The 114,495-nt window shown below is 43.9% G+C and carries 106 protein-coding genes, 1 tRNA gene, 2 rRNA genes, 4 pseudogenes and 1 riboswitch (1 of these 114 only partly in view); of the genes and pseudogenes, 60 read left to right on the plus strand and 53 right to left on the minus strand.

Features of this window, described 5'->3' with window-relative positions; all coding sequences use genetic code 11:
• The 3 genes from BTO10_RS00005 to BTO10_RS00015 form a co-directional block, all read left to right on the plus strand.
• Positions 1-119, plus strand: a 23S ribosomal RNA gene (locus BTO10_RS00005); the annotation flags it as partial.
• Between the two features lie 93 nt (positions 120-212).
• Positions 213-328: ribosomal RNA gene (gene rrf / locus BTO10_RS00010) — 5S ribosomal RNA — on the plus strand.
• A gap of 84 nt (positions 329-412) precedes the next feature.
• Positions 413-503, plus strand: a tRNA-Ser gene (locus BTO10_RS00015).
• 745 nt (positions 504-1,248) lie between these two features.
• On the opposite strand, the gene BTO10_RS00020 is transcribed toward BTO10_RS00015, so the two are convergent.
• On the minus strand, positions 1,249-2,583 hold the full coding sequence (locus tag BTO10_RS00020; protein WP_105023108.1) for an MATE family efflux transporter: 1,335 nt from the start codon (positions 2,581-2,583) through the stop codon (positions 1,249-1,251).
• A 319-nt stretch (positions 2,584-2,902) separates the two neighbouring features.
• Between BTO10_RS00020 and BTO10_RS23605 the strand changes: the two genes are divergently transcribed.
• The 3 genes from BTO10_RS23605 (at position 2,903) to BTO10_RS23615 (ending at position 4,017) form a co-directional block, all read left to right on the plus strand.
• Positions 2,903-3,082 carry a hypothetical protein gene (locus BTO10_RS23605; RefSeq protein WP_258096921.1) on the plus strand — a complete coding sequence of 60 codons (180 nt, stop codon included), beginning with the start codon at positions 2,903-2,905 and terminating at the stop codon, positions 3,080-3,082.
• Between the two features lie 41 nt (positions 3,083-3,123).
• Positions 3,124-3,573 (plus strand): hypothetical protein, encoded by a 450-nt coding sequence (locus tag BTO10_RS23610; RefSeq protein ID WP_258096922.1) that lies wholly within the window; start codon positions 3,124-3,126, stop codon positions 3,571-3,573.
• Positions 3,574-3,642: 69 nt separating this feature from the next.
• Positions 3,643-4,017, plus strand: a complete 375-nt coding sequence (locus BTO10_RS23615; protein ID WP_258096923.1) for a hypothetical protein — start codon at positions 3,643-3,645, stop codon at positions 4,015-4,017.
• A 54-nt stretch (positions 4,018-4,071) separates the two neighbouring features.
• Here BTO10_RS23615 and ppsA read toward each other — a convergent pair whose 3' ends face one another.
• The gene (gene ppsA / locus BTO10_RS00030) at positions 4,072-6,444 is read right to left on the minus strand and encodes a phosphoenolpyruvate synthase (protein WP_105023109.1); all 2,373 of its coding nucleotides are present in this window, start codon (positions 6,442-6,444) and stop codon (positions 4,072-4,074) included.
• A gap of 178 nt (positions 6,445-6,622) precedes the next feature.
• Here ppsA and ppsR point away from each other — a divergent pair, with 178 nt between their 5' ends.
• The gene (gene ppsR / locus BTO10_RS00035; RefSeq protein WP_004740029.1) at positions 6,623-7,456 is read left to right on the plus strand and encodes a posphoenolpyruvate synthetase regulatory kinase/phosphorylase PpsR; all 834 of its coding nucleotides are present in this window, start codon (positions 6,623-6,625) and stop codon (positions 7,454-7,456) included.
• Positions 7,457-7,582: 126 nt separating this feature from the next.
• Here ppsR and grxB read toward each other — a convergent pair whose 3' ends face one another.
• The 3 genes from grxB to BTO10_RS00045 all read right to left on the minus strand — a co-directional run bounded on the left by grxB (position 7,583) and on the right by BTO10_RS00045 (position 9,832).
• Positions 7,583-8,215 carry a glutaredoxin 2 gene (gene grxB / locus BTO10_RS00040; protein ID WP_105024213.1) on the minus strand — a complete coding sequence of 211 codons (633 nt, stop codon included), beginning with the start codon at positions 8,213-8,215 and terminating at the stop codon, positions 7,583-7,585.
• A 313-nt stretch (positions 8,216-8,528) separates the two neighbouring features.
• A complete protein-coding gene (locus tag BTO10_RS23370; RefSeq protein WP_004740031.1) occupies positions 8,529-8,687 on the minus strand; it encodes a hypothetical protein in 159 nt (52 codons plus the stop codon).
• Between the two features lie 164 nt (positions 8,688-8,851).
• Positions 8,852-9,832, minus strand: a complete 981-nt coding sequence (locus BTO10_RS00045; RefSeq protein WP_105023110.1) for a Gfo/Idh/MocA family protein — start codon at positions 9,830-9,832, stop codon at positions 8,852-8,854.
• 202 nt (positions 9,833-10,034) lie between these two features.
• Between BTO10_RS00045 and BTO10_RS00050 the strand changes: the two genes are divergently transcribed.
• Both BTO10_RS00050 and BTO10_RS00055 read left to right on the plus strand, forming a co-directional pair.
• Positions 10,035-10,517, plus strand: coding sequence for a GNAT family N-acetyltransferase (locus tag BTO10_RS00050; protein WP_105023111.1), 483 nt, complete (start codon positions 10,035-10,037; stop codon positions 10,515-10,517).
• Between the two features lie 41 nt (positions 10,518-10,558).
• Positions 10,559-11,299, plus strand: coding sequence for a L,D-transpeptidase family protein (locus BTO10_RS00055; RefSeq protein WP_258097040.1), 741 nt, complete (start codon positions 10,559-10,561; stop codon positions 11,297-11,299).
• 39 nt (positions 11,300-11,338) lie between these two features.
• Here BTO10_RS00055 and BTO10_RS00060 read toward each other — a convergent pair whose 3' ends face one another.
• The 3 genes from BTO10_RS00060 to BTO10_RS00070 form a co-directional block, all read right to left on the minus strand.
• A complete protein-coding gene (locus BTO10_RS00060; RefSeq protein ID WP_004740035.1) occupies positions 11,339-12,076 on the minus strand; it encodes a sulfite exporter TauE/SafE family protein in 738 nt (245 codons plus the stop codon).
• Positions 12,077-12,235: 159 nt separating this feature from the next.
• Positions 12,236-12,955 carry a glycerophosphodiester phosphodiesterase family protein gene (locus BTO10_RS00065; RefSeq protein WP_105023113.1) on the minus strand — a complete coding sequence of 240 codons (720 nt, stop codon included), beginning with the start codon at positions 12,953-12,955 and terminating at the stop codon, positions 12,236-12,238.
• 210 nt (positions 12,956-13,165) lie between these two features.
• Entirely contained in the window at positions 13,166-13,768 is a 603-nt protein-coding gene (locus tag BTO10_RS00070; RefSeq protein ID WP_063523878.1) for a 2OG-Fe(II) oxygenase, read from the minus strand.
• 201 nt (positions 13,769-13,969) lie between these two features.
• On the opposite strand from BTO10_RS00070, the gene BTO10_RS00075 reads away from it, so the two are divergent.
• Positions 13,970-14,758: an MBL fold metallo-hydrolase gene (locus BTO10_RS00075; protein ID WP_105023114.1), complete on the plus strand. Its 789-nt coding sequence runs from the start codon at positions 13,970-13,972 to the stop codon at positions 14,756-14,758.
• A gap of 108 nt (positions 14,759-14,866) precedes the next feature.
• On the opposite strand, the gene BTO10_RS00080 is transcribed toward BTO10_RS00075, so the two are convergent.
• Together BTO10_RS00080 and rimK are read right to left on the minus strand one after the other, a co-directional pair.
• Positions 14,867-15,295: an ATP-dependent zinc protease family protein gene (locus BTO10_RS00080; RefSeq protein WP_105023115.1), complete on the minus strand. Its 429-nt coding sequence runs from the start codon at positions 15,293-15,295 to the stop codon at positions 14,867-14,869.
• 32 nt (positions 15,296-15,327) lie between these two features.
• On the minus strand, positions 15,328-16,233 hold the full coding sequence (rimK, locus tag BTO10_RS00085) for a 30S ribosomal protein S6--L-glutamate ligase (protein WP_004740040.1): 906 nt from the start codon (positions 16,231-16,233) through the stop codon (positions 15,328-15,330).
• Between the two features lie 603 nt (positions 16,234-16,836).
• On the opposite strand from rimK, the gene BTO10_RS00090 reads away from it, so the two are divergent.
• On the plus strand, positions 16,837-18,621 hold the full coding sequence (locus BTO10_RS00090; protein WP_105023116.1) for an SgrR family transcriptional regulator: 1,785 nt from the start codon (positions 16,837-16,839) through the stop codon (positions 18,619-18,621).
• Positions 18,622-18,662: 41 nt separating this feature from the next.
• On the opposite strand, the gene BTO10_RS00095 is transcribed toward BTO10_RS00090, so the two are convergent.
• Positions 18,663-20,561: a methyl-accepting chemotaxis protein gene (locus tag BTO10_RS00095; protein WP_258096925.1), complete on the minus strand. Its 1,899-nt coding sequence runs from the start codon at positions 20,559-20,561 to the stop codon at positions 18,663-18,665.
• A 279-nt stretch (positions 20,562-20,840) separates the two neighbouring features.
• On the opposite strand from BTO10_RS00095, the gene BTO10_RS00100 reads away from it, so the two are divergent.
• Entirely contained in the window at positions 20,841-21,902 is a 1,062-nt protein-coding gene (locus tag BTO10_RS00100; RefSeq protein WP_105023117.1) for an MBL fold metallo-hydrolase, read from the plus strand.
• Positions 21,903-22,035: 133 nt separating this feature from the next.
• Here the strand turns inward: BTO10_RS00100 and BTO10_RS00105 are convergent, their stop codons facing one another.
• The gene (locus BTO10_RS00105) at positions 22,036-22,470 is read right to left on the minus strand and encodes a MarR family winged helix-turn-helix transcriptional regulator (RefSeq protein WP_004740044.1); all 435 of its coding nucleotides are present in this window, start codon (positions 22,468-22,470) and stop codon (positions 22,036-22,038) included.
• A gap of 103 nt (positions 22,471-22,573) precedes the next feature.
• Here BTO10_RS00105 and BTO10_RS00110 point away from each other — a divergent pair, with 103 nt between their 5' ends.
• From BTO10_RS00110 to BTO10_RS00120, 3 genes and pseudogenes are all read left to right on the plus strand, one after another.
• Positions 22,574-22,879, plus strand: coding sequence for a DUF3861 domain-containing protein (locus BTO10_RS00110; protein WP_032554232.1), 306 nt, complete (start codon positions 22,574-22,576; stop codon positions 22,877-22,879).
• A gap of 204 nt (positions 22,880-23,083) precedes the next feature.
• Positions 23,084-23,866, plus strand: a pseudogene (locus BTO10_RS00115) (hydratase).
• 235 nt (positions 23,867-24,101) lie between these two features.
• Positions 24,102-25,460: a Na+/H+ antiporter NhaC family protein gene (locus tag BTO10_RS00120; RefSeq protein ID WP_105023118.1), complete on the plus strand. Its 1,359-nt coding sequence runs from the start codon at positions 24,102-24,104 to the stop codon at positions 25,458-25,460.
• A gap of 124 nt (positions 25,461-25,584) precedes the next feature.
• Here the strand turns inward: BTO10_RS00120 and BTO10_RS00125 are convergent, their stop codons facing one another.
• Entirely contained in the window at positions 25,585-26,145 is a 561-nt protein-coding gene (locus BTO10_RS00125) for a cysteine hydrolase family protein (protein ID WP_105023119.1), read from the minus strand.
• Between the two features lie 89 nt (positions 26,146-26,234).
• On the opposite strand from BTO10_RS00125, the gene BTO10_RS00130 reads away from it, so the two are divergent.
• Entirely contained in the window at positions 26,235-27,191 is a 957-nt protein-coding gene (locus BTO10_RS00130) for a GlxA family transcriptional regulator (RefSeq protein ID WP_105023120.1), read from the plus strand.
• Positions 27,192-27,298: 107 nt separating this feature from the next.
• Entirely contained in the window at positions 27,299-28,369 is a 1,071-nt protein-coding gene (locus tag BTO10_RS00135) for a helix-turn-helix domain-containing protein (RefSeq protein ID WP_105023121.1), read from the plus strand.
• Positions 28,370-28,389: 20 nt separating this feature from the next.
• Here the strand turns inward: BTO10_RS00135 and BTO10_RS00140 are convergent, their stop codons facing one another.
• The 3 genes from BTO10_RS00140 to BTO10_RS00150 form a co-directional block, all read right to left on the minus strand.
• Positions 28,390-29,403 (minus strand): alpha/beta hydrolase family protein, encoded by a 1,014-nt coding sequence (locus tag BTO10_RS00140; RefSeq protein WP_105023122.1) that lies wholly within the window; start codon positions 29,401-29,403, stop codon positions 28,390-28,392.
• 125 nt (positions 29,404-29,528) lie between these two features.
• Positions 29,529-29,912: a hypothetical protein gene (locus BTO10_RS00145; protein WP_105023123.1), complete on the minus strand. Its 384-nt coding sequence runs from the start codon at positions 29,910-29,912 to the stop codon at positions 29,529-29,531.
• Positions 29,913-30,107: 195 nt separating this feature from the next.
• Positions 30,108-31,820 (minus strand): RluA family pseudouridine synthase, encoded by a 1,713-nt coding sequence (locus BTO10_RS00150; protein ID WP_105023124.1) that lies wholly within the window; start codon positions 31,818-31,820, stop codon positions 30,108-30,110.
• A gap of 280 nt (positions 31,821-32,100) precedes the next feature.
• On the opposite strand from BTO10_RS00150, the gene BTO10_RS00155 reads away from it, so the two are divergent.
• On the plus strand, positions 32,101-32,553 hold the full coding sequence (locus BTO10_RS00155) for an NUDIX hydrolase (protein ID WP_105023125.1): 453 nt from the start codon (positions 32,101-32,103) through the stop codon (positions 32,551-32,553).
• A gap of 78 nt (positions 32,554-32,631) precedes the next feature.
• Here the strand turns inward: BTO10_RS00155 and BTO10_RS00160 are convergent, their stop codons facing one another.
• The 9 genes from BTO10_RS00160 to BTO10_RS00200 all read right to left on the minus strand — a co-directional run bounded on the left by BTO10_RS00160 (position 32,632) and on the right by BTO10_RS00200 (position 40,435).
• Entirely contained in the window at positions 32,632-33,057 is a 426-nt protein-coding gene (locus BTO10_RS00160; RefSeq protein ID WP_004740054.1) for a bifunctional diaminohydroxyphosphoribosylaminopyrimidine deaminase/5-amino-6-(5-phosphoribosylamino)uracil reductase RibD, read from the minus strand.
• Between the two features lie 150 nt (positions 33,058-33,207).
• Complete coding sequence (locus BTO10_RS00165) at positions 33,208-33,744, minus strand: nucleotidyltransferase family protein (protein WP_105023126.1); 537 nt, start codon at positions 33,742-33,744, stop codon at positions 33,208-33,210.
• Positions 33,745-33,751: 7 nt separating this feature from the next.
• Entirely contained in the window at positions 33,752-34,042 is a 291-nt protein-coding gene (locus BTO10_RS00170) for a putative quinol monooxygenase (RefSeq protein ID WP_105024215.1), read from the minus strand.
• A 915-nt stretch (positions 34,043-34,957) separates the two neighbouring features.
• Positions 34,958-35,812 carry a hypothetical protein gene (locus tag BTO10_RS00175; protein ID WP_105023127.1) on the minus strand — a complete coding sequence of 285 codons (855 nt, stop codon included), beginning with the start codon at positions 35,810-35,812 and terminating at the stop codon, positions 34,958-34,960.
• A complete protein-coding gene (locus BTO10_RS00180) occupies positions 35,812-36,666 on the minus strand; it encodes an ABC transporter ATP-binding protein (RefSeq protein ID WP_105023128.1) in 855 nt (284 codons plus the stop codon). The genes BTO10_RS00175 and BTO10_RS00180 overlap by 1 nt, the downstream gene beginning before the upstream one ends.
• Positions 36,663-37,034 (minus strand): GntR family transcriptional regulator, encoded by a 372-nt coding sequence (locus tag BTO10_RS00185; RefSeq protein WP_004740059.1) that lies wholly within the window; start codon positions 37,032-37,034, stop codon positions 36,663-36,665. Before BTO10_RS00185 ends, BTO10_RS00180 begins: the two co-directional genes overlap by 4 nt.
• A 228-nt stretch (positions 37,035-37,262) precedes the next feature.
• Positions 37,263-37,541: a hypothetical protein gene (locus BTO10_RS00190; protein WP_258096926.1), complete on the minus strand. Its 279-nt coding sequence runs from the start codon at positions 37,539-37,541 to the stop codon at positions 37,263-37,265.
• Positions 37,542-37,823: 282 nt separating this feature from the next.
• Entirely contained in the window at positions 37,824-39,767 is a 1,944-nt protein-coding gene (locus BTO10_RS00195) for a putative bifunctional diguanylate cyclase/phosphodiesterase (protein WP_105023129.1), read from the minus strand.
• A gap of 110 nt (positions 39,768-39,877) precedes the next feature.
• Entirely contained in the window at positions 39,878-40,435 is a 558-nt protein-coding gene (locus BTO10_RS00200) for a hypothetical protein (RefSeq protein ID WP_105023130.1), read from the minus strand.
• Positions 40,436-40,969: 534 nt separating this feature from the next.
• Here BTO10_RS00200 and BTO10_RS00205 point away from each other — a divergent pair.
• Positions 40,970-41,659, plus strand: a complete 690-nt coding sequence (locus BTO10_RS00205) for a response regulator transcription factor (protein ID WP_105023131.1) — start codon at positions 40,970-40,972, stop codon at positions 41,657-41,659.
• Positions 41,652-43,001 (plus strand): sensor histidine kinase, encoded by a 1,350-nt coding sequence (locus BTO10_RS00210; RefSeq protein WP_105023132.1) that lies wholly within the window; start codon positions 41,652-41,654, stop codon positions 42,999-43,001. The genes BTO10_RS00205 and BTO10_RS00210 overlap by 8 nt, the downstream gene beginning before the upstream one ends.
• A gap of 106 nt (positions 43,002-43,107) precedes the next feature.
• Here the strand turns inward: BTO10_RS00210 and BTO10_RS00215 are convergent, their stop codons facing one another.
• Positions 43,108-43,644: a GNAT family N-acetyltransferase gene (locus BTO10_RS00215; RefSeq protein WP_105023133.1), complete on the minus strand. Its 537-nt coding sequence runs from the start codon at positions 43,642-43,644 to the stop codon at positions 43,108-43,110.
• 223 nt (positions 43,645-43,867) lie between these two features.
• Here BTO10_RS00215 and BTO10_RS00220 point away from each other — a divergent pair, with 223 nt between their 5' ends.
• A complete protein-coding gene (locus BTO10_RS00220) occupies positions 43,868-45,142 on the plus strand; it encodes an HD-GYP domain-containing protein (RefSeq protein ID WP_105023134.1) in 1,275 nt (424 codons plus the stop codon).
• Positions 45,143-45,253: 111 nt separating this feature from the next.
• Positions 45,254-45,559 (plus strand): hypothetical protein, encoded by a 306-nt coding sequence (locus BTO10_RS00225; RefSeq protein ID WP_105023135.1) that lies wholly within the window; start codon positions 45,254-45,256, stop codon positions 45,557-45,559.
• Between the two features lie 125 nt (positions 45,560-45,684).
• Here BTO10_RS00225 and BTO10_RS00230 read toward each other — a convergent pair whose 3' ends face one another.
• The 4 genes from BTO10_RS00230 to BTO10_RS00245 form a co-directional block, all read right to left on the minus strand.
• Positions 45,685-46,134: a PTS sugar transporter subunit IIA gene (locus tag BTO10_RS00230; protein WP_008217330.1), complete on the minus strand. Its 450-nt coding sequence runs from the start codon at positions 46,132-46,134 to the stop codon at positions 45,685-45,687.
• A complete protein-coding gene (locus BTO10_RS00235; protein WP_004740069.1) occupies positions 46,131-47,387 on the minus strand; it encodes a PTS ascorbate transporter subunit IIC in 1,257 nt (418 codons plus the stop codon). Before BTO10_RS00235 ends, BTO10_RS00230 begins: the two co-directional genes overlap by 4 nt.
• 10 nt (positions 47,388-47,397) lie before the next feature.
• Entirely contained in the window at positions 47,398-47,667 is a 270-nt protein-coding gene (locus BTO10_RS00240; protein ID WP_004740070.1) for a PTS sugar transporter subunit IIB, read from the minus strand.
• A 285-nt stretch (positions 47,668-47,952) separates the two neighbouring features.
• Positions 47,953-48,429, minus strand: a complete 477-nt coding sequence (locus tag BTO10_RS00245; RefSeq protein ID WP_008217326.1) for a hypothetical protein — start codon at positions 48,427-48,429, stop codon at positions 47,953-47,955.
• 423 nt (positions 48,430-48,852) lie between these two features.
• On the opposite strand from BTO10_RS00245, the gene BTO10_RS00250 reads away from it, so the two are divergent.
• The 4 genes from BTO10_RS00250 (at position 48,853) to BTO10_RS00265 (ending at position 52,324) form a co-directional block, all read left to right on the plus strand.
• The gene (locus BTO10_RS00250) at positions 48,853-49,473 is read left to right on the plus strand and encodes a hypothetical protein (protein ID WP_105023136.1); all 621 of its coding nucleotides are present in this window, start codon (positions 48,853-48,855) and stop codon (positions 49,471-49,473) included.
• Between the two features lie 443 nt (positions 49,474-49,916).
• The gene (locus tag BTO10_RS00255) at positions 49,917-51,125 is read left to right on the plus strand and encodes a NupC/NupG family nucleoside CNT transporter (protein WP_004740074.1); all 1,209 of its coding nucleotides are present in this window, start codon (positions 49,917-49,919) and stop codon (positions 51,123-51,125) included.
• Between the two features lie 298 nt (positions 51,126-51,423).
• Positions 51,424-51,693: a hypothetical protein gene (locus tag BTO10_RS00260; RefSeq protein ID WP_105024216.1), complete on the plus strand. Its 270-nt coding sequence runs from the start codon at positions 51,424-51,426 to the stop codon at positions 51,691-51,693.
• A 22-nt stretch (positions 51,694-51,715) separates the two neighbouring features.
• Positions 51,716-52,324 (plus strand): class I SAM-dependent methyltransferase, encoded by a 609-nt coding sequence (locus tag BTO10_RS00265; protein WP_105023137.1) that lies wholly within the window; start codon positions 51,716-51,718, stop codon positions 52,322-52,324.
• A 110-nt stretch (positions 52,325-52,434) separates the two neighbouring features.
• On the opposite strand, the gene BTO10_RS00270 is transcribed toward BTO10_RS00265, so the two are convergent.
• Complete coding sequence (locus BTO10_RS00270) at positions 52,435-53,610, minus strand: DUF3541 domain-containing protein (RefSeq protein ID WP_105023138.1); 1,176 nt, start codon at positions 53,608-53,610, stop codon at positions 52,435-52,437.
• Between the two features lie 285 nt (positions 53,611-53,895).
• Between BTO10_RS00270 and BTO10_RS00275 the strand changes: the two genes are divergently transcribed.
• A complete protein-coding gene (locus BTO10_RS00275; RefSeq protein ID WP_105023139.1) occupies positions 53,896-55,257 on the plus strand; it encodes a diguanylate cyclase in 1,362 nt (453 codons plus the stop codon).
• Between the two features lie 157 nt (positions 55,258-55,414).
• Entirely contained in the window at positions 55,415-57,052 is a 1,638-nt protein-coding gene (locus BTO10_RS00280; protein WP_105023140.1) for a DEAD/DEAH box helicase, read from the plus strand.
• A 639-nt stretch (positions 57,053-57,691) separates the two neighbouring features.
• Here BTO10_RS00280 and BTO10_RS00285 read toward each other — a convergent pair.
• Positions 57,692-59,206 (minus strand): DUF3612 domain-containing protein, encoded by a 1,515-nt coding sequence (locus tag BTO10_RS00285; RefSeq protein WP_105023141.1) that lies wholly within the window; start codon positions 59,204-59,206, stop codon positions 57,692-57,694.
• Between the two features lie 184 nt (positions 59,207-59,390).
• Between BTO10_RS00285 and BTO10_RS00290 the strand changes: the two genes are divergently transcribed.
• A complete protein-coding gene (locus BTO10_RS00290) occupies positions 59,391-59,990 on the plus strand; it encodes a malate synthase (protein WP_004740081.1) in 600 nt (199 codons plus the stop codon).
• A 119-nt stretch (positions 59,991-60,109) separates the two neighbouring features.
• Here BTO10_RS00290 and BTO10_RS00295 read toward each other — a convergent pair whose 3' ends face one another.
• The 6 genes from BTO10_RS00295 to BTO10_RS00320 form a co-directional block, all read right to left on the minus strand.
• Entirely contained in the window at positions 60,110-61,126 is a 1,017-nt protein-coding gene (locus BTO10_RS00295; protein ID WP_105023142.1) for a GGDEF domain-containing protein, read from the minus strand.
• Between the two features lie 422 nt (positions 61,127-61,548).
• On the minus strand, positions 61,549-61,761 hold the full coding sequence (cspE, locus tag BTO10_RS00300) for a transcription antiterminator/RNA stability regulator CspE (RefSeq protein WP_004740083.1): 213 nt from the start codon (positions 61,759-61,761) through the stop codon (positions 61,549-61,551).
• Between the two features lie 362 nt (positions 61,762-62,123).
• On the minus strand, positions 62,124-63,401 hold the full coding sequence (locus BTO10_RS00305; RefSeq protein WP_105023143.1) for a cytosine deaminase: 1,278 nt from the start codon (positions 63,399-63,401) through the stop codon (positions 62,124-62,126).
• Positions 63,402-63,410: 9 nt separating this feature from the next.
• The gene (gene codB / locus BTO10_RS00310; protein WP_105023144.1) at positions 63,411-64,649 is read right to left on the minus strand and encodes a cytosine permease; all 1,239 of its coding nucleotides are present in this window, start codon (positions 64,647-64,649) and stop codon (positions 63,411-63,413) included.
• Between the two features lie 706 nt (positions 64,650-65,355).
• Complete coding sequence (locus BTO10_RS00315) at positions 65,356-66,579, minus strand: HlyD family secretion protein (protein WP_105023145.1); 1,224 nt, start codon at positions 66,577-66,579, stop codon at positions 65,356-65,358.
• A complete protein-coding gene (locus BTO10_RS00320) occupies positions 66,573-66,923 on the minus strand; it encodes a hypothetical protein (RefSeq protein WP_004742350.1) in 351 nt (116 codons plus the stop codon). Before BTO10_RS00320 ends, BTO10_RS00315 begins: the two co-directional genes overlap by 7 nt.
• A gap of 133 nt (positions 66,924-67,056) precedes the next feature.
• Here BTO10_RS00320 and BTO10_RS00325 point away from each other — a divergent pair, with 133 nt between their 5' ends.
• The gene (locus BTO10_RS00325; protein WP_105023146.1) at positions 67,057-68,064 is read left to right on the plus strand and encodes an AraC family transcriptional regulator; all 1,008 of its coding nucleotides are present in this window, start codon (positions 67,057-67,059) and stop codon (positions 68,062-68,064) included.
• A 7-nt stretch (positions 68,065-68,071) separates the two neighbouring features.
• On the opposite strand, the gene BTO10_RS00330 is transcribed toward BTO10_RS00325, so the two are convergent.
• The gene (locus BTO10_RS00330) at positions 68,072-68,962 is read right to left on the minus strand and encodes an urea transporter (RefSeq protein WP_105023147.1); all 891 of its coding nucleotides are present in this window, start codon (positions 68,960-68,962) and stop codon (positions 68,072-68,074) included.
• Positions 68,963-69,044: 82 nt separating this feature from the next.
• Positions 69,045-69,704, minus strand: coding sequence for a pyridoxamine 5'-phosphate oxidase family protein (locus BTO10_RS00335; protein WP_105023148.1), 660 nt, complete (start codon positions 69,702-69,704; stop codon positions 69,045-69,047).
• Between the two features lie 90 nt (positions 69,705-69,794).
• On the opposite strand from BTO10_RS00335, the gene pdxR reads away from it, so the two are divergent.
• On the plus strand, positions 69,795-71,255 hold the full coding sequence (gene pdxR / locus BTO10_RS00340; protein ID WP_105023149.1) for a MocR-like pyridoxine biosynthesis transcription factor PdxR: 1,461 nt from the start codon (positions 69,795-69,797) through the stop codon (positions 71,253-71,255).
• Between the two features lie 15 nt (positions 71,256-71,270).
• Here the strand turns inward: pdxR and yjeH are convergent, their stop codons facing one another.
• Positions 71,271-72,536 carry an L-methionine/branched-chain amino acid transporter gene (gene yjeH, locus BTO10_RS00345; protein ID WP_105023150.1) on the minus strand — a complete coding sequence of 422 codons (1,266 nt, stop codon included), beginning with the start codon at positions 72,534-72,536 and terminating at the stop codon, positions 71,271-71,273.
• Between the two features lie 238 nt (positions 72,537-72,774).
• Between yjeH and BTO10_RS00350 the strand changes: the two genes are divergently transcribed.
• From BTO10_RS00350 to BTO10_RS00360, 3 genes are all read left to right on the plus strand, one after another.
• Positions 72,775-73,236 carry an Lrp/AsnC family transcriptional regulator gene (locus tag BTO10_RS00350; protein ID WP_105024217.1) on the plus strand — a complete coding sequence of 154 codons (462 nt, stop codon included), beginning with the start codon at positions 72,775-72,777 and terminating at the stop codon, positions 73,234-73,236.
• On the plus strand, positions 73,230-74,150 hold the full coding sequence (locus BTO10_RS00355; RefSeq protein WP_105023151.1) for a LysR family transcriptional regulator: 921 nt from the start codon (positions 73,230-73,232) through the stop codon (positions 74,148-74,150). Before BTO10_RS00350 ends, BTO10_RS00355 begins: the two co-directional genes overlap by 7 nt.
• A gap of 113 nt (positions 74,151-74,263) precedes the next feature.
• On the plus strand, positions 74,264-74,878 hold the full coding sequence (locus tag BTO10_RS00360; RefSeq protein ID WP_102424705.1) for a LysE family translocator: 615 nt from the start codon (positions 74,264-74,266) through the stop codon (positions 74,876-74,878).
• A gap of 93 nt (positions 74,879-74,971) precedes the next feature.
• On the opposite strand, the gene BTO10_RS00365 is transcribed toward BTO10_RS00360, so the two are convergent.
• Both BTO10_RS00365 and BTO10_RS00370 read right to left on the minus strand, forming a co-directional pair.
• Positions 74,972-76,135 (minus strand): alpha/beta hydrolase, encoded by a 1,164-nt coding sequence (locus BTO10_RS00365; RefSeq protein WP_105023152.1) that lies wholly within the window; start codon positions 76,133-76,135, stop codon positions 74,972-74,974.
• 47 nt (positions 76,136-76,182) lie between these two features.
• Positions 76,183-76,413 (minus strand): hypothetical protein, encoded by a 231-nt coding sequence (locus BTO10_RS00370; RefSeq protein ID WP_008217274.1) that lies wholly within the window; start codon positions 76,411-76,413, stop codon positions 76,183-76,185.
• Between the two features lie 273 nt (positions 76,414-76,686).
• Here BTO10_RS00370 and hcp point away from each other — a divergent pair, with 273 nt between their 5' ends.
• Together hcp and BTO10_RS00380 are read left to right on the plus strand one after the other, a co-directional pair.
• Entirely contained in the window at positions 76,687-78,348 is a 1,662-nt protein-coding gene (gene hcp / locus BTO10_RS00375; protein ID WP_105023153.1) for a hydroxylamine reductase, read from the plus strand.
• A gap of 98 nt (positions 78,349-78,446) precedes the next feature.
• The gene (locus BTO10_RS00380) at positions 78,447-79,502 is read left to right on the plus strand and encodes a hybrid-cluster NAD(P)-dependent oxidoreductase (RefSeq protein WP_105023154.1); all 1,056 of its coding nucleotides are present in this window, start codon (positions 78,447-78,449) and stop codon (positions 79,500-79,502) included.
• A gap of 179 nt (positions 79,503-79,681) precedes the next feature.
• Here the strand turns inward: BTO10_RS00380 and BTO10_RS00385 are convergent, their stop codons facing one another.
• The gene (locus tag BTO10_RS00385; protein ID WP_105023155.1) at positions 79,682-81,118 is read right to left on the minus strand and encodes a glyceraldehyde-3-phosphate dehydrogenase; all 1,437 of its coding nucleotides are present in this window, start codon (positions 81,116-81,118) and stop codon (positions 79,682-79,684) included.
• 848 nt (positions 81,119-81,966) lie between these two features.
• Here BTO10_RS00385 and BTO10_RS00390 point away from each other — a divergent pair.
• Positions 81,967-84,531, plus strand: a complete 2,565-nt coding sequence (locus BTO10_RS00390) for an ATP-binding protein (protein WP_105024218.1) — start codon at positions 81,967-81,969, stop codon at positions 84,529-84,531.
• Between the two features lie 63 nt (positions 84,532-84,594).
• Here BTO10_RS00390 and BTO10_RS00395 read toward each other — a convergent pair whose 3' ends face one another.
• The 3 genes and pseudogenes from BTO10_RS00395 to BTO10_RS00405 all read right to left on the minus strand — a co-directional run bounded on the left by BTO10_RS00395 (position 84,595) and on the right by BTO10_RS00405 (position 85,870).
• On the minus strand, positions 84,595-84,831 hold the full coding sequence (locus BTO10_RS00395) for a hypothetical protein (RefSeq protein ID WP_004742365.1): 237 nt from the start codon (positions 84,829-84,831) through the stop codon (positions 84,595-84,597).
• A gap of 186 nt (positions 84,832-85,017) precedes the next feature.
• A pseudogene (locus tag BTO10_RS00400) lies at positions 85,018-85,410 on the minus strand (hypothetical protein); the annotation flags it as partial.
• Positions 85,411-85,555: 145 nt separating this feature from the next.
• On the minus strand, positions 85,556-85,870 hold the full coding sequence (locus BTO10_RS00405; protein WP_004742367.1) for a DUF496 family protein: 315 nt from the start codon (positions 85,868-85,870) through the stop codon (positions 85,556-85,558).
• A 195-nt stretch (positions 85,871-86,065) separates the two neighbouring features.
• Here BTO10_RS00405 and BTO10_RS00410 point away from each other — a divergent pair, with 195 nt between their 5' ends.
• The 5 genes from BTO10_RS00410 (at position 86,066) to luxQ (ending at position 91,275) form a co-directional block, all read left to right on the plus strand.
• Positions 86,066-86,266: a hypothetical protein gene (locus BTO10_RS00410; protein ID WP_004742368.1), complete on the plus strand. Its 201-nt coding sequence runs from the start codon at positions 86,066-86,068 to the stop codon at positions 86,264-86,266.
• A 63-nt stretch (positions 86,267-86,329) separates the two neighbouring features.
• Positions 86,330-86,986, plus strand: coding sequence for a YceH family protein (locus BTO10_RS00415; RefSeq protein ID WP_105023156.1), 657 nt, complete (start codon positions 86,330-86,332; stop codon positions 86,984-86,986).
• A complete protein-coding gene (locus tag BTO10_RS00420; RefSeq protein WP_105023157.1) occupies positions 86,987-87,301 on the plus strand; it encodes a GIY-YIG nuclease family protein in 315 nt (104 codons plus the stop codon). It abuts the gene before it with no gap.
• Positions 87,302-87,610: 309 nt separating this feature from the next.
• Entirely contained in the window at positions 87,611-88,705 is a 1,095-nt protein-coding gene (locus BTO10_RS00425) for an autoinducer 2-binding periplasmic protein LuxP (protein WP_105023158.1), read from the plus strand.
• Entirely contained in the window at positions 88,705-91,275 is a 2,571-nt protein-coding gene (luxQ, locus tag BTO10_RS00430) for a quorum-sensing autoinducer 2 sensor kinase/phosphatase LuxQ (protein WP_105023159.1), read from the plus strand. The genes BTO10_RS00425 and luxQ overlap by 1 nt, the downstream gene beginning before the upstream one ends.
• 78 nt (positions 91,276-91,353) lie before the next feature.
• Here luxQ and BTO10_RS00435 read toward each other — a convergent pair.
• A pseudogene (locus BTO10_RS00435) lies at positions 91,354-92,014 on the minus strand (PilZ domain-containing protein).
• A 196-nt stretch (positions 92,015-92,210) separates the two neighbouring features.
• On the opposite strand from BTO10_RS00435, the gene BTO10_RS00440 reads away from it, so the two are divergent.
• The gene (locus BTO10_RS00440; protein ID WP_004742374.1) at positions 92,211-92,561 is read left to right on the plus strand and encodes a HopJ type III effector protein; all 351 of its coding nucleotides are present in this window, start codon (positions 92,211-92,213) and stop codon (positions 92,559-92,561) included.
• Positions 92,562-92,660: 99 nt separating this feature from the next.
• Here the strand turns inward: BTO10_RS00440 and BTO10_RS00445 are convergent, their stop codons facing one another.
• On the minus strand, positions 92,661-92,969 hold the full coding sequence (locus tag BTO10_RS00445; protein WP_004742375.1) for a DUF1289 domain-containing protein: 309 nt from the start codon (positions 92,967-92,969) through the stop codon (positions 92,661-92,663).
• 158 nt (positions 92,970-93,127) lie between these two features.
• On the opposite strand from BTO10_RS00445, the gene yegD reads away from it, so the two are divergent.
• The 4 genes from yegD to BTO10_RS00465 all read left to right on the plus strand — a co-directional run bounded on the left by yegD (position 93,128) and on the right by BTO10_RS00465 (position 97,721).
• Positions 93,128-94,480: a molecular chaperone gene (yegD, locus tag BTO10_RS00450; RefSeq protein WP_105023160.1), complete on the plus strand. Its 1,353-nt coding sequence runs from the start codon at positions 93,128-93,130 to the stop codon at positions 94,478-94,480.
• Between the two features lie 492 nt (positions 94,481-94,972).
• The gene (locus BTO10_RS00455) at positions 94,973-96,031 is read left to right on the plus strand and encodes a porin (protein ID WP_105023161.1); all 1,059 of its coding nucleotides are present in this window, start codon (positions 94,973-94,975) and stop codon (positions 96,029-96,031) included.
• 274 nt (positions 96,032-96,305) lie between these two features.
• Entirely contained in the window at positions 96,306-96,938 is a 633-nt protein-coding gene (locus tag BTO10_RS00460) for a fumarylacetoacetate hydrolase family protein (protein WP_004742379.1), read from the plus strand.
• 150 nt (positions 96,939-97,088) lie between these two features.
• The gene (locus tag BTO10_RS00465; RefSeq protein ID WP_105024219.1) at positions 97,089-97,721 is read left to right on the plus strand and encodes a LysE family translocator; all 633 of its coding nucleotides are present in this window, start codon (positions 97,089-97,091) and stop codon (positions 97,719-97,721) included.
• 106 nt (positions 97,722-97,827) lie between these two features.
• Here BTO10_RS00465 and BTO10_RS00470 read toward each other — a convergent pair whose 3' ends face one another.
• Positions 97,828-99,534 (minus strand): phospho-sugar mutase, encoded by a 1,707-nt coding sequence (locus BTO10_RS00470; protein WP_105023162.1) that lies wholly within the window; start codon positions 99,532-99,534, stop codon positions 97,828-97,830.
• Between the two features lie 451 nt (positions 99,535-99,985).
• On the opposite strand from BTO10_RS00470, the gene coxB reads away from it, so the two are divergent.
• The 4 genes from coxB to BTO10_RS00490 are packed head-to-tail and all read left to right on the plus strand — an operon-like array spanning position 99,986 to position 104,380.
• Positions 99,986-101,188 (plus strand): cytochrome c oxidase subunit II, encoded by a 1,203-nt coding sequence (gene coxB / locus BTO10_RS00475; protein ID WP_105023163.1) that lies wholly within the window; start codon positions 99,986-99,988, stop codon positions 101,186-101,188.
• Positions 101,185-102,846 carry a cytochrome c oxidase subunit I gene (ctaD, locus tag BTO10_RS00480; protein WP_105023164.1) on the plus strand — a complete coding sequence of 554 codons (1,662 nt, stop codon included), beginning with the start codon at positions 101,185-101,187 and terminating at the stop codon, positions 102,844-102,846. The genes coxB and ctaD overlap by 4 nt, the downstream gene beginning before the upstream one ends.
• An 11-nt stretch (positions 102,847-102,857) precedes the next feature.
• Entirely contained in the window at positions 102,858-103,466 is a 609-nt protein-coding gene (locus BTO10_RS00485) for a cytochrome c oxidase assembly protein (protein WP_105023165.1), read from the plus strand.
• Between the two features lie 29 nt (positions 103,467-103,495).
• The gene (locus tag BTO10_RS00490) at positions 103,496-104,380 is read left to right on the plus strand and encodes a cytochrome c oxidase subunit 3 (protein ID WP_004742385.1); all 885 of its coding nucleotides are present in this window, start codon (positions 103,496-103,498) and stop codon (positions 104,378-104,380) included.
• A 22-nt stretch (positions 104,381-104,402) separates the two neighbouring features.
• On the opposite strand, the gene BTO10_RS00495 is transcribed toward BTO10_RS00490, so the two are convergent.
• Entirely contained in the window at positions 104,403-104,633 is a 231-nt protein-coding gene (locus BTO10_RS00495) for a DUF2909 domain-containing protein (RefSeq protein WP_004742386.1), read from the minus strand.
• Here BTO10_RS00495 and BTO10_RS00500 point away from each other — a divergent pair.
• The 4 genes from BTO10_RS00500 (at position 104,545) to cyoE (ending at position 108,170) form a co-directional block, all read left to right on the plus strand.
• Positions 104,545-105,444, plus strand: a complete 900-nt coding sequence (locus BTO10_RS00500) for an SURF1 family protein (RefSeq protein WP_181143942.1) — start codon at positions 104,545-104,547, stop codon at positions 105,442-105,444. The genes BTO10_RS00495 and BTO10_RS00500 overlap by 89 nt on opposite strands.
• Positions 105,445-105,503: 59 nt before the next feature.
• On the plus strand, positions 105,504-106,112 hold the full coding sequence (locus tag BTO10_RS00505) for a hypothetical protein (RefSeq protein WP_105023167.1): 609 nt from the start codon (positions 105,504-105,506) through the stop codon (positions 106,110-106,112).
• A gap of 74 nt (positions 106,113-106,186) precedes the next feature.
• Positions 106,187-107,242: a COX15/CtaA family protein gene (locus BTO10_RS00510; RefSeq protein ID WP_105023168.1), complete on the plus strand. Its 1,056-nt coding sequence runs from the start codon at positions 106,187-106,189 to the stop codon at positions 107,240-107,242.
• Positions 107,232-108,170, plus strand: a complete 939-nt coding sequence (cyoE, locus tag BTO10_RS00515) for a heme o synthase (protein WP_105023169.1) — start codon at positions 107,232-107,234, stop codon at positions 108,168-108,170. Before BTO10_RS00510 ends, cyoE begins: the two co-directional genes overlap by 11 nt.
• A gap of 111 nt (positions 108,171-108,281) precedes the next feature.
• Here the strand turns inward: cyoE and gbpA are convergent, their stop codons facing one another.
• On the minus strand, positions 108,282-109,748 hold the full coding sequence (gene gbpA / locus BTO10_RS00520; protein ID WP_105023170.1) for an N-acetylglucosamine-binding protein GbpA: 1,467 nt from the start codon (positions 109,746-109,748) through the stop codon (positions 108,282-108,284).
• Positions 109,749-109,820: 72 nt separating this feature from the next.
• Positions 109,821-109,910, minus strand: a riboswitch (cyclic di-GMP riboswitch).
• A 322-nt stretch (positions 109,911-110,232) separates the two neighbouring features.
• Between gbpA and BTO10_RS00525 the strand changes: the two genes are divergently transcribed.
• From BTO10_RS00525 to BTO10_RS00545, 5 genes and pseudogenes are all read left to right on the plus strand, one after another.
• Positions 110,233-110,586, plus strand: coding sequence for a transcriptional regulator (locus tag BTO10_RS00525; protein ID WP_105023171.1), 354 nt, complete (start codon positions 110,233-110,235; stop codon positions 110,584-110,586).
• Between the two features lie 96 nt (positions 110,587-110,682).
• Positions 110,683-111,354 (plus strand): annotated as a pseudogene (locus BTO10_RS00530) (DUF3313 domain-containing protein).
• A 12-nt stretch (positions 111,355-111,366) separates the two neighbouring features.
• Entirely contained in the window at positions 111,367-111,582 is a 216-nt protein-coding gene (locus tag BTO10_RS00535; RefSeq protein ID WP_102426293.1) for a DUF3820 family protein, read from the plus strand.
• Between the two features lie 312 nt (positions 111,583-111,894).
• Complete coding sequence (gene aroG, locus BTO10_RS00540) at positions 111,895-112,947, plus strand: 3-deoxy-7-phosphoheptulonate synthase AroG (RefSeq protein WP_105023172.1); 1,053 nt, start codon at positions 111,895-111,897, stop codon at positions 112,945-112,947.
• A gap of 181 nt (positions 112,948-113,128) precedes the next feature.
• Complete coding sequence (locus tag BTO10_RS00545) at positions 113,129-113,536, plus strand: hypothetical protein (RefSeq protein WP_105023173.1); 408 nt, start codon at positions 113,129-113,131, stop codon at positions 113,534-113,536.
• 91 nt (positions 113,537-113,627) lie between these two features.
• Here BTO10_RS00545 and BTO10_RS00550 read toward each other — a convergent pair whose 3' ends face one another.
• Positions 113,628-114,495 carry the 3' portion of a phosphomannomutase CpsG gene (locus tag BTO10_RS00550; protein WP_105023174.1) on the minus strand. It continues 557 nt past the right edge of the window, so only the last 868 of its 1,425 coding nucleotides appear in the window; its start codon lies off the right edge, out of view — the gene reads right to left on this strand; it ends in the stop codon at positions 113,628-113,630.

Consider the following 114,495-nt stretch of genomic DNA (forward strand, 5'->3'; position numbering starts at 1 on the left):
TCCCTGACACTTTAAGTGTCCTAAAGGGTTGTTCAAGACTAGAACGTTGATAGGCAGGGTGTGTAAGCGCTGTGAGGCGTTGAGCTAACCTGTACTAATTGCCCGTGAGGCTTAACCATACAACACCCAAGGGGTTTTTATGGACTTAAAGATACAAACGCTTGAATGAGTTTGAAGAGAACAGAAACAGCTTTCCGAATTTTAAAATTTTGCTTGGCGACCATAGCATTGTGGACCCACCTGATTCCATGCCGAACTCAGAAGTGAAACACGATAGCGCCGATGGTAGTGTGGGGCTTCCCCATGTGAGAGTAGGACATCGCCAGGCTTACTTTACGTTTTCAGTTTTAAAAAACTGAAAGCAAAACTAGAAACAGCACACAAGTAAGACTGATTTTAGTGACAATTTGTTGGAGGGATGGCTGAGTGGTCGAAAGCACCGGTCTTGAAAACCGGCAACCGTTAATAGCGGTTCTAGGGTTCAAATCCCTATCCCTCCACCACCATTAGAAAGCCCGCTGAGAAATCAGCGGGCTTTTTTTTGTCTAAATTTATATTATTCAACGCTCTATTGGCGTACGGTCTGCAGTGTAGATGGTTCAGTCTAGCTGCTTTATTAGCTTGTTAGTCGCGTTGTGGGCCCATTGACGACGTATGTTGATTACATCTACATGATGCGCAGGAGGCGATGAAATAAGTTGTACCGGCATCATAGCGTTTAAAGATTCTATGGCTGGTTTTCTGTACTGTAGAGGCGCGTGGTATATAGAGTGCCATATGATCGCGGATAGTTACCTTGATACATATGAGACGTTAAGGCGTGTTTAGAATCGAGCTTTTTATATGCTTTCCACAAAGCTGCCTAACACGTTTTAAACGTATTTGTACGTGCGCGTAAGTCCTACCAAGCAACCTAAGCGGTCGATGGAAGGGGGGAGAAGACACGGCCGTGAGATGACGTGATTCAGAGTATCTACGCTCTGCTAGTAGGGGCGTCTGCTTTCTAATATAGGAGTTACAGTTACCGTTTTCTTCACTTACTCACAACCCTCACGTGGCTGATAGACGTTGAAAAGAAGTATCTTGCTAATAACAAATAAAGTCAGTTGGTAGATACCAACTGGCTTCTAATTACTTGCTGTCTCGTCCTCAATATGTAAACACATTTCAGGACGAGACAAAAGGTAAGAAAAAGCAGCCTAAGTAGCTGCTTTTTTTGTTTTTAATAACTAAAAGTTCACTCGCGAGTTAGCTGGCAAGTTTAGCTTCAACTTGGCCTAAAGCGCGTTGGTACATGAACCATGCGCAGGTTCCGGCGAACACGTTACCTATCATAGCACCCCAGAATAGGCCTTCAATTCCAACAAGCTTAGAGCCAATCCATAAACAGGGCAAGAAGAAAGCGAACAGACGCAATGCTGAAATCGTTAATGCGGTGTAAGACTTACCTAGGGCGTTCGAAACCGACACCATCAGCATGCAAATACCCAGAGGACCAAGGCTGATTGGGACAATCATGAGGTGATAGTTTAGGATTGTGGTTACTTCACTATCGCTGGTCATCAATCCTGCTAATCCGCTTGAGAATACCCACGTAACAAGCGCAATAACGACTTGAAAACCAAGTACAAAGGTTGCTGCGATCTTAATCAAGCTGCGAATATCAATGAGGTTCTTTTCTCCCAACATACGACCAACCATTGGCGGCATAGACATCGTTAATGCGAGCACCGCAACAATCGAGAAAAACTCAAAACGAGAGCCAAGTGCCCAAGCCGCAACGGCAGCCGTACCGTAGCCTGCCAGTAGTTTAGTCGCCAACATTGCAGAAACTGGTGGCAGCAATTGGCTCACCATTGCAGGACCCATGATGTTGCTAATCGAGCGAACACTCTTGCCGATATCAAGATCGTGCCAATCGAACGTCATCCAATGTTTCTTGGTTACTTTGGGCGCCACGATAAAGATGCCCGTACCGAACGCCAAAATCGTCGCAATAGCTGCACCATTGATACCCATGTCGAGCGTAAAGATGAAGATTGGGTCCAATATCAAGTTAATGATGCTGGTCGCGATCATCATCGAGCCGGGCAGCATAGTATTACCGTTGGCACGACACACACTGTAGTAAAAGTAGAGTAGTGCACCTGTCCAAGAGCTGATTAACCAATAGATCCAGTAAGAATCAATGATCGGTAATACGCTTGCTGGTGCGTCGAGCAGTTCTAAAATGGGGCCGCGAAGCAGGTAAATGATGACCGAAAAAAGTGCGACACTCACACTTCCCATTGCGATCACAAGCCCACCTAACTGCTTAGCATAGCGCATTTCGTTAGCACCAATTGCACGCGCAATGACTGCTGTAGTCGCGATGCCCAATCCGACTTGAATTCCAATGATGATCATCTGAATAGGTAGCGTGAAACCTTGAACAGCGAGCGGTAGTACACCTAGCTGACCAATGAAGGCACTGTCTACAAGTTGGAAGCTCATGAGAGAAAGCACCCCAAACAGCATTGGCCACGTCATGGTATAGAGTTGTCGGCCAAGCGAAGGCGAGGGAGTTGCGGTAGTAGAATTCATATTACTCTTTTTGGTCTTGAAGATAGACTCACAGCGGTAGCGCAGAGCTGTGAAGAATTGTGTAAAGGATAACGTAAGGTCAGCACGATACCAATCATTGTTGCCGGATCTCGTTATATTCCTTAACCCTGAGGTTGATAGGATTGGCGCATTTTGTTCTGTGACTTTATAGAACAACCTCTCAAACCTTATTTATTTTATAGTGTTACCCTTTCTGGCTAATGTAATTATCAAATCCATAAACTAATATCGTTAAAGGAAAAAGGAGTGCGAACCCGACAGTACAAAATGAACTGCATATTGGAGAGGGAACTAAGATATGCCGACCACAGAAGAAATTCAGATTAGCCAAGAGCAAGTTAGGAAGAATAAGGCTAAGGTGCTCGCCAAGATAAATCAGCAAGGCATTATGTCTCAGGGCTTTCGATTGGTTAACGTCAAAGACTACCAACAGAAGCTACAAGCATTGAAGCAGAAGGTGGAAACTTCGATTACCTGAATGAAGCGAATAAAAAGCAAGACCAGGTGATTCTCGACATCATGACGCAGAAAGAGAAGATCCATAACTATCTGGATGAAACATCAAGCCAGAAGCTAGTAAATGGGAACCTCGATTTTGGCTCTCGAACTCAAGTTGCCAACGCAACGCTCAAGAAGAAACAACTCTTCATGATGTTTACGGAAACCGTTGAAGCGCAAGAGGCCCTCAGAGAGTTCTCAGTGAAAGTGGCTTCAGTATGTAATGGCACGCTCAAGCAACCTCCCGGCGCTTATTTAGGTGTAAAAGACTTCCACGGTGCGTTAGATAAGATCACTAATCGTAAACGTCATTACGACATCGGTGATCTTAAAGATGCGGCACGCATGACGATCGTGTTTGAGAATATGGACGATATGATCGTAGCAAAGGCGATGATCATTCTTACCAAAGAATTTGTTGAACTGAAGGATCACCAATCTGCAATGAAAGATCGCTACGGTACGAGCTAAGGTGACAACGCTAAATTTAACTGCGGTGCAACCGATGCCGGCTACGAAGATATTAAGTTCTTCTTAAAAATGGCCATCGGACACATTGGTGAACTGCAGCTTAATACTCGGAACATGATGGTCGCGAAGAAAAATGGTCATATCATTTACGATATTCTTCGTGATGGCGGTAATCTAGATAAGGCATTTACTTTTACTAATAGCGAAGTGCTCGCCAAAATAAACCGTAATATGAGTGAGAAATGGTTTAATTTCATGAAGACGCGAGTACCGAAAGCGAGAGATGATTTGATCGCCGTGCAGGAGCTTGTGGATCGCTTGAGGGCGAACCTTGGAAGAGGGCAAAACTCACTCCAAGTGAGTATGGAAGAAATAACCATACTGTCGCGTGTCAGCCTCTATATCTACGAGCAAGGTGACAATACCAGAGCCTTGTTAGAGTAGTTAAAAAAAGCCAGTCGTAATGACTGGCTTTATTAGCATTTCGATTAGTGAAGATTACTTGCTAGCAACGTTGCCTAGCTTTAACCACGTATCGATAACCGTATCTGGGTTTAGGGATACAGAGCTGATGCCTTGTTCCATTAACCACTCTGCTAGGTCATCATGGTCAGATGGGCCTTGACCACAAATACCTACGTACTTACCGGCTTTAGTTGCTGCATCGATTGCCATTTTCAGCATCGCTTTCACAGCTGGGTTACGCTCATCGAATAGGTGTGCAACATCACCAGAGTCACGGTCTAGACCAAGCGTTAGCTGAGTCATATCGTTCGAGCCGATAGAGAATCCATCGAAGTACTTCAAGAACTCTTCAGCCAAAATCGCATTCGACGGCAGCTCACACATCATGATCACTTTCAGACCTTGGTCGCCACGGCGAAGGTCGAATTTAGCCAGAATGTCGATAACCGAAGCTGCTTCACTTGGCGTACGAACGAATGGAATCATGATTTCAACGTTCTTAAGACCCATTTCGTTGCGAACACGTTTGATCGCTTGCGTCTCTAGCTCGAAACAGTCTTCGAATACTGGCGAGATGTAACGAGATGCACCACGGAAGCCCAGCATTGGGTTCTCTTCATGTGGTTCAAACTCTTTACCACCAACTAGGTTGCTGTACTCGTTAGACTTGAAGTCAGACATACGTACGATTACACGCTTAGGCCAGAATGCAGAAGCGATGGTCGCGATGCCTTCTGTTAGTTTGCCTACGTAGAAATCGATAGGATCTTTGTAACCACGAATACGCTGTGTGATTTCAGCTTTAAGGTCATCAGACTGAGCGTCAAAGTTAAGCAGTGCTTTAGGGTGAATACCAATCATCTTGTTGATGATGAACTCGAGACGAGCAAGACCCACACCTTCGTTTGGAATCTGCGCGAAATCGAAAGCACGATCTGGGTTACCCACGTTCATCATCACTTTAGTTGGTAGCAATGGTAGTTCATCAACCTCAGAACGTTTGATTTCGAACTCTAGCTCGCCTTGGTAGACATAACCGGTTTCACCTTCAGAACACGACACTGTCACGGTCGCACCATCTTCAAGGTTGCTTGTTGCGCTACCACACCCAACGATTGCTGGAATACCTAGCTCACGAGCGATGATTGCAGCGTGACAAGTACGACCGCCACGGTTGGTAACAATCGCAGAGGCCTTCTTCATAACAGGTTCCCAATCTGGGTCTGTCATATCTGTTACTAACACGTCGCCTTCTTGAACCAGTGACATTTGGTCTAGAGAGTCAACCAAACGAACTGGACCAGAGCCGATGCGTTGACCGATAGCACGGCCTTCAACTAGTACATCTGCTTTGTTGTTCAGTTCATAACGCTCGATAACGTTTTGGTCGCTTTGAGAACATACTGTCTCTGGGCGAGCTTGAACGATGTAAAGTTTGCCATCGATGCCATCTTTCGCCCACTCAATGTCCATCGGACGTTGGTAGTGCTTCTCGATGATCATCGCTTGTTTTGCTAGCTCTTTGATCTCTTCGTCGTTCAGTGAGAACTGGTTACGCTCTTGCTCATCAGTATCAATGATGTCGACTTGCTTACCGATCTCTTGGTTGGTTGAGTAGATCATCTTGATCAACTTAGAACCAAAGGTCTTTTTCACGATCGGCTGGTGGCCTGCTTCTAACATTGGCTTGTGTACGTAGAACTCATCTGGGTTCACAGCACCTTGAACAACCATTTCACCTAGGCCCCAAGAAGAGGTGATGAATACGACTTGGTCGAAGCCTGACTCTGTATCAAGGGTAAACATCACTCCTGAAGAGGCTTTGTCTGAACGAACCATGCGTTGAATACCCGCAGATAATGAAATGCCGCGGTGATCAAAGCCTTGGTGTACACGGTAAGAGATAGCACGGTCGTTAAACAGTGACGCGTAAACGTGCTTAGTCGCCTCTAGTACCGCGTCGATACCTTTCACGTTAAGGAAGGTCTCTTGTTGGCCTGCGAAAGAAGCATCAGGAAGGTCTTCTGCAGTTGCAGATGAACGTACAGCTACAGACAATTCTTCGTTGTCTTCGATTAGCTCACGGTAGTTATCACGGATATCTTGCTCTAGTGATTCTGGGAAAGGGGCATCTAGAACCCATTGTCGAATAGTTGCACCTGTCTTACGCAGAGCTTCAACGTCTTCAACATCAAGTTCGTCAAGTAATTGGTGAATGCGCTCATCAAGACCTTTGTAGTCAAGAAAGTCGTTAAACGCATGAGAGGTGGTTGCAAAACCATTTGGTACAGAAACACCAGCATTGGATAGGTTAGAAACCATCTCGCCCAGTGAGGCGTTCTTACCGCCGACTTTGTCGACATCTTCCATGGATAGGCCATTGAACCATAGGGTATTATTTTGCATTTATTTCTCCAGAAACATAGCAAGCATTGTAGGGATTTAAAGGCAAACGATTACGTGTCAGTTTAAAAAAATGTAAATTATTTTTAAAAGCTGTGGGGGACGTAATAGTCAGCAGGGTTTTGTTATATATATTATGGTTACCATCCTACTCAAAATAATTTTAAACATTAAATAAAAAATGCAAATTGATATTCAAAGTCGTGATGTATTCTATGTTTCTGATGGAACTGCCATAACATGTGAGACTTTAGGGCATGTTGTTCTAGGTCAATTTCCCTTCAAAGCCAATGAGAAAACCTTTCCGTTTGTTGAAAGTGAGGACAAACTTTCTGATTTATTGAAAGAGATCGACACTTCGTATCGTGAGAGTGGTCAGCAACCTTTAGTGTTCTTTTCGATTGTGATTCCTGAAATCAAAGCGAGGTTGCTTGAAGCGCCAGCTCATTGCTATGACGTGTTGGAAAGTATTGTTCAGAGGGTACAAGATGACATCCATATGGCGCCGACACCTAAGCTGCAACGCTCACGCAGTGTAAACAAAGACTCGGTGAAGTATTTCGACCGTATTGCCGCGATTGAGTACACGCTTGCACACGATGATGGCATTACGCTTAAAGGTTTAGAAGAAGCCGACATCATCTTACTGGGTGTGTCTCGAAGTGGTAAAACCCCGACCAGCTTGTACATGGCGATGCAGTTTGGTCTACGTGTAGCGAACTATCCTTTTATCCACGATGATTTAGCGCGACTAAAGCTGCTGCCTGAGTTTGAGATATACCGACATAAGTTGTTTGGTTTAACCATTGATGCAGAAAGGCTGACTGAAATCCGTGAGAACCGTTTAGCGGGCAGTGAGTACGCGAGTGACTCACAGTGTTTGTATGAGCTACAAACTGTGGAGGCGATGTTCCGTAGAGAAGCTGTGCCGTACATCAATACCTCATCGTTATCAGTAGAAGAAATTTCTACACGTATCCTAGAGCGAACTGGCTTGAGAAGGCGCCTGCTGTAGTAACAAGAGATTGGGATAACAAAAGGCTTGGTCAGATAGAAATAATGGGCCGCTAAAAGAAAATCGAAGCTAACTGGATAGATACCTGAGAGCTTCGATTTTTTGTTTGTGCTCGTTGCTATCGCGCTAGCGAAGCAGAGACAGCTTCAGCGTTTCGCTTTGCTTCTCTAACCAACGCTCTAGCGCTGGTGGCCATGTGATGCTTGGCTCAACGCAGAAGCCACGAAGCATAGAGAAATACACCGCTTGATCGATTAGAGGCAGTGATGACTCACCATTCTCTAGCTCCAGCAAGAGTTCGGCATCTTTTAGTAATGGGTTAATCAATTGAACGAACTGAGGCGTCTTTTCTAACAGCTCTTCAAAGTTAAATCCTTCGGTCTCTTTACTTACGCGCCAAGCTTCTTTTGCCCCTGTTGAGCGATATTCTGCCAAGTCGAGGTTCCACCAACGTGGGCGTCCAATCTGTTGAGTAAGAGGGAAAGCACGGCTTTGGAAAAGAGTAGCTTGTTCTGATGGTACACGCTGCTCGTCGCTTGATTTTAGGTCCATGAAGTACGCAATGATATCTAGGCTCTCAGCCATGATAGAACCATCGTCTTTTTGTAATACAGGTACCATCTTTTTACCGATTAAATCGATAAGGGTTTGGGCATCATCATAATCCACAGAAACAAGTTCGATGTTTAAGCCTAGAGATTGAGCGATGTAGGCGACTCGTGCACAGAAAGGGCAGTGGTCGTAAATATAAAGCTTCATAGCTTCCCTCAGTTCATGGTCATTGTAAGTATAAGATGATGCTAATGTACCAGAAACTTCTGTAAACACTAAACATCAATAGAGAGTGCGTATTAACCGGCAATAAGCGCTTGGTGTCGTTACGCTTTGATTCATTCTATTGTCTGTCGGATTCGGCTTTGCTGCAATGACTAAACCTGCAGAGAGCTTGGCGGGGAGTAGCAGATATAAAAAAGGCCCTGGCTGTTCACTCTAATGCAGAAGAGTAAAGCAGCCAAGGCCTCAATTTTGTTACCTTTAGCAGAGTGACTACTAAAAGAGCAGAGCGGTTAGACTATGCTTTTTTAAGATCTTGCATTGGGTAAGTAAGCGGCATTGCGCCTTCTACTGTTGTAACGTGAACGTAGAAACCACCAGCACTTAGACCAGTTACTACCATTTCACCAAGTTCAACACCTTTTGTTGCTACAACGCGATCATCAACTGAAAACACTTTACACACCTTCAATAAATTAAATAAATACGATAGATATCGAACGCGGATTTAATCAGATAGCCCTCTGATCAACTAATCCAGTTATTTGTCGTAAGGATTAAATTTAGTTATGCATAAACTGATATGTAAGTAAAATCAGAGCGTTAGCTTAATGGTCTGTATTATTTATCTGCAGGATAAATGACACCAACCTGTTGACGCATCTTTGTAATTAACTTGGCAACGGTTAATGCGCGCTGTTTTGCATCGGTTTGTGTGGTGTGATCGCCACCAATGCAATCAGCAAAGGCTTGCGCTTCGTAACTCATTGAGTTTTCGCTTTGCACTTGAGTGAGATTTTCAATGCTGCCATCACGGTAGCGGATCTTAACGTCGGTGCATTCAGCGATGTGATCAATGATGATCGCACCTTGCTCACCTTGGATCTCACTCGGTGCGTAAGAGTCACTGACCTTAGAGTGTGCAAGGGTCACGTCAAACTCGGGATATTGGAAGATGGCACAGCCATGCGCATCAACGCCAGACTCCAGTAACTTTGCAGAGGCCTGCGCGTTTTCAGGTTCACCAAACAGCGCTACCGTTGCTGCAACGCAATAGAAGCCGATGTCGACTAATGAGCCATTTGAGAAAGCCGGGTTGAAGGTGTTTGGGTTTTCACCATTTAAGTACTTCTGGTAACGCGATGAATACTGGCAGTAGTTGATGTGCGCTTTATGCACCTTGCCGATTTTCTCTAGCCCAAGTTGGACTTGTTTAAAGTTAGGCAGAAATTGAGATTTATACGCTTCAAACAGCACCACACCGTTTTTCTCAGCAACTTCAAACATGTGTGTTGCTTCAACGATATTCGATGCAACAGGCTTCTCACAGATGACGTGCTTGCCATGTTCCATCATCAGAATCGACTGCTCACAGTGCAGCGAATTAGGGGAGGCGATGTACACCGCTTCAACCGTATTGTCGTTGGCTAACGCTTCGAGTGAGTCATATGTGGTTTCAACAGCGAACTCTTGTGCGAACTGTGCCGCGCTGTCTAGGTTTCGTGAATAAACCGCAGTCAACTGCATTGATTGCGATTCATGTGCAGCTTGAACGAATTTTTGTGTAATCCAATTGGTTCCAATTACAGCGAACTTAATCATAGTGGTATCCGATACTTAGGGTCTGCGAAGATAGTAGCATTCAAAGGTAGGTGTTGTGTTCGAGATTTGCGGAACAATTTCCTTAAACTTAGTGCCTAATATTAAAGGTAATCTTCTACCGAAGGGCTGAGTCTACCAGTGGAACGGTGCACATCTAAGGCATTTTTGCTAAGGTGTTATTGAATTCAAACAAGGTGATGATATGCAAATTCGGACTGCGAAGGTAACTGATATTAACGCGATTTTAGCGCTCTCTGATCAGATAAATCGTCAACATCATCTTGGTGCGCCTATGGTTTTCGCGCCGCCATCACAGAGCAATGCAGACAGTGAGGAGTACTGGCTAGGCTTAATGATTGACCCGGCTGGGGCCTTCTTTGTTGCTGTTGAACAGGATGAAGTGATTGGCTTTCTTGCAGGCAAGGTGACGCAGAACAAAGGCGTAAGCTTTATCCAGTCACACAAAGTGGCAAGAGTGAACACTATTGTGGTGAATGACCAAATTCAGAGTAAAGGCGTGGGTCGAGCACTGATGAAGTCATTCAACCAGTGGGCGCAAGCTCAGGGGGCGATAGAGTTGAGATTAGAGGTGATGGAGTTTAATCAACAAGCTCAGAGTTTTTATGAGTCGCTAGGTATGGAGACTCAGTCTCGAATCATGTCGATGCGTTTTGAGGAGATATAAGGGTGCATCCGTTTTTACCGTTATCGCTATGCTTATTCTTGATGAGTCCGCTCGCACACGCTGAGAAGGTCGTTGTTGAGAAAATAGTGTCTGACGCTACCGCTATTGAAACCATTGTCTTTGAGTCAGCACCAGCTCATTCACAACGCATCTCAACTTCCTCTCCTAACTCTACTGACACATCAATATCAAAGCATGTGATTGATGTAGATGAGGCGCTGAGTGAGGACCAATCCACTCAAATTGCTCAGCTGGCACAAGGTTCATCGCAACGTTCACCTAAAGTTTCTGCTCAAGCTTCATTATTAGAACCCTACATGGCGCCAGACTCTTTTTCTGAAATCGATCCTCTATTGCAAGTCGTGACCTTAGTGAAAGTCGATAAATCGAAACGCAGAATGTACTTACTTAAAGGGGATGAGGTGGTACAAGAGTTTCGTATCGCTTTGGGCAAGGAACCGAAAGGGCATAAACGCTTTGAAGGGGACAACCGAACGCCAGAAGGGGAATATACTCTCGACTATATCATGGAGCGCTCTGAGTTTTACCGCTCGGTACACATCAACTATCCGCGCTCCTCTGATAGACAGTGGGCTGAAGAGAATGATGTTGACCCGGGTGGTAACATCAAAATTCATGGTATTAAAAACGGTGAGCGTCGTTCGCCAGGTTTTATCCAAAGTTTCGATTGGACAGATGGCTGTATCGCATTAACCAACCAAGATATGGATGAGTTTATTCAACTGGTTAAAATGGGCACCCCTATCCACATCGAATGGTAGGTTCTGGTACCCATATTCCTTCAGAAATTAGACAGTTCGTTACAGTAGAACTCGACCTGCACTGAAAAACGCAATCACGATTAGCAGTCCGATAGTGACAGGCTTAAATTTCTCGCCACCAAACCTTTCGAACAGTTTCGAACCCACATAGCCACCAAACATACTGCTTGGTAAAAGTGCCAGTGTAAGCCATACCACATCACGGTCGACAAGCCCTGCAATGGATGCAGAAACAAAGGCACTCGAATCAGCCAATACAAAGAACGCAATCAATCCAGCTCTGGCAATATGAGGAGCCACAGGGCTTGCCAATGCGTGGGTGCCAATAGGTGGTCCAGACATAGAAGCCGCACCATTCATTATTCCAGCAAGGCTTCCTAGGAGATAGGGAGCAAATCTAGGTTCACTTTTGTATTGGAAGCCTCGGTAGATCATAAGTGCAGACGCGAAGATAAAGGCGCTGATGATCAAGATAATGGTGTCTTGGCTAACTGATTTGAGTAAAAGCAGGCCAACAGGCGTGAACACAAGGCAAGGGATAAATACCTTGGCTACCCAGCGCCAATTGACATGTTTTTTGACCTTAGGCAGTAATTGAACGTTACCAAGTAGGTCGATAAGCATGAACACAGGGACAAGCTCAATAACCGGAACGAACAACGCACTTAAAGGCAATGCGACTAAGGTGAAACCGAAGCCTGAGAAGCCACGAACGATTGCGGCAAAAATGAAGATTGCACCCAAAATTGGGAAAGTTGGACTAAAGATGAGATCCATAAATTAAGTAACCAATAAAGCTGCCTAAATAGTGCGAGCTAATGAAACCAAGTGAGCAGCGGAATGTACTCCTACTCACTTGTGTTTGCTACTTAATTTTGAGGTTTATCGAGGTTAATTTTCCCGTCTTAAATGTTTACTACTTTGGTATTTATCCAGTCAATTTTTCGCGTTAAATCTATCTGGGAAATCAGTGAATATCGCATCGACGGTGGATAGGAATTTAAAGGTAGACGGATCATTGACGGTGTAGCACCATGTTTGAATCTTTGCTTCGGCAAGCGTATCAAGATCATCCTGATTGACGTTTTCGTAATTCATATGACAACTGAAGGCTTTCACCTGATCAATAAGCAGAAGATCGTCTTGAGTGAGCTGTTCTGTGATCACACCAACGCGGTATCTTGGTAAGTGATGAGCCATTTCTGCGACAACCTCATGGCTGAAACTTGAAAGCAGCACTCTGTCGGTGTCTATGTTTGAGCGGATCAGCTCACTGTGTAGAAGATCAACGACATGAGGGGCTTGGTGTCGGCTATCGACTTTTATCTCTAAGTTAACGCTGAGGTTATGTTTTTCAACAAGTTCGAATAACTCGCTAAGTGTGAGTATTCTCTCTCCTTCGAACTGTTCTGACTTCCAACTGCCAAAATCAAGCTGACGTAGCTCTGCTAAGGTGTGTTCATCAACACGACCTGTACCATCGCTACAGCGTTCGAGAGTGTGGTCGTGGCAAACCACAAGCTCATAATCCTGAGTTTGCTGAATATCGACTTCAATCCATTCCAAGCCAAGCTTAGCGGCTTGTTCAATACTTGCTTTGGTGTTTTCTGGGTGAGTACCCGCTACACCACGGTGACCTACGATGATAGACGACATAATTAATCCTTCTTGAATGCGCATCGTAAATATTTATTAAATATCAGTTTTCCCGAATACGCCAGAGTAATTGTTGGGCAAGAGTCTCTACACAGGATTCGGCTCATAAAAGTGATATTTTCCTCTTGGTACTTTCTTAGCAGTACTAACAGGAAAGCCTCTCGAGTGGAGAGGCTTTGGATGAGATTAGGCTTTGACTCGAGCCTCGCTTTAGTGAGCGATATCGAGTTGGTTGTCCTTCACGCCGTTGATACGGAACCAACCTGCGATACTGAATCGTTCAGTGTTGGTTGGCAGAACTTCGTGTGGGAACTGCTCAGATAAGAACACAAACAGACGACCTGATTTTGGTGGAATGGTGGCGATGTGATTGTCTTGTAAGTCGTAAACCACAAGTTCACCTGCGTCTTCTTCGCTCCACTCGTCATTCATGTAGAACACAGTAGTCAGACGGCGGTTTTCGTTGCCTTTAAAACAGTCTAAGTGCTTTTGATAAAAGTCGCCTTTTTCGTATTTAGCAAAGTGCGCTTCATACTCGAACAAGCCCAAAAAGAACGCTTGGTTTGCCGCTAAACGAACCTGCTCCATTTTATCTAGGAACTGAGATGCAGGCTCACCCATGTCACGGTGTACCCATTGAATCTTGTCACTACGAATACTTGATTCTCGTGTTACTTCATCGTTACGGCCAATCCTAGCCTTTTTCCAGTTCTCTGGAATGCAATCCCTCAATGCCACCACTTCTTCATGAGTTAAGAAGTCATCCCAAACAAAGTAGCCTTGGGTAGAAAGAGCATCGATTAGTTGGTTCATGTATAGCACTCAGACAATAAATTAGAGGCGCATATATAGTACTAATAACTCAGGTCAACAAATCACGTATTTTGTCGTCACGATAAAAGTGCGGAGAGCATGGTGCTTTGATGTTATTTTCTAGTTAACAAATTTGTTACAAATAAATCTGAGTTTGCTATAATATAGGTCTGACCAGTTGATTTTTAACAAGGGGTGGGTTTGCAGCTGCATAACATTAAAGGTTACATCCAAGACATGTATTTGGTGGAGTATCCTGACAAATTATTGTTGCTCGATGGCGCATGCCGAGCCGATATTCCGCATTTGAAGGCTTTTATTGAAACTGAGCTAATGCGAGATTTTTCTGATCTGCATACTGTGGTTGTTACGCACATGCACCCCGATCACGCAGGGGCTGCGCACAAGCTCAGAAAGCTAACGAACTGTCATTTGGTCGCTGCAAACCGAGACAAACATTGGTATCACGGTATCGACGGTATCTTGATGCATCTGACCGATCTGGCATTGGCACGATGGATGGCGAATCGTTTAGGCAAACCCAAGGCAAACCTGTGGTATTCGAGGAAGTTAAAGCCGGATTACAAACTATCGGATGGCGATAGCATTCCTGGCTTTGATGATTGGTTAGTGTTGGAAACACCGGGGCACACCGACAGAGATCTCTCTGTTTATTCTCCATCACACAGCGTCGCCTATGTGGCTGACTTGATGGTCGAGGTCAAAAAGAAGCTCATTCCGCCTTTCCCCATCTTCCACCCTAATAAGTATCGTGATTCTGTGTCACGCATTTATGACATGCAGATAGACACGCTGTTGGTGGCGCATGGAGGGCAAGTGGATCTTAATCAAAAGGCGTTTGACCATTTGCTGATGAGTGCACCAAGAAGGCCTGTGACGCATTGGCGGGTAACAAAAATTAAAACCAAGAAACTGCTGCTCTCAATTTGGCGTTTTGGTTTTCAATCTCATGGTAAATATAAGAATTAGGTGAGCAAACCTAGGTAATACAAAACAATAAGGCCAGTCATGAGACTGGCCTTATATCGTTGTGACGAGCTTTAGTTATAACCTGTGGAGCGGTTACGATGACTGAGATTAGTGAGTCAGTAGGAATTCGCCCGCTGGGTCAACAATCACTTTGTCACTCATGCCTTGGCGACCAAGCAACATCATGTATGTCATGTCTTGACGGTTGCTTAGCGTGATATCGATAGGCCATTGTTGACCACCGATTCTTAGCATAGTTTCAATCACGCAACGGTGTTCAACTTCGCCGTTAGATGATTTAATTTTCTTACTTGTTTTCAGCTTCGCCTTGCAGCGCACTGTCTCTTCTAGGTGATAAACGTCTGGGTGAAGGTCGAACTCTACAAATTTCTCACCGTTTGATTTAAAACATAGTAGATTGTCTACGTGTAGAGAAGAGGTTTTTGCCCCTGTATCCACACGTGTATGTAGTCCAGTTATCCCTAACTCTGGTAAGCAAAGTGCTTCGGTATTCCCTATGATCATTTTATTGTTCATTTTCTTTCCAATCATGAGTTATCGGTATTCAATCAGCCCTTGCCACGAGTACGGTTAGCATTTGGTTTTGCATTCTTCTCGATGAATTCGAAAATCATGTCTGCTACATCTTTACCCGTTGCTTTCTCAATGCCTTCTAGGCCTGGAGAAGAGTTTACTTCCATTACTACTGGACCATTCTTAGATTGTAGAATATCTACACCACATAGGTTTAATCCCATGATTTTCGCTGCATTGATTGCTGTCGCGCGCTCTTCTTTGGTTAGTTTAACCAGTTGAGCAGTGCCGCCACGGTGCAGGTTAGAGCGGAATTCGCCCTCACCAGCTTGACGCTTCATTGCAGCAATTACTTTGTTGCCAACAACAAAACAACGGATGTCTGCGCCATTTGCTTCTTCGATGAACTCTTGAACTAAGATGTTCGCTTTTAGGCCCATGAACGCTTCGATAACGCTTTCTGCTGCTTTGTTTGTTTCTGCTAGTACAACGCCGATACCTTGAGTGCCTTCGAGAAGCTTGATCACAAGTGGTGCGCCACCCACGTTTTTGATCAGGTCTTGAATCTTGTCTGGGCGGCTAGCGAAACCTGTTTTTGGTAAGCCAATACCTTTACGAGACAACAGTTGTAGTGAGCGCAGTTTGTCGCGAGAACGACTGATAGCGACTGACTCATTGATACAAAAAGTGCCCATCATTTCGAATTGGCGAACAACCGCAGTTCCGTAAAAGGTAATGGAAGCGCCAATACGTGGGATAACCGCGTCGTATTGAGGTAGCTCTTCACCCATGTAGCGAATCTTCGGATTGTTACTCGCGATATCTATATCACAGTGCAACGTGTCGATAACATCGACCTGATGACCACGTGCTTCTCCAGCCTGCTTTAGACGAGCGGTAGAGTATAGATTTTCGTTACGAGAAAGAATTGCGATACGCATGGCGTTTCCTTAATTAATACCTGATTGGTAACTGCAAAATTATTTAGTTGTTAGCTGAGCTTTCAGTTTTTTCTGAGGCTCCTTGCTTGCTTCGGGGCGAACCTTAAGGCTTTTTGTTTAACTAAGAAAACGAATTAAATTTGTCGAGTCGACAACGGAAATTAATCGATTGTGTGAGCCATTGGTACAGAAGGCTTGAGAGGGGATTTTGAAAGGAAAAGCGAGTTGAGGCCTAACTCATATTGGGGGTAGGAGCATATTAGGCTGTGCTCAACTCGCGTTTACTCGGTGCTAAAAAGTGTACTAATAACGCCAGTTACATAGATCTAAAAGTGTTCGTAGTGCTTCTCTTTCGAGCTTACTGCAGGTGCTTTTTAGCTTGTTAAGATAGTATTTTCTCATGGTCATTACTCTCTCTAGTTAGGCTTTATTTACAACCTATGGTTTGTTGCTGACCCGTTCATTATGGTTAATTAAGAGGAACTAAAAAACAGATGGTATTTTTATTGGTTGTTCCTGTTTTGGTCATATCGCACTACTTTTTTACGATTGTGTTTTATAATGGGCTTAATTAGGAAGAGCTACGTTTAAAAGGTTCATTATTTGTCTGATCTAAACATGATGCGTTACTACACGCGGCTAGAATCGTTCGAGCCAAACATTTCTCACTCCGTGACCTTAACGGAAGTGGCGGACAAGTTGTTTACAAGCTTGCGGCATGCTCGAACTCTATTAGGCAAAATGCATCAAGCTGAATGGGTTGTGTGGGAACCAAAAGTTGGCAGGAATCAACGCTCTAACTTAACACTGCGTTTTAGCAATCCAGAACTGGCTCAGCATGTCGCGAGTAAGTTGATAGAGCAGGGCAAGTACGAAAAAGCACTCTCGATATTAAATAATGACCGCGCTGTGTTTGGCTCTTTACTGCAAGAAACCTCCGGCGCGACCATGCGTGAAGGGCTCTTGCATGTTCAATTAACCTATAAACGCAAGTTTGAGGATCTGTTTCCGCATCATATACATCGCAGTAGTGAGCGATTTTTGATCAGGCAAGTGTTTAGCTGCTTAGTGACATGTAACGGCAAGGGCAAACTGAAGCCTGAGTTAGCTCACCATTGGGAATATGACACGGAGCAATTGGTTTGGACTTTCTATCTGCGCCCCGGTTTGACGTTCCATGATGGGCAGCCTGTTGATGCCAAACAGTTAGTTGCTTTGTTTACTGCTTTACAAGCTCTGCCTTTTTATCAAGTTGAGTTGGCTCATGTCTCTTCCATTTACAGTGAGCAGCCATTAAGGATCAGTTTTAAGTTAACCCAAGCGGATACTGGCTTTGCGGGTTTGTTAGCTGGCGTTAAGTATTCGATTCAACCGGCAGCACAGGTAACCCGTGAACCTTCACCACTAAACTCAGCTTCTCATGCTGTGATTGGTACGGGCCCTTTCAGAGTGGTTGAAACCAACAGCGAGCGCATCAAGCTCTCGGCATTCGAACACTTTTATGGTTGTCGCTCTTTAACCGATGAGGTGACCATTTGGCAGTTTGAAGAATCGATGACTGGTAGCGCTCGATTCGATGACAGCCAAATGCAGGTGTCACCGTATGAAGATTCGGCCTGTTTTCATCAATTAGGAAAGAGCGACACTGAGTTGGTGTCTGCTGAAACAGACGGGCTCCGCAGTCGAATCGAAGACGGTTGTTTGTTCATTCTATTTAACCAAAACTCAGCGGTTAACTCGTTAAGTGATGAGCAACGTAAGTACCTATCATCACTTGCAAGCCCACAGGCTATTTTGACACAACTGGAGCAAAACCAAGGTTTATTCAGTGTCTCTTTGGCTCAGAACATATTGCCGAGTTGGCAGAAGCTTTATCGAACACCTTCTAGAGAGACTGAGTTGCCTAAGAAATTGAGCATTGCGGTTTATAACTACTATGCCCTCTATCGATGCGCTATTTCGGTGTCAGACATCCTTCAACGACACGGTATGGAAGTTGAGGTGAATACCTACAGTTTTCGAGAATTAGCTCAGCTTTCTCAGCGGGGTGATTTAAAAGAAGACTTGGTGCTGTGTAACCTGAATCTCGATGACAATGCGCCATCTTCGCTGTTCTCTTGGTTGATGAATGACCCTGTATTGCATTCCGCGCTAGGAGAGATGAACAGTGATTGGCTCAAGCAGCGCTTAGATCAGCACAAAGCAACGGTTGAATTGCCGGATTACTTGGCTGAGTTAGAGCCAATTGCATCGACATTGATTTCTGATTATTGGTTAGTCCCGATGTTCCATCACTTACAAACCGTGCGTTTCCAAGGGATTCTTAAAAACGTAGCCATCACCAACTGGGGATGGCCAGATTTCAAGAATGTATGGTCTGCTGACTAACTTGAGTGGGAGTGGTCAGCGTATTTCGCGTTCCATTGAAGTTAGCATTTGAATTGAGAAACCAAACTCGTTAAATGCATTGCCTTAGCCCGCAAGTGCTGGCACTCCTGAGCTGTTTTCTCAATCATGCTGTCGCTCTCTCTGGCTATTTCAGAAATTCCAGAGATGTGCGGTGAAATCTCGTTGATGACATTCGACTGCTGACCCGTTGCTGAGGCGATCTGCATGTTCATGGCATTCATCTGATCGACACTATGAGAAATGCTCGAGAGTTGTTGCTCTGAGTTGGAGGCTTCGACCTGACACTTACTGCCAAGTGTGGTACTGGTTTCGATGGCTGTCACGGCTTGTTGAGTACGCTGCTGAAGCTTTTCAATAATACCTCGAATCTCTTCTGTTGATGCTTGGCTTCGTGAGGCGAGGGTTCTCACTTCGTCTGCTACCACCGCAAAACCTCTACCTTGTTCGCCTGCACGAGCGGCTTCTATCGCTGCATTAAGGGCTAGTAGGTTGGTTTGTTCAGAGACACTGTTGATGACATCTAACACGGTATCGATAGAGTTCGCATCTTGAGCGAGTTGATTGATAATTTCCGTTGTGTCATCGAGCTGTTTGTTCATATGTTCGATGCTTTCTGAAGTGACAGAAACGGACTTTTGACCAATGCTGATTGCACTCGCTGCATGTTGTGCACTGTCGGCGGCACCATTAGCGTTTTGTGCGATTTCGTCTGAGCTGGCACCCATCTCATGAATGGCTGTTGCAACTTGTTCGATTTGGCTGGTTTGTTGTTTGATGTCTTGCTCCATCGACTGCGCCATATGATCGACACCTTGGATAGATTCAGAGATTTGAATACCCGTGTTTGAGACATCTTTGAGTAAATCACTCAGATATTGCACGAATTGATTGTAGCCTTTGGCGATTTGTCCAATTTCGTCATGTCGCGAATCATCTAAGCGAAAGGTGAGATCACCACCGCCTTTCCCTATCTGTTGTAATCGCTCGGCTACTTCCACAAACGGCAGCAAGAGCTTGTTAGTTGCCCATGCTGCGATTGGCGTGTAAATGGCAGCAATGAGTAGGGCCATAAAGATAATGGTTTGGCTAAAGCCATTTAATTCACCTAATACGTCCTGCTTGGGAATTTGTGTAATTAGAGTCCAACCTATACCTGGCATCGCCTTGGAACCTAGAATTTGCGGCTGACCATCGACGATGGCCTCATGAACGACGGTTTGTTTGCTGCCGATTAACTGATTAGCCTTAATTCCTATAGAGTCTAGTGGGCGTCCAATCAGATTTTCATCTGGGTGAACCTTGATGCTCCCCTCTTGATCGACAAGAAAAACAATGCCGCTTTCTCCGACGCTATAGTTGCTGATCAGTTGAGTAATACTTTCCAACGTTAAGCCGATACCTGTCACACCAATACGTTCGCCATTACGAATGACCACATAGTTAACAAACAGTGCTGGGATTCCAGTGGCTGCGTCAATATCCAAAGAGAGCTCAAATGGCTGATTTGACTCGATGAATCGGTAGAACCATTGGTCACTTTGTTCATTGGTAGAGATCGTTTTCAGTACGCCATTATGGGTATAGTAAGTGCTCGCTTCGTTGGAAACGTAATAGGCACTGATCGCGTTGAACTCACTTTTAACAGATTGAAGATAGGTTCGAAGCTCTTGTTCCGAAAGTCTGGTTTGTTGCATTAAAGGCGAAAGCGTCATCATCTTTGATGCAAGAATTGGCGTTTCTAACTTGAGGTTTATTTGATTACTCACCTCGCCGAGTGAAGCTGGTAATTCTCGCTCGAAGGTTCTAGCAATCAAAATAGCCCGGCTTGATTGAAATGAATACACTCCCATCACGCTAATAATGGCAAGAGCAGCGACGATCGTCGCCAGTATCGCTTTGGTTCGTATAGTCAATTGCAATTTAGATTCCCTTCTAAAAACATTCAATTTCCATTTGTAAATGCAATGTTAATTGAAACCTGACCTTATGGTCAATAAATGAAGTCTAGAAATGAGTGCTGTGCGATATTTGTACAGATTTAAGATATCTACATTGGTCAGTGCTCGTTATACGGAGTGCTTCTCTTCTAAATTTGACGAATAAGAAATTACACTAACTGGTTTACTTTTGTTTTTTTGCATGTAAACTAACCAGTGTAGTTTTTGGGTTGGGTTTTCCCAACAGTTGAAGAGATACCAATGAAAAAATATCTATTACCGATTTTAGGAGTACTTGCCGTGGTCGCTATCGTAAGCACAGGTTCACAATCAAATGACAATCTAGATAAGCTTCCGAAGAAGTTTGCTAACAGTGAGTTAGAGTACAAGTCGGGTATGTCTGATATTTTTTCAATCTTAAAGGCATATGTAACTGTAGAAAGAAATGAGCCAGTGCCACGAACCGCATTGCCTCTCGTTCCTATGACAGCAGAACAGTTGATTGAAGAGCAAGAAGACGTTGCGTATCGTTTAGGTCACTCAAGCGTGATGATGAAGCTAGATGGTAAGTTAGTGATGACTGACCCTGTGTTCAGTGATCGCGCGTCTCCAGTGCAATGGATGGGGCCAAAGCGCTTCCACCCGACCCCTATCTCACTGCAAGAACTACCTGATATTGATGTGGTGGTTATCAGCCATGATCACTACGACCATTTAGACAAAGGTGCCGTTAAAGTATTAGCCGATAAAGTGGGAACATTCTTGGTGCCACTCAGAGTTGGTGCACTACTTGAAAAGTGGGGCGTGGATAAAGATAAAATCATTGAATTGAACTGGTGGGAATCGGCAACAGCCTCCGATATCGAGTTTACTTTAACTCCAACCCAACACTTCTCTGGTCGTGGCTTGCTTGATCGTGACCAAACCCTATGGGGTAGCTGGGTTATTAAGGCTTCAGACAAAAAAGTCTTCTTTAGTGGTGACTCTGGTTACTTCAATGGTTTTAAAGAGATTGGCGAGCGCTTCGGGCCGTTTGATTTGACCATGGTTGAAACGGGTGCGTATAACTCACTTTGGGCCGATATTCATATGTTCCCAGAGCAGAGCGTTCAAGCGCACATCGACCTTAAAGGTAAGGTGATGATGCCGATCCACAACAGTACGTTTGATCTCTCTATGCACGACTGGCAAGACCCAATGGAACAAGTCTTAGCGATAAGCAAAGAACGAGACGTACAGATGGTAAGCCCTGTCATGGGTGAACGTTTAGTAATTTCAGAACCAGTGCCCGTGCAAGCATGGTGGAAATTGGCATCAAACTAGAACGACGATTTTAGTCGAAGTTTTATAACGGGCATCGATGTAAAAGTTAGCTGATACACAAACGCCACCGATCTTGCGATTAGGTGGCGTTTTTGCTTTTTGTAAGCAGTGGCTTATTCGAAAGGACAGCTTATTACTTAGGGTTGTTTTCTAAGTTTTGAGCCATTTTGCTCGCTATTTGGCTGAACTGTTCTAGCTCATCTTCGTTCATGCCTTTAGTCATTCTCTGTAGCATCTCGCGATCAATATTCGAAACCTTAGTCATGATATCTTCACCTTTATTAGTCAGCACCAACAACTGGCTACGTTTGTCTTCAGGGTTTGGAGACTTCTTCACAAGTTCTTGATTGATCAACGCATTAACTAACCTCGTGACCTGTGCTTTATCGCGGTTTAGGAAGTGCGCGATATCAATAGCCGTACATGGAGATTTCTTAGTAATGATCTTCATGACACGAATATTCATAGGTGCGATCTCAGAATCCAAGCTCTCAATCTGCTCACTCATTTTACGTTTCAAAGAGTGTACTAAGCGGAAGATAGACTCTAACGATGTGTTATCAGACATAAACGATCCTTAGAAATATAGTTGATAATATCAACTATTGTATTTATAGTTGATATTATCAACTTAATTGTTCGTAAATTCAAGTTAGGAGACAGTAATGACGATGCAAACAATCACAGGCAAACACAATCACTACCGTATCACTATCGAAGAAGTGAACATCAAGGAAGATCGTGAGCTGCAAACCATGCAGTTTGAAATTGAAGACAGAGAAAACATGTTCGCGATTGTAGATAAGATTAAGCAGGACAGTGGCTTAGATGAGCAATCCGCAAGGAGACTAGGTGTAAGTATTCGCTTACTGGGACCGTTGATGATGCAAGATAGAAAACACCCTCTGTTTGTAGATTTCATGCCTCACTTCAGAAACTTCATGCAAAATCTTAAGAAGACGCTGAAAGGCGCGTAGTGCTTGTCCGGCAATGACATATTCAAAAAGCCAGCAAACTGCTCATCAGGTGCTGGCTTTTCTTTTAATATATTGACTTAGCGGTATGTGTTCACTTGCGGGACATGTGACAATAGGCCTTTGAACACTTTATGGTGCAACCATCGCATGAGTGATGCCATTGCCTAAGCCTATTTCTAATCGTTCTAAATTAAACGGTATATTATGACAAGTGTATTTGAGCAGGCGGCTAAAGAGTTATTAAGCCGTCGCACAGCGGGAACTAAAGCGCCAAGATTAATCGAACCATATCGCCCAACCAGTTTAGATGATGCGTTAGCCATTCAAGAATCCATGATTGAAATTCGCGCAGATAGAGTGGGGGGCTGGAAGTGTCTGTTACCTCTTGCAGAAAACAAATTTATCGTAGCGCCTATTTTCGTTGACAACGTGCAGCAAGGTGAAATTTGTGAATTATTCGCAGACACAGGTTCAGTGCCAGGTAAAGAGGTAGCCCGAGTAGAGCCAGAAATCGCTTTTGTACTGGCTAAGCCTTTGCCTGCAAACTCAAATGGCTACAGCGAAGCACAAATCAATGATGCCATTGGATCTTGCCATATGGCACTTGAGTTAATTCAATCTCGCTTTGCTGATGACAGTGGAGCGGAGTTTTACGAGGTTTGAGCCGATTGCTTGGCAAACCAAGGCTTGTTTCTTGGTCCTGAGATAGAGAAAGATAAAGCGTTTGCTGCTGGTAAGGTCGAAGTGGCTATCACTCAAGCTGGAAAAGTACAGGCATTTTCTGGCACCCACCCTAATGCATTAGCTCAAAATCCCGTTTACTGGTTGATAGATACCATGACCAAGCGTGGAGTCAGCTTTGAAGCGGGCGAGGCGATCATTACAGGGTCTTACTGTGGTATGGTAGAGCTTGACTTCGACGAGCTAACAACCGTTGCTTATGATGGTATCGGAGAGTACCAAGTGACTTTCAAACCAAAGCGCTAGGTTATTTATAAGCTCTATTGATTAAGAAAGCAGGTCTCTAAAACTCTACTTCACGTATGAGCAATTTGTTCTCGAAGGCTATTTACTGGTGCGTAAATAGCCTTTTCTATTATGTGATGTTCAATAGAGTTCGTATTACCTTGCATTATATTGGGCGTTTAGACGTCTAGACGTTGACAAGTCCTAAGTGTGACATTAGTCTGCTCTCCTTCCTGTTCTATAGTGTTGTCGTTCCATGTCCAATTCAAAAAATTCTAATGCGGTTATTGCCCCTTCGGCAGTAGCGCTTATCCCTCTGATCGTGTTCCTAGCGCTGTTTATTGGCGTAGGTACCTACTTGTCGTTGCAAGGCGTCGATTTTGCTTTCTATCAGCTTCCAGCTCCGATTGCGGCTCTACCTGCTGTGATGTTGGCGCTGTTGTTGAGCAAAGATAAATTGAACCGTGCTATCGAACAGTTCTTAAGTGGAGTAGGTCACAAAGACATTATCGCAATGTGTATGATCTACCTATTGGCAGGTGCTTTTGCGGCAGTTGCTAAAGCTTCTGGTGGTGTTGATGCGACGGTAAATCTTGGTCTATCGGCGATCCCGACAAGTATGATCCTACCGGGTATCTTCCTAATTTCTGCGTTCATCGCGACAGCAATGGGGACTTCGATGGGTACCATTGCTGCGGTAGCGCCTGTTGCATTGGGCATTGCTGATTCAGCTGGCATGAGTATTCCACTGACAGCAGGCGTTGTTTTAAGTGGCGCGATGTTTGGTGACAACCTTTCTATCATCTCTGATACCACGATTGCTGCTACGCGCTCGCAAGGCTGTGAGATGAGAGACAAGTTTAAAGAGAACATCCGTATCGCACTTCCTGCTGCACTTATCGCGATTGTTATCTTTGCTTTTAACAGCACTGCGACTCAAGTGCCTGAAACGGGTCCTATTGAGTGGCTGAAAGTGCTGCCTTACATCACTATCTTGATTCTTGCAGTATCAGGTATGAACGTGTTTGTTGTGCTAACCATCGGTATCTTACTGGCGGGTGGCGTTAGCTTAGGTTCTCTGGAGAACTACGGTTTAACCGATTACGCGCAAGATATCTATGCTGGCTTTGGCAACATGCAGGAAATTTTCTTACTGTCGATGCTGATCGGTGGTTTGAGTGAGCTGATGCGTCGCCAAGGTGGTTTAGCGTTCTTGACTAACCTAGTGAGTAGCATGATTCGTGCGTTCGGCTCTTCACATTCTAAGCAAGCGAACGGCCGCGCAAGTGAGTTGGGTATCGCTGGTTTGGTGTCTATGGTGAACATGTGCACGGCAAACAACACAGTAGCGATCATTGTCTCTGGTAGTGTTGCTCGTCAATTAGCTGAAGAGAACGATGTATCCCCTCGTCGCTCAGCAAGCTTATTGGATATCTTCTCTTGTGTGATTCAAGGTGTGTTGCCTTACGGTGCGCAGGTGCTGCTATTAGGTTCGGTATTTAACCTATCGCCGTTAGAGATCGTTTCTAACTCATACTACTGTTTCGCATTGGCTATCGTGGCAGTGATTGCGGTATTCATCAAACACCCTACGCGCCAAACTGCAGCGGCATAATGAAAGCTCGCTTCTAGTAAAAAGGCGCCTTAATCGGCGCCTTTTTTGTTGCTTGTAATATGTAGACTGTCAGTTTAGGCGGGTAATCACGAATCTGAGTGCTTACCACTCTCGTGGCTCTTGATTAAAGCAGCTTCTCAAGCTCGTTTGTTGTCGCGACGTTGCTATAACCGAAGCTAAGTGCTGCCATGAATGCGGCGTGCACATGTGCTGCCGGTACTTTAACACCGTTGAACTCCATATCTAATGTGGTGCAAGCATCATGGGCCACGTGACATTCATAACCCAAGTCAGTCGCTGCGCGAGTCACTGCGTCAATACACATGTGGCTCATCGCGCCAACAATGATTAGCCTTTCAACGCCTTGTTCCTTCAATACTTTGTCTAGTTCTGTATCTCTAAAGCTGTTGATCTGTTGTTTTACAATCACGGTCTCGTCTTGCTGAGGTGCTACGCTACTATGGATTTGAGCTCCATCTGAGTTAGGCAAGAAGAATGGCGCTTCATTGGTTGGAAATTCATGGCGCACATGAACGATTGGGAGTTTTTTCTCGCGGAATGTCTCGAGTAATTGCGCACCTTTTTCTGCTGCTTTCTCTGTTTCAGAGAGTGCCCATTTCGCACCTTCGTATGAAGGGAAGTAGTCGTTTTGGAAATCAATAATTAGTAGTGCAGTATTGCTCATAATCCATACCTTTGTTGTTAATGTCTTGTGGTGTGGGGCTATTATGACTACCCTGTGTGTTTTAACGCACGTCAAAAATGACAGACTATATGGCAATAGTGACAAAATCAGTAAGGGTCGAAATCATCGATTACCCAGGATCTTTGCAGAGCGCTGTGTTTGGAGTAAAAGAGTTTCTTCAGATGGCGAACAGCCTTGATTCTGAAAGTGAAACGGTTAAGTTCCAGGTTGAGATTAAGCCTTATGGTGACTTATCAGTTTCGTCGGCGAACTCAAATGAAGAATCTAAAGCCGATATCATTTTATTGCCGCCAAACCTAGATGGCAGTTACTACCTAGAGCGTGATGATAGGCTAACGGATTATCTGATTGACTCTCATCAAAAGGGGGCAATATTGTGCTCAGCGTGCGCAGGCGTGTTCATTCTTGCTCAAACCGGATTACTGGAAGGGCGAACCGTAACAACGCACTGGCAAGCTCTGCAATTGTTTTCGGAGCTCCATACTGGAATCGAAGTGGATATAGACAAAATCCTGATCGATGACGATGACATCATTACTGCTGGTGGTTTGATGTCGTGGATGGATTTGGCTCTGTTTATCCTGACTAAATACACGACGCCGACCAATACGCGTGATTTGGGTAAGTATCTGGTGTTGGATACGGGACTGAGAGAGCAGCGCTACTACCAAAGTTTTGTGCCTAACTACGCTCATGGGAATGACAAGATTGTCTCTGTGCAGCGCTTTATTCAAAAGAATCACCACCTTCCTTTGACACTGGACCAATTGGCGGAAGAAGCCTTCATGACGCGAAGAACCTTTATCCGGCAATTTACTAAAGCGACGACCTTGACTCCGATTAACTATATTCAACATGTGCGTGTTCAAAGCGCGTGTGAGTTACTGGAAAGCTCTCACAAACCAGTAGAACAAATCAGCTATTTAGTTGGATATGAAGACGTCAACAGTTTCCGAAAAGTCTTTATGAAAATCATTGGTTTAACACCATCAAGGTTTCGCTCTAGATTTTTGTCAGAGGAATGATTTACCATAGATTGATATTCAATATGTATCACTAGTTCGCTCACTTACTTCGCTAATGAAGTGTTTGAAGGGGAAGTGATCTTTTCTCGAACTTAAACGGACTATTGATGCTTGCCATTCCTTTACCATTTGTCGCGGCGCTGTTGTTATTGATGACAGGTGTGCTGCTTCGATGCCGTTACCCACAAACCAGTCAAAAGCCCTTTTGGTTTATCATTCTCTGTGCGTTGATGGTGACGGTAGTGGGCCTTCGGTGGACGTTTGATATTACGTTTTTTCGCTTCTTACAACCCATTCTCGGTGCCTGTGTTCCTGTGGCGGCTTGGTTATGCTTTGCAGGAGCTCATCGAAGTCAATCTAGTACACATTTACATTGGTTAGGCCCGATTGCTGTTTTAGTTGGCTCACTTTTCTATGTGCGCCTCTGGGCGGGAACTCTTGATGTATTGCTGATCTTTCTCTATCTCGGATATGGTAGCTTGCTGCTGAAGTCGTCGCTGCGAGTGCCGGAACAAGTGCGGCTGACCGATGTATCGAAAGTGTTGGTTGCTGAAAGAGTTGCAGGTGTAATGCTGCTATTCTCAGCTTTGGTTGATAGTGCGCTTTCTTTCGATATCTTGCTGTTGGATGCGCAGCACACCAATCTGATCTTATCGATTAGCTACCTTGTCCTTATTCCAGCCATTGTGTCCGCTGTGATGGTGGTCAGTATGAGCACGCCTGTCGAAGAAAAAACCATGCAGGTACAGGCTGTATCTGCCATGTCACAAGGTTCTCCAGAAGAGGTCGACACATCGACTACACTAGTGAGTAGCTTAGATGACGACCAAACTGAAGAAACTACTCAGATCATGGTTAAGTTCGATGCATTAATGAGAGAACGCCAAGTATTCAAGGATCCTGACCTGTCTCTCAATCGCTTGGCACGAAAGCTAGGCATTCCTGCTAGAAAAATATCGTCTGCGGTTAATCAAACTCACCAACAGAACATTTCGAAGGTGATTAATGCCTATCGGATTGAACACGCTAAGACTCTTCTGAAACAAACCGATGAAGCGATAACAGAGATCTACCTAAGTTCAGGCTTTCAGACCAAGTCTAACTTCAATAGGGAGTTTTCAAGGATAACTGGGCAAACTCCGAGTGAGTTTCGAAGTTCGCTACAAGTGTTAGATTGAGTGTGTTTGCTTTTTGTTTATCAATTTAGAAAGCGAACGATGTCATTGAAGAACAATTGGTGTAACTGGTCGCGTGATGTACCAATACCATCTTTACAAATAATGCCATCGCCTGGGACCTCTTCATTCAGCATGACTATAGCACCGGTTTTACAGCTTTGAATGAAGCTGAAATGGGTGGCGTTTTCATAAACTTTGTAGCGTCTTGAGTTCAGTGGCAAATGCTCGGCTACATAGCCAGACTCTAATGCTTGAGGAAGATCTCCAATATCGATCCCAGCTGCCAGTATCATGGTTGGTACTTTAATGTCATTTAAGCTGACGATTGAAAAGCTGCGAGCAAGCCCTAAATCAAGGCTGACCACACGTTGAATCCTAGGATCTGAAAGGTCTTTTTGAATAAGCTCTTCATCTTGGACTTTGTCGAGCCCTAGCTCTTCAGCAAGTCCACAAGTTCGTGGGTTAGGGTATATGAGACAATTCGCTTCAAAGGTTTGCCTAACGATTCTTGCTCCCGCCAATTGCATTACTGTCCAGCCACCCAATGAATGCCCGATTGCAGTCACATTGTCGGCGTTAGCAGATTGCTTCCACTGTGGGGCAGATAACAGGTAATCCAGAATACGTGATACATCTCGTGGTCTTTCCCACCATTTCGCTGCTTGCTTTGGAGAATGGTTGAAAGAGGTGGTTCCCGGATGATCAGCGGCCGCTACGATGTAGCCTTTACTCGCAAGTTTGGTCGCTAACCAGTTTTGATTGCGCCAGTTTCCTCGGTAGCCGTGTGATAGCAGTACTACTGGAAAAGTGCCTGATTGAATGTCTGCATCTTTGATGACTTGTGTTCCGATGAAGGCGGGGTTATCGCCAACTAAGGTTGTTTCTGATGCATCTTGTGTGGGATACCAAATGACAGTGTTTAGCGGGCGATTCGGTTCGTCGGTTAAGGTGACCTGATTGAATCCGACCCCGGAAGCGATGGCTGAGCTGCTAAGGAAAAGCAAGGATGTGAACAGTAAATGTGTCCATTTCATTATTTTAACTCCAATTGATGTGATTGGAGTTAATATGCGCTAAGGCTAGGTATCACGAGACCTAAAACACGATCGAGGACGCCCGAAATCCTGTTTTAGTACCGAAAGCAGTGACTTGGTTCTAGTTACCTTCTTCTAGGACGCTTCTCTACCAAGCCGTTTCTTTCTAAGCCACGTCTTACGCTGCTGCATAGTTTACCGAAGCGACGCAGTTCTTCGAAGTTTGGCCCTTGTCCGATTGAAATACTGTGTTCCCAGTACATCAACTCTGTGTCGACCATTTCGAGTAATTTCTTAGAACAACCCGTGCAGTTTCCTTTGGGGCCGCAGATAAATGTTTCTGGTTCATACAAAGGGAGTTCATTTTTCACTTCTTCGATGAGGCTCATCATTGCCGAATTCAGATCCGGTTTTTTCGTCGTGATTGGCTTTACGTTTATTGATGCTGGCGCAGCAGCCAAAGAAGATGTTTGTGTATTGGAATGCAGATTCAAAGCAGCTGATGACATATCAAAGGCCTCAAGGAAAGGTGAAGAGGGGCATCCTACACCTCAAAATGAAGTGAACCTTGATGTAATGCAATAAGCGTGGAGATATATCCGAAAGAGGTAGGCGAAACGAGGGGGTAAATGTGGGGAAGTGGTCGAAGAGGAGCCACAAATAGTGTGACTCCTTTCATTAAGACTTGTTATTGATAAGAGTTTTTAGAACTCTGCATCGAATTGGAATTCCATCCACTCTTTGGTAATTGGGTGGTGTAGGGCAAGTCGTTCTGCATGTAAGTGAAGACGGTCAGCTTTGTTGCCATACAATCCATCACCGACGATAGGCATATGTAGCCCTTCTTCATGTGAACAGTGCACACGTAACTGGTGTGTGCGTCCTGTTTTAGGGTGCAGATAAACCTTGGTGGTCTCTTGATTGCGTTCAATCACTTCCCATTTTGTTTCTGCAGGTTTACCGTGCTCGTAGCAGACAATCTGACGAGGACGATCGTACAGGTCGCCACGCAGCGGTAATCGAACATAACCTTCATCTTCAGCCAGAACACCTTCAATCATTGCGACGTATCGCTTCTCGACTTCACGAGTAATGAACTGTTTCTGCAGGCTTTTGTTGGCGCGTCGAGTCAGGGCGAATATTAGAATGCCAGAGGTCGCCATGTCCAAGCGGTGTATCACGAACGGTCCTTCCACATCGGGATGCATTTCCTGAACGCGAGTGTAAGCAGAATCTTTGATGGTCTTGCCAGGTACAGAAAGGAACCCTGCTGGCTTATGTACTACAACGATATTCTCATCTTGAAACAGAATATCGAGCTCTTTGCCTTCTGCCGGATTTTCTAACAACGGGTTTGGATCCACTTCAAGGCCTTTCATCATATGGCCAAGTATTGGTACACATTTGCTTTGGCAAGAAGCGTAGTATTTCTTGTGTTTGCGGATCTCCGATTTTGGAGAGCGGCCCCACCAAAATTCAGCTAATGCCAATGGTGTGTAACCGTTCAAGTACGCGTATTGTAGCAATTTAGGCGCAGCACATTCACCAGAGCCTGCCGGTGGTATTTTATTTGGCGTGTTTTCAAAGATCTGGTTAAGGTCTTCGACATTGCCTTCCGCATTTTGGAAAGCGTATTGTGAAAACAACTTGTGTTGAAGCTGATGAGAAAGGTGCGCTCTTCGCTCTTTTAATTCAGCCAATTGAGCCGTAAATACATCCACCTTGCTTTGTAGCTCGTTTAGGGTTTGTTCCCAATTAAGCTTCAGGTATTTCTGTTGGTTTTTATCTGCAACGCTGGCTTTGCTGAGCTCTTGGTTTAGTTGCTCAAAAGCTTGCTCATCAAGATTCTCTTTACCTTGCTCTCGTTGCTCTTTGCGAATTTTACGACCTTCAATGATCAACAAGCGTTGAGCTTCGATTTCTTGCTCTGCCTGCGCTTTTTGCTGTGCTAATTGTTCGCACAACTCAAGGTATTGAGCGTTAACCTGCAGCGCTTTAAATTCGGCGTTTACCGCCATCATATCTGCGGTTTCTTGACGGAAAAAGCTGTCACTGCTCAGCATGTCGAATACCGGTGGAACAAAGTGAGGTAGGAGGTTTTGATCGGCGATTTTCCCTGAGAATGCAGAGAAGTAACCAAGTTCACCTTCAGGGCTTCTTACTAGTAATACACCAAACATCTTGCCACGACCTTCGTCAGAATCTAGTCCGAAGTCGTGCTGCCAATCGGTTTGGGTTTCTAGATATTGTTGAAGCTGGTGAGACGCAATTTCACATAATGGATGCGGTTCATAGTAGAACGGAAAGGTGAAACGCTCAGGCAACGAATATGACTCGATCGGCTGTTGAAAGCGAGTGAAGCAGTGCTCAGGTGTATGGCTGTTCTCTGAGTCGTGCGTTGGTTTTGATGAGTGCATATAGTCGTCTTACTTGATGGTGATAAATGGCTACGAGTCTACTGTGCTTTGAGAGCTCAAATACAGTATAAGGCAGGCGATTCTACTCTTTATCTAAAAGCGCCTCAAATAAGAAATCGCACCGTGGTTATACAGTAAACTTGATTGTTCGCATAAGGTTGGAGTGCTCAGGGGATGAATTCAAATTAATGATTGGTCTCTCGTTTTTCATCATCGAGGACTACTTACTAATGGAAGGGTGCTAGGCTTGCTCGCTTCGTGTTCAAAATAAGGTAACGTTATGATTCCACTCAACACTTCGATTGTGGCTGGTGTCGCTCTTTCTGAGATCGACGGACAAACGAAAATGCTATTAATGAAACGCGCCAAGGGCGGCTATTGGTGCCATGTTGCTGGCTCGATTGAAGCGGATGAAACTGGTTGGCAGGCAATCGTACGCGAATTTGAAGAAGAAACTAAAATCGAAGCGAAAGCATTGTATAACGCTCAGTTTTTGGAGCAGTTTTACGAGGCGAACGTTAATGTTATTCAACTTATCCCGATCTTTGCTGTGCTTTGCCCGCCAAACCAAGCGGTAGAGTTAAACCATGAACACACTGAGTATCGATGGTGTAGTTTAGAGGAAGCGAAAGCGCTAGCGCCATTCCCTAACCAACATGCGGTTTATGATCATATCTGGGCATACTTTGTTGATACGCCAGCTAACCCACTTTATAGAGTAGATGTGGGCTAGTGTTGGTTTACTGGATGTTGAGTAACGAGTCCTCAATAAGCCGCCTAGCGCAATAGCTAAACGCCACAGATGCTGAGCCTAAGACTTACCAAGATATGGGGTTAAAAAAGCACTCGCTTGTGCTTGGCATAACCCCATGTCAACTTTCACACCATGCGACTCCAGTATTGCTACACCGCGGCCGTTGTTGCGAGGATCTGGATCGAGCATAGCAACCACAACGTGTTTTACACCGGCTTCAACCAGAGTGTTAGCACAAGCTGGTGTCCTACCGACAAAAGAGCACGGCTCCAATGTCACGTAAGCTGTTACGCCTTCCATATCGCCATCATAGTGATTCAGTGCCTCGACTTCAGCGTGGTTCCCACCAACCTTTTGTGTGTAACCAACAGACACTACTTTATCGCTCTTCACCAATACACACCCCACTGGAGGATTTGGTTGACAGTCGGGGAGGGCTTGGCGCGAAGCTTCAAGTGCTTGCAGCATGTATTGTTGGTTCATGGTTGTTACTCGGTATGACGAGAAGAAGAAATCGTTTGTTACCGCGTGCGGTTTAGCTAATAAGTGAGGCATGTTCGATCTGATTGGGCTTTTAGTCAATGGTTTTAGCTTTGAAGCTGTTCGATAGTTAGCTGTCAGTGATAGTTAACTTTAGCCAATGGTTAACTGTGGCCAATGAGTTAGCCAGTTTTTAGATTGGACTCGTTGATCAAATACGTCCCGACCGCGGTTCGGGTTTGGCGTTATTTTCAAATTGAACAAGCTCTCTAAACCAAAAGCCGATATACACTCGATACGTCCATGGCAGTTTTTCTTTACTGCGATAGCGGTTTCTTTCTCAGGCCAGTAACTCATTGCATCTAGCGTACTTTGATAAGGTTTATCTTGGTTTCGAGTATGCATGTTGGCTTGATTACGAACTTGCCAGTTGAGTTCAGGTAGCCGCTGTTTCAGCTGAGCTTCGTAATCTATGTCCGATTGGTAACCATAATCACCGCGATCAAAGTAGATCACATCAATATCGTTGAGCGGCGTGGGGCTATCAAAGCCATGCAAGTGATCCCAAACTAGATTCCTTACGAAGCCTGCAGCGACATAGCATTGTGGTAGAGCTAATTGAGCCACGCATTCTAAGATTTTGGTTCGCAGCGGATCTTGTTCGATCAGGCTGCGATTTGGTTGGTCAATGCTTGAGTCATGATGGTGTGGTCACATCGGTCACTTGATAATGGCGTGTCACGTTCTTAGTTATCTTACCCCAGTCAGAGGTTTTGACTCTATTTTGGTGGGCCTCAAACGCTTCACGGTTAGTGAACTCTTCATATACTTCAAAGCGGTTTGGCTGCAGTGAGCTTTGGCTAACACGAAATACAATACAGCCCGGCTCAGCCAACGTGAGCTCCTTATGAATGGTCAGTGCTTGTATAACTGTTTCTAGATCATCGTCTGGTACGACAATATGCCCTTGTAAAATCACTTTACTGATTGTTGTGTCCATTTAAGTCTGCCTATCCTTTGTTAATCGTGTTGCCTCTCATCAACATAATCCCATTTTGATTATGTGTCGTATAGACCAATGTAAATAAAAAATAGACGTAACCCTACAAGTTAAGGTTACGGTGTAACTTTGTTTGGGGAGGGTATAATAATTTGGGGAACTAAATCCTCGATGTTCCGGTCTATTAAATGGGTATCATAGAAGTGTATTGATACTGAAATGAGTTTGTCATCTGAGGGAGCTAACCTTTAATAGGTAGAACGGCTTGTTGGATTAAATTGAGCCACAGTTGATATCTAGGTCATATTTTGATGTAAATGGTACTTAGAACTCTTTATATTTTGTGATTTGTATCATTGATCTGGCCATCAAACACCGTTAGATTCGAATAGTTGGCAATAAAAAAGCTCATGAAGAGCAGCTAAATGAAAAGGAAAAATACCTTATGAAAAAAATGAGAAGAGCACAGCTTCATCGCGTTCGTATCCAATACTGGAAAGACACTTCGAAAGAAGCTTCAAAGAAATAAGCTTTACATATCAAGTAATAAAGCTAAAAATTTACAAAGCTGAAAGGCTTTCAATCACAGCCATCAATGGCTAAAAAATGAAACAAACCGATTTCGATAGCACTCTCAATGACCTTCATCTGGTCGGTAGCTAAAGAAATCATCCATCAAAGAGCTGGCAGGCATTAATAACAATGCAATTTAATGTCAGCTCATTAATACCTCTCAAAGCAAACCTCTTACACAGTTAATCTGTTACCTAGCATACTCTCTACTTATTACAACGATTCCACACCCAAGCTCCAAACAGAAACTACGGGCAATAAAAAAGCTCCTGATTTCTCAGAAGCTTTGATTTCATTATTTACGCATCACGCGATAGGCTTTGTAACCTGTTATTGGAACAGTGTCTTTAGGCTTACATCGTCCGTTCTGTTTAATTTAAGGCTCAGTAGATAGCCACCAATACCAAGCAAGACGTAAATACTCAAAGATAAGACAGAGACGTCAGAGAGTGCACTGAACGGGTTACTTGCCGTAAGTACTTTCATCGGTAGTGAAGCGATAACAGAAAAGAAGTCATTGATGCCATAGAAACCGAACAGTGCGATAGCCAGCCATTTGATTGCAAAGCTTGAAACAAACATGACAAGCAATGGCGAATTAACCAGCTGCGAGATCGCCAGTGTCATTGTCGCTAACGGTAATAGCACCAAGGCAACTAGCAGCATTCGAGCAAAGAATACCAACCAATTGGTGATCACATAAAATAGTGATTGCTGTTCTACTAATAGCGCCAGTTGTTGTTCGCTAGATACGTTTAGAATCCAGAATAGAACATCGGCAAATAGAACTAATAGGGCGCAGATAGCGGGTATCACCACTAAACCAAAGCCTAGCTTCACACCGTGAGTCAGAGCATTCGATACCGGCATGCTTCTCCAAAACATTGAGCTGCCTTCTTGGCGCTCTTTACGCAGTGTTTTTGGGATATACAGCGTTGAAAGCAGCAGTGAAATTAAGCCCGCGCCAAAGTAGAGCACAGAGTTAAGGTCTTGTGCAAATTCTCTATGGATGTCGCTCACATCGCCGTTAACTTCCATCTGGAAGAAAAACTCATGTTGTGCCGCGCCATTAAAGAACAGACTCACGAACAGTAACAAACCACACAACGCAACGAATAGAGGTAATCGAGTATTGATTTTGTGCTCGATAAGTTCTTTTTCTAGCATATAAAAACTTGGGTGCATTATGCCTTCTCCGTCTGTGTTGCAAGGAATAGGTCGGCAAGACCAACGTTGTAGATGTTACCTAGTGATTCAACTTGTGGTTTGTATTGACCTTCCAATAGCCATTTAGTCGTTCCTAATCCCTGTTGTGAAGTGAGTGGTTTCAATTTTTGAATGTCGCTAGAGTGGTTGTTAGCAACTTCGATAATGAAGTAATCACTTTCGATATCTTCCATACTCTTCTGCAGCACGCAGCGGCCTTGTTTGAGAATAAGTACATCTGTCAGTAGATGTTCGATCTCAGAAACCTCATGGCTAGCAATGATCATCGCACGCTCGCCATCGTGGAACCATTCCAACAGGTGGCGGTAGAAGGTATCTCGGTAAATCAAATCTAGGCCAAGTGTTGGCTCATCCAAGATCAGTACCTGAGTGTCAGTTGCGATGATGATCGCAAGGTGAACTTGTACTTTCATCCCCTTAGAGAGCTGTTTGATCGTGGAAGAGAGTTTAATGTTCGTGCTACTCAGGGTTTGCTCGGCTTTTTGTCGGTTGAAACTCGGGTGTACGCCTTCGGTGTAACGAAGTAGTTGTTTGATGGTCATCCATTCAGGGAGCACATTTACATCAGAGATGTAAGATAGGTGCTGCATTAGCTCTGCATGCTGGTGGATTGGGTGGTAGCCGTTGACTTCGATTTCACCTTGGTAGTTATGCCCACCAAGTAGTGACTTGATGAGAGTCGATTTACCAGCGCCATTATGGCCAAGTAAGCCAAGGATTTGGCCAGGTTTTAGTTCGAAGCTGATGTTCTCTACACCCACTTGATTCGAATAAGTTTTAGTGACGTTTTTCGCGGAAAGTAAAGTACTCATGACTTGTCCTTTATATGTTGTTCTAGCTGTTTCACGAGTTCTTCGACACTCATATCAATGATGCCTAGCGTCTCAGCGATGGCTGGGATCTGTGTGTTGATGAAAGTTTGGTGTGCGGACTCTTTTAGTTTTTGAAGTGCACCTTCGGCTACATACATACCTTGGCCTCGCTTCTTTTCAACTAAGCCTTCATCAACCAGTAACTGGTAGCTTTTCATGACGGTAAGGTGGTTGATTTTAAGATCAGCAGCAACAGCGCGCACAGAGGGCAGGGCTTGTTGCTCTAGCCAAATACCTTGCAGAATCTGGTCGCTGATCTTAGTGGCAAGCTGCCTAAAGATCGGTTGGTCGTCTTTCCATTCGGTCATAATTAAAACTGCATGGTGATATATATGTGTATAACACTAACCTTTTTATTCGTATTGGCAAGACTTTTATAAAAATTACTAGAATATTTTTATGGTTTTGTGCTTGGTAAAAATAAGGTTTTATATGGGGTTTGGTACCGTTAAGTTTATCTGGTACGTTGTACATTAATGACAAAAAACTGGTCTGGTTTATCAAGTATTTGCAAATAACCATCATCATCTATGCGATTATCTTGAATATGCCGATGCGATGCTTGAACATAAGCCCCATGCATCTTGTGAGTTTGGCTCGTCTAAATCTACCGCTTCCGTACCTAATGAAAAGCCACCACCTACAACAATATTATTCGATAGGGCTTTACTATAGCCAAAGGTTGCCAGCTCTTGATTCCCAATAAATGTCACACCGGCCTCAATAGAGTTGTCGCGGTCACCTGCGAGTGCAGACAATGGAAAGCAAGCTGTAACAACAGCGAAGGCAGGTAAGATTAAGTGGTTCTTTTTCATGATTTTCTTTCTCATTTTGTATGGACGAAAGCAGTCTACAAAATATCGAAGCTCAAATATGAGTCGCTAAAAGTCACATTTGAGCTGAACAAGAATTGACATAAAGATCGGGTAACTAACTGAAATATTGAGACAAAGGCGAGATTTTATGAGTGAGAAGCATACTGCTGATGAGTGTTAATAGATCGACATGTTCAAGCCGGTTATTAGGCCAAATACACGATGTATGAGCCTATACTCGCCACTATTATTCACTCGCCATTTCAAGTGAATAACACTGACTTATCGAAGGAATAAAAACTTACTTTCGACTTCATTTGAAGGGATTGGTTTACTAAACAAGAACCCCTGCAGATATTGGTATCCACAGTCGACCAAGAAGTCCTTCTGCATTTCTGTCTCAACACCTTCCGCGACCACTTTTAGCCCTAACTTGTCACAGATAGCTTGGGTTGCTTGAACAATGGCTTTGCTGCCTTTGTGTGACCCGTGCACAAAACTCTTATCAAGCTTAACGGTATTAATAGGTAGGTCATGCAACATAGATAGTGAAGAGTAACCAGTACCAAAATCATCCAGATGCAGCTCCACACCCAACTTGGCAATGTCGCACAACGCTTGTCTAACTTCGCCATGTTTGAAAATCATGGATGACTCAGTGATCTCAAGGGCGATGCTCTGAGGTTGGATATTGTAGAAGTTAAGCATTGCAGACAGTTGGTCTGCAAAAGTTGCATGCATTTGAATACTGGAGATATTGATACTCATCATTAGCTGGTTATCAAATTCTCGGTGCCAAATGGATAGCTGCTTAAGTGCGGAGTTGAGCACCCACTTTCCAAGCGGAACTATCTGACCTGTTTCTTCTGCTAGAGCGATAAACTCGTCAGGTCTAATGTCCCCTAAATCTTTATCTGACCAGCGTAGCAGTGCTTCAAACCCTTTCACTTTATCACTGCTGGTATTCATGATCGGTTGGTAGTGCAGTGCGAGAGCCTCATTCTCTAGAGCACGAGCTAAGCGATGGCGAATTTCTACTTTTCGATGAAGCGCACGAGCTAAGCTAGGGGTGAAAGTTTGGAAGCGGTTACGTCCGTTAGCTTTTGCCATGTGCATTGCCATGCCCGCTTGTTTTAGTAATGACTCTTGGTCTATGGCGTTATCTGGAAAGTTTGCAGTACCAATGCTGCAACCTACAGAAAGAGTACCAATTCCACTGATGTGAAAACTTCGGTTTAATGCATCAATAATGCGTGTGCAAAGCAGTGGGATGTTTTGGTTTCGACAGGCGTGAGCAATCACGATGAACTCATCGCCACCAAAGCGACCAATCATGCAGGTTTCATCAACTAGTTGTTTTAGGCGTTCACCGACTTGTTTTAGCAGCTGATCTCCCACGCTATGCCCATAGGTGTCATTGACGAGCTTAAAGCCATCAAGGTCAACAAACATCAACTCAAAAGGGGAACGGTAGGCAATACTGGTTTGTAGTAAGTTGGTGATCCCTCTACGGTTATGAAGTTCTGTTAAGCAATCGTGTTCCGCGTTGTACCTGGCTTTTATCAGCTTTTCTTTTTGCTTGGTGGTACAGGTTAGGTCTAACAGTAGCTCACTCTTGTCGAACAACCACTTGCCTTGAACGTCAAAGTGATGGGTTTTGTCACCTATAGTACAGCTCACTTCTTCAAGGATCTCTTGCCCCGTTCGTGCTGAAATTAGCCAATGGGCTGCGGTTTCTTCGCTGGAAAGAAAATCGGAGAGGGTGGTAAAGGGTGAGCCATAGTTTTGATTAAACGCGGAGTTAGTGCTTACTATCTTACCTGAGCTGTCAAATAGTAGAGAAAGGTTTGCTCCGTCTGAGTAAGCGAGATCGTGTTTAAGACTGCCTTCTTCGGCAACCACTTGAACTAACATGCCGGTTCGAGCATCTGGTAAAGGAATACCAGAAAACTGGCACAGTGCGCGTTTGGCTATGTATTTGGGGGTGAAGTTCCACCATGTTTTAATGCTTTCACCACGTAGAAATTGTCTTTGATACTCTTCGAGAGTTGCCTCTATTGCCTTTGACATCTCGACACTAAAGTCGCGTGATGTCAGTTCAAACAAAGATTCCGCCTCCCACAAAGGAAGAGCACTTTGGTTTGCCCATGTGATTCTTTTGTTATCGATGTCATATATCCAAATAGGGCATTTTAGGTACTCGAAAGATTGATAACTTGTCATCATGCTGGACTCTACGTGAGGAAGTTTTAGTTGGATGCCACCGAGTAGGCAGCCTACTTCGGTGACTTATTAATACAAATCAACCCCTCTCCATGTTAGTGAGAAAGGCGTGTTTATAGGTTTAATGAGCGAATAATCTTAGTCACTTTCCCTTCCGGAGTTGTCTCGATGATATAGCCTTTTTTATCATCGAACATTTCACCATCAATAAAGTGCCATCCATTTGGTTTCTTTATGATTTCCTTAGGGAAGTTCTCATCAAACATAGAATGATTTGGATAGACCGTTTCGATAGCTTCGAATAGGAGCTGGGCTTGGTCTTGATTCGCTAGGGTGAAGTCTTTTTTTAAGCACATGGTTAATTCAGGCAGTGGCTGAGTCGTAAACGGTTCAGTGACGGTACCTAATACACCTTTTTGTGAGTAGAAACGGTATGAGCCTGAGCTGCTTTCACTGCCATCTGGAGACTTGATATAAGGCGTCGCGCTGTAGAATTCACAGTCAAAGACCATTTTTTGAATAATGCTGCTTTGCGGAGCGACCTGAATATCAATCCAAGAACTCACTTGAGATTGAATCTTTTTTATCGTTTCTTGCTTATCCGTATCAGCAAGTAAAGGTGCTGAAAATAAAGCAGATGTAGCCAGTAACAGTGAAAGCGGTTTATTCATTTTAAGAGGGGCCCTCTAAGGAGTGATTAAATGACAAATTACAAAGCGATCTATTGACGTTGTGAATGTTACTTGAAGTGGTAATGACTTAATAGGAAGGAATGGGGGAACAAGAAAGGAAAGTGCTGATGAGTGAAACAGGTAATCGGTTTCCTTTAGTGGCTAGTCGAATTTTCTGGTTTTTTAATCTAAATGGAGTCTGTTTCTTGGTTTTATAAACTGTGGTGTAACTGGTTAAAAGATGGTTGATTTGATTGTTTTTTGTAAACAATCTTAATGTAAGTGTAGGTAAGAAAATAAAGCAAGTGTAAGCGATTAGGATGGAATACGACATTAAACGCAATCGGTGTCATTTTGCGGAGCCTATATAAATCGAGGCTTGCAGACGACCTGATGTCTAATTTTGTAAACGTAGATGTACAAATATGATCATTATGTTTTGCGTACGGTAAACTCTTGACTCTAATAACAATATTGATGATATATGACCAGTATATATACTGCCCACGCTTTTAATAAATACTGGTGATAGATATGTCGAAAACCAAAGTACTCATTGTCGAAGATGACCAAGAGATCGCTCGTTTAACCACACTCTACCTAGAAGCGGAAGGGTATGAAGTGAGCGTCGTTCATGAGGGAAACTTGGCACTTGAAGCTATCCGAAGTATTGAACCTGATTTAGTGCTGTTGGACCTTATGCTACCAGGTATGAGTGGCGCGCAAATCTGCCGAGAGGCTCGTGAGTTTTACAATGGAATGATCTTAGTGCTGACTGCCTCTGCAGATGAAATGAGTGAAGTAAGCTTATTTAAGTTTGGTGCTGATGATTATGTCGCTAAGCCGATACGAGGGCATGCATTGCTGGCCCGAATCGAAGCTCTATTGAGACGTGCAACGCCAGCTACAACAAAGGTGGAAACGGTGTCAGAAAACCAGTGTGAGATCGTTATCAATAGTGCAGCCCAAAGTGCCACTTTATACGGACAAAACTTGAAACTCACATCCGCAGAGTTTGAGATTTTGAACCTTCTTGTTAAGAATGTTTGCCAAGTCGTTACCCGAGACCAATGTTGCCAATTATTCCGAGGAATAGATTACACGTTTAACGATCGTTCGATTGATATGCGTGTATCTGGTTTACGCCGAAAGCTGCGCGTTCACGCAAAAGACAAACAGTTAATACGTACGGTACGTAATAAGGGGTATATGCTGGTTGCTTAAATTTATTAAAGAGAAGCTTCGCTCTGTTTCGATGTTTGCTCGGCTCTACCTTGGTATTGTTACAGGGATGTCGACGACAATCTTTTTGTTCCTACACCTTGGTGAAGGACATATGCGAAGAACAGAGATTGAGACTTTTCTCAATGATGGGTTGTACTTTGTTGAACAGTATATCCAGCATCGCGACAAAGAAGATTCGCTCTACAAGGAACTCGATAGAACAGGTCACCAACAGTTTTTTATTTTCAATTTACGCCTGTTAGAGAATTGGTCGGGAGAACCTCCTTGTCAACGATGTGAGTTACATACCATCTTAAACGGTGTGCCTATTTACCTCAACGAAAACAATTGGTACTCGGCTGTGTACCAACTGCCGAATTCCAAGTTTAGCTTTGCATTTTGTGAAGTAGGGGACTTCTTTTCTCCTGAAATTGAATGGTATGAGGATTCCGAGCGGCACTTTTTACTTGGACTTCTGCTCGCGGTCATCATTGCGATTGGAGCTAGTGTTTACTTACCGGTTAGGGGCTTTCAAGAGAGGATTGAGTCGTTAGTTGAGAAACAGAAACAGTTTGGTAAAGGTAAACTGAGTACGCGTTCTGAGACTGAATATATTCATCCTGTTTCCGAGTTGGCTAGCAGTTTTAATTGCATGGCTGAAGAGATAGAAAGTAAGGTGAAAGAGAGCCATATATTTGCTCAAGCAATTCCCCATGAAGTTCGTACGCCGTTGAGCCGAATACAGTTAGCGACTGACATACTGAGACGAGGAGCGCCTGAGCAGCATCAAGCACTTTTTGATGATATCGATACTTATGTCGACGATATCAACGAACTCACATCAGAGATCATTATGCTCTCGAAGTTGAATGTTATGGACAATTCCTTCTTCGAGTTGGTGAAAGTAAGAGCGAGCTTACTTGAATATTGTTTAGACCGGATTCGCTATTCTGAGTTGGACAATGTGACTTTTGAATCAAAGGTGAATCAAGACAGCACGATAAAGTGTGATTGCTCAATGGCTCGCTTGGTGTTTGATAACATCCTTAAGAACGCTGGCAACTACACTAAAGACCATGTTTGGCTGACTTTGGATGAAAACTCAGAAAGTTGGTTAGTGGTCGTTGAGGACAATGGGCCTGGTATTCCTGAGGAGCGTCGTGATGAAGTCTTTGTTCCATTTTCTAGATTAGACTCGAGCAGAAGCGCTTCAACCGGCGGTTTTGGATTGGGGCTTGCCATTGCAAACTCTGCGGCTAAGAAGTTAGGTTGGAGTATCAAGATCGATGGTAGCAGTTATGGTGGGGCTAGATTCACGATTGTGATAGCTAAGGCGGCTTAACCGTTATTTATCTTTATTGAATCTACACTCGTTTAGGAAAAACAAAAGCCATGGTTTGAACTGACACCGATTAGTTCAAACCATGACTTTTTTTAACCGGAAACGGCTACTGTTTTGAACGGTGAAGACCATAGATTGCGTGGTCAACGATACGACCGTTTAAGTTCTCGCTGCGTGTAATGATGCCTTCTAAATTGAATTGTAAGCGCTCACAAACCTTGCGGCTGCTTTGGTTCTCAACGGCGGCAGATATTTCAACTTTCTCCATATTTATTTCATTGAAAGCTATATCAATCAACTTTTTAACCACGCGCGTCACAATTCCCCTTCCTTGGTATGGTTCAGACAGCCAATAACCTATCGTTACTTTTTGCATATCATGATCAATGGTATTGAAACTACAGTTACCAACGATATTGTTTTGGTACACTATGGCACAGGTCATGCTTTTACCTTCTGCGTAATCGTGTAATGAGCGCTGCACGAAGAGCCTAAAATCTTGTTCGGTTTTACAATGTGGCGGCCATGCAAGCCACTGACTTAAATACTCATTTTGACTTTGTGAGATTTCCGCGTAGTGAGAGGCGAAACGCTCTTCAACCAAAGCAATAGACAATTCGTCATCGATAACTGTTTTAAACATGCATTTCCTTTTTTGACTGTTCAGTTGAGTGGATTTTAGTCGGCAAAACATGATGTCGCATGTTTTTTAATATGCAACCATTTGTAGCGCGATTTTTCCGTGATACGTAAGATCTATCACGAAACTCATTAAACCTTACATTAGTTGTGTATATAAACATTAGCTATGCATTAGTATTGGCAGCCTAACTATATAAGAACAATAAAAATTCTAGGCTTAAGTAATGAATCAACATTGCCAAGACGTAACCGTAGACCTTAGAAAGGCTCTATTTGGTATAGCTAAGGCGCTTGATAACGTAGGTTTTGAAAGCAAAAATCATGGGCAACGAGTCGGTTATATCGCTTACCGCTGTGCCCTGAGTGTGGGCTGGGAAGAGGAACAAGCACAGCTTGCGTTCTCGTTAGGGCTTATTCACGATTGTGGTATATCCCAAGTTGATGAACAGCTCAGTTTGGTCTCAGGTTTTGTCCCTGATTCCACCCACCACCATTGTCAGAAAGGCTACCAAATATTAAAAGAGTGTCCCGTACTTTCCATATTCTCTAAACCAGTGCTTTATCATCATACTCCTTGGGTGGAGCTTAAAGCGCTACCTATTAGTGAATTAGAGAAAGAACTGGCCGCGATTGTCATGCTTGCCGATAGGGTTGACTATCTCTATGGCATTACCTCTTCCGATCGCTATGGCAACCTCACCCCAGATGGAAAAGTGAGCATTATCGAACGTTTGACTGAGCAAGCGGACGAGATGTTCGAAACTAACCTTGTGCAACATATGTGTGAGCTTGTCGACTTGGACGATTTCTGGTTCTCGATGGAGATCCCTTACATTGAAAACATGAGGGATAATTTTGAGCCCGTGCCATTCTTTTCTCAACAAATGTCGTTGGATGAAACGGTCGCTTTTGCAGAGTTTATTGCCAATGTGGTGGATACCAAGAGCTCGTTTACCTTTAAGCACTCGTTGAAGGTAGGACAGCTTTCAGAGTATCTAGCTAAGCAACTGGGTTACTCATATACAACGCAGCGTAAGCTCTATCTAGCAGGGTTAGTACATGATATCGGTAAGCTGCAAACGCCAAGTGATATCCTCCACAAACCAGACCTACTCACTGATGAGGAGTATTGCTGTATTAAGCGCCATGCAACGGATACAAGGTTCGCACTGCAAGAGTTGTTCAGTTCACCTCAGATTTTTGAGTGGGCGTCGAATCATCATGAAAGGCTAGACGGTTCTGGTTATCCAATGGGTAAAACAGCAGAAGAACTGGATCAGCCCAGTCGAATTGTAGCGGTTGTCGACGTGTTCCAAGCATTGACACAATCTCGCCCGTATCGAAAGGGAATGACACTGGAAGAGACGATGGCGATTTTGACTGAGCATGTTGAGAACGATAAGCTCGATCGTGAAGTGTTTGAGTGTTTGAAGAAGCACGCTCAGTATTGTTTTGAGCTATCGACGGATAAGTGGGCTTACCCGATTTACGAAACGTGATCATCTTAGAGCAGTTCTAATTCTCCCTCTTTTCATTCGCGGCGCTTACAATGACTTACAGTGATTGAGCAAGGCTACTGATATGGTTGCAAAAACCATTAAAGGAATAAGATGTTGAGAACGAAAATCATAGTGCTAGCTTTGGTTGCCGCTTTGTCAGGTTGTATGGATGAAGATGGTTACGATGAAGCGGTTTTAGAACAACTTGTCGACCGACAAGCGAACATTGAAGATGTGACGAAGAAACTAGGGCAGCCCGATCGCATCATCAATAATGATGGTTCTGTGGCTTATATTTATGAATATGAGCGCGATCTTCTCGCTTTTACGTTTTATAACGGGGAGTTGTTATTCAAAGAAAGAGCCGCCAACGACGGTCTTTATGATTTTAAGATGATCAAACCAAGTGTTCAGTAATCGGTAAGTACAATCAATCGAGTTTGATGAACAACGGGCATTGACTAAACAGAGACAGAAAAGCGATAGCCGAGGCTATCGCTTTTTATTTGGGGGCTTATTCGCTCAGGAGCAATATAGCGAGGTTAGTATCGCTTTAAGATCTCGATGATCTCTTGCTCTGTTTCTGCAGCGATAATGGCATCAATGTCATCATCATTTTGGAACAGCTCTGATAGCGCCATGATGGTATGGATATGGCTATCTGAATCCATTGCCGCCAGAGTGATGGAAAGGTAAACGTCACCGTTATCTTCCGACTCTAAATCAACACCTTTTTTGAATACTGTCACCTGAAGTGATGCTTCGTTTACACCATCTTCAGGGCGAGCATGAGGCATTGCAATCTTTGGAGCTAGAACATAGTACGCGCCAATGTCCTTGTGCTTTTGTTTGATGGCTTCAACGTAGCTTGCTTCAATCTTGTTGCTCGCTAGTAGTGTTGAACATGTCACATCAATCGCAGCATCAACCGTTAGGTTTTCTTCAGAGTTGATGATAACGCCTTGGTTACCGACTAAATCGAATAAACTCATGAAACAATCCACCCTAGAATCAGACCAACCACTCCGAAGTCGAAGTCAGCAAATGTTGTTGCTTCAAGGCCAAGTCCGCCAAGAACAGGAAGCAGTAGCATAGGCAAGAAAGAGATACATAGACCTTGAGTGAATGAACCTAGAATCGCACCACGTAGACCGCCAGTTGCGTTACCGTAAACGCCCGCTGCACCACCTACGAAGAAGTGAGGAACAACGCCCGCTACAATGATTGTCCAGCCAAGTGCGCCTTGTACTGCCATTGCTAGTAGGCCAGCAGCGAAAGAACAAAGGAAACCGATAAGTACCGCATTAGGTGCTACAGGGAATACCATTGGGCAGTCTAGAGCCGGTTTTGCACCTGGTACTAGCTTGTCTGAGATACCTTTAAATGCAGGAACAATTTCAGCAATCAACATCTTCACACCTTGAAGTACGATGTAAACACCGCCGGCAAACACAAGAGACTGCATGAATGTGAACACAACCCAGTTTTGACCATTTGAAACGGTTTCTACGAACTCACCGCCAGCGACAATCGAAGCAAACATGAAGAAGATTGCCATGGTTGTTGCTACTGCGACAGGCGTGTCACGTAGGAACATTAGGCTCTTAGGCACATTGATGTCTTCAGTTGTTTTTGAGGTGTCACCGAACTTGCTGCCAATGAAACCAGATACCAGGTATGAGAATGTTGAGAAGTGACCCATCGCTAGTTGATCGGTACCCATTACTTTCTCTGTGTATTTCTGAGCAAGTGCAGGCATGATAACCATCAGTGAGCCCACAATGATCGAACCAATTGCGACTAGAGCCGTACCCTGAATGTTCGCTGTAGACAGGATAACGGCAACCAGCATAGACATGAACATTGTGTGGTGACCTGTTAAGAAAATATATTTTAGAGGTGTTAAACGAGCCAATAAAATATTCACAACGAATGCGAAGAACATAATTAGAGCCATTTCATAACCGAATGCTTCTTGTGCTAATGCCACAATTGCTTCGTTATTTGGAATAACACCACTTACGCCGAATGCTTCAGTAAATACTACTGAGAAGTTATTTAGGGCACCAACTAGTGCACCAGCACCAAAACCTAAAATTAGGAAACCCATTACGGTTTTAATTGTGCCTTTAAGAATGGTGGAAATATCTGCTTTCTGTGCAACCAAGCCAATGAAAGCAATTAAACCCACCATGATTGCTGGCTCTTTTAATAAGCCAAGCATAAACTCGAAAAAGTTTTGCATAATTTTGACCTTACATGAAAGTTTTTAGTTGTTCTTCGATTGATGCTTTGTCAAAAATATTTTGTAGACTGATGATGTTTTCTTTACCTGCTTCTTTCAGTTGATTCGCAACGTCAGTTGCAGCAACCCAGATATCCGCAGTGCTTGATGCTGCAGAAGATAGATCTTCGTGATCAACTTCAGCTTCAAAACCAATTTTCTTAGCCACATCTTTCACTGCCATTTCCATCATTAGAGAAGTACCAAGGCCGTTACCGCAAACTACAAGAATCTTTTTCATAATATTTGTCTCGATTGGATTTTAAGGTTTGAGAAACTTCGTTCTCTTATTGTGTGGGAGCATATTAATGGAAATATTGAGATTTCAATAAGACTTGAGTCACAAAGTCAAAATGAGATTGTGACGCAGGTCTCTTTAAGTTGCGCGAGAAATTCAGAGTGGGATCTTGATCAAATTAAGTTCTCACTTGAATATGCGACGTCTTTTATTTAGATAGGGAGGAGGATCTTTATGTGGATATTAGAATATGAATCTTGAAAGGTTTAGCTGAGATTAAATATTGAATTAATCGTATCTTCCGTAATCGGTAAGCATTTTCTTAAGCATGCTATTAACGTCTTTAGTCTTTTTACTTCTTTTAGTTAACTGGCTTAGAGAAGTTGGTTTTGATGCTTCAAGTTTATCTTCATCAATATCTTCAACTTTGTCTTTCATTTTTTGTACTGCTGGCAATAGCATTCTAATTTCTTCATTGTCAGCATTTGTTAACACAACAATATTTTCAGACTCAACTTGAGTAATGGTTAATATTCCGTGTTTAACCGATTCAACCTGTTCGCCAATCATAATTGACTCAGGAGCAACCGAACGATCAGTTAGTTGACCTGTACGTAATTTAGCCGCACTGATAGCTCGAATATTTCCGGTGTTTTCAAACGCAACGATAACAGTATGAGTATTATAATATTCAACTACTGTCACATAACCGTGTCTATTTGTTTTGAATTTAGCTCCAATGTTCATATCGTGCGGAGCTTCCATTTTCTTCACGTGTTTCCTCTCTTAGTCTCAAAGGCTGTTATATCTGATCAGCTCTATTAGTATTTTATAGATATTATTTGGTGAGATACCTACAAAGTATATACGCATCTAAACTTAAGATGAATCTTGAAGTCACGGTAAATGAGGTAGAGCACAGAAAACTGCTAATAATCACACAGAATTAACTAAGCGCTTACTTGGTGATTTACATGGTTTGAACATATTTTGTTCATTTCATAACTCTCATTTACAAGGGCTTGTTAGTTAGCATTTTATTGATTTAGGTATCAATAAATTCAACCTGATATGTGAGCTAATTTATAGAAATAAAGACCATATAAATTATTGGTTTGATGAATATTTACGGGGCGAGGCAATGTTTGTTAGAACAGCCTATTCAAAACAATAAGATAGGTAAATCTAATGAAAAAACTCGTCAGTTTGCTGCTCGCTGCAGTATCTCTAGGGCTTTCTGGCTGTGCAACAGTATTAACCGCAGAGCAGAGTGCGCCTCAACTCAACGAAGTCCCGCAAGAAAAAGCACTGACTATCGCAGTGATCGACAAGCGCCCTTATGTTCTTGATCAAGACAAAGAGCCAAAGTTCGAGGGCATCATTCGTAGCTCATTAGGTATTCCTTATACTTACAACACGGCGACACAGCAGCCCATGTCTCAGTTTTTAACTGACAGATTGGTAGCAGGTTTGAAAAAACAGCAAGTAGCCGTTGAGTCGGTAGAAACGACACCGGAAGAGGATATCACCAAGGTGGCTGAGCAGATGAAAGCGTTCAACAATAAATCAATGATGTTCGTCTTGAATGAATGGAAGTATGACTTCCACGCGTTCACGGACAATTCTTGGTACAACGTTAATGTGATTATTTATGATGAAGCGGGCAAAAAGTTACTCAGCAAAAACTTCCAAGGCGAGAATGATGTGCCTGATGGCGGTGCAATCATCAATGAGATGCAACTTATTTATAAACAACGCTTCGAAGAAATCTTCCAAGACACTGAAGTGAAAAGTGCATTGCTAAACTAATCACTTTCGTTTTCTATCATATTTTGAAAAAGCCACGCTCTGTGGCTTTTTGTTTTAGTGTGACTTGTACTTATCCTATTTATTACTAACAAAGTGAATTATCGCGGTAATTAGTTCGTTTTGTATATTTTGTGACCGCGCGATCGTTTGCGTTAAAAAATGTGATGAAAGTCTCAATCAACTGTTTATACTTCTCTTCCGGTTTTAAGCCGGTGCTTAGCCAATACAAGCCGTCACATGGATATGTGAATGACCCCACGGACCGGACCAGCTACGTTCCACTGCTTGTATAAGGTGATTTTTACATGAACAACTCGTTGTTACAGTCGCTAACTTTGTTGGCCCCTTCATCGCGTAGCGTTTTGCTTGCGGTTCTTTGTCCTGTTCCTTTGATGTCATTCGCTTGGCTCATGTTCACTCTATAAGGATTACTAGGACACATTATGAATATTCTATTTGGTTTTGTCGGTGTTATTGCACTGATTGCTTGCGCGTACCTGCTATCTGAAAGTCGTTCTTCGATTAACTGGAAAACGGTGATTCGTGCACTACTACTTCAAATCGGCTTCGCAGCTTTAGTTTTGTATTTCCCATGGGGACAGTTAGCGTTAACAAGTCTAAGTAATGGTGTTTCTAGCCTGCTTGGTTTTGCTGATGCGGGTATTGCTTTCCTTTTCGGTGATCTTGCTACTGAAGGTTTCATTTTCGCGGTTCGCGTACTTCCAATCATTATCTTCTTCAGTGCTTTGATCTCTGCGCTTTATTACTTAGGCATCATGCAGAAAGTGATTCAAATCTTAGGTGGAGCGGTGCAAAAACTGCTTGGCACAAGTAAAGCTGAATCTCTGGTTGCGACTGGTAATATCTTCCTTTCTCAGGGTGAGTCTCCTCTTCTTATTCGTCCTTTTTTAAAGTCTATGACTCGTTCTGAACTGTTTGCTGTAATGGCAGGTGGTATGGCATCGGTAGCTGGTAGTGTGCTTGGTGGTTATGCAGGCTTGGGTGTTGAACTTAAATACCTTATTGCTGCGAGCTTCATGGCGGCTCCGGGTAGCTTGTTAATGGCGAAGATCATCGTTCCTGAACGCAGCACACCGAGTGACTACGACCACATTGAGCTAGATAAAGCTGACCAAAGCAACGTAATTGATGCATTGGCTAGCGGCGCAATGAACGGTATGAAGGTTGCGGTAGCTGTTGGTACGATGTTGATTGCATTTGTGAGTGTGATTGCCATGGTCAACACTGGCTTAGAAAGCCTAGGTGATACGTTCGGCTTTGCGGGTATCACGTTGCAAGCTATCTTCGGTTACCTATTCTCACCACTAGCATGGCTAATCGGTATCCCGAGTGATGAAGTATTAATGGCGGGTTCTTACATTGGTCAGAAGATCGTAATGAACGAATTTGTTGCTTTCATCGACTTCGTTGAAAACAAAGCGCTACTGTCTGAACACAGCCAAGTGATTGTGACATTTGCCCTGTGTGGCTTTGCTAACATCGGCTCTATTGCGATTCAACTGGGTTCTATCGGTGTAATGGCACCAGAGCGTCGCGCAGAAGTAGCGAACCTAGGTTTGAAAGCCGTCGCTGCTGGTACGCTAGCAAACCTAATGAGTGCATGTTTAGCGGGTATCTTCATCCTGCTTTAATCTAGATTGAGCAAAAGCCGCTAGATTCAGTCAAAGCGGAGACCTTGTTTACGGAGTTTACGTAAAGAAGGTCTCCGCTTTTTTTGTGTCTATTACAAAGTCGAATGGGATAAGGACTAGGTTTTTCGTGCTGTAGAGTGCGTAAAGCTTCACTCTGAAGAGTAATAGAGCAAGCCTCTTTTATCCTATATACTTGAATATTATTAGGTTGCGATTAGCAGTATGCGGTTTCGAGTAGCGATGTTTGGTACCGATGAACAATAGTGGCAACCAAATTCAACAAATTAAAGGTCTTCCCATGAACATGCGCGTTCTCATTGGTCTTATCACCACCTTCATTGGCTTATTTGCGATGGTTTATCTTATTGCTGGTGGTGAACAGTTTCCTATCTCTCAGTGGCCAAAAGAAGCTTATCTCGGTTTGGTATTTAGTGTTGTCTGGGGCGCAGGTGTAGCAGCATCGGCAGCGTATTTCTTCTCAGCACTGGTGTTCGCGACCGTTGCCGCGGTTTGCTATGCCATTGGCTACAAGATCGGTGGTTTATTTACTAACGACTCTGAAGTCTGACTATGTCGTTGAGTTGCGTGTAATGCATTGGCGCGATCGTTTTAAGGTGTATTGGTATCACCGAAAGCAAACCCATCGTTGGAAAGGGGACAGAGCAAAGTCTCTAGGTTGGACCAACGAAGAGAGCCAATTTTGTCGCTTCGAAGTGATCGCGCGCGCTACAGACTTTGAGAAAAAAAGTGTTTTGGATTTAGGGTGTGGTTACGGAGATCTGTTTGAACTACTCGACAGCATTTATCGTCTCCAATCATACACAGGTGTTGACCAGCACTCTGGCTTCCTTAAAACGGCCAAGCAAAAATACACAGAAGATCGATGCCAATTTATTGCAGGTGACATGAGCAAGATGCCTCTTGAAACCCATGACGTGGTTATCGCTAGCGGTTCATTGAATTACATTTGTCGAGATTCTGATTACCTGACGAATATGATTACTCGGATGTTTGACCTAGCAAATCAAACCGTCATATTTAACCTTCTTAACTCTAGCCAGTACCCTTCGCGCAATACCTTGATGAGTTATCACCCCCAGGGCGTCTATCGCTTCTGTAAAACGCTGTGTGACGATGTCTCTTTGATTGAGGGATACACCGAAGGTGATTTCACTATAGTGATGAACAAGGCTGTCTGAGCGTTTTAGCGTTATGCTTCGTCTGTGCTATTCATATGTGTCAGGTATTAAAAAGCCGCATGCCTTAAAGGTGTGCGGCTTTTTGGTTTTTGTCGTCTGGCTTAAGTGTTCTATTTATTCTCAACAAGCCCGTAAGGAATCGTTTTAAATACCTTTGGGTTTCCTTTGAAGGTTGGTGCTTCATTCACCTGTTGCCAGTCAAGTAACATGATTGCCAATACGTTGCGGTGCTCTCCGTATTCAAGATCAAAATCACCGGTGATTGAAGGGATCATACCGCGCTTCTTATCAATCGAGGATTGGATAGCAAGTCGAGTCTTCTCTACCACTGGATCATCTTCAAGGCCTGCCAATAGGAAGGTTAAGCCAACCTCGGCAATAACATCTTCTTTCGTACGTAGCAGGATAGTATCGATGTTCTCTCTAAAGTAATCGTAGATCCATTGGTGTTCTTGTTCGCTGACTTGATGTTGATAGTACTCAGAGTCACCGAAGATGACGTGTGTCATGCCGTAAATCTTATTGCCAAACTGCTGGCTAGAGAGCTTTTTATCTTTGTCGTCAGGGTAGGCTTTTTTAAAGGTTTCTACGAACTCATCAACGACATCTTGCTCACCCAGTTGGCGCAGCCAATAAACCTGATTAGCGAGCTGAGCTGCCCACGCTTTCACCATGTCTTCATTGGTGACATAACGAGAAAAGTCATAGCGACGAATGATTTCGCGTAGTTTGGCGTCGTTCTTATGCTCTAAGCCGTATTCATTGGCACGGGCCATGGAGCCCAGAAGCTCTACGCCAAGGTAGAGGTACTCGGGCATATGTTTGGTAATGTTGTAACGTCGTACGCTACGCTCATCGTCATCGCCGACATAAGAAGCCACTCGTTTTTCTGAATAGAGAACGATCTGCTCCATGGTATGGACGTCATTAGACAGGCTGCTGAGCTTACTTGCCACGCGAGCCATATCGCTCCATACCGCTGCTGCGTATTTATCATCTAATGTTTGACGATACATGCGCAGTCCGTAATGCCCCTCTTTAAAGGCTGGAAGCGTGTAAAGCTGGCTTTCATAGGTCTGACGAATCAAGTCGGCGGATTGTTTGAAAGATTGTTCTTGAGAGTAGAGAGATTCAGCTTGCGATTGAACAGCAGCTGGTACGCTTGTTGCGTTATGGTTCTCTTGTACGTCAATAGCCTCGTTTGTTTCAGAGGAAGCTTGTGCGTGGAACGCAATGGCAACAGAAGTTGATAACAAGGTGCACAGAGTGAGAGTTTTTAACTTCATATGAGTAAAGTACCAAGCTGATTAATCGTGAGTATAAAATAACACTGATGAATCCTTTAATGTAAGGTTTGGGTCAATACAATGTAAGCTTTATAAGGCTCATTTAGGTTTTTTGATTGGGTAATCAGTGTAGTTAACTGGCTATGAGTGATGAATGACTCAATAATGAATGTAGACCAGACTTAAAGTATGGATTTTTAATCGCTTGTCGGCATACTGAAAAAACAAGCCAGAAATGAGCCGATTAAAGGCAGTAAACAGAACAATAGTGTTAGAGGTTCTCGAATGCCAAGTCGTTTTAGCAAGGAGTGGCCTGCCAAAGTATTATCGTTGTTATTCTTCTTTGTTGTCGTGAGTGCAATTGAGCATTTTCACGCCAAGCAATTGACCTTTCTTAAAAATGAATCGTATTCGGTCGCCAAAAAGCAACTCTCCATTATTCGATCTCGCATAGAAGCGACGATCGTGTCAGACATGTATATTCTCAATAACTTCTCAACACTTGTGACGATCAATCCTAATGGAGACCAAAAAGGTTGGGACCAGATTGCTCAGAACATCATTCGAGATGGCTTCCACATTCGCTTAATCGGCCTCGCTGAGAACGATGTACTTAATTTTGTTTATCCACTGGAAGGCAACGAACAAATCCTAGGTATTGACTATCGAGACCATCCAACCCAATGGGAGTCGGTTGAGATCGCTCGCAACATAGGTAACACCTTTATTGCGGGCCCTTTTGAGCTGTTCCAGGGTGGGCAAGCCTTAATAACAAGAACCCCTATCTTTAGAGATCCTCCTTTTAACCAAAACTATTGGGGCGTATCGAGCGCGGTTATCGACCTAGATGCACTGTTAGAAGATGTAGGTGTTGGCAAAATTGAAAACAAATATAACTTAGCCATTCGCGGTACAAACAGTGCCGGTAAAGATGGTGAGGTGTTCTATGGGACGCAAGAGGTGTTTAGCAATGCCTTTACTACCGAACAAGTTAACTTTCCTTATGGGGGATGGTACTTAGCACTATCGGGTAATGAACATGTGCTAATGGATGTACCTTGGTATCGAATTCAAGCTGTTAGGCTCGTGGGCTACACCATAATGTTGATGCTTGCGATTGCCTTTATTGCGATTTATCGCCTATACCGGATTGCAGATAGTCGCTCGATGCATGACGAGCTAACGATGCTGCCAAACCGCCGTTACTTTATGTATAGCCTTAAGCAAGCATTCAGAACCGTACAGAAACAGCCAACGAAAACCTTTGCAGTGGTGAACATCGATCTCGATGGTTTTAAGGCGATCAACGACACCTACGGGCATGCAGCGGGTGACAAGGTGTTAGTTGAGTGCGCAAAGCGAGTTAAGGGTAAGCTACGTACTTCTGATATTGTCGCACGAATTGGCGGGGATGAGTTCTTGGTTCTACTACCGCGTATTATTGATGAGCAACATGTGGCATCGATTACCAAAAAACTACAAGATGCAATCTGCGAAACGCCCGTTGTTTACGAGGCGCACTCTATTTATCTCAGAATCAGTGTCGGTTGGGTGATTTATAACGACAGCTATAGTGATGTCGATGGTCTTTTGAAAGCCGCTGATGAAAAAATGTACGACCAGAAGCGTCAGATAACCCAGAGATAATCTCAGTTGCGATTAGAATTTAGTTGCTGAATGTGGGGAAAAGCCTCAGAATACCGCGCTTTGCTCCGTATCAATGATTTGATCAGCAAAAGCTGCAGCGGCACCCTTTTATCATTTGTCGCTCGTACTAAATGTTATTCAACTGAGAAAAGAATCTATGAGTTTTACCTCCCTTGGCCTTTCAGAACCAATCCTTAAAGCTATTGAAGCACAAGGTTACGATAAGCCATCACCAATCCAAGAGAAAGCCGTGCCAGCTGTCCTGACGGGCAAAGATGTAATGGCCGCTGCTCAAACAGGGACAGGTAAAACTGCTGGCTTCACGCTACCTATTCTTGAATTGCTGTCAAAAGGCCCTCGTGTTCGTCAGAACCAAGTGCGCGCATTAGTATTAACACCGACTCGTGAACTTGCTGCACAGGTGAATGGCAGTGTTGTTAAGTACGGTATCAATCTACCTTTGACTTCGAGTGTTGTATTCGGTGGCGTAAAAATTAACCCTCAGATGCAAAAACTGCGTAAAGGCAGTGATGTGCTGGTGGCAACACCGGGTCGCTTGCTTGATCTATACAACCAAAATGCTGTGCGTTTCGATCAACTTGAGATCCTAGTCCTAGATGAAGCGGACCGTATGCTAGACATGGGTTTTATCCGCGATATTCGTAAGATCTTGGCTTTCTTACCTAAGAAACGTCAGAACCTACTGTTCTCTGCAACCTTCTCTGATGATATCCGCAACCTAGCGAAAGGCTTGGTTAATAACCCGGTTGAAATCTCAGTAAGCCCTGCAAACTCAGCGGCGAAAACGGTTGAGCAGAGCATCTACCCAGTCGATAAGAAGAGAAAGAGCCCAATGCTTGCGAAGCTGATCAAAGACAATGATTGGCGTCAGGTGTTGGTATTTAGCAAAACTAAGCACGGTGCTAATAAGCTAGCTCGTTTCCTAGATGAACAAGGCATTACTGCTGCACCTATTCATGGTAACAAGAGCCAGGGCGCTCGTACTAAAGCGCTAGAGAACTTCAAAACAGGTAAGGTTCGAGTATTGGTTGCAACTGATATTGCGGCTCGCGGTATTGATATCCCACAATTACCTCAAGTGGTTAACTTTGACCTTCCACACGTATCAGAAGACTATGTACACCGCATCGGCCGTACAGGCCGTGCTGGTGAAGTTGGTAAAGCAATTTCATTGGTTTGTGCAGATGAAGTTGGTGAGCTTTTCGCAATTGAGCGCTTAATCCAGCAAGTGTTAGAGCGTCGCGAGCTGGAAGGTTTCTCGCCAGTTAATAAGCTACCTGAGTCTCGCTTGGATACGCGTCCAATTAAGCCTAAAAAGCCGAAGAAAGCGAAACAACCACGTGAACATGTGGATGGCCAACGCTCGGGTGATAATGCTCGCGGTCATAAGCCTGCAGGCAAGAACAAGCGCCATGTACCAGGTACAGGTTCTGCGCCAAAACGTAAACCTACACGCGCTAGGAAGCCAGCTGAAAACGGTTCAACTGCTGCGGGTGAAGAGAAGTCAGTAAGAAATAATGGCAGTAACTTCAAGCCTGGGAATACAGGTAAGAAGCCAGCTTCGAACCAATCTAATTCACCAAGCCACTCGGGTTCACAGAGTCGTTCAGGTTCAAAAAACAACCAAGGTAAGCCGACAAGCTCTGGCAAGGCGAAGAAGTCTGGATACGGTGGTAGTTACGGACCGAGTAAGTCATCAAACAAGCCATCAACAAATAAGCCTTCGGCGAATAAACCGTCTCGTTCTCGCTCGAAGCCAGCATCTCAAAAGTAAAACTAGCACTATATGAACTGAGGGGAGGGCGCTAAGCTGAGCGTCGTTCCTGGGAAACATCTCCAGTCTCTTTAGAATCGAATAAACGCGAATATTGAGTATCAATGTTCGCGTTTTTTTATACATGATGTTTTGAAAAGGAGAGAGCTGGTGGAGGCTAAACCTATTGAATAAACTAAAAACAGTGATTTGACTCAAGGGTAACCAATTTTTAATGATTGTTTAATAACAACATAATCACTAGCGTTTTTGTTGTTATTTGCAATTTGCAATTCCAGTTTGCAAAACAAACAGGAATTTACGGCTAATACGTGTCCAGATGCGTAGTAAATAGGTGTTTTAAAAGTTGGCACGTATGCTGCATTGTTATAGGTGACCCTTCTTAAGCCGAGGGTCACCTAGCCAACTGACGTTGTTAGTGAACCTTTATTGTTCACACAAAATATATGACCAATCGCCCTTTTGTGATTGGTTTTTTTTTGCCTGAATTTGAGGTTCTATTTTTGTTTTACTTCTTACTCTCTTCCAAAACCAAGCAAACCGAATTATCCATTAACCCTGATTAGCTCGCTCAACTTTGCTAAGCAAAACAAGCAGAGCATGAATACTAAGATCCATGCTCTACTGGTTTCGCTATTATCACTCACCGCACTTTGAATAACAGCTTGGTTGGCGTGGGCACTCTCCGCCTCTGGAGCAGATAAGCCTCGCCTCTGTTTCAATCCCACGTTCAATCCAATTTATATTTAGAATCTTGGCTATTGTCGTGAGATCTTTCTTGATGTTACGTGGGATAGCTACAGAGCCGCCATTATTAACGCATGAAGCCTTAAGCTGCTCTGCTATTTCTCTTGAATTACCGCCTTGGGCATCAATCGCAGGGTTGAGGTCTATGCCTGCACACAATACGCGATTGTTACCCGCTGGATCCGTCATATTGATGGATTCACAACAGTAGATTCTTGGCTCCTCTCCCACATTCAAAATGGAGATTTGAGCCGAGCTACCCGCACGGGGCTCAGATAATCGACGGAACACAGCCCAATGTTGACATGGGTCGGCGACCGTTCTCATATTTCCCCAAGGCAGTGGAATCCCGTTCCCGCGGTATACGGCCTTGAGTTTCCCCGGTCCATAAGCATCAAAGTAGTGCCAGTGAGGGTAGGGCGATACTACCGTCATTCGACGCATCGCAACAGAGGGGGAAACCCCTGCTCTTTTGTGAACGTCGATTTCATAACCGGTACGGTCAAGTAACTGTCTGAATGGAACTTTAGGGCACAGTAGCGCTCCAGCAAAGAAGCTGGATTCAAAATCTCGCCATGCTTGCAAAATATCTTGAGAGTTGAGTTGGGAGGAGCCTGACACTTGAGTGTCGTCCCATGTGTTGTTATTACCAACAGACAACACACTCTTTAACCCTTCTTTGCTATGCAAAATGCAATGGCCGATGTAAACCGACAAGTCGTATTTCAAACGCGTTGGATACTCTTTGAGGATTTCATTTAAGAAGATGGTGCTAGGCGGTTCAAAGAAGGACGTTACCAACTGTTTGGCGTTGATTCCAAGTTCATCGACTACATCTTGCGGTGTACGTGTTACCCAGCGGATGTTGATTCCGAGGCTTCTAGCGATGTCTATCAGGTCTTCTATGTTGAGGTTGAGTCGTTTTAGGCCTACCTCTTCAGCAGCGCGTTCAAGGTCAGGGAAGTGGTTCTGGTGGCTCTCTTGGTGGGCTCTAATTAATAGATGCGCGAATTGCCGCCCAGAGATACCTGTTTGTGACAACATCTCTGGTATCGCAATTTGCAGGATGTCGTTAGAGAAAAGGAAGCTAGGCTCAAGAGCCATACCGCTAATCCCGCCTCGATTACCTTTGTCGGGAGCAATGGCCTGCTGTTCTGATTCATCGTCAAGAAACCATGTTGGGCTCTTTTGGAAGACCTGAGCAATCACTTCAAGCATATCGATGCTTGGGACTCGCTTTCCACGTTCAATCATAGAGAGGTAAGAAACGGAAGGTGCATACTCTGGGTTGATTCTAATACAACGCGCAGACAGATCTTCCATCGTTAAATGGTTACGCTTCCTAAGGTTACGTATCTTGGTACCTAGAAAATGTGACTGACGAACTAAACTTTTTGACAAGGCCATATTTGTAAAATTCACATTGTAAAATTTTTGTTGTCAAATTGTATGTAAAAAAGCGCTAATCTACAAACTAAGCAATTCACAAAACGATAAATAAGTTAATCGTTCGTTTGGAATAATTGCTCTAGGACTCATTTTTGCGTTAAAAATCGGTGGTTTTCACCGGACTAGTCAAGAGGGAAAGACTATGAATATGCTTACATTCGATAAAACAGAAATCCAAAAACAATCAAAGCCATTTATCGCTGAAGCTGTCTTTGCCGTGGAGACAATCAGTGCAAACCAGCAAAATGAGAAACAAGTGAAAGCAAAGCAACTGCTTGACCGTCTATTTCCTCTTGAGCATGGCTCTCACCAAGACGTAACGAGCTACGTAGTCGATTACCGTCATATCATGGCTTACTTCAAAGACGGACAGCATAGCGGCCTAAAACACCCTAAGCACTTTGTAGCCTACATGGGTGAGAAGAGCGACCCTGATTCAATCTTGTTCCGTGATGGTAGCGGAAGTCACTTAGAAGTGATGTTTGGTTGTCACAAAGGTACTGGCTGCATTGAACTGGTAGAGATTGATGATATCCAATTGGAATCTTGCACGACATTCGGTCAAGCTCCAACTGAAGCAACGAATACGACTTTACAACAAGAAACTATTGCTGCGATGCGCCACTGGATCAGCCTAGTTAAAGGCGATGAAAAGGGTAAGCCAAAGGCGTGCAGTGAAGATAAAGAATTTAGAGCAAAAAGTGGTGAAGACTACTGCCTTAACTACTGCTTCCAAATTTAAAGCCTAGTTCTCAGAACACAGTAAAAAAAAGCCCCAAAGGTAACGCCTTTGGGGCTTTCTAGTTTTAATTAGTATTCACCACGCGTATTTGGCTTCAATCGCCGAGCAAGTGATTGTCTTTAAAGTGGCATAACGCGATTACGGCCGAGTGTTTTGGCTTCGTAAAGCAACTTATCTGCGCGTTCAATCAATGAATGTGGTGACTCTCCAGGTTCAAGTTCAGCCACACCGAAAGAAGCAGTAATATTTCCGACTTGTTCACCACTGCGACGGTCTTTAATCGATAGCTTCTCTAACGAACGACGGTTAGTGTCAGCCAGTTGGCGTGCGATGCGTACTGATTTATTCGGCACAATCAGTGCAAATTCTTCACCGCCAAAGCGATAAGCAGAAATGCCTTCACGGCAACTTAGCTTGAGTTTACGAGCGATGCCTTTTAGAACCATGTCGCCAAATAGGTGACCATAGGTGTCGTTGAAGTTCTTAAAATGGTCGATGTCGAGGAGAATCAAACAAAGAGACTGGTTCGCTTCGCAGAGCGTTTCTAAGTCGCGGTCGAAAGAGCGACGGTTGTATAGGGTGGTGGTGCTGTCAAATAGTGCGTCTTTCTGTACTTCAACAAGCTGGCTTTTGAGCTTAGAGATTTCAGAGGTCGCTGAGTTGAGCTGAGAATTCAAGAATTGAGTTGAATGACGGATGTTTCGAGACTCAGAAACAAGCTGACGTACTAGAGACATCACCTCGTCGATAGAGAGGCTTTCATTTTCCACACGAGACAGATCCTCAAAGCTCTTATCGATCATATCCGAGAAAGCCGAAGTATCCGTCAGAGTATCATTCATCGAGTTTGATAGTTCAGATACCAATAGTTCCAAGTTAGCGCGCAGATCATTGATATTGGTTTCTGATTTGCTGGCAACGTAATTGTTGTAAAGTTGTTCACCAACAGCAGGAGGGCAGATGCCATAATGCTCCAGCACGCCATCCATCTCTTTAGTCAGTTGCGGAATCGCATTATCGACATAGGTGTACCAAAGGGCGTAATTTGCAGGTGTGGTCGACACCCTGTTCTTCATCATAAGAGGCACCGCTTTCTTTAGATTAGCGGTGGATTTCTGAAATTCGTCTTTGTTCATTATTTTTACTGCAGATATCAAACCAACTAAAGCCACTTGTGGACAAGGTTAGCGGATTTCGAGGAGCTTTGCTTTAAAAATTATATAATTAATGGATGAGGGTTGGATAAATTACTCATTTTTATTATGCATATCGATTGCGTACTTATAACGGCGATCTAATGGATTGTTCTTTAACCATATTTTGAGTTATTCACTTTGCAACAGCGATGTAGATAGCAGAACCAAAGCTAGGCAAGGATTTGGAGAAATGACGCTTTATGTGGGTGAGCCAAAGTGAGTTCGTTTGTTAGAACTGCGAGTGATTTAAGCGTGGGGTAGAGGAAGCGCTCAGCAGTAGGAGGGAGGCAGAAACTTTTCGACAGATACAAAAAAGCGCCGATAAAAATCAGCGCTTTAAAATTCTTTTTAGCTAATGCTAATTATTGAGCAACAACGTTTGCTGCTTGTAGGCCTTTTTGACCGTTTTCAACTTCGAAAGAAACCTTTTGGCCTTCTTTCAGAGTTTTGAAACCTTCAGAAACGATAGCACGGAAGTGTACGAATACGTCAGCGCCGCCGTTGTCTTGAGAAATGAAGCCGAAACCTTTCTCTTCGTTAAACCATTTTACAGTGCCAGTATTTGTGTTAGACATAATTTGTCCCTTATTCATAAATTTTCTAAATTGTTGATTGCATTCAATGCAATGCGCTGATAATTGAATTATTTAATATTGCTAAGAAATAAGGAAAAACTACTTACAAAAACGGGTAACGATTTTACATGTCAATTTTTTACTATTCATCTAACTTAAATAACTCCGGCTAACAGAGCGAGTGCATGTTAACACAGTCTTTCGAGATGTACACACATTGATTGCGAAATCAGTGTTTTTTTTGTCATACCGTGCGAATCCACAAAAAACACACTGAATTAGTGATAGTTTTATTGCTTCGCACAACACAACAAAAGGAAGCATCTCAGCTTCCTTTTATTCGATCATAATTATAGACGATATTAGCGTTTAAAGCTTACATCTTCCGTTTTATCTAGATTAATTTTGGTCTTTGCTGGTTGTGTCTCTGCGATCACTTTACCGTGACGTACTGAGTACTGCACAGGCACTTGACGACGTACTGCATCAAAACCGTTTTCAGCAGGAAGAATCAGTAGGCTACCAGGCTTGCCTTCTTCGATACCGTAGTTGTCTTGGATGTTCAGTGTGCGAGCAGAGTTTTTGCTAATCAAATCAAGCGAGTTGTTGATTTGGTCGTAGCCCATAACTTGAGTCACATGCAGGCCCATATGCAGTACTTGAAGCATGTTTGCTGTGCCTAGTGGGTACCATGGGTCAAAGACATCATCGTGGCCAAAACAAACGTTGATGTTGGCAGCGAGCATCTCTTTCACGCGAGTTACGCCACGACGTTTAGGGTAATCATCGAAACGACCTTGTAAGTGAATGTTCACTAACGGGTTTGCAACGAAGTTGATGCCAGACATTTTCAGCAGGCGGAATAGGCGAGATGCGTAAGCACCATTGTAAGAGCCCATCGCTGTTGTATGGCTTGCTGTTACCTTTTCACCCATTTCGAACTTGTGAGCTAGGGCTGCAAGTGTCTCAAGAAAACGAGATTGCTCGTCATCGATTTCATCACAGTGAACGTCAATCAAGCAGTTGTATTTACGTGCAAGTTCAAATACATAGTGTAATGATTCAACACCGTATTCACGAGTGAACTCAAAGTGTGGAATAGCACCGATAACATCCGCACCGATCTTCACCGCTTCTTCTAGAAGTTCTTTGCCGTTCGGATAAGAAAGAATGCCTTCTTGAGGGAATGCAACGATCTGGATGTCGACCCATTCTTTCATCTCTTCACGCACTTCAACCATCGCTTTTAACGCGACTAACGTTGGGTCAGACACGTCTACGTGAGTACGAACGTGTTGAACACCGTTGGCAATTTGCCATTTCAGAGTTTGCTTCGCACGTGACTTAACATCTTCAATTGAAAGCAGTTCTTTACGCTCCGCCCAACGCTCAATACCTTCAAATAAGGTACCAGAGATATTCCAGTTAGGCTCACCAGCTGTCTGAGTTGTGTCTAGGTGAATGTGCGGCTCACAGAAAGGAGAAACCGCAATGCCGCCTTGTGCATCAAGAGTTTCGCCCTGATGGTTGATTTGCGCGTCATTATCGAGAATGCGAGAAAATTGACCATTTTCAACCAGAATCTGTTTCAAGCCTTCTTGGTCTTGAAGTTTTGCGTTCTTGATTAATAAGGTTGTCATAGTGTGTCCTTAAGCGGCCTGAGATTTCAGAGCTTTTTTATTCAATAGAGGGTTTAGCACTAGGTAACTGATAGCACCGCCTAATACTGCGTTCAATGGAACAACGCCAGGAAGGAAGTGACCTGCTGCTACGCCTGTTGCAACCGCGATAATGCCAGCCCAGTTAACGGTTTGGAACTCCGCATTTGCAAAATCTTTGTAACGCTTACGGTTCGCGAAGAAGTCAGCGATGATTACGCCACCAATTGGTGGAATCGCTAGCGAAAGGAACGTTAGCCAGCCAACGAAGTTGTTGTATAACCAAAGCGCGAAAATGGTACCGATAATGCCGTTGATGATAGACATTGTAGTACTTGAGCGACCGGTGATGTTTGAGAAGCCTAGACCTGATGCGTACAGTGCGTTTTCGTTAGTCGTCCAGATGTTTAAACCTAGGACGATAATCGCCGGAAGTAGAAGACCTTGTGCGATCATAACATCAGAAATATCAGCTTGGCCTGTAGCAGCAGCACCGGCTGCACCGAAGATGAACATCAGTGAGTTACCGATGAAAAATGCGACCATAGTAATGAGTACCGCACTTGCTGGTTTCTTACCGAAGCGCACGAAGTCAGCCGTTAATGTACCTGCACTCACAAATGAACCCACAACCATCGCGAGCGCAACAGAGAAGTCCATTGGCGTTTCCGGCTTGATAAGCTGTAGCTGTTCTAGACCACCTACGCTGTCTACCGCTGTCAGCACAGAATAGCCGCCTAGAATCGCGATAGCAGGAACGGCAACCGCTGAAAGTACCATTAGCGCCTTGATGCCGAAGTACACTGTACCTGTCATTAACAAGCCCGATACGATGATCAGTGTGTTGGTATCGATGCCTGTCGCTTTTTGTACCGGAATTGCAAACATAGCCACACCTACGCCAAACCAACCGACTTGTGTGCCGCCAAGTAAGGCTGAAGGAAGCCATGAGCCTTTGGTACCGAAAGAGAAACGAGCTAGGAGGTGAGTTGAGAGGCCAGTAGATGAGCCGATGTAGCCAAGAAAAGAAGTGTAAATACCGAGAATTAGGTTACCGATGAGAACGGCGAGGAAGAAATCGTTGAATGAAAGGCCTGTCCCGAGTGAACCACCTGTCCACATACTTGCAGAGAAGAAAGTGAGTCCAAGCATTACCATGGTGAGTGAAGCAACTCCTTTCCTAGCCGATGTTGGAACCGGCCCTAGACTGTAGTTATTATCAGCAGCCATTTTTTAACCTCCGCAAATGATCAAAATTAAAATTAACGGTCGCCATATTGCAGGCAAACGTGCGCATTATGGTGATATAAATCACATAGTCAATGCTAAATTTGTCAATAGTCGGTCGTTAAAACCAGTTTTTGGTCAAATTTACATATAAAACATAAGGTTATTTTTATGAATTATCTCATAGGAATTAATAGAAAACGTTTTCTATCACTTGTTGGTGGCTAACAAGGTGTAGGTTGAGTATGAATGTTGATTGTTATTGGTATGAATGGTTATCTGTATACAGGGAATGCAAGCTTGGTAAACGATAGGTAAAAAAATAGCCAATCGCAATAACCGCGATTGGCTTATATATTTTGTGAACAAGTATAGGTTCACTAACAACGTCAGTTGGCTAGGTGACCCTCGGCTTAAGAAGGGTCACAGACTACATTGCAGTTAGTGTGCCAACTCTAACAACCTTGATTATCGACTGTTTGATAGCAATTTGGTGCGTATTTAAGCGCTTTCTTAGCATTTTGAAATTGGGTTTTTGCGTAATGCGAATGCATTTTGCGAATTACTATTGGTTTGACGATAAATAGTAGGGGGGGACAAGCTGTTGGCTCTTCTTTCTGAGTTAAGCTTATTGGTTTGTATTCAAGAAACGAAAAGCCCGAGTGATCAGTGATCACTCGGGCTTGGTGTTTCTAATCCATGAAGGTGGTTAGATAGAGTAGAAGAAGTACAGTTGAGACTTCATTCTGATGATGATGCCACGAATAACATCCAGGAAGGCCATAAAGCTAATTGGCTTCTCACCACTAACCCAAGCAAGCCCTACTGAGCCGACAGGGATGTCGTAACCTTCTGTTTCATCAATCTTCAAACGAACGAAGTGATGCTTGTTCTGAAGGTTTCGACCTGTGGTTACTCGAACCTGTTCATCGATACCTAATAAGCTGGCTTGTGCCTCACCCGTTGCTTCCACAATTCCTTCAACTGTCGCAGAGAAGATTTTCCCTGGGTATACCGCTGTTGCGAACTCCGCAGGCTGACCGACTTTGATGTTGCGAATCGCTTGGTGGTTTACTCGCATTAACACGTATTTCTCTTCGGTATACATTTGTATACGAGGCATCATCGAAACACGTTGCCCTTCACGAAGAATAAAGTTGGTAACAAAGCCATCTGATGGCGCCGTTACTTTCGTGCTATTCAAGTCCCATTGTGCTTTTGCCAACGTCGCTTTTGCAGAGTCGACCTCGGTTTGCTTCTTACTTACATTGGTTTCGGCTTTGTGGATGTTTAATTTAGCGTTCTCCGCATCTACTTCTTTCTTACTCAACTGAGATTCAAGTGTAGTGACGTTGTGTGTTGCTAAGTCCACCTTTGCGGTTTGTTGGTCGATGTCAGACTCTGTAATGGTGTGCTCAACCACACTGTTTTGCTTTTGATAACGATCCAGTGTCTTAGACTGCAAAACTAAGTCGGTTTTTGCTGATTCAATTTGTGCTATCGAAGCTTTGATGTCCTCAAGCGCTGATTGGTAGCTGACTTTTGCAATGCTGACTTCTTGGCGAGCTGTGTCTAACGCTACCTCTGCTGACTCAAGTTGAACCTTCGCCTTATCTCGAGCGATCACATATTTGGTGTCGTCAATCTCATAGATCAACTGACCTTCAGCTACGTCTTGGTTTGGGTGAATATGAACTTTCGTGGTTTTTCCTGTCACATTGGTTGAATCTGGACGTAATTGAATATGGGGAGATTGAACGACGGAACCACCTGAGAGGTCCATTGGCGTAAAGTTAATCAGTCCTACCCACACAAATAGCAACCAAGAAGTACCACCTAGGTACGCAAAGGCTTTCGTTCCTTTATTCCAAGGCATGCCAATTAGCCTCAGTAAATAAATGAACAGTGCCCAAATAGCTAAGCCTTCTAACATGCTTGCTTCTCCTCGTCTTTGTTATCAGCGTTACTGGTTTCTTTCGGTGTTGCGGGGGCTTTCCATGTATCCCTAAGGTTGATGATTGCTTTTTCCATATCAACGAATGCCAAAATGACGGCGAGTACCCACACCCAGTGCCATAAAAAGCCAATCCAAGTGAGCGCGGTGATCAAACCGAGTTGTTGATGCTCTTTACTGTGAGCCTTGTTGATAGGTAGTTCATGGACACGCCAGAACCCGTAACATGCAGCTGCAATCGTTGCGACGAGTACAACACCTGCAACCACATGTAGCACTGTGTCAGCGCCAGTTCCAACAAATGGGACACTTACTAAACTCATTGATATACCCTAGGTTAAATTGAGCGCTGAGTGTGATTGATATCAGATTTATAGGTTGCAAATTTACTAATTACTTTAATAATGACACCTATATGAGGTGATCTGTAATTGTGTTGGCTGGGGTTTGCGACGAATGAATAATTGTAACTTCTTAAGAGCATTAGGAATTTTAGGTATATATCAGTACGCAGCGGTGAATCGTGAGCTAGATATGGATTCTTTAGGCATTCCCAAATCGGTATTTGCTAACGCTATGAACCTAATTCCGGTCAATGAAGTGGATAAATGGTATGGCTTACTTGAGCAGAAAACGGATGATCCAGACATCATCTTAAAGCTTGCTGATAGAGTCGATATCGAGAAGTTAGGGCCACTTGCTAACTGGTTTTTCTCTGGACACGACCTAGCTTCGACCATTCGACGCGTTAACATCGGGCTGCATTGTCTGCAGTCGGGCGCGTTCTTATATGGGGCGCAAGTGGGTAACTTGATTAAGTGGTGTTATGACAACCCTGAATACTCCGAGACTGGCAAGGTACACGATTCAGTACGTGTTGCGATCTTTATGATGAAAATATTAAGGCGTTATCTCGGGCCTGATTTCGTGCCTTCTGCGGTTTCTATTGCCGGACATCGAGAAAATACTGAGCTTTATCACGAGTACTTTGGTTGCAATATTCAATGGGGACAACCAAGAACTGAGGTATGGATACCGAGTAAATCTAGGCTATCTATGAATCACTCACCGTCAGAAGGGAAAATGAGTTTAGCGATGAATTTCCATGATTTAGATAACTATCTCAATATGCCAGACGCAGGTGATGAACATAAGGTGACCTATGAAATGATCAACTATAGTCGCCATTTTGGCTTACCAACGTTGAACAAGGTTTCGAGTTTACTTGGTTTGTCTGAGCAGCAGTTTCAGCGACGACTGCACAAGCTCGGGGTCAACTTTTCCACTATTATGGGTTACGCATTGAGTAACGTTGCCGTTGAGTTGTTGAGTTATTCATTGCCGGTTGAAGAGGTGGCGAGACGCCTCGGCTATACCAACGTGGCAAGCTTTACGCGAATGTTCAAAAAGCACCGTGGCTTGACTCCGAAGCAGTATGTCGAAAGGTTTAGAACCGGCTTATAGAGCGATATCAGGTGTGTTGTTTGCTCGATAAGTACACCATGACCCAAGTGCTGAGAATGAAAGGTGCGGTTAGCGGCAGTAAGTTAAGAGTGTGGAATATGAGTGTCACTAAACAACTAAGTACACCGCCTAATATCGCCCAACCCCATGAAACTCTTGGATATAGAATCAATGCGAGTGTCGCTAGCACAGCATTGTATCCATATAGCCCTTGAGCGATCAGTTCGCCATCTGCGCCAATTACCTCACTAAACAGAGTACTGATGGCTACTGCCAACACTACCCAAATAGCGTTTCGGATGTTGTTGAGCATGATCGCTACTAAAATAATCAGCCCCGTCCACGTATTGTTGACAAAGCTGACTTGGCTGACTCCTTTAAGCATGGTCACGATAAAAGGGGGGAGGTGAATCTCTAAATTTGTCGCTGTGTGGATGTGTGGAGCTTGCTCATCGACAGAAGGAGAAAATACCGTTAGATCTAAGCTCCACTGAGCCACATAAATTAACCAAGATGTTATGACGAAAGCGCTGGTATAGCCGAGGTACTTTTTAAAGCCAAATACCACGGTTGCTATGGGTACAGTGAACAGTGCACCTAAGAAGGTAACTATCACCAAGACGGGTGTGATCCCAAATATATTACCGATAAACAGTGCGACAAGTGCACCATTCAACGCATACATTCCATTATTGATGTTATCGATTGGCTTCCTACTATAGTAAGCAAACACATAACTGCTCGCTGCGCCGAATAGTGTGAGGGCTGAGAGGGGAAGGGATTCGACTGAGATGGCAATCAGAAATAAAACCGACGTGATGATTGTTGGAGTGAAGTAGACTTGCCCAATACCATTGAGCAAGCCCTGATGTTGTTGAAAGTCCTTATTCGTCTGCATCGCTCGGCTACGTTATTTACTGATGTTAAATTTTTGATAACCAGATTGTATACAATTTTAACGTGTTGACCATTTCGGTCTGTTAATTTTGATACCAGCGTTCACCATAAGCTTGTTGATAATCTGGCTTTTCAATGAGCCCTTCCTGCTCAGTTACAGTTTCTAGTGGCCCCACAATAGTTCGATAGGGGAGTACACCCGCCCAAACCGGGATATCCATATCGGCTTTGTCATCATTCACACCATGCTTACCAATTTTTACTGATGCTTCGGTTAGCGGTATCGCCAATAACTCAGTCGCAGTGAGCTCTTTTTCATTGCTCAGTCTAACCTCGTCGGTTCTTCCTGGGGCTATCTGCTCAATGAAGATATTCAGCAAGCGATCCTTTTCTTGATTGTCGTCGACGACTGAAAATGATCCGAGCACCACAGCAGAACGATAATGGGCGCTATGATGAAAGGCTGAGCGAGCCAAGACCCAACCATCGAATAAGGTGAATGTTAAACAGGTTGGCTCGCCTTTCTTAAGCCCTTTTAGTAAGCGACTGTTTTTGGCGCCATGAATGTAGACCATGTCATCGACTCGCCACGCGAGCATCGGTATTACCATCGGGCCTTGTTCACCTTGTAATGCAATGTGCGCGATTAAGCTTTCATCAATGATCTGATGCAGTTTCTCTTGTTCAAATACGGCTTTGTGAGCCCCTTTTTTAATCGTGGTTCTTTTCGCGTTGGATAACATAATCGCTCCTTAATCATTGCCTTTTGATTAATGTAGCGATTAACTGGTCTATTAAATAGAGCCACTTTTAAACACTATTTGGATCCAGTTATGCAGCCTATCGATGTCGGTGACCTACAACTTAGTGAGCAACATGACACGCGTCAAACCGCTTTATTCCATGCGATCAGAGAGAAGATCGTTCAAGATTTATGGAGTAAAGGCAGCAAGTTACCTTCAACACGCAAGTTGGCTGTTGAGTTGTCGGTCAGCCGAAATACCGTGATCTACGCTTATGAGCAGTTAGTCACGGAAGGTTATATCGAAAGTCGAAAAGGTTCCGGTTTTTATGTGTCGGTCGAACAGCCCGAACATTTCTTGAACTCGCCTCAACCTAACCTTGTGCAAAAGACGAGTCAGTTGGCTACGCAGGCCGAGGTAGCACGTAGGAACATAAAGACAGCACTGGATATCAATGGTGGCTTTGCCCCTGGAGTGCCTGATCTCAACGCTTTTCCTTTTGCGAAATGGCAAAGGCTACTGCAGCGACATTCAACACGTCAAAATATTGCAGGCAACCAAGATGTCCAAGGAAGTGTGGCCTTGCGAGATGCGCTTAGTGGGTATCTTGCAAGTAGCCGATCTGTTCGTTGTCATGCTGATCGAATTATTATCACCGCGGGGGCGCAACAAGCGATTTCCATTGGTTTGATGGCGACGCTGATGACGGGGGATGAGCTATTGATGGAAGAACCTGGGTATCGACAAGTCCATAAAATCGTTGATCTGTTAAAGCTCAACTTAGACGGTGTGGCGGTACGAGAAAAGGTTGGGCTTGATATCGATAAAGTTCTTTCTAGTAAAGCCAAGGCTTTGTATGTCACCCCAAGTAATCAATACCCTATGGGGACTACGCTTAATACCGAGCAGCGTCTAAAACTGATTGATTGGGCGAACAAAAACCAATCTTGGATCATAGAAGATGACTATGACAGTGAGTTTCAGTTCGCGCACCGACCATATACCAGTATGCAAGGGTTGGCAGGCAAGCTTGGTTTGGATGACCGAATCATCTATGTTGGCTCACTAAGTAAGGTGATGTTCAATGGCCTTCGTTTGGGGTATTTGGTGGTTCCAGAGCACTTGGTTACTAAGTGTCTCGAGATAAAAGATGCGCTCAGTGGAGACACCGCAAGCCATACTCAAGAAGCATTGGCTGATTTTGTTCGTGAAGGTGATTTATTACGACATATCAGGAAGATGCGCCGTTCGTACAAACTCAAGTACGAATCGATGATTGATGCTATTGAAAGTGAGTTTAATGGTGACCTTGAGGTAATAAGCCAAGCGGCGGGACTGCATGTCACCGTCAAATGGGATGGTGGCATTTCTGAATATGAATGGAGCCGAAGAGCTGAACTCGACAATATTATTATTCGACCATTTTCTTTTTACGAATATGGCTCGAGTGTTGAGCGCGATTGGAATGGGGCGTTATTGGGTTTTGGGAATGTTCGTTTGGCAGAAATAAAGCCGAAGATCAAAGCGATCGCTCGGCTTTTTTATCAATAAAGGGATCAATAGTGCTTATAACTTATCGATGGAGACGGTGGGTTTACCAAACCACTTTTGCCAAGGGAGTGACAATGTCACAAAAATCGTCACAGCATACAGCATTGACCAACTTAGGCAGATAAACACGACAGTACAGATAACCAACGAAAGCATCGCCGTGTACCTAGATGTACCTTTCAGAAGTTGGCAAGCAGCTAGCATTGCGAGCAGATAAACCAGAACAAAAATTCCGTTAGCGAGTTTTAGAAAGAACTCAAGATCTAGATTGGACAGCTCGCCAATCACACATGAAATCAGAGCGATAACGCCGATTGCTAACGTTGGGTATAGTGGCACTCCGCGGCTATTGAGCTGTGCCATTTTGCCATCAGGTCGATGCTGACGAGCCTGAGCCCAGACCATTCGTGACAAGCTTTGGGTGTATAGATTCAGGCTAGCGAAACAGGCAAAGAAACCAAGAACACTGATAACAGCTTTAAACCCATTACCAAACAGTTGTTCAGTTACCCATGGGATTGATGCGGCATCAAACTCCGCTGAGCCATACGCGCCTAGCTTTAGGATTACCACTGAACAGGCCCAATACACTAAGCCAGCAACGAAACAACCAACAACGATAGCAATAGGGAAATCACGTTGAGGGTTCTTGAACTCTTCCCCCATATGAGCAAAAGCTTCGATCCCGACAAAGCACCAAAACATCACGGCCAGTGCGGCGCCGATAGACCACATAGAGTCAGAGGATAGGCTCGGTATCGCTATATCGGCGACAGTGATCTCTGCCTTCCAAACGAAAGCGCTGACTAAGGCAAAGATCGAAAGGGCAATCACGGTTTGCAGGCGGCCTGAAGACTTACTGCCCATCAAGTTGACCACAATTAGTAAGGCCACGGTAAAAAATTGAGCGCCGAGTGGTGTGTCGAGCGGAGTTGGTAATAACTGTTGGGCAAAGCCGCCAGCTAGCGCGATAGCTGCTGGAATACCTACGGGTACTACACTAACAAACAACCAAGCGACACTCGTTTCCAATCGTTCACTAAACGCTTGGCGAACAAAATAGGCCGTGCCTCCCGCGTTCGGGTAGCGTTTACCTAGCGCGGCGAAAGTGAGAGCAATAGGGCAAATGGCGATAAACAGGATTAACCAGGCTAACAGTGACAATTGACCTGCAATACCTGCCGCGATAGCGGGAATCATAAATAGCCCAGTACCAAGCAAGGTCGTTGAAAGTTGCCCGATACCGGACATTAGCGTGATTTCTTGTTTTAGCTGGGTCATTCGCTCTCCTAGCCTGTGACGATTTTGATCTGTAAATGGAAAAGAGTGTGAATAAAAGCATACATTGTCGTCATCAATAATACAGCTAGCGAAACGTCGTAAGCCGCCGTCATTTTAACGGTATTTCGTGGATTAAGTGTCAAAGTGTCGGCTGACCTAACCAGCGACTGTTATAAGTTCAAGAGTTGTGTCAAATTAGGCGTGATAAATAGAACAATAAATGGGAAGAATCAAAAGCATGGATAAATTTGATCGCCAAATTTTGGATATCCTAAAAAGCAATGCTCGTTGCTCAGTGAGCGATATTGCGAGAGAAGTGAGCCTCTCTCGTTCGGCGGTGAATGCGCGAATTAAGAAGTTGGAAAGTGACAAAGTCATCAAAGGATACTGCGCTTTGGTTGATGAGCCCAACCAAACGAAAAACGTATGCGCTTATATTTCGTTGAAGTTCGACCTGTCGAGCAGTGACCATAGCTGCGAATCTTACGCAAACCAAATTCATGGTATTGACGGTGTGCAATGGTGCCACTCAATTAGTGGGGAGACCGATATGATGCTGTATGTCGAGGTCGAGAGTATGGAACGTTTAAATCAAGTTCGCGATCAGCTGCAAAGCTATCCAGAGCTTCGCCATCTAATGACTCATACTGTGTTGACCGAGTTTTTTAACAAGCTGAATTCGGCGGTACATTCATGCTAGGCAATATTAACTTAAATCTACTGCGTTCATTGCATATCCTTCTTGAGGAGTGTCATGTGAGTCGAGCCGCACAACGTTTGCATATCACACAATCAGCGGTGAGCCGCCAACTGAGCCAGCTACGAGATTTATGTGGCGACCCTCTATTAGTGCGTGATGGTAATAAGCTGGTGCCAACCAATCGAGCTATTTTGCTTAAAGAGAAACTCGATGACTTACTCGGTGAATTTGACCACTTGCTAGATGACAAACCATTTGAACCGCAAGAGTGGCAGGGTGAGTTTGTATTGTCTTCTAGTGACTATGTTGCTCAGTATATTTTGCCAGTGATTGTTGCCGAGGTATCAGCAGACGCGCCGAACATCAATTTGGCCTACCGTTTGTGGCAGCCAAACTACCTTGAATCACTCAATGAATCAGGAATCCACTTGGCTTCCAGCATGTTTCCTAAAAAGCCGGATCATGTATCGAGCATCAAGCTTGGAGAGGACAAATCGGTGTGTTTAATGCGCAAATCACACCCATTGGCTCAGAAAGAGGCGTTGAGCTCCGAAGATATTGTCCAGTACTCTCATATCAAGGTGACTGGAGGAGGGGACAAAGACAGCTACGCCGATATTGCATTGAAAAAGCAAGGGCTTAAACGCAGAGTGGCATTTAAGGTTCCTTTCTTTTCATCGGCAAGTAACGTGTTAATGCAAGACGATTATTTGATGATTGTACCTGAGCACATTGCCTATAACCTAGGTAGGCATCTTGAGGTTAAGTATTTTCCATTGCCATTCGAAACCGAAATGCACACCTATTGGTTAATGTGGCACCCGAAGTACGACAACGACTCTGCACATAAATGGGCTCGAGAAAAGGCGTTCGAGGCAATGCAAAAGTCGAGTTACAATATAAGTATGACTTAAAATCATAACCATGATGATTATCTTTGATTTCAAATAATACCAAGTGATAATTATGCTAACTATCAATGGTAAAGCGTTCAACTAGAACGTATGGTTTGACTAGGAATGGAATGATGACGGTAACAATTTGGTTTTCTTTATTGGCGATTTGCCTATTGGGAGCAATGTCTCCGGGGCCAAGTTTAGCAATGATCGCTAAACACAGCTTAGCTGGTGGTCGTATTAACGGGCTTATCGCTGCCTGGTCACACGCTGCGGGTATTGGTATTTATGCGTTTGCAACCATCGTAGGCTTGGCAGTGGTATTGGAGCAATCTCCAACGTTATTTAAAGGTATTAGCTTGGCGGGTGCAGCTTATCTGTTGTACTTGGGAGTAAATGCTCTGCGTTCGAAAGGTGGTGTAGCTGCCAAATTAGAGGCAGGTGAACAGATGAGCTACATGCAGTCTGCTCGTGAAGCTTTCTTAATCTCTATCTTGAGTCCTAAGATCGCACTGTTCTTCATCGCTCTGTTTAGCCAGTTTGTCGCGCTTGGCAATGAGCTGACCAACCAAGTGATTATTGTCTCGACTCCGCTGATTGTTGATGGTCTATGGTACACCTTCATCACCTTGGTGCTATCTAGCCCTCTCATTGTTGAACGAATCCGTTCAAAAGCGCAGTTGATTGATCGACTGTCAGGTATCGTTTTGATTTTGCTTGCTGTGCGTGTGGTGTGGACCATATAGCGTTAGGCAATCGACTTGCAATAACAAGAGATGTATTAAAAAAGCTCACAGCGAATCGCTAGTGAGCTTTTTAGTTTTTATGAGTTTGTCTGACTAACCTGCCGAGTTTAGCACTGAATCTAGTTTGGCCATCGAGTCGGAAAAGTAAGGGTTATACGTTAGGCGAGCGTGATTTTTACCTTCTTCACGGTATCCCCATGCTGAATACCACACTTCGCTGTTCGCATTACACTTTTCCTCAAAGCCCTCTTCTTGCCCGTTAGAGCAAATTTTCTCACTACCATTGATACCGTAATACGGATTGTTTGGTGAGAACAACAAGCCCATGTGAGAACCGTTTGAGATTCGTTGCTCTGGGATTTTCATGCTGTATTGCACAGCGCGAGGGTCATCGAGCTTAGTTTCCCCTTGCCATACCAAGACGTTATTCGGGTTTGGCATAGATTTAGTAAACGCCTGTTGAACGAAACTAGTGTCAATCACACTGTCGCCTTCACTCATCATAATGAACACTGGTTTGTCGAATTGCTTCTCTTTTAAGTCGTCACGAACGATTTCTGAGGTCTCGTAGTATACCGATGCTCCGTTCATTGGCAGTGAGTTATAACGCAGTATGTTGTCTTCAGGATCTTGGTCCGCCCAAGTCACAAAATAGCTCGCTAGCCCCGCGTATTGCACGGCCGATGAATTCGGTTGAAATGCAGGTGAAAACAGCAGTAACCCGGCGATCTTTGGATCTTTCATCGCTTGTGAAGTCACAAGGTTTGCACCGGTAGAGTAACCACCTAGCCATACTGAATCGTACTCTTGCTCAAGTAACTTAGTATGGTGAGCTACCACGCCTTGCCAATCTTCGAGATGCGGTTGCATTAAGTCACCTGCACGGCTGCCGTGGCCTGGAAGCAGCACGGTTCTCACCAAGTAACCTTGGTCGGCTAAATGTTCTGCAATGTCTTTGAACGAATACGGCGAGTCACCTAATCCATGGACCAACAGAACTGCTTTGCCATTAGGGGAGGTCGGTTTGTACTCAGTAGGTGAATTAAGTTGAACCTCTAGTTGCTTGTCTTTGGTGATGAATACACGGTTTTTTAATAGCCAGTCTTGAGTTTCAGTCACATAGGCATCGAAGCTGTCTTGCTGATATTCAGGTAGGCTTGGCGAAGCTTCGTAAGCTGGAGTGATGGTCTCGTTAGAGCATCCAACGAGACCTAAAGTCGTAATAGCGAGCAGAGTTAGGACGGTCTTTCTATGCATTATTTGGTGTAGTCTCTATCGTTGTTTTCTTGAAGCAAAAGCTTAGACTATTTTCTATTTGAAAGGTCTTCGTATTCACCTTCAATAACACCCGCATCAGATGTTGATGAGTGATGAGTGTTCATATGAGCAGCGAAGCCTTGTTTCTTCATTTGATTTTGAATGCGCTTGCCTGTGATTAATGCTGCAATAGCCAAAGGAATAGCAAGGATCAAGCTTGTGAATAGCGCCAAAAGGCCAGTAAATAGCGCAACAATCGTAACTAATATATTTTTCATATTCATTCCTCTTTTTCTATGTTGTTACTTTATCGCTCCTTTTCTGAACGAAACATGAACGCCGTAAAATAATTGCTGAGAGTCACTATGACACGTGTGTGTTTGCTTTGGCTCGTAAAATGTAGTCATAATCACGCACTAAAAATATGGTTTAAAGTTAATTGCTTAAAAATCAATGAATTAAAAGTTGGCACGCTTGATGCTCTATAGGGTTTGGAATAAGTCACTGTAAGCGAAGTACTTACAGCTAATAAAAATTACTGGAGCCCCCATATGTTCTGTATTCAATGTGAACAAACTATTCAAACACCTACTGTAAAAGGCTGTTCTTTCGCACAAGGTATGTGTGGAAAAACATCGGAAGTATCCGACCTTCAAGATGTGTTGGTGTATTCTCTTCAAGGTGTTTCTTTTTGGGCAAACTTAGGTCGCACTTGCGATGTTATTGATACTGAAATCGATGAGTGGGCGCCAAAAGCGTTCTTCGCGACACTCACTAACGTGAACTTCGACCCTGCTCGTATTATTGAATTTGCTCAACAATCTCACGAATTTAAACAGCGTCTAGAGCAAAAAGTTCGTGCAGCTGCGGCTCTAATCGGTTTCGAAATTCCAGCGCTTTCTCCTGCCGCGCAATTCGATCTTCCAACGGACTCTTCAGAGCTTTTAGCGCTTGCACCACAAGCTGCGGTTAACCGTGGTCATGAATCTCAACATGAAGATGTGATTGGTCTTCGTCTTCTTTGTCTATACGGCTTAAAAGGTGCAGCTGCGTATATGGAGCACGCTCGTGTTCTTGGGCAAACAGACAATGCTATCTTTGCTGAATACCATGAGATCATGGCTTTCTTAGGAACCGATCCAACTGACCTAAAACAGTTATTGGATACATCAATGCAGATCGGCTTGATGAACTACAAAGTAATGGAAATGCTAGACAAGGGTGAGACAGACACCTTTGGTCACCCACAGCCAACGACTGTGAATGTGAAGACTAAGAAAGGCCACTGTATTCTTGTTTCTGGTCACGACCTTCATGACTTAGAAAAGATTCTTCAGCAAACTGAAGGCAAGGGTATCAACGTTTACACCAACGGCGAGATGCTACCTGCACACGGTTACCCTGAACTGCACAAATACCCACACCTTGCGGGTAACTACGGCAGCGCTTGGCAGAATCAACAGAAAGAGTTCGCGAACTTCCCTGGCGCGATCGTAATGACCTCGAACTGCCTGCTTAACCCAGATGTTGGTGCTTACGCTGATCGTCTGTTTACACGTAGCATTGTAGGTTGGCCGGGTGTTGCTCACCTTGAGGGTGATGATTTCAGCGCGGTTATCGATTGTGCATTAGCTCAAGAAGGCTTCAAGCATGATGAGATCGAGCAGATGATCACTGTTGGTTTCGGTCGCAATGCGCTAATGGAAGCTGCACCTGCGGTTGTTGATCAAGTGAAAGAAGGCAACATTAAGCATTTCTTCTTGGTGGGTGGCTGTGACGGTGATAAATCTGAGCGTAGCTACTACACAGACTTCACCGCTCAAGCACCAGAAGATTCAGTTATCCTAACTTTGGCGTGTGGTAAGTTCCGTTTCAATAAAAACCAGTTTGGTGACATCAATGGTATTCCACGTCTATTAGATGTGGGTCAATGTAACGATGCGTACTCAGCTATTCAGCTTGCTTTAGCACTGTCTCAAGAGTTTGACTGTGGCATCAACGAGCTGCCGCTAACACTCGTCCTATCTTGGTTTGAGCAAAAAGCGATCGTTATCCTGCTGACTCTGTTTGCACTGGGTGTGAAAGGCATTTACACAGGTCCAACAGCGCCAGCATTCCTAACAGAAAACCTGCTTAAGATTATTCAAGACGAGTTCGACATGCGTTCTACCTCAACGCCAGAACAAGATCTTAAAACAATCCTAGCGGCTTAGTTCAAGCCAACTCATAAGCCTCGTTGTTGTAACGTTTTACAGAAGCGACAACGGCGGGGCTTTTTCGATTTTAATCTTTAGAGCAAGGTAAACCTACGATGTATGCATGGTCGGATAGCGATTCAATCAATTTAGTGTGCTTAAAGAAATGGCACGAAACACCAGATACGGTCAGCTTTGAGTTGGGGAGTATCCCACAAGACTTGCACTTCAATTTCAAGCCGGGGCAGTTCATCACTTTGGGCTTAGATATGCCGACAAAAACCGATTATCGAGCTTACTCTATCGCTTCTTGCCCAGAGGACAATCGCCTAAAGCTTACGGTTAAACGTGTTGAAGGTGGCTTGGTGTCTAACTTTATTGTCGATGAGCTTGATGAAGGTGATGAGGTTGCTGTATTGAAGCCTGCTGGTGGTTTTAACTGTATTGATTGCACGCCAACAACGAGTAACAAAGTGACACTAGTGAGTGCTGGTTGCTGCATCACACCTGTTATGGCGATGGTGAAGTATTGGCTGTCTCAAGATAGCGGCGTTGAAATTGACTTCATCCATATGGCGCGTAATAAGCGAGAGACGATTTATTTTGAAGAGCTACACCAACTTGATGAAACTTACTCTAATTTTAATCTGAAGCTATTACTTAAAGATAATCAAGGCACCACGGCCCCTCAAGGTCGATTGGATAATAATTGGCTGGTCAGTCTAAGCCCTGACATTTTAGATCGCACCGTCTATCTGTGTGGCCCAGTTGGTTTCATGCAAGACATAGAAAGCTATCTAAAAGAACTTGAGTTCAACATGGACAACTTCTATCAAGAAAGCTTTACACCAGCTACTCAGAACGCTCAGTCAGAAGAGCCTCAAACTGAAATCGCTGACAATGAGAACAGTGTCGTCAAAGTATTTGTCCCAACTTTTGGCAAAGAAGTGGAAGCAGAAGCAGGTACGCCGCTCGCTGATTCACTAGAGCAAGCGGGTGTGCCGATCATTACCGCTTGTCGCAGCGGTATTTGTGGCTCATGTAAATGCAAAGTGACGAAAGGTTCGGTGGAATCTAGCAGCCAAGAGACACTGACAGCAGAAGAGATTGAACAAGGTTATGTACTGGCATGTTCAAGCACGATTCAGTCTGATATTGAGGTAGAGCTTTAGAAGTGACGGTGTATCAGAATTTCTGATATAAAAAGGCCACTCAGATCAGTTAGAGAGAGCTGATCTAAGTGGCAACCCTCCTGTTTATACGGGGGAGTAAAACAGAAGGGGTTGCGAAGCCTGAAACAGGCTTCGCGGATATAGTTATTATGTTGTGGAGCTTGTTTTACTCAGAGATATTAAACCGCTGGGTAAGTTTTGTAGCGTACGCCCATCATTTGTTCCATACAGTGAACAACTTGGCAGCTGTAGCCAAACTCGTTGTCGTACCAAATGTACAGAACAGCGCGGTTGTCTTGTGCGATAGTCGCAACACCGTCAACAACGCCAGGGTGACGAGAACCAACTAAGTCTGTAGAAACAATTTCAGTCGAATCTGTGTAATCGATTTGAGCAGATAGGGCAGAAGATAGTGCCATTTGACGTAGGTACGTGTTCAGCTCTTCTTTGTTGGTGCCTTTCTCAAGGTTTAGGTTTGCTACTGCCATTGAAACATTTGGCGTAGGTACGCGAATCGCATTACCTGTTAGCTTGCCTTCCATTTCTGGCATCGCTTTTGATACTGCTTTTGCTGCGCCAGTCGATGTCAGTACCATGTTCAATGAAGCAGCACGGCCACGACGGTCACCTGAGTGGAAGTTATCAATCAGGTTTTGGTCATTGGTGAATGAGTGAACCGTTTCGATATGACCAGACAGAACGCCAAATTTGTCGTGAACGGCTTTCAACACTGGTGTAATCGCGTTGGTTGTGCAGCTTGCCGCAGAGATGATGGTGTCTTCAGGTTGAATTACATCTTCATTTACACCGAACACAACGTTTTTGATGTCACCTTTGCCAGGTGCAGTAAGCAGTACTTTGCTTGCACCGTTGCACGCTACGTGCTGGCTTAGGCCTTCTGTGTCACGCCACACACCTGTGTTGTCAACAACCAGTGCGTTGTCGATGCCGTAAGCCGTGTAATCCACGTCTTCTGGTTTATTTGCGTAGATAACTTGGATGAAATTACCGTTAACGATGATCGCTTTGCGCTCTTGATCTACAACGATGCTGCCGTTGAACTGGCCATGAACTGAGTCACGACGTAGTAGGCTTGCACGTTTTTCTAAATCACCGTCTTTACCACCACGAACCACAATTGCACGTAAACGAAGTGGGTAACCTGGGCCGCTTTTCTCTACAAGAATACGAGTCAGTAGACGACCGATACGACCAAAACCGTATAATACAACGTCGCGAGGTGTAGTCATCGCTTCGCCTTCTAATGAACCCATCAGAGCCGTTTGAAGGAAATCATCAATCGCGCTGAGATCTTCGTGGTTTTCCCAGTACTGAGCTGCCAGGCGACCAACATCAACGCGGCAAGGTGACAAGCGCATTGATAGTAGGTGTTGGATGATTGGTTGAGTTTGTTCTGCGGTTAGCGGTGAACCTGTGTAGCGTTTTGCGATGCGGTGAGCTTTGATGATGTCGATCGTTGTTGCGTTGACTAAGGTCTTACCGAAGAGGATAACTTCTACGCCTTTTTGGCGGTATAACTGACCTAAAGTTGGAGCGATGGATTCAGCAATAGTTTGACTAGTTTGCCAGTCTAGGAGGTGCTTTTCGGGACTCATCTTTACTCGGGACCTTTCACGTTAAGTTCTGCAGTCATGGCGGTTGTAGGGAAGCCAATCAGCATAGGGGGTTGAGCTATCAAGCGGTGGTCTTTTGTGCCACTTAAATGTGCTTGATATGCGTTGTGTGTAACTTGTAATTTTTATGTGGCAGGATTGTAAGGTACGACTGGTTATTCTGCTAGGAAAAATAAATGCAGATAAATTATCTGTAAGTTGGTGTGATATTAGCCATTAATCAAGTTTTATGCGTAGGTAAAGGCTATTGACTTTAACAATCTGTAGCACTTAATTTCCGACAAAAAATACTCAAATCAAAATATGATATGTAATGAAAGTCATAGTGTTCAGTAAAACTGTGATCATCAATACAAGTTACACGTAAATGGTAAACAATAAACAAGCTAATCAGTCTGTTTTGTTGTTTAACCTTCAAATAAGCCATCGTTGCGTGAAAAAAATGCAGGGCGCAAACGTTTGGATCTCACAAATTTAACCTTAATTTGGGAATTTGTTCGTACCTAGCACCGTGACTTGCTGCCTTTCTGCCTTATCAATGTGACTTCTTTACTTGTTATGTGAGCGATAATAACTCTCTCTCGGAAATGAAACGTTTCATTGATTTGCTATCCTGATACCAACGTTTGCTTTGTACACTGCACATTATTTGCCTTTCTGGACTCAGAGTATCGTTTGTTCATATCCAATTTGATCAATAACCGCTGTTAATGTCCTATTCTTTACTTGGGCTAGGTTAAATTACTTTCGGGAAGGGAGTAGTTATAAAAATGATAAACATGTCAATTAGATGGCGTCTAATTCTTCTTACCACTGTGTCTGTAATCATCATGTTTGGGTTTACAGTAAACCAAGTGTTCAAGAACGACACGAAGATGAATAATCTTGAAACTACACGAGTTAAGGTTGAAGCTCTTCAATCTTTTAACACGGTTTCAAGTAATGTCCATCGATGGTTAGTTCTGTCTAATGACTCCTCTGAGAAAGGCCAGTTGCTTTTAACCCTGCAATCAGAATTGGATAGGCTTTCTCAGTACGGGGCTCGACTAAAGCAGTCTGATGAAAACCTGAATATTGAGCCTCTGCTAACCGAACTGAAGAATGTGATAATGAGCCTGACTAATGTGACGCCAGGTTCTGGCAATCAGGCGTTAATAGATAAGGCTTTCGGACTATTAAAAGGCGTGTTGCTTCAGTTATCCGAATATCGGGTGGCTTTATTGGATGAAGATATTAGTCAAGCTGATGCGATGTTCGTCCACCTCACTAACTACGTGTTTTGGAGCCAGCGAGAAGCATGGTTGAGCTACAGCTTGTACCGCTCGCCTGAACAAAAAAATCAATATCTTCTGAGTTACATTAGTGCGTTAGATCGACAGCAGCAGTTATTAGAGACCTTTTTCCAATCGGATACGAGCTCTCCAAGTATTAGGCAACTTCTTAATACCGTTTCTCAAGATGAGTTTCAGGACAAGTTTGCAACACGAATCCTCGAAGGAGAACTCTCATCACCCGAAGTATATGAACACCTAAAAAGTCTAGAGGTCAAAAAGCGAGCCATTTCTCAAGCGATCAGTGCTTACACCAAGCAATTGCAGTTTGATTTAACAAACAATATTGTGTTGCAGAAAAGACAAACTTTAGTGATCTCGTTCTGGATCTTAGCTGTTTCGGGGGTGTTGTTGTGGTTGGGGGCTATGATCTCTATACGCTTGAACAGAAATCTATCAATGATCTTGAAGGGCGTTTCAGAGTGCGCTGATAACGATGGCAAGCCGAACACCATAAAAATTGAGGGCAATGACGAGCTAGCAGAGTTTACTGAAACCTTAAATAGGGTGATTGAACGTAACTACCTACGTAATCAAGAGCTTATTGAAGCCAAAGAAGATGCCGTATCAGCTAATAAAGCGAAAAGTGCATTCCTCGCCAATATGTCTCATGAGATCCGAACTCCCTTAAATGGGATCATTGGTATGGCGGAGATTTTATCGCAGAGTAAGCTAAGCCCTAACCAACAAGAGGTGCTTGGGGATATTGAGTCATCGTCGCACTCATTACTGGTGCTACTGAATGACATTCTCGACTTGTCTAAGATTGAGTCGGGTAACCTCATGCTCTCTCCACACAATGCTGACTTACGTGAAGCCGTCTATGACTCTGTGAGCGTGATTTTATCTAAGGCGATCAGTAAAGACATTGAGCTCGATGTGAACATTGATTCTCAAACACCACCGCAACTATTCTTCGATGAGTATCGCGTTAGGCAGGTGCTGACGAACTTATTGTCGAATGCCATCAAGTTCACCTCTAACGGTATCATCACAACGGACATCGCCTATACGCCAATGTCGATGGGTAGAGGTAAACTCGAGTGCAGTGTTTCGGATACAGGCATTGGTATTGAACCAGAGAAACTAGAGTCCATATTTGAGCCCTTTACTCAAGAGGATGGCAGTATCACGCGTCAGTTTGGTGGTACAGGGCTTGGGTTAGCAATCTGTCGGCAGCTTGTCGACTTAATGGGAGGATACATCACTGCCCGTTCAGTAAAAGGTGAAGGCTCTACCTTTACGTTTTGTCTGCATGTCGATGTGGTAGAGACGCAAGTTCAAAGCCTCGAAAATTTAAATCGTGCAACGATCATTTCCAACTCTTTTAACTATCTCGACCAATTAGTCAAAGAGTGTGAGCGCCTCAATATAAAACCCAAGGTGGTGGGATCGATATCGTCGCTAGATGAAGAGATCAAAGAGAGCGACTTTGTCTTGTATTGCCATAGCTTACATCACTCACTGCAGAGTGATTTAGCGGCGTTGAAAGAACGGTACCCGTTAGACCGCGTGATTGTTTGTCAGCACCACTTATTCAAAACAAATCTGATTACAGAGTCCGTTCATTCAACTCATACATTGCCATTCTTGGGACGGCGTTTCTTGAATAGTCTATTTTCACTTGATGCGAATGAAGAGCCAGTACTTGAAGCCAAATCAGAAAAAGAAGAAGTGCGTCTTCTGAATCGACGTATCTTGATTGTCGAAGATAACTTGATGAATCAGAAGATAGCGAGCTTCTTTCTTGAACAAGCAGGCTACGAGTATTTAATTGCTAGTAATGGACAAGAGGCGGTTGATGTTATTACTCAGGGCGCGCAATTTGACGCCGTGTTGATGGATTGCATGATGCCAGTCATGGATGGGATAACTGCGACCAGAGCAATCCGACAGTGGGAGAGCAAGCAACAAACGACTCCACTGCCAATTATTGCCTTAACCGCAAGTGTGTTAGAAGAAGACATCAAAGATTGCTTTGATGCAGGCATGAATGCTTATTTACCCAAGCCTTATAAATCTCACCAACTCTACGACCTGTTTAGCAGCCTTGATATCGTCTAACTGATAGCTGGTTTAAAGCTCAACAAGGCAATTGAGCTTTAAACCATAGTTGGAACAAGCTTGTTAACGCACTTCCATGCCTAAATTGTATTGAGCAAGGCAGCGCCCGACATAACTGATTTTGATGAAAGCCGCCACAATGATGGTGCTGATGTGCGCGACGATCTGAACCGGTAGTGAGAAATGATCCGCCATTGGGTAAGCGATGATTATGCTGAGTAGCATAAGCAAAGTGGTAATCGCTAGGCTGAAGTTAGATACAGAAAGTAGAGTTTGAAAGCGTTGAGTCATCGTCTTCATATTGAATTCCTAGTTACTATTAGTTCTTTTGATATTTAACTAACAGCAATTAGCGTTCCAACTTCTAAAGTTTTTATTTATCAGTTGCTTAGATTTTGGTTGTTTTGATTTACAGTCAAAAAGACACATATAATGGCCGTGTCCTTTTGACGTTAATGAGTGTTTTTTACCACGGCCTTAAGCCTCAGGTATCACCACACCGATTTCTGGCTCAATGTGTTGTTGAATGTATTTCAAGGTGTTGATCATGTTCGATACATTCTTTTTATCCGGCAGGGTAAACAAGGTGGTGTTACTCATCGCCCAGTCTGTTCCTTGTAACAGCACTAAGTGCAAAGGCATGCTTTGGGTGATTCCCGCATCTTTCAGCTGTTGTCCTATCTCTCTAACTCTATCTTCAGCATGATTAAGTAGCATCCAGCCTCGAAATGCCGAGCGAGTTGGTACTTTGTAGCCATGAACGTCGACCACGAGATCGTCATAAGTGATTTCGGTATTTTCGGTATAAAGCCTTTCAAACTCTTGTGGATAGGGTTGAGTTGATGACAGCGCTAAGGTGAGCAGAATGGTTGAGTACATAAGTTGACTCCATTTCTTACGTTGACCTTGATAATGATATTTGAATCATTAAATACGTAGGCTTAAGTATAGACACTGGAATTTAGGTACAAAAAAACCCACTACAAAGAGTGGGTTACTAAACAAGTCATCCAACTTTATAAGATTACTTCTTACCCTGGATTTGCTTGTCTTCTTCTGTCAGCTCACGGATACGACGGCTGATGTCGCGACGAGCTTTAGAAATCTCTGCGCTCTTGATGATGTGGTCATCAACACGATCTTCGTAGTCAGCTTTCATGTTTTTGATGATGCCTAGAATCTCATCGTGAGTCATCTCTGGCTTGATGTAATCAAGTAGGTTATCAAGAAGGTCGACACGCTTACGGTTGTCACGAACTTTCTTTTCGTTGTCTAGCAGTTCACGCTTAAGTTTGTTCTTACGTCGTGCTTGGTTAACAATTTCAAATACGCTGCTCATAGATTCCTTTTCCTATTCGTCAAATACGTTATCTGGTTCTGATTAAAGCACATCAATTGATGATGTAACAGTCTTTAGATCAAAGCAAAAGTAAGGTTGTTTAATTATTCGTCACTCTCACCGATGTGTGATTGTTTTTATCTCGCCGTTCAAGTTAGTATCCCATGTAGATACTGCATTGATACGAAATGTGAAATGAATCAACAACAATTGGAAACCGAAGATTCAGGTGATAAAGCGACTGAACCTTCAGCAGAGCAAAACAAGCTTCGCGATGCGTATGTAAAAGAGCGTACTTATTTGGAAGTCGTGGAAATAGAGCTAAACCGTTCTAAGATCATAATGATTGATGAACAGGGTAGAAAGAAACGAGTACCAATTTTGCCTGAGCACTAGTCCTAGGTGACTGCATTGTTTAATGCTGAGACAGAATCACCAAAATAATAAAAAGGAATAACGATGAACACAGTACTTTCCCCAATTGAAGCGAGAATCATTGGTTGCTTGATCGAAAAAGAAGTGACGACTCCCGATCATTACCCACTTACGTTGAACAGTCTGACCACAGCTTGTAATCAGAAAAGCAATCGTGAGCCTGTTCTGTCGTTGTCTGAGTCAGAAGTATTAGATGCCGTTGATGGCTTGATTGCTCGCCGCATGGTGAGTGACGAAAGTAGTTTTAATAGTCGTGTTAATAAGTATCAGCATCGCTTCTGCAATACTGAGTTTGGTGATCTGCAATTTACAGAACAAGAGCGTGCGATCATCTGTTGTATGTTACTGCGTGGTCCACAAACGCCGGGCGAATTACGTACGAGGACAGGGCGCTTAGCGAATTTCACAGATGTAAAAGAGGTGGAAGCAACGCTCGAAAAGTTAGCGACCCGTGAAGCTGGCGCCTTGGTTGTTAAACTACCGCGTGAAGCAGGTAAGCGTGAGTCACGTTATCAGCATTTACTCAGCGGTGAAGTCGATGTTGAAGCGTTTGCGACGGCATCTTCAGGTGTTGCAGCACCGTCAGCATCGAGTGAGAAGCTAGAAGAGCTAGAGTCTGAAGTTGCAAGCCTAAGAACTGAAGTAGCCGAGCTGAAAGCTCTGGTTGAATCTCTACTGTAAATGTCTGAATCTGAGAACAAGGCGGATTGGGTCGTGTACCTGATCCGCAATCGTCATAACGCTTTGTATTGTGGAGTCACCAATAATCTAAAACGCCGCTTTGAGCAGCACCAAACTGGTAAAGGTGCCAAAGCCCTAAAAGGCAAGGGGCCGCTGAAGTTAGTTTGGAGTATGGAGACCCAGTCGAAAAGTGAGGCTCTGAAAACCGAATACGCGATCAAACAATTACCTAAGTTACGTAAAGAAAAGTTAGTATCACTTAAACTTATCATTGAGTGGCAGGACGACAAGATTCAATATATCGAAGTCTCATAATTCATACCTAAAATGGTTATTACTGATAAAATTGTAACAAATAAAAATTCCGAGATTGTTTTTTATTAAGTCTTTGATTTTAAATTGAAATGTATAAAATTCGGAAGGCGTGTTTAGCCACGTGACACTAAAGTTTTTCCGTTACCGCTCTCATTTGATATATCACTCAATTAGAATGTCGTTCTAATTAGCTTTAGCCGCTATCATTTATCCTCGTTGTCCTACATAATATCTTTCAGCCATTCAAAGAGATGGTGTCATGCTAGGTTAAAAAATGAGCCAAAGTAGCTCATATAAAACGAGAAAAATATGAAACGTTTATTGATGTTGTTTGGACTAGCCGTATTTTCTGCGTCCGCTCTCTCCCATGGAACCCATGTCCTTAACGGATATTGGGAGTACCAAGATTACCTTTCTAAGTTTCCTGAACAAAAAGCCTTAACCGATAAAATGGTTCAGGCTGTACAAAACCCTCCAGTTCCACTGAGACAAGCCCAGGATGAACCAATCACGATTTCTGTGGTGTATCCGGGCCAACAAATCTCTGATTATTGGGTTCGCAACATCCAAGCGTTTGAAAAGCGACTTGATAAGCTAAGAATTAATTATCAAATTAACCAAGTGTTTACGAGAGTAAACGCGGATCTCGCGCAGCAAAGTATCTCGTTACAAGAAGCGATAGAAAATAAAACCGATTATTTGATCTTTACGTTGGACACGACGCGCCACCGTAAATTTATTGAGCACGTATTGAGCTCTACAGATACCAAACTTATTCTGCAGAACATTACTACGCCAGTCCGTGCATGGGCTGATAGACAACCCTTCATGTATGTTGGTTTTGACCATGCAACGGGCAGTTTAAAATTAGCGAATTACTTCAAAGAAGTCAGCAAGCCGAACAGTAAATACTCGGTTCTGTATCGCTCAGAAGGTTATATTAGTGATGCGCGTGGTGATACCTTCATTCACGATGTAAACAGTGATACGAACTTTGACTTAAAATCCTCTTTCTACACAAGATCGGATAAAGAGAGTGGCTACCGAGCGGCTAAAATCAGCATAGAGAACGATAAAGACCTAGACTTTATTTATGCATGTGCAACCGATGTCGCTTTAGGCGCAGCGGATGCGATTCGAGAATCGGGTCGAGATATCTTGGTTAATGGTTGGGGCGGCGGCTCTGCTGAGCTTGAAGCGATTGAACGAGGTGACCTTGATGTCACTGTTATGCGTATGAACGACGACACAGGTATCGCAATGGCAGAAGCTATTAAGTGGGACCTTGCCGGAGAAGTCGTTCCTACAGTTTACTCTGGTGATTTTGAAATCGTGACTAAAGAAGACTCCCCAGAACGCATTTCTGAACTGAAACAGCGAGCATTTAGATACTCAGGTCAATAATGAAGAAAAGCTACGCCAGTACACCTAGGAACACATTAGCTAAGCTTATTACGCGTATCATTATCTTAGTGATAGGCGTGATGGCACTTGGCGTGCTTATTCATAATTATGAAACCAGCAGTAATATTGTAAAACAAGAGACCAATCGAACGGTTCAACAGACGTCGAGTCTGATTCAAAACATGTTCGATTATCGCTTATCTGTCTTACAAATTCACCAAGACAGCAGCTCACACAGTGACACTTTACGTGAGTATTTTGCTAAGGGTGACGAAGAGGTGTTGAACTACTTCTTCTTTGGTGTAGATCAGCGAGAGCCCGATCATGCTCCTGATCTACGCTTTGTCTCAACACATGACGGACTAGTGTGGGAAGATGGCAACGCTCAGTTTTATGGGTTAGACAGAAATAACCTAGAGCATATTTCTGATGAGGTCTCTTTTAGCAGCAATTGGCACTTTATCCAGGTAATCACCGAGATTGGCAAGCGTCACTTGTTGGCTCGCCGAACCCCCATTGTTGACAACAAAACAGGCGAAGTTCTCGGCCAACTTTATATTGCCATCGTACTCGACAACAATTTCTCTCTCGCAGAGTCCATACAGCAGGGCAGTAACTGTGAGAATATCGTAATTGAGGCGCATGGAACGCCGGTGACCTCGACGTTCAGCGGCGATGAGACCTATACGATAAAGGATATTCTTGAATATAAAATTTACGAGCAGTTGCCTCGTCATTTCGTCACAGTGGCGACAATCAAGATCAACGCTGTAGAGACTCCATTGGTTATTCGTGCGGTACAAAAGAATACCAATTTTATCGCGTTAGAAGAAAACTATGAGCGCGCCATCATCGTTGTTGTGGTCGTAATTGTGTTTATGTACTTCTTCGCTCGTACATGGATTCAAAGAAGAGTCGCGGCAGAGCTCGATAAGTTGATGCACTTTACCCGTTCGGCGAGCGATAGCGAAGAGTTTAACAAGTTCGATGGGTCGAATATTTTCGAGTTTCATCATATCGGTTGCACACTGGAAGACACCTTTGAACGCTTGTCCGAGCAGAATCAAAAATTCCAAGATCTCTTTAACTTTGCACATTCTCCTATTTTGGTTTGGTCTGAAAAAGGCGATTTAATCCAGATGAACCCCGCAGCACGCATGGCGCTGTTTGATGAAGATGATAATTACGGTGCAATTGCCCATGACTTTGAACAGCGCATGCTACCGAATATCCAAATGGTGGTTCAGGGCGCAAAGCTAACAGGAATTAACGTACCGATTGGTGAGAAGGTATTCCGTTGGAACATGTCGGCTATCCGGGTTGAGCACGGCATCACGGGGGTTGTGGTTCAAGGGCAAGATATTACCAAGTTGGTGGAAGCTGAAAGGCAAGCGGATAGAGCGAGAGAAGAGGCAGAGCATCTTGCCAACGTTCGAGCTGATTTTTTGGCTAAGATGAGTCACGAAATCCGAACGCCACTCAATGGCATCTTGGGTGTATCTCAGCTTCTTAAACGCTCTATGCACAATGAAGATAACAAAGAGCAGGTCGATGTACTCTGTAACAGTGCAGAACATTTGTTAGCGGTATTGAATGATATATTGGACTTCTCAAAGATCGAGCAAGGGCAATTCAATATTCAAAAGAAAGACTTCCGCTTGGCGGAGTTGATTAACACTCTAGACAGCATCTACCGTCCACTTTGTGAGGATAAATCGATCACATTCACGATCGTCAATCACCTGGCTGACGACATGGAAATCAACACTGACCAAGTGCGCTTAAATCAAATTATGTTTAATTTGCTGAGTAATGCACTTAAGTTTACCCATCAAGGTGGTATCTCAGTCAGCTTTGAGCTTGAAAGTACTTTCAATACCAACAAAGCCAGTTTGATCGTACGAGTGCAAGATACTGGTATTGGTATTGACGAGAGTAAAATTGATGCTATTTTTGAGCCTTTTGTCCAAGCCGAAGAGACGACAACACGTGAATACGGTGGTACCGGATTAGGGCTGACGATCGTTAAGAACCTAGTCGATATGCTCGAAGGGGATATCCAAGTTCGCAGTATGAAAGATCAAGGATCGGAGTTCATCATAGAAATTCCGGTAGAGTTACATTCTAAGCCGTTACTTGATGTTACACAGCTGACCGTAGGTGAACCGGAGGCTTTATTTGACCGCGCTTTGAATGTACTGCTGGTGGAAGATAATCACACTAACGCTTTTATCGCGCAGGCTTTTTGTAAGAAGTATGGCATGGTGGTTACGTGGGCTAAGGATGGTTTAGAGGCAATAGAGATGGCAAAATCGACCACTTATGACCTCATCCTTATGGATAATCAACTTCCAAACTTAGGCGGTGTTGAGACGACTCAACAGCTGCGAGAGGAAATTGGCGTATCTGCACCAATTTATGCGTGTACTGCCGATGCTCAGGAGTCTACAAGAGACAGCTTTATGGCTGCTGGCGCAAACTATGTGATTGTTAAGCCGATAAAAGAAGAGTCATTGCATCAAGCTTTTGTTCATTTCAAAAATTCGTATTGGGATGAAAACAGACTCTAATTTTTCTTTACCTCTTTGAACTAAATACAGTGCTAAACCAAGTGGCGTCAGCACTTCACTTTGAACATGCGCTAACCATTATTTAAAGCCAGTAACGAAAGCTTGTTCTAACAGTAATGTTTTAAGCTCGTCACTCATATGCAGGTGTTCAGGAAACTGAATACTCAGCAGCCAGCCTTGCCCTTGTCTTTTTTTACTCACCACTTTGTAAACTAACTCGCTATCCAAATGTTCACTCAAGACCGAGTCAACTTTGATCTTCCTGCCGACATCAATATCGGATTGTTGCGTGATATAGACGCCACAACCTGAAACTGAGAAATCAACTAGTGTCGCGTCTAGCGTCAAGGTATCGAAGGTCACTTCGCAGTTAAGGCGTACCTTGTATCTTTCGTGTTCACGGATTGGTTTCGTTGCAAAGTTAGTTGGCGGACGAAGAAATAGGAGATGTGCGGGGGGAAGTGATATGAGCCAGTACATTCGTTTTGAACGCAACGATGTGACCAAGCTCGGTGTCTGTAATCGCTCGAACGATAATATCCACGTTGATGAGCTTTCTTAACGTCAGTGCCTCGGTCGCTTTTTGTGACAGCTCTAAGATAAGGTACTGCTCTTCTTTGTGCTCAATATATAGAGTACTGATCGAAATTGAGTCATCGGGTCCAAACTCCAACACACCTGCTGCTTTTGTACCGGGTTTAAGGTATCTAAACAGTTCTACGTTTTTATCTTTATGCATGTTCTTTAATGAAAATGTTAACCATCTGTTGAAACAATATAATGCCCCCAATAGAGCTATGTCATTGCTTTAATTGAGGAAATAAAGATATCTGAGTGAAAAAAGTGGAAATGGTTTGCCACTCAAACAGCGGCTTACTCTGAAGAAAAAACGCGTTACACTGCTACCCATAATCTAATTAAAGGAGAAAGAGTCAATGGAATTAGAAACCTTGTTAAACACCCTGTCTGAATCACCTGAAAGTGTTCAATTTGAAGATACAATGCAGGTAATTGAGGCTCATTATGATTTTTCTGAGTGCGAATTTCGTAATGGAGATGTGGTGAATGAGGCAGGGCAGAACAACGGTTCATGCAAAATTTTTGCGTTCGGCCAAGATCAAGGGCTTTCAGCAGAGCAAACACTAGCGTGCTTTGGTCAATACTACCGTAATGATGTACTAGGTTTTCCAGAGAACACAGATCACCAGAACATCCGAAACTTTATGGTTCATGGTTGGAGTGGGGTTGAATTCTCCCAGCCAGCGTTAGTATTAAAGTCCAAGTAAATAGGTTTCAATGGCGAAGTAAATACTTACTTAAACATTAAGACCATGAAGCGAGATGGGTTTATCTCGCTTCTTTCTTAGATTTTCAATACCGACAGGCTACTGAATTGGCAAATCAGACAAACATTTACGACACATACACACTCCAGCTTTGGGTATAGAGCTCGTGTCTCTTTTCTCTAGCTCAAAACACCAACAGGTCTCTTTACCTGCGCTAATATCGCACTGAGCAGGCTCGTTACATTGCGGGCATTGGTGGGTAGAGCTAATACCACTAAGGTTATTCATCACAGACTCTCTTTCACTCTCAGATAAGCCTTTCCAACCTATAATTTCGTCCATGGTTCTGAAGCAGCCGCTACACATGCCACCATTATTTTTACAAGCCGCTCGGCAAGGTGTTTTCATCTATCTGACCCTTGATTTGTTTGGGCTGAAATGTAACACACTTGTATCTGTTTTAAGAGAAAACTCACTAAAAATTGACTCTGAAAAATAGTAAATGACCTCGTAATTGAAAGGCTTTTCATGTAGCATCTCGCCCCTTTTGTTGAGTGGGGGATATTATGTTTATTGGATTTGATTATGGAACAGCAAACTGTTCTGTGGCTGCAATGGTCAATGGAGAACCAAGCTTGTTACCGTTAGAAGGTAGCAACCACTATATTCCCTCAACCGTATTTGCTCCTACTCGTGAGAGTGTATCTGAACATCTATTTCGCCACCTGAACATCAAACCGAGCGATGCTGTCGGTGAGCAATTGCTACGACGTGCCATTGCCCTCAACCGCGAAGAGAGTATCGACCTTGTGCCAGAAGACATGGCATTTGGTCAGGCAGCGTTAGATCTCTACTTAGAAGATCCGCGTGATGTCTATTATGTAAAGTCTCCTAAGTCTTTCCTAGGCGCAAGTGGGCTACATGACGTTCAGGTTAGCTTCTTTGAAGATCTAGTATGTGCCATGATGGCCAACATCAAGCAGCAAGCTGAGCTCACTACTCAAGAACAAATCAAACAAGCGGTTATTGGTCGACCAATTAACTTCCACGGTCGCGGTGGTGAAGAAGCAAACAGACAAGCTGAAGCTATCTTATCTCGCGCGGCGAAGCGTGCGGGCTTCCTAGATATTGCATTTCAATTTGAACCTGTAGCTGCTGGCTTAGATTATGAAAGCACTCTGACTGAAAACCAAACGGTATTGGTTGTTGATATTGGTGGTGGTACGACCGACTGTTCTCTACTAGAAATGGGCCCGAGTTGGTCTGGGAAAGCCGATCGTAGCCAGAGCTTATTAGCGCACAGTGGTCAAAGGGTAGGGGGTAATGACTTAGATATTTACCTGGCTTTCAAACAACTGATGTCACCTTTCGGTATGAGCAGTAAAGCGATTTCCGGTATTGATATGCCATTGACCCAATTCTGGAACCCAATAGCCATCAACAATGTAGAAGCTCAAAAGAATTTTTACTCGCGAGAAAACCTTGTAGCACTGAAGTTACTTCGTAAAGAAGCTGCTGAACCACAGAAGCTAGACCGCTTACTCAAGGTTTATCACGATACTTTGGGTTACGGCATCGTACGTAGAGCTGAAGAAGCTAAGATCGCGTTGGCGGAATCTTCAGAGTATCGCGCAGCGATGAATGTTGCTTCCGAGTTGATCGAAGTCGATATCTCAGTTGAACAGATGGTGGATGCTATCGATACGCCAAAGTCTAAGATGATTGAGTTGGTTAAAGAGGCTATTCAACAAGGCGAAAAGAAACCAGATGTTATCTATATGACGGGTGGTTCTGCACGTTCACCTATCCTTCGAGAAGCGGTTCAACAAGCCGTACCGAATGTGCCTATTGTGAGTGGCAACTATTTTGGTTCAGTAACGGCGGGCTTAGCTCGTTGGGCTGAGGTGTGCTTCAAATAGAGTGAAATTACGCGTCATGAAGGGCAACTGATCTGTGATTGGTTGCCCTTTTTTGTATCCGCGAAGGCCAAATTAGCTAACGGAGTAGCTTCCTGGAATCTAAAGTCGAAATTAGTTTAGGAAGCTAAATATTTCGACTGGATTCTAGGTGTTACAAGATGTTTCAGGTTTGGGGTGTTGTGATGTATTGGTCTGATGAGTTTTTTTGGTGCTTTGATTTTTAATGCTTTTTTTATGCTTTAAAAAGCAAAAAGTAAGTTTCTTTTTTGTAAATAAAACACAATTAGAATCTGTTATTTTTTGGTTTAAATTGCTGTTTTTAAATTATTTTTTGTTTTTTATATTATTGCTTTCTTTATTTTATATATTTTAATGCAACTTTTTTGTCATTCATCGATTAGGGTTTGCCTACTTGTTAAATGCAGGTAACAACTTCTCCGTAAGCATGAGGTTGTTAGTGAATAACTCACCCAGCTACAAATGGATATGACAATGAATAAGAAACTTTTAGCGCTAGCGATTTCTGGTGCAGTATTTGGTACACAGGCAGTTGCAGTAGAACTTTACAACGAAGACGGCACAACATTCTCAGTTGGCGGCCACGTTTCAGTTGCAGTTGGTGACGTGAACAGCGATGACCGCCTTAACAACGATGACGTCGGTGTAGAGACAGTTTCACCACGTATCAACTTCGGTGCAACTCATGAACTTGGTAACGGCTTTACTGCTGACGCTAAAGGTGAATGGGCGCTAAACATGCTAGACGGTGGTGACGAGTCATTCACAACTCGTCTTGGTTACGTTGGTGTTTCTCACGACGATTACGGTCGTGCTGCAGTAGGTACTCAATGGGCACCTTACTACAACGTTGCAGGCGTTGCTGATATGCCAATCGCATTCGCTAACGACTTCATCTATGACGATCACGGTAACCTAGGTACTGGTCGTGGTGAAGAGATGGTTAGCTACGCTAATGCTATCGATTTCGGCAATGCAGGTTCTCTAAACGTTGGTGTTGCATGGCAAGGCCGTAAGTCTGACGACGTGTCAGCTACAAACACAAACGAATACGGTAACCGTGGTCAAATCGCATTGAACTACTCAATTGCTGATGTAACTGCAAACTACGCATACAACACTGGTGATGTTAACTTTGGTAACATCGCAGGTGGTTCTAAAACAGCTGATTCTCACGTAGTAAGTGCAACATACGGTTCTTACGGTTCAGAAGGTTTGTTCCTAGCTGGTGTTTACGCAATGAACAACTACATGAACTCAAGTGCGGGCGTTGCTCTAGAAGAGACAGTAGCAGTTGAGTTACTAGCGTCATACGCACTTTCTAACAGCCTAAACCTAAGCGTTAACTACGAAGCGGTAGAAGACGACAAGAAGAGCGAAACTGTGTACAGCACAACTGCTCTACAAGCTGAATACAACTTCACGTCTCAGTTCGTAGGCTTCGCAGGTTACCAATTCGACCTACAAGGTTCTGGTGAGTACAAAGAGAAAGCTGACGACCAATGGCTATTTGGTGCTCGTTACTACCTATAAGTCGCAGACTGATTTAGCATAGTGTTTACTCCTTAGGTTTACCTTTTAGGATACTGTCCTAGACACCATGCTAAGCCCTCTCAAACCTTTTGGTTGGAGAGGGCTTTTTTCGTTTTTAATGACCACCTCGGGATGCCCCGATTTCTCATGAACATTCCCCAATGAGCGAATTGAGCTAAAGATCAGAATTTAGAGATCAGTAGCCAGCTTGTCGAAGATTCTCTCTTTGGGATGAGGTAAACTCTGCATTCCAAAAATAGTTCAGGGATAAACTATGAGCAGCGTTGAAGATCAGGAACAGTTAATGAATTCGAAACGAACAGCGACACCGACGAAAGTGTTGTGTGTTGGGCGTAACTATGTCGATCATATTGAAGAACTTAACAACGCGATCCCAGACGCTATGGTGGTGTTCAATAAGCCCTGTACTAGCGTAACTTCTTCTCTCTCTTCTTTTCATCAGGAAGCCCTGCACTATGAAGCAGAAATTTGTTTCATCGTTGAAAACGGTCAATATTCAGCAGTAGGTTTAGGGTTAGATCTGACTAAGCGTGAGCTGCAAAGCAGCTTGAAAGCGAAAGGCTTGCCTTGGGAGCGCGCTAAAGCGTTTGATGGTTCTGCCGTTCTTAGCCGCTTTGTTCCAATAACAAACTTGGATCTCGCAGACTTAAATCTAGAGCTGTTTATTAACTGTGTTCGTGTTCAGAAAGGACACGTTGAGCAGATGCTATATTCCCCTCAAACAATCCTCGAAGAGCTCTCTTCTTACACGACTTTGCTAGATGGCGATGTAGTGATGACGGGCACCCCTAAAGGTGTCGGAGAAGTACATCAAGGTGATATTTTCCTAGGTCGCCTTAAGTGTGGTGAGACAACATTGATAGAGATAGAGTGGGTTGCGAGTTAACTAAAGTTGTCTATTTAGTTAATAATTTTGGCTAATTTTATGATGTTGGTTTTTAATTCGAAATTTTAGCTATGGTACAACTAATTGCATCTGGAAGGGTGTTAGTAATTGATATAAAATCCGCCTCCATTTTTATCAATGCTAAACCCTATGATCGATTTAACCATTCTGCCTATTTACTTGACTGCCGTCGTCGCTCTTCTCCTTTTACCTGGTCCTGATATGTTGCTGATTGCTAGCTCAAGCATGAGTTATGGTCGCAAGGTTGGTGTCTTTGCGAGCTTAGGTAACGCGACTTCAGGCATCATTCTTACTGTTTTAGCGGCGATGGGCGTATCTGCATTAATTGCAATGAGCCCTGTTGCTTTGAATGCTCTCCACCTATTAGGTGGTACATACTTGCTAAAAATGGGGTGGGACTGCCTGCGAACAGAGCAGGGCAATGCGCCTGAACTGACTGATAATTTCGCTGCAAAGGCTTACTACCAAAGAGCGCTGATCAGTAACCTGCTGAATCCTAAAGCCTTGGTATTCTTTGTGATGTTTTTACCTCAGTTCGTGTCGACAAATATTGAGGCGACATCGGGCGAACAGATGTTGGTGCTAGGCTTATTACTGAATGTGTTAGGCTTAACGTTCAACTTCTTACTTGTGGCATTGGTAGGCACTATTGGTAAGTCACTGGTAGAGAATGCTAAGTTTCGTACCTATCAACAGAAAGTGATGGGTGGCGTATTTGTTGTGTTAGCGGTTTGGATGTTGTCTTCTTTCTTCACTTCATAAGTACCAACCAAACGCTACTAATTGCAATCAAATGTTTACAGAAAAATGGACGCTTAGAGCGTCCATTTTTTTGTTTTAGCTGATTCATTTTGAATGCGCTAATCTGCTAAGAGTTCAGTTCTTTCTGGTGTTGCTCGATGAGCTTATCCATATATTCTTCACCTCGCTGACGAGTATCGTCATAGGTCTCTGTCCCTTCAAACTTTGTCACGGTTTCGTAATAAACCTTAACCTTTGGTTCTGTACCCGAAGGGCGGACGATAATGCGAGAGCCGTCTTCGAGATGATAGATAAGCACATCACTTGCCGGGAGGTTTATCGCCTCTGTTGCACCACCTGTAATAAAGCGTAGTGAAGACTGGAGATCTTCAATCACAGATATCGCGATGCCATTGATTGTTTTTGGTTGTGCTGCGCGAAGTTTAGAGCCAATTGAAGGTGAATCTGGGTCCAGCGCGATGCTGCGTTGTGCATTGGTATGAACACCATGCTCAAAGGAAATTTGAGCAAGAAGATCCCACACAGTTCGACCTTGAGATTTTAACTCTTCGACCAGTTGTGCAAAAACGACAATGGCTGACAAACCATCTTTATCACGGACTTGAGTACCAATCGTATAGCCTAGCGCCTCTTCATAGGCGAAGAGGAACTCATTCTGTTCATCTTCCAACTGCATGCCAATGTTTGCTAACCATTTAAACCCTGTCAGAGTTTGGAAGTAGGTAGCACCGTGAGAGTTAGCGACTTTCTCAAGCAGGGTAGACGATACGATACTGTTACCGACCAATTGGTTCTTAGTGTGCGGCTTTGACAGTAAGTAATGTGCGAATAGTACGCCTACTTGGTCACCCGTGAGCATTTTGTATGAGTCGTTACTCGTTCTTACTGCAACCGCAAATCGGTCCGCATCAGGGTCATTAGCACAAGCGATATCAGCATCGACGCTTTTCGCTAGATTAACCACAAGATCCATTGCCCCTTTTTCTTCTGGGTTAGGGAAGTTCACCGTTGGGAAGTGTCCATCAGGCTCTCTTTGCTCTGCAACGCTAAACACCTTGTGGAAACCTGAATCGTGGAGAAGATCTTCTGCCATCTGCGCGCCGACGCCATGCATTGCTGTGTAAGCGATAGTGGTTTTAGCCGATTCAATGTCGTTCTTTACAAATGGGCTTTGGTTGATCGCCGCACGGTAGGTTTGATAGTAACCCTCGGTAAGCCACACTAACTTGCCTTGTTTTTCCGCATCACTGAGGCTCATCAAAGGGATAGGCTTAGTTGCTGCGGAGTCAATTTCAGCGGCAATACCAGCATCATGAGGCGGTATAATTTGTGCGCCATTTTCCCAGTATACCTTGAAGCCATTATATTCAGGTGGGTTGTGGCTAGCAGTTACCACAACGGCAGCTGCTGCGTTGAAATGCTCAATACCAAACGCAACGATAGGGGTCGCAGCCACATTCGATGTTAGATAAACCTTGATGCCTAAAGCCGTCAGTACTGAAGCGGTATCAATAGCGAATTGCTTTGAATCTAATCGGCCATCATAGCCTACAACGACACCTCTCATGGTTGCGTTTGCCACATGTTCAATTAGATAGTGACCGAGTCCAGTTGCGGTTTCTTGAATGACTAAGCGGTTCATTCTGTTTGGGCCACATCCTACTTTGCCTCGAAGACCCGCTGTTCCAAATTCTAATCGCTGCGTAAAGCGGTCTTCTAATTCGTCATGCATTCCCTCATCGATGAGGTGTTGTAGCTCTTCACGAGTTCTTGGATCTGGGTCTCTAGCTAACCAATTCATAGCATCTTGCATAATTACTGAACCTTTTAATGTCGGTATGACTTACTGTTGGGATTAATTTAAGTGATATTGATTATCATTTCCATGAAAGCAATCGTAAAACTCGATTTAAATAAACTCCAACGGCAAAGACATGTCGGCTAAGCTATTCTAAATAATTGACTATTTTGTAAGTAAACTTACCTTGAACAATTGGATATCACTAACTAGCCTTTTACATAAATATAACAAAATTGAACGATTTCGCCGTTTTTGAATCTTTCGTTGAAACCTCCGGACTTTGTGAGACGTATAAGCCGACACGTAAGACAGGAGTGTTCAGCCCCGTAAAGGCTGTGCCGACGCGAGTTGTAGATTGAGATTCAGCCTTTTCATGCGAAGCCGGTACAGCAATGAGTGTTGTTGGGCTCGCTCCGACATTTTGGTCGTATATATCCAATTAGGAAGGATAAGGAGAGATCTTTTGAAAAGATTACTGGTTAGGCTAGGGTGGCTGTTGAATAGTTTTGTTGTGCTACTGGCATCGGTCTCGGCGAATGCGAACAGTGAATACAACATGACCCAAGGTGTGACAGAGATAAGTGGACAAGTCTACGAGCTCCACATGCTGATCTTCTACATCTGTTGTGCAATCGCCTTTGTGGTTTTCGGGGTGATGTTTTATTCTATTCTAAGGCACCGAAAGTCGAAGGGCGCGGTGGCTGCTCACTTTCATGAAAGTACCAAAGTCGAAATCCTCTGGACCATTATCCCCATCATTATTCTCATCGCTATGGCGATCCCCGCTACTAAAACCTTGATAGCGATGGAAGACACTTCCCAATCCGAACTCACCGTCAAGATTACTGGCTCACAATGGAAATGGCATTACAGCTATTTCGGTGAAGATGTTGAGTTCTTCAGTTTGCTCGCAACTAGTGACAAAGAAATCGAAGGTATTGAAGTAAAAGGGGCGCACTATTTGCTGGAGGTTGATAAACCACTTGTGCTGCCCATAGACCGGAAAGTACGTTTTTTAATGACATCAGATGATGTTATCCATTCGTGGTGGGTGCCGGCTTTTGCTGTTAAGAAAGACACCATCCCGGGATTTATTAATGAAGCTTGGACCAAAATCGATGAACCAGGCGTTTACCGAGGACAATGTGCGGAGCTTTGTGGTCGTGCTCATGGCTTCATGCCGATAGTTGTTCATGCAATGGAAGAGAACGAATTTGATGCATGGCTAGCGGAACAGAAAGAGTTAGCTATAGCGGCGAAACAAGCGGCTCAAGATGCATTAGACGCGTCACTTTCGTTGGAAGAGTTGAACACCATAGGTGAAGAGGTCTACAAAACTCGTTGCGCGGTTTGTCACCAAGCTAACGGCGAAGGTATCCCTGGAGCGTTTCCTGCTATCAAAGGTAGCCCAGTTGCTCTTGGAGATGTGGATGTTCATATCGACACTATTGTTTACGGTCGAGGAGGCACGGCAATGCAGGCCTTCGACAATCAGTTGACTGAGAAAGAGATTGCAGCAGTCGTGACCTACCAACGAAATGCTTGGGGGAATGACACTGGCGATGTGGTTCAAGCTTCAGATGTTAATGCCTATAAGGTTAAACAGTCGGGTGGAGCGGAAGGCTCTGCGGATGATGCACAAAGTGATGCTAAGGAGCAGCTATGAGTTCACCAATCGAAAAGCCGGTGAAATCGGCGCCTGCAGAAGACCAGGCTCTAAGTCATACTTTAGATGGTACCTTAGACAGCCATGACTTACCTTCGGACGATCACGATTCCCATGCCGCTCCTAAAGGATGGGCGCGTTGGCTGTATTCAACCAATCATAAAGACATAGGTACGCTATATCTGTGGTTCAGTTTCGCCATGTTCCTAACTGGCGGTGCGATGGCGATGGTGATCCGTGCGGAGCTATTCCAACCGGGTCTGCAGCTTGTTGAACCTGATTTCTTCAACCAGATGACGACAGTCCATGGCTTGATCATGGTATTTGGCGCGGTAATGCCTGCATTCACAGGGCTCGCCAACTGGATGATCCCTATGATGATCGGCGCGCCAGATATGGCGTTACCTCGAATGAACAACCTCAGTTTCTGGATCTTACCTTTCGCTTTCCTAATCTTGATTGGATCGTTGTTTACTGAAGGGGGCGGTCCGAGTTTTGGCTGGACATTCTACGCACCGCTCTCAACGACGTATGGCCCAGATAGCACGGCTTTGTTTGTATTCTCTGTTCACATCATGGGTATTAGCTCAATCATGGGCGCGATCAACGTTATCGTGACTATCGTGAACATGAGAGCTCCGGGTATGACTTGGTTTAAATTGCCAATGTTTGTTTGGACTTGGTTAATCACAGCTTTCTTGCTGATAGCCGTAATGCCCGTTCTCGCAGGGGCTGTGACCATGGTGTTGACCGACAAATACTTTGGGACGAGCTTCTTCGATGCGGCCGGTGGCGGTGACCCCGTCATGTTCCAGCACATATTTTGGTTCTTTGGGCACCCGGAAGTTTACATCATGATTTTGCCATCCTTTGGTATTGTTTCAGCAATCATTCCTGCCTTTAGTGGTAAGCGTTTATTTGGTTACCATTCCATGGTGTACGCGACCTGTAGTATCGCAATCTTGTCTTTCCTAGTTTGGGCGCACCACATGTTCACCACGGGGATGCCCGTCTTTGCAGAGCTGTTCTTCATGTATTGCACCATGTTGATTGCAGTGCCCACTGGGGTAAAAGTCTTTAACTGGGTCGCAACCATGTGGCGAGGTGCATTGACCTTCGAAACCCCAATGTTGTTCACCATTGCCTTTATTGTTTTGTTTACGATAGGTGGCTTGTCTGGATTGATGTTGGCTATTGTTCCTGCAGATTTCCAATACCACGACACCTATTTTGTAGTGGCTCACTTCCACTATGTTCTGGTGACTGGTGCCGTGTTCTCGATAATGGCCGCCGCCTATTATTGGTTGCCTAAGTGGACAGGACATATGTACGACCACAAGCTCAGTCTATGGCATTTCTGGACGTCAGTAATCTCAGTGAATGTTCTATTCTTCCCTATGCACTTCCTAGGTTTAGCGGGGATGCCACGTCGTATTCCAGACTACGCTATCCAGTTCGCTGACGTTAACCAAGTGGTGTCGATAGGGGGCTTCGCCTTTGGATTATCTCAATTGATCTTCTTGTGGTTGGTTATTAAGTGTGTAAGAGGTGGTGAGCCAGCATCAAGCAAGCCATGGGAACGTGCTGAAGGGCTAGAATGGACGGTACCAAGCCCTGCACCTCATCATACCTTTACTCATCCACCTAAAATCGATTAGAGGGATGAGTTATGAGTGACAAGCAAAGCGATCTATATAGAAACCAACCAAAGCGGTCAACCAAGAAGCTGACGGGGTACTTAGTATTGGGTGTTGTGGCGATGTTTGGTTTCGGTTTCGCTTTGGTGCCGCTTTACGATGTGATGTGCGAGGCTTTGGGTATTAATGGCAAAACCAATACGGTGTCAGCGGTTCAGCCACGTGGGATGCAGCCTGACTATTCTCGCACCGTTCGTGTGGAGTTTATGTCGCACATCAAACCTGATATGCCCTGGCAGTTTGTTCCTGAAGAGCGTGTGTTAGAAGTTCACCCTGGTGAGGTGATTCAAACGAACTATATAGCCAAAAATTTATCAGGAAACTCTCTAGTGGGACAAGCTGTGCCTTCAGTATCCCCGGGGATGGGGGCGACTTACTTCAATAAGATGGAGTGTTTCTGCTTTAACCAGCAACCATTAGATGGACATAAAAGCGCTGAAATGGGATTGATTTTTTATATAGAGCCGGATATTCCAGAATCGATTCATACACTGACGCTCTCTTATACGCTGTTTAACATTACGAGTGAAGTGGCCGGGGAATCAAGTAGTGCTGAGCACAATGCAATCGCGAGTAACTAGGAACCAGAATCAACATAAGGAGTTGAGCGATGAGTTCTAAAAAGGAAGTTTATTTCGTTCCACATCAAAGCCATTGGCCATTAGTCGGTGCCGTTGCGCTGTTTCTTGTTGCCGTTGGAGCTGGTTTAACCGTGCAAAACATGGGTACTGATGCCGCTGGTGGTGTATTCGGTAAGGCTGTGCTGTTTGTTGGGTTTGCGGTGTTGTTGTACATGCTTGCTGGTTGGTTTAGCAATGTGATAACGGAATCCTTGAGCGGCCTCTATTCTGAGCAAATATCCCGCTCTTTCAGGCAAGGCATGAGTTGGTTCATCTTTTCTGAAATCATGTTCTTCGGTGCTTTCTTTGGCGCACTGTTCTATGCTCGTATGATTTCTGTCCCATGGATTGGCGGGGCGGGCAACAATGCAATGACTCACGAAGTGTTGTGGCCAATGTTCCAATCAATGTGGCCGCTGACCACGACACCGGATGGTGTAACAACACAAGCTATGCCGTGGCAAGGTATTCCTCTTAAGAACACTATAATCCTATTACTCTCTTCAATCACGCTACATATGGCGCATTTAAGCCTCGAACAAAACAAGCGTATGGCGTTAATCGTTTGGTTAGAGATCACTATCGTTCTTGCTGGGTTCTTCTTATTTTTCCAAGTTGAAGAGTATATCCATGCTTACCAAGATATGGGCCTGACCCTTCAATCGGGAATCTATGGCAACACCTTCTTCTTACTGACGGGTTTCCATGGTTTACATGTCTGCTTAGGGACGATCTTTTTAATCGTACTGTTGGCTAGGGTTGCCAAAGATCATTTTACACCCAAAGACCATTTTGCATTCCAAGCTGGCAGCTGGTATTGGCACTTTGTTGATGTGGTTTGGTTAGGATTATTCGTGTTTGTTTACGTCCTTTAGCGAAGCGACAAGGCTAAAGGCTTTAATAAGGACGAGGGTTGGGCGTTATCACTCCTGACCCTAAAGCTAGCAATAGCAGTAACACAGCAATAGCTGACCACATAACTCGACGCCCCAAGAAGTGACTCAGCTTTTTGCCATTGTGTTTGCTCGAAGCGATTTGAATGAGCCCTTTCATTAAGTTGAATGCGATGAAAAACAGCAGGGCAACCAACACAACTTTGAATAACAGGATAAAGGTAGGTGACGCCATAGTGATAACTCCAAACCGTTTGAATCATGATGAACGAACGTTCCGCAGTAAAGGTTTTTGGTTTGCGGTTGCTTTAACTTTGGTTTCAGTCGGCATTTTAATCAAGTTGGGTTTATGGCAGTTAGACAGAGGTAACGAGAAACTACGTTATGAGCAGCAGCTATCGCAGAGAGCAGTGCAGTCTCCTAAGCCGCTAGATACAGTGCTCAATGAATGGCGAGAGGCAAGCGTTGGAACTCAGCAGCCGGTGTCCCCTTCGACCTTAAATGGCTTGAAAGCTGACGTCGAATTAGTGAAACCGAGTGGTTTGATTCTCTTGTTGGACAACCAAATCAATCAAGGAACGGTGGGGTATGTGATTTACATGCTGAGCGAGGTTCAAACTCAAGATGGCAGAAAACAGCTTTTGATCGATCTTGGATTCGTTGCAGCAAGTAATGACAGAAGAGAGCTACCAGAAATAGGAAAGATCACGCTACCAATCGAGATGTCTGGTCGCTTGTACACACGTTCGGTGAATCCGTTAAGTCAGGAACTTGGTCTAGAAAACACGACGCCGAAAAGGATTCAAAACAGCAACATAGAAGCGTTATCACAATACACAGGACAAGAGGTGTTGCCGTTCATTTTTCAACCTCAGAGCTTGGATTCATGGCCTTATGAAATGTTATGGCGTCCGACAGCGATGAAGTCTGAGAAGCACTTTGGTTACTCATTTCAATGGTTTGTGATGGCTGCAGTATTGCTTTCGCTGATGCTTTTGATTGGGTTCAGATACTTAAAGAAACATAGTCACATGAATAAGAAGTAAATACTTGTAACGACATAAACACGGTTAGCGATCGGCAGCGACTAATACAGGGAATCAAAATGGATAAGTCTCAAACACAAACTAAAAAGGAAAGTACCGATGCTAATCTTGCTGCGTTTAAGCAGCGCCGCTCACGTGGTCGACTTGTACTCATCGGATTGATTTTGGTCTTTGCCTTACCTGCCATTATCGCTAAAACCGTCTTAGAGCAAAATTGGTACACATCTGGTGTGACAAATACGGGGGAGTTAGTTGAGCCAAGAGTGACTCTACAAGATTTTGGGCTGAGGGCTCCGAAGGAAGGAGAAGGGTGGTTGGTGGGTTATATTGCGCCAACGGACTGCGATAGCTTATGCGCACAACAAATCTACTACTTGAACCAAAGCTACTTAGCGCTAGGGAAGAACAAAGAGCGAGTGACTGCTGTGGTTTTTGTCTCTGAAGGAGATGCATTACCAGGAGCATTTAACAAACCTGATTTGTCATTTCTGTCTGGTGGGGAGCAGTTGAGCACCAAGTTCGCGCCAGCTTCGATTGTTATCATTGATCCCCTTGGTCAACTAGTTATGGAATACAAAAGTGTCTCAGAACCGTCGCAGTTAGTCGGGCAGTCCAAAGGCATGATTCATGACCTCAGAAAGCTTCTTAAGTTGTCACGTGTTGGGTAGCTGATAAGCGAATCGGTTTGACTGTGTTGACTGAACTCTGGCAGCGAAAGAGAATAAGTATAGGGAGATAAATGATGCAGAACAAAGCCCCTGATTTACTCATGCTCGTGATGCGAGTGACTATCTTACTGACGCTGACAGTGATTGTGCTCGGTGCTTATACCCGATTATCGGACGCTGGGCTTGGTTGCCCTGACTGGCCTGGGTGTTATGGAAAGCTCACAGTCCCGTCTGATGCACTAGCGGTAAACCAAGCCAACCTCCAATTCCCTGAACGTGCTCTTGAGGCTGACAAAGCTTGGATAGAGATGATACATCGCTACTTTGCTGGTTCTTTAGGGCTTCTTATCTTTGTCGTCGTCGCTTGGTGTATTAAGAAGAACATGACTTCTGCTGGGCTACCGTTGCTTATTGCGGCAACGGTGATCTTTCAAGCTTTGTTAGGTATGTGGACGGTAACCCTTAAGCTGATGCCAGTTGTGGTGATGGCGCATTTGATGGGAGGCTTCACTCTACTGTCTTTGCTCTGCTTACTCTATTGCCGCCTCTCTAATGTCCAGACTCGCTTCGGTGTAACGACGCACTCGGCGACTATCAAGTTTGCTGCACTTTTTGGCTTGGTAGTTGTAGTTGGACAGATCTTACTTGGCGGTTGGACATCTTCAAATTATGCCGCGTTGGTATGTACTCAACTGCCTATTTGTGAAGGTAACTGGACAAGTTATCTAGATTTCAAGAATGCGTTCGACTTTGCGCAGCACGGGCATGATAACTATGAGTTTGGTGTGCTCGAGTATCCTGCAAGGCTCACCATACATGTCATGCATAGGTTTGGCGCTATTGTGGCAACGATAACGGTGCTAATGGTTGTGTATCAGTTGTGGAAGTTTGGTCAAACAGCGCACCAAAAGCTGGGTGTCATTCTGGCACTGGTATTAGCCGTGCAGGTCAGTTTAGGGATCAGTAACGTGTGGTTCCATCTACCGATTTCAGTGGCCGTGCTGCATAACTTAGTTGCGGCGATACTGCTTGTCAGTTTGGTTGTGACAAACTTTGTCGTGTGGCAACGAAAACCGAGTGAGCGCTTGGTAAAGAGCAGTGTATTACAAGGAGGTAATCATGGTCAGTAGAACTTCAACACAGCATCAAATGGTAGTTCAAGATACCGCTTCAAGTAATGAAGTTGCTGCTCAAAACAAAGCAGCTTGGAAGGTCTATTTAACACTGACTAAGCCGAAAGTGGTCGCTTTGATGTTGTTAACGGCATTAGTTGGCATGTGTTTAGCGGTGCCTAATGGATTGCCTTTACGGCAAGCATTATTTGGCATGATAGGGATAGGATTGATGGCGGGTTCAGCCGCTGCATTTAATCACTTGATCGACAAGAAGATCGATGGGCAAATGTCTCGAACTAATCGTCGTCCTTTACCATCGGGTGAGCTCAGCAGCGTACGAGTATTCGCCTTTGCAGCAAGTATTGGCTTACTTGGCTTTGTGACTTTAGCCTTGTTAGTTAACCCGCTTACGGCTTGGCTAACCTTTGCGAGCCTATTAGGTTATGCGGTTATCTACACCATGTATTTAAAACGAGCGACGCCACAGAACATTGTTATTGCAGGGATCGCAGGGGCAATGCCACCTTTATTGGGTTGGACGGCAGTGACGCACGAGTTACATTCCAATGCATGGTTGCTAGTGATGATTATCTTCATCTGGACGCCTCCTCACTTTTGGGCGCTTGCGATTCATCGTCGTGATGAGTATGCCAAGGTGGATATTCCGATGTTGCCTGTGACACATGGGATAGCTTACACCAAGACTTCAATTCTGCTATATACACTACTGCTAAGTATTGTATGTGTGCTGCCGGTATTAGTTGGAATGAGCAGTTGGATATACCTGAGCGCGTCTTTGGTGCTTAACGGTGGGTTTGTTTATCATGCCTGGGTATTGAAGTATCGCGATGAGCCTAACATGGCGATGAAGACATTTAAGTTCTCTATTTATCATCTCATGATCTTGTTTGTGGCTTTGTTGGCAGACCATTACCTACTCTAATAGCAGATTTGTAGATGAATCCAGAACGAGAAAACGGATGCGCTTGGCATCCGTTTTTGTTTGGCTGATTGCTTAGTTTCACTAACGTGAAAGTAAGTACAGAGCGATCAACTAGTCGACTTTGTACCAAGCATCTTGCCAGTGTGAGCCTACACCAGGTTCGTACTGAGTTGCCGTTGGTGCCCACTGAATACAGTAACCAGAGTATGGGAACTCTTTACACTGATAAACGCTACCATCGCTGCTTAGTACTTTTGTACCTTCAGTGTAAGATTCAATGCTTTCAGGGAATACGAAATCGTAATCGCCTGGTGGTGGCGGTGTTTGCTCGTCCATCAAGTGGAAATCAAGCGTGTTCTGATCAACTAAATTGCCTTGATCATCCTTAGTTACAACCACAAGCATGTGGTGGCCAGCTTCAGATTTAGACAGAGTCAACTGAACATCTTCAACTTGGCCGTCTTTAAGTTCAGAATTCTGAGACGCAAGTGCTTCACGATGGTGGTTGTATACCGTGAGTTCTGCTTGAACATCGCCTGTTGCCGCTAGAGTAAGATCAAGTTGAGTCGGTTGATTTTCGTCGATAATGTACTCTGACTCTAAACCTGTTACTTCAACTTCATGCTCTGGCTCTGGAGTATCAATCTTATAGCCGATCTCTACGCTTTTAAAGCCTGAACCTGCTTTTAAGTAAACTGGATTTGAGCCGTATACAGGAGCGAAATCACCTTGGTCGTTCAATTGACCCGCTTTGATTTGCGTCTGCTCTTGGTTGATCTTTGATGCCAATGCGTAAGACCAGTTATTCGCCTTACCTTGTTCGTTGTTCTCAATGACTAGCTCTGTGCTGTATGAAGCGTTCTCACCAGATTGGTCAAAGACACGAGTGTAAACGGCATCACCGATGTTTAGGTCGCGAGTTGGGTTGATTTGACCGCCTTGGTCCCAATCAGGAATGATCGGGCCATCGCCATCAAACTTCACATCAATAACGTTGTAGAAAGCCATTGCAGTATCACCCACATCCCAAACAGCAAGAATCACTTGGTAGCCTTCACGTTCAGGGACATTACACAAGTGGCTTACTTGCATTGGTGGCTGTTCCATATTGCCTTCGACTACACAGAATGGTGTTAGATCAAAAGAACTGCGAGCCAAAGGCTGGTTTGGATTCCAGTCTGGTTTTGTAATGTAGTATTTCCAATCGTGAGTCACGTGGTTGGCTGTGAATGTCCACTCAAAGTATTGAGAACCAGATTGGATAGGGCGTTTAACCCAACGGTCTGCCGTTTGCTCGTCGAGCGCAGCCGCTAAAGAAGATTGCGCACTAGCGATTTTTCCATCAGCAGGGCCAACCTCTGGGAAGCCTTCAGGACCTTCGACACTTTGTGGTTCGTATTGAATACCACCACAGTTGGTGTTCTTCTCTTGTGTATCCCTCGCAGGGAACTTACACAGCGCTACACGGCTTTCAGCTACGCCATTATTGTATGCGGAGACATAACCGTGACCGAAGCTTGCACCGCTAACGCATAGTAGCGACAGAGCGATGAGTGATTTTTTTGGGAGTTGTTTCATTATTTGTCCTTACTGTATTTGGCCGACAAAAAAGAGAACACTCCGGCACGCATTTGCACTTAAATCCTATTAAGTGGCAGCTCCGCTATCATAGACAGAATAATTGTCGACAGACCGGTGGCTTTGCGTCCTATTCTTTCAAATAGTTTGCCAGAAGTGCGTTCAAGCAAGCGAAATGTAGTCAACGCGTTTTATAAATGCGAATGAATAGATTGAAATGTGGAATGCTAATCTCGAACTTTTAATTCTTGTCACAAATTAACTTGCTAAATGTATTCTTTATTTATCTATAAGTGATTGAAATAAAATAAGAAAGTATTTGCTCTAATTGTTTTTGTGAATGGTTTTGTCTTTTGAGTTTTGCTTTGGAGAACAATTGAGCGCATATCAAAACCAAACCTTTGGTTTCCACTAACCAAACCCTGACACGTTATGTATGAAAAACCGGACAATTAATTGGTATGAATTATATAAAGGAGTCAGTATGGAATTCACTGAACAAGATAGAGAAGCGTTGTATCAAACGTGGATGTCACAAAAATCACGAATGCGAATCACGCAGATGGAGTTTTCAAAGAAGCTTGGAATGAATCAGCTTGATTTCTCAAATGTGTTGCGAGGGGAGTCACCGCTAACTATGTCATTTGTGAGTCATTTTTGTCGTCTACTTCATTTGGAACCAAGAAACGTATTCCCGTCACTTAAAGCAGGAAATGACTCTGGTCCTAAAGTGGTCTATCTGAAAAGTAGAATGAGTGTGGATGGAGAAATCCAAAATGCTTACATCGAAGGAAATCAAGTTATCGTAGAGTATGCTCACACTGTTCAACACAACTAATTTTAGAGTTTGCTCTGAGTTATAGCCCCTTTTTCTACAAACTTTTCACATATGGTATAGCATACTTGGATGTTTTTATTCCAATCTAAGTGCGCTATGAATCCTCTAAAACTATTTTTGCTTGTCGCAACCAGCATCTTTTTGTTTGGTTGTGCAGGCGGCCCAATCAAGACTGCTACCAAATTCACCACTTATGAAGATTTTCAGCCTGGCCCTGATGGGGGAGTTGATCTCGTTTGGGCAAGATTAGGGCTGCGTGACGCCGATCGCTTGAAGAGTAAGTTGGATGATTATGATTCGGTCGTCATTGACCAAATCTTTGTGCTTGCCGAAGAAGGTTCGTTAGATCAAGAAGAAATTTAGGAACTTACCGACCACATGGTGAGTCGATTAGAGGAGAAAATATCACCTCATAAAGTAATCGTCGACGAGCCGTCGGGTAAAACATTACGCTTGAGTATCGCGTTGAGCAACGTTGAAACGCCAAATCCTATCTTAGCCGTTACCAGTAGTGTCTTACCGTTTGGGCTTGCCATGTCAACCATCTCCAAAGTTGCGACAGGAGAGCACACCAATGTTGGTAGTGCGAGTGTCGAGCTGTTGGTGAGTGACGCTCAAGATGGCACACCACTGTTCGCAGCTATCGATCGTGAAGCCGGAAATAAGGACTTTTCGACTATGATCGATTCACTTGATGATGCCAAAGATGCAATCAATTATTGGGTTGAACGTTTAGGTGATACTCTACAGAATATCGATGACGCATAGAAAGACCGAACAATGCTAGAGAAAGAGAACCTGATTAAGTTGGCTCGAATGCAGATGCCATTTGGAAAGTACGCCGGCCGCACACTCATTGACTTACCGGAAGAATATTTGTTGTGGTTTGACAAGAAAGGGTTCCCAAACGGTGAGCTAGGTGACTTGCTCAAACTGTGCCTAGCACTAAAAATAGAAGGGCTCGATAGTGTCGTCAAACCATTGAAAAGAATGTAATTAATTTTAAAGCTCACGTTAACAGCGTGGGCTTTTTTGTTTATGTTGATAGAACAGTTTTGTTGACAAGTGATGGGTTAAAAAATATTCAACGTTATCCTATTGAAATTGCGCAATCGATAGCGTGTAAATAAAGTTATACAGGGTGTTTTAAATATAAAACACAAAAAAAATTGCGTTCTTTTTAAATTAGTGATTGAAACTGGCGTTTTTACTAGTTAAGTTACAGGGAACAAGAAGATATGTGCTGATGGAAAGTTACGTGAGATAACGTACATTCAGCTCAAGGATAGATATAGGAAGAAGTAAGCAATGTTCCAGACTGATGATGTAAGAATTAACAAAGTAAAAGAGTTATTACCCCCTGTTGCTGTTTTAGAAAAGTTTCCAGCGACAGAAGTTGCTTCTTCAACAACCTTTGAAAGCCGTAAAGCAATTCACAACATTCTAGAAGACAAAGATGACCGCCTATTGGTTATCGTTGGCCCATGTTCTATTCATGATCCAGAAGCGGCTCTTGAATACGGTAAGCGTTTGAAAGTTCTGCGTGACGAACTAGGCGATAAGCTTGAAATCGTAATGCGTGTTTACTTTGAAAAACCACGTACTACCGTTGGCTGGAAAGGCCTGATCAATGACCCGTACATGGATGACACGTTCAAGCTAAACGATGGTCTTCGTCTTGGACGTAAGCTACTGCTTGATCTAACAGACATGGGTATGCCGACGGCAAGTGAATTCCTAGACATGATCACGCCTCAATACGTAGCAGACTTAATCAGCTGGGGTGCAATTGGCGCACGTACTACGGAATCTCAAGTTCACCGTGAGCTAGCTTCTGGTCTTTCATGCCCTGTTGGTTTCAAGAATGGTACTGATGGCAACATCAAGATCGCTACAGACGCAATCCGCTCTGCAAGTGCTTCTCACCACTTCTTGTCTGTAACTAAGTACGGCCATTCAGCTATCGTTGAAACGGCTGGTAACCCAGACTGTCATATCATCCTACGTGGTGGTAAAGAGCCAAACTACAGCGCGGAGCACGTTGGTAAGATCAAGCAAGAGCTTGAAGCTTCAGGCCTACCACAGAAAGTAATGATCGACTTCAGCCACGCAAACAGCTCTAAGCAATTTAAGCGCCAACTGAACGTATCGGATGACGTGAGCGCACAGATCTCTGGTGGTGACAAAGCTATCTTTGGTGTGATGATCGAATCTCATCTAGTTGAAGGCCGCCAGGATTTGGTTGATGGCAAAGCTCCAACATACGGCCAGTCAATTACTGATGCTTGTATTGGTTGGGAAGATACTGAAACAGTACTTCGTCAACTGGCAGATGCAGTTGAAGCTCGCCGTAACAAGTAAATTTGTGACTTAATTAGTCTCTAGAACGACTTAGACAATTGAAGCCCTTACTCGCTTTCGTGAGTAAGGGCTTTTTTAGTACACGTTTCAATTTAAGGTTCGCTATTCCATAAAATCATTTACTTATCGTATAGTGAATGGCTAAACGGTGTGGTGCTCCATAAATTGAAGAGTCGTATCAATGAAGGCAGTATTGGCGAGTGTTGTATTAATTGCAGTAAACACGTTTTCTATATCAAATGCACAAGCTGCAACAGGCTTTAATGCAGAGCAGTTGTGTAAAGCTGGTCTTGCACTAGCGATCGACAAGCAACCTCGTGGTATTAAAGCGACATCAGGAAAAAGTAACCAGCGTATCTTGCTTAGCTTGAAAGATGGGCAGAACGATTGGGATTACCGTTGTGACGTGAACCGCGGTAACAAAACGATCAAGTTAGAAGCGAGAGAACTCAAGCGTAACGATAAGTTCTTAGGCCAAGCGATTCGCTATGATGTTGCTGATGCAAAGCGCTCAGTAAAAGTAACAATGAAAAAATGCAAAGGCTCTGGCGTGAAGAGCGAAACCTATACATTTCGCCAATTGAAATAATTGTGTTTGTTGGTGAGGGGAACCTCAAAAGCATAATGATAAAGCCGCAGTAATTTGCGGCTTTTGTGTATAAATACAGAATAGGGAATACCTATTTTATGAGGCTAAGTAGCTCTGTCACCTTTTCGGCTAGCAAGGCTTTGTCTCGTTTGGCTTCTACGTTAAGCCGGATTAGTGGCTCGGTATTTGACTTCCTTAAGTTAAAGCGCCAAGTACCCATATCCATGCTAATACCGTCGGTATAATCTATGTTTACAGCACGCTTTTGGTAGCATGAAAGTACACGAGCGATAACTTGTTCTGGCTCTGCCACCTTGCGATTGATCTCTCCAGATGAGGGGAACCTTTCTACGCTAAAGCTGATAAGTTGATGAAGAGATTGTCGAGTCTTACTGATCAACTCTATGACGAGTAGCCAAGGAATCATCCCTGAGTCGCAGTACCCAAAGTCACGAAAGTAGTGATGTGCGCTCATTTCTCCACCGTACACAGCGTTCAGCTCTCGCATTTTCTCTTTGATCAAAGCATGCCCAGCTTTTATGCCAACAGCGTTTCCACCGAGCTTTTCTGCAATCTCGATTGTATTCCATGTCATGCGCATGTCGTGTAATACAGTTGCATTGGAATCCTTCAGCAAGAAGGCTTCGGTTAGCAGACCGACGATGTAGTAACCCTCAATGTAATTACCTTTTTCATCAAAGAAGAAACAACGATCAAAATCACCATCCCAGGCGATACCGAGGTCTGCGGAGTGCTCTAAAACGGCGTCGCGGGTAGCAGCTTGGTTTTCTTTGAGTAAAGGGTTAGGGATGCCATTTGGGTACATCCCATCCGGAGTGTGATGTACTTTGATGAAGGTGATTGGAGCATTAAGTTCATTGAATTTGGTCTCTAAGGCATCAATAACATGCCCAGCAACGCCGTTTCCCGCGTTAACCACAATCCTCATCGATGATAGT

This window comes from Vibrio chagasii, assembly GCF_002954585.1.
GTDB classification, from domain to species: domain Bacteria; phylum Pseudomonadota; class Gammaproteobacteria; order Enterobacterales; family Vibrionaceae; genus Vibrio; species Vibrio chagasii_A.

What these genes read in the sequence shown, in the direction of transcription:
- BTO10_RS00020 (WP_105023108.1), bottom strand. Translation starts at nt 2,583, where the DNA reads ATGAATTCTACTACCGCAACTCCCTCGCCTTCGCTTGGCCGACAACTC.
- BTO10_RS23605 (WP_258096921.1), top strand. Translation starts at nt 2,903, where the DNA reads ATGCCGACCACAGAAGAAATTCAGATTAGCCAAGAGCAAGTTAGGAAG.
- BTO10_RS23610 (WP_258096922.1), top strand. Translation starts at nt 3,124, where the DNA reads ATGACGCAGAAAGAGAAGATCCATAACTATCTGGATGAAACATCAAGC.
- BTO10_RS23615 (WP_258096923.1), top strand. Translation starts at nt 3,643, where the DNA reads ATGGCCATCGGACACATTGGTGAACTGCAGCTTAATACTCGGAACATG.
- ppsA (WP_105023109.1), bottom strand. Translation starts at nt 6,444, where the DNA reads ATGCAAAATAATACCCTATGGTTCAATGGCCTATCCATGGAAGATGTC.
- ppsR (WP_004740029.1), top strand. Translation starts at nt 6,623, where the DNA reads ATGCAAATTGATATTCAAAGTCGTGATGTATTCTATGTTTCTGATGGA.
- grxB (WP_105024213.1), bottom strand. Translation starts at nt 8,215, where the DNA reads ATGAAGCTTTATATTTACGACCACTGCCCTTTCTGTGCACGAGTCGCC.
- BTO10_RS00045 (WP_105023110.1), bottom strand. Translation starts at nt 9,832, where the DNA reads ATGATTAAGTTCGCTGTAATTGGAACCAATTGGATTACACAAAAATTC.
- BTO10_RS00050 (WP_105023111.1), top strand. Translation starts at nt 10,035, where the DNA reads ATGCAAATTCGGACTGCGAAGGTAACTGATATTAACGCGATTTTAGCG.
- BTO10_RS00055 (WP_258097040.1), top strand. Translation starts at nt 10,559, where the DNA reads ATGAGTCCGCTCGCACACGCTGAGAAGGTCGTTGTTGAGAAAATAGTG.
- BTO10_RS00060 (WP_004740035.1), bottom strand. Translation starts at nt 12,076, where the DNA reads ATGGATCTCATCTTTAGTCCAACTTTCCCAATTTTGGGTGCAATCTTC.
- BTO10_RS00065 (WP_105023113.1), bottom strand. Translation starts at nt 12,955, where the DNA reads ATGTCGTCTATCATCGTAGGTCACCGTGGTGTAGCGGGTACTCACCCA.
- BTO10_RS00070 (WP_063523878.1), bottom strand. Translation starts at nt 13,768, where the DNA reads ATGAACCAACTAATCGATGCTCTTTCTACCCAAGGCTACTTTGTTTGG.
- BTO10_RS00080 (WP_105023115.1), bottom strand. Translation starts at nt 15,295, where the DNA reads ATGAACAATAAAATGATCATAGGGAATACCGAAGCACTTTGCTTACCA.
- rimK (WP_004740040.1), bottom strand. Translation starts at nt 16,233, where the DNA reads ATGCGTATCGCAATTCTTTCTCGTAACGAAAATCTATACTCTACCGCT.
- BTO10_RS00100 (WP_105023117.1), top strand. Translation starts at nt 20,841, where the DNA reads ATGAAAAAATATCTATTACCGATTTTAGGAGTACTTGCCGTGGTCGCT.
- BTO10_RS00105 (WP_004740044.1), bottom strand. Translation starts at nt 22,470, where the DNA reads ATGTCTGATAACACATCGTTAGAGTCTATCTTCCGCTTAGTACACTCT.
- BTO10_RS00110 (WP_032554232.1), top strand. Translation starts at nt 22,574, where the DNA reads ATGCAAACAATCACAGGCAAACACAATCACTACCGTATCACTATCGAA.
- BTO10_RS00120 (WP_105023118.1), top strand. Translation starts at nt 24,102, where the DNA reads ATGTCCAATTCAAAAAATTCTAATGCGGTTATTGCCCCTTCGGCAGTA.
- BTO10_RS00125 (WP_105023119.1), bottom strand. Translation starts at nt 26,145, where the DNA reads ATGAGCAATACTGCACTACTAATTATTGATTTCCAAAACGACTACTTC.
- BTO10_RS00130 (WP_105023120.1), top strand. Translation starts at nt 26,235, where the DNA reads ATGGCAATAGTGACAAAATCAGTAAGGGTCGAAATCATCGATTACCCA.
- BTO10_RS00135 (WP_105023121.1), top strand. Translation starts at nt 27,299, where the DNA reads ATGCTTGCCATTCCTTTACCATTTGTCGCGGCGCTGTTGTTATTGATG.
- BTO10_RS00140 (WP_105023122.1), bottom strand. Translation starts at nt 29,403, where the DNA reads ATGAAATGGACACATTTACTGTTCACATCCTTGCTTTTCCTTAGCAGC.
- BTO10_RS00145 (WP_105023123.1), bottom strand. Translation starts at nt 29,912, where the DNA reads ATGTCATCAGCTGCTTTGAATCTGCATTCCAATACACAAACATCTTCT.
- BTO10_RS00150 (WP_105023124.1), bottom strand. Translation starts at nt 31,820, where the DNA reads ATGCACTCATCAAAACCAACGCACGACTCAGAGAACAGCCATACACCT.
- BTO10_RS00155 (WP_105023125.1), top strand. Translation starts at nt 32,101, where the DNA reads ATGATTCCACTCAACACTTCGATTGTGGCTGGTGTCGCTCTTTCTGAG.
- BTO10_RS00160 (WP_004740054.1), bottom strand. Translation starts at nt 33,057, where the DNA reads ATGAACCAACAATACATGCTGCAAGCACTTGAAGCTTCGCGCCAAGCC.
- BTO10_RS00175 (WP_105023127.1), bottom strand. Translation starts at nt 35,812, where the DNA reads ATGCACCCAAGTTTTTATATGCTAGAAAAAGAACTTATCGAGCACAAA.
- BTO10_RS00180 (WP_105023128.1), bottom strand. Translation starts at nt 36,666, where the DNA reads ATGAGTACTTTACTTTCCGCGAAAAACGTCACTAAAACTTATTCGAAT.
- BTO10_RS00185 (WP_004740059.1), bottom strand. Translation starts at nt 37,034, where the DNA reads ATGACCGAATGGAAAGACGACCAACCGATCTTTAGGCAGCTTGCCACT.
- BTO10_RS00190 (WP_258096926.1), bottom strand. Translation starts at nt 37,541, where the DNA reads ATGAAAAAGAACCACTTAATCTTACCTGCCTTCGCTGTTGTTACAGCT.
- BTO10_RS00195 (WP_105023129.1), bottom strand. Translation starts at nt 39,767, where the DNA reads ATGATGACAAGTTATCAATCTTTCGAGTACCTAAAATGCCCTATTTGG.
- BTO10_RS00200 (WP_105023130.1), bottom strand. Translation starts at nt 40,435, where the DNA reads ATGAATAAACCGCTTTCACTGTTACTGGCTACATCTGCTTTATTTTCA.
- BTO10_RS00205 (WP_105023131.1), top strand. Translation starts at nt 40,970, where the DNA reads ATGTCGAAAACCAAAGTACTCATTGTCGAAGATGACCAAGAGATCGCT.
- BTO10_RS00215 (WP_105023133.1), bottom strand. Translation starts at nt 43,644, where the DNA reads ATGTTTAAAACAGTTATCGATGACGAATTGTCTATTGCTTTGGTTGAA.
- BTO10_RS00220 (WP_105023134.1), top strand. Translation starts at nt 43,868, where the DNA reads ATGAATCAACATTGCCAAGACGTAACCGTAGACCTTAGAAAGGCTCTA.
- BTO10_RS00225 (WP_105023135.1), top strand. Translation starts at nt 45,254, where the DNA reads ATGTTGAGAACGAAAATCATAGTGCTAGCTTTGGTTGCCGCTTTGTCA.
- BTO10_RS00230 (WP_008217330.1), bottom strand. Translation starts at nt 46,134, where the DNA reads ATGAGTTTATTCGATTTAGTCGGTAACCAAGGCGTTATCATCAACTCT.
- BTO10_RS00235 (WP_004740069.1), bottom strand. Translation starts at nt 47,387, where the DNA reads ATGCAAAACTTTTTCGAGTTTATGCTTGGCTTATTAAAAGAGCCAGCA.
- BTO10_RS00240 (WP_004740070.1), bottom strand. Translation starts at nt 47,667, where the DNA reads ATGAAAAAGATTCTTGTAGTTTGCGGTAACGGCCTTGGTACTTCTCTA.
- BTO10_RS00245 (WP_008217326.1), bottom strand. Translation starts at nt 48,429, where the DNA reads ATGGAAGCTCCGCACGATATGAACATTGGAGCTAAATTCAAAACAAAT.
- BTO10_RS00250 (WP_105023136.1), top strand. Translation starts at nt 48,853, where the DNA reads ATGAAAAAACTCGTCAGTTTGCTGCTCGCTGCAGTATCTCTAGGGCTT.
- BTO10_RS00255 (WP_004740074.1), top strand. Translation starts at nt 49,917, where the DNA reads ATGAATATTCTATTTGGTTTTGTCGGTGTTATTGCACTGATTGCTTGC.
- BTO10_RS00260 (WP_105024216.1), top strand. Translation starts at nt 51,424, where the DNA reads ATGAACATGCGCGTTCTCATTGGTCTTATCACCACCTTCATTGGCTTA.
- BTO10_RS00265 (WP_105023137.1), top strand. Translation starts at nt 51,716, where the DNA reads ATGCATTGGCGCGATCGTTTTAAGGTGTATTGGTATCACCGAAAGCAA.
- BTO10_RS00270 (WP_105023138.1), bottom strand. Translation starts at nt 53,610, where the DNA reads ATGAAGTTAAAAACTCTCACTCTGTGCACCTTGTTATCAACTTCTGTT.
- BTO10_RS00275 (WP_105023139.1), top strand. Translation starts at nt 53,896, where the DNA reads ATGCCAAGTCGTTTTAGCAAGGAGTGGCCTGCCAAAGTATTATCGTTG.
- BTO10_RS00280 (WP_105023140.1), top strand. Translation starts at nt 55,415, where the DNA reads ATGAGTTTTACCTCCCTTGGCCTTTCAGAACCAATCCTTAAAGCTATT.
- BTO10_RS00285 (WP_105023141.1), bottom strand. Translation starts at nt 59,206, where the DNA reads ATGGCCTTGTCAAAAAGTTTAGTTCGTCAGTCACATTTTCTAGGTACC.
- BTO10_RS00290 (WP_004740081.1), top strand. Translation starts at nt 59,391, where the DNA reads ATGAATATGCTTACATTCGATAAAACAGAAATCCAAAAACAATCAAAG.
- BTO10_RS00295 (WP_105023142.1), bottom strand. Translation starts at nt 61,126, where the DNA reads ATGAACAAAGACGAATTTCAGAAATCCACCGCTAATCTAAAGAAAGCG.
- cspE (WP_004740083.1), bottom strand. Translation starts at nt 61,761, where the DNA reads ATGTCTAACACAAATACTGGCACTGTAAAATGGTTTAACGAAGAGAAA.
- BTO10_RS00305 (WP_105023143.1), bottom strand. Translation starts at nt 63,401, where the DNA reads ATGACAACCTTATTAATCAAGAACGCAAAACTTCAAGACCAAGAAGGC.
- codB (WP_105023144.1), bottom strand. Translation starts at nt 64,649, where the DNA reads ATGGCTGCTGATAATAACTACAGTCTAGGGCCGGTTCCAACATCGGCT.
- BTO10_RS00315 (WP_105023145.1), bottom strand. Translation starts at nt 66,579, where the DNA reads ATGTTAGAAGGCTTAGCTATTTGGGCACTGTTCATTTATTTACTGAGG.
- BTO10_RS00320 (WP_004742350.1), bottom strand. Translation starts at nt 66,923, where the DNA reads ATGAGTTTAGTAAGTGTCCCATTTGTTGGAACTGGCGCTGACACAGTG.
- BTO10_RS00325 (WP_105023146.1), top strand. Translation starts at nt 67,057, where the DNA reads ATGAATAATTGTAACTTCTTAAGAGCATTAGGAATTTTAGGTATATAT.
- BTO10_RS00330 (WP_105023147.1), bottom strand. Translation starts at nt 68,962, where the DNA reads ATGCAGACGAATAAGGACTTTCAACAACATCAGGGCTTGCTCAATGGT.
- BTO10_RS00335 (WP_105023148.1), bottom strand. Translation starts at nt 69,704, where the DNA reads ATGTTATCCAACGCGAAAAGAACCACGATTAAAAAAGGGGCTCACAAA.
- pdxR (WP_105023149.1), top strand. Translation starts at nt 69,795, where the DNA reads ATGCAGCCTATCGATGTCGGTGACCTACAACTTAGTGAGCAACATGAC.
- yjeH (WP_105023150.1), bottom strand. Translation starts at nt 72,536, where the DNA reads ATGACCCAGCTAAAACAAGAAATCACGCTAATGTCCGGTATCGGGCAA.
- BTO10_RS00350 (WP_105024217.1), top strand. Translation starts at nt 72,775, where the DNA reads ATGGATAAATTTGATCGCCAAATTTTGGATATCCTAAAAAGCAATGCT.
- BTO10_RS00355 (WP_105023151.1), top strand. Translation starts at nt 73,230, where the DNA reads ATGCTAGGCAATATTAACTTAAATCTACTGCGTTCATTGCATATCCTT.
- BTO10_RS00360 (WP_102424705.1), top strand. Translation starts at nt 74,264, where the DNA reads ATGACGGTAACAATTTGGTTTTCTTTATTGGCGATTTGCCTATTGGGA.
- BTO10_RS00365 (WP_105023152.1), bottom strand. Translation starts at nt 76,135, where the DNA reads ATGCATAGAAAGACCGTCCTAACTCTGCTCGCTATTACGACTTTAGGT.
- BTO10_RS00370 (WP_008217274.1), bottom strand. Translation starts at nt 76,413, where the DNA reads ATGAAAAATATATTAGTTACGATTGTTGCGCTATTTACTGGCCTTTTG.
- hcp (WP_105023153.1), top strand. Translation starts at nt 76,687, where the DNA reads ATGTTCTGTATTCAATGTGAACAAACTATTCAAACACCTACTGTAAAA.
- BTO10_RS00380 (WP_105023154.1), top strand. Translation starts at nt 78,447, where the DNA reads ATGTATGCATGGTCGGATAGCGATTCAATCAATTTAGTGTGCTTAAAG.
- BTO10_RS00385 (WP_105023155.1), bottom strand. Translation starts at nt 81,118, where the DNA reads ATGAGTCCCGAAAAGCACCTCCTAGACTGGCAAACTAGTCAAACTATT.
- BTO10_RS00390 (WP_105024218.1), top strand. Translation starts at nt 81,967, where the DNA reads ATGTTTGGGTTTACAGTAAACCAAGTGTTCAAGAACGACACGAAGATG.
- BTO10_RS00395 (WP_004742365.1), bottom strand. Translation starts at nt 84,831, where the DNA reads ATGAAGACGATGACTCAACGCTTTCAAACTCTACTTTCTGTATCTAAC.
- BTO10_RS00405 (WP_004742367.1), bottom strand. Translation starts at nt 85,870, where the DNA reads ATGAGCAGCGTATTTGAAATTGTTAACCAAGCACGACGTAAGAACAAA.
- BTO10_RS00410 (WP_004742368.1), top strand. Translation starts at nt 86,066, where the DNA reads ATGAATCAACAACAATTGGAAACCGAAGATTCAGGTGATAAAGCGACT.
- BTO10_RS00415 (WP_105023156.1), top strand. Translation starts at nt 86,330, where the DNA reads ATGAACACAGTACTTTCCCCAATTGAAGCGAGAATCATTGGTTGCTTG.
- BTO10_RS00420 (WP_105023157.1), top strand. Translation starts at nt 86,987, where the DNA reads ATGTCTGAATCTGAGAACAAGGCGGATTGGGTCGTGTACCTGATCCGC.
- BTO10_RS00425 (WP_105023158.1), top strand. Translation starts at nt 87,611, where the DNA reads ATGAAACGTTTATTGATGTTGTTTGGACTAGCCGTATTTTCTGCGTCC.
- luxQ (WP_105023159.1), top strand. Translation starts at nt 88,705, where the DNA reads ATGAAGAAAAGCTACGCCAGTACACCTAGGAACACATTAGCTAAGCTT.
- BTO10_RS00440 (WP_004742374.1), top strand. Translation starts at nt 92,211, where the DNA reads ATGGAATTAGAAACCTTGTTAAACACCCTGTCTGAATCACCTGAAAGT.
- BTO10_RS00445 (WP_004742375.1), bottom strand. Translation starts at nt 92,969, where the DNA reads ATGAAAACACCTTGCCGAGCGGCTTGTAAAAATAATGGTGGCATGTGT.
- yegD (WP_105023160.1), top strand. Translation starts at nt 93,128, where the DNA reads ATGTTTATTGGATTTGATTATGGAACAGCAAACTGTTCTGTGGCTGCA.
- BTO10_RS00455 (WP_105023161.1), top strand. Translation starts at nt 94,973, where the DNA reads ATGAATAAGAAACTTTTAGCGCTAGCGATTTCTGGTGCAGTATTTGGT.
- BTO10_RS00460 (WP_004742379.1), top strand. Translation starts at nt 96,306, where the DNA reads ATGAGCAGCGTTGAAGATCAGGAACAGTTAATGAATTCGAAACGAACA.
- BTO10_RS00465 (WP_105024219.1), top strand. Translation starts at nt 97,089, where the DNA reads ATGATCGATTTAACCATTCTGCCTATTTACTTGACTGCCGTCGTCGCT.
- BTO10_RS00470 (WP_105023162.1), bottom strand. Translation starts at nt 99,534, where the DNA reads ATGCAAGATGCTATGAATTGGTTAGCTAGAGACCCAGATCCAAGAACT.
- ctaD (WP_105023164.1), top strand. Translation starts at nt 101,185, where the DNA reads ATGAGTTCACCAATCGAAAAGCCGGTGAAATCGGCGCCTGCAGAAGAC.
- BTO10_RS00485 (WP_105023165.1), top strand. Translation starts at nt 102,858, where the DNA reads ATGAGTGACAAGCAAAGCGATCTATATAGAAACCAACCAAAGCGGTCA.
- BTO10_RS00490 (WP_004742385.1), top strand. Translation starts at nt 103,496, where the DNA reads ATGAGTTCTAAAAAGGAAGTTTATTTCGTTCCACATCAAAGCCATTGG.
- BTO10_RS00500 (WP_181143942.1), top strand. Translation starts at nt 104,545, where the DNA reads ATGAGCCCTTTCATTAAGTTGAATGCGATGAAAAACAGCAGGGCAACC.
- BTO10_RS00495 (WP_004742386.1), bottom strand. Translation starts at nt 104,633, where the DNA reads ATGGCGTCACCTACCTTTATCCTGTTATTCAAAGTTGTGTTGGTTGCC.
- BTO10_RS00505 (WP_105023167.1), top strand. Translation starts at nt 105,504, where the DNA reads ATGGATAAGTCTCAAACACAAACTAAAAAGGAAAGTACCGATGCTAAT.
- BTO10_RS00510 (WP_105023168.1), top strand. Translation starts at nt 106,187, where the DNA reads ATGCAGAACAAAGCCCCTGATTTACTCATGCTCGTGATGCGAGTGACT.
- cyoE (WP_105023169.1), top strand. Translation starts at nt 107,232, where the DNA reads ATGGTCAGTAGAACTTCAACACAGCATCAAATGGTAGTTCAAGATACC.
- gbpA (WP_105023170.1), bottom strand. Translation starts at nt 109,748, where the DNA reads ATGAAACAACTCCCAAAAAAATCACTCATCGCTCTGTCGCTACTATGC.
- BTO10_RS00525 (WP_105023171.1), top strand. Translation starts at nt 110,233, where the DNA reads ATGGAATTCACTGAACAAGATAGAGAAGCGTTGTATCAAACGTGGATG.
- BTO10_RS00535 (WP_102426293.1), top strand. Translation starts at nt 111,367, where the DNA reads ATGCTAGAGAAAGAGAACCTGATTAAGTTGGCTCGAATGCAGATGCCA.
- aroG (WP_105023172.1), top strand. Translation starts at nt 111,895, where the DNA reads ATGTTCCAGACTGATGATGTAAGAATTAACAAAGTAAAAGAGTTATTA.
- BTO10_RS00545 (WP_105023173.1), top strand. Translation starts at nt 113,129, where the DNA reads ATGAAGGCAGTATTGGCGAGTGTTGTATTAATTGCAGTAAACACGTTT.